Source organism: Anatilimnocola aggregata (assembly GCF_007747655.1).
Classification (GTDB): domain Bacteria; phylum Planctomycetota; class Planctomycetia; order Pirellulales; family Pirellulaceae; genus Anatilimnocola; species Anatilimnocola aggregata.
Window position 1 is genome coordinate 6111603 of record NZ_CP036274.1, and the last position, 115343, is coordinate 6226945.

Annotated in this window: 79 protein-coding genes and 1 pseudogene; 52 read left to right on the top strand and 28 right to left on the bottom strand. The window is 58.0% G+C overall.

Features of this window, described 5'->3' with window-relative positions:
• The first annotated feature begins 454 nt into the window (after positions 1-454).
• Entirely contained in the window at positions 455-2851 is a 2397-nt protein-coding gene (locus tag ETAA8_RS23070; protein WP_202921212.1) for a bifunctional serine/threonine-protein kinase/formylglycine-generating enzyme family protein, read from the top strand.
• Positions 2852-2989: 138 nt separating this feature from the next.
• On the opposite strand, the gene ETAA8_RS23075 is transcribed toward ETAA8_RS23070, so the two are convergent.
• On the bottom strand, positions 2990-3940 hold the full coding sequence (locus ETAA8_RS23075) for an acyl-CoA desaturase (RefSeq protein ID WP_202921213.1): 951 nt from the start codon (positions 3938-3940) through the stop codon (positions 2990-2992).
• 413 nt (positions 3941-4353) lie between these two features.
• On the opposite strand from ETAA8_RS23075, the gene ETAA8_RS23080 reads away from it, so the two are divergent.
• The 5 genes from ETAA8_RS23080 (at position 4354) to ETAA8_RS23100 (ending at position 8767) form a co-directional block, all read left to right on the top strand.
• Positions 4354-5076 (top strand): hypothetical protein, encoded by a 723-nt coding sequence (locus ETAA8_RS23080; RefSeq protein WP_145093948.1) that lies wholly within the window; start codon positions 4354-4356, stop codon positions 5074-5076.
• Positions 5077-5096: 20 nt separating this feature from the next.
• Positions 5097-6560, top strand: a complete 1464-nt coding sequence (locus ETAA8_RS23085) for a DUF1501 domain-containing protein (protein ID WP_145093951.1) — start codon at positions 5097-5099, stop codon at positions 6558-6560.
• A gap of 126 nt (positions 6561-6686) precedes the next feature.
• On the top strand, positions 6687-7154 hold the full coding sequence (locus ETAA8_RS23090; RefSeq protein ID WP_145093954.1) for a hypothetical protein: 468 nt from the start codon (positions 6687-6689) through the stop codon (positions 7152-7154).
• Between the two features lie 39 nt (positions 7155-7193).
• Positions 7194-7559, top strand: a complete 366-nt coding sequence (locus tag ETAA8_RS23095) for a hypothetical protein (protein ID WP_145093957.1) — start codon at positions 7194-7196, stop codon at positions 7557-7559.
• Between the two features lie 662 nt (positions 7560-8221).
• Positions 8222-8767 carry a DUF1269 domain-containing protein gene (locus ETAA8_RS23100; protein WP_145093960.1) on the top strand — a complete coding sequence of 182 codons (546 nt, stop codon included), beginning with the start codon at positions 8222-8224 and terminating at the stop codon, positions 8765-8767.
• Positions 8768-8774: 7 nt separating this feature from the next.
• Here the strand turns inward: ETAA8_RS23100 and ETAA8_RS23105 are convergent, their stop codons facing one another.
• From ETAA8_RS23105 to ETAA8_RS35665, 4 genes are all read right to left on the bottom strand, one after another.
• A complete protein-coding gene (locus tag ETAA8_RS23105) occupies positions 8775-10307 on the bottom strand; it encodes a sugar ABC transporter ATP-binding protein (RefSeq protein ID WP_145093963.1) in 1533 nt (510 codons plus the stop codon).
• Positions 10308-10325: 18 nt separating this feature from the next.
• On the bottom strand, positions 10326-11519 hold the full coding sequence (locus ETAA8_RS23110) for an ABC transporter permease (protein ID WP_145093966.1): 1194 nt from the start codon (positions 11517-11519) through the stop codon (positions 10326-10328).
• On the bottom strand, positions 11516-12646 hold the full coding sequence (locus tag ETAA8_RS23115) for a substrate-binding domain-containing protein (RefSeq protein WP_202921214.1): 1131 nt from the start codon (positions 12644-12646) through the stop codon (positions 11516-11518). Before ETAA8_RS23115 ends, ETAA8_RS23110 begins: the two co-directional genes overlap by 4 nt.
• Positions 12647-12716: 70 nt before the next feature.
• The gene (locus tag ETAA8_RS35665) at positions 12717-12839 is read right to left on the bottom strand and encodes a hypothetical protein (RefSeq protein WP_261343577.1); all 123 of its coding nucleotides are present in this window, start codon (positions 12837-12839) and stop codon (positions 12717-12719) included.
• A 545-nt stretch (positions 12840-13384) separates the two neighbouring features.
• Between ETAA8_RS35665 and ETAA8_RS23120 the strand changes: the two genes are divergently transcribed.
• Positions 13385-14275 (top strand): serine/threonine-protein kinase, encoded by an 891-nt coding sequence (locus ETAA8_RS23120; RefSeq protein ID WP_145093972.1) that lies wholly within the window; start codon positions 13385-13387, stop codon positions 14273-14275.
• A 14-nt stretch (positions 14276-14289) separates the two neighbouring features.
• Here ETAA8_RS23120 and ETAA8_RS23125 read toward each other — a convergent pair whose 3' ends face one another.
• Positions 14290-15831, bottom strand: a complete 1542-nt coding sequence (locus tag ETAA8_RS23125) for a BBP7 family outer membrane beta-barrel protein (protein ID WP_145093975.1) — start codon at positions 15829-15831, stop codon at positions 14290-14292.
• Positions 15832-16152: 321 nt separating this feature from the next.
• Here ETAA8_RS23125 and ETAA8_RS23130 point away from each other — a divergent pair, with 321 nt between their 5' ends.
• Complete coding sequence (locus ETAA8_RS23130; RefSeq protein ID WP_202921215.1) at positions 16153-17418, top strand: sensor domain-containing diguanylate cyclase; 1266 nt, start codon at positions 16153-16155, stop codon at positions 17416-17418.
• 80 nt (positions 17419-17498) lie between these two features.
• On the opposite strand, the gene ETAA8_RS23135 is transcribed toward ETAA8_RS23130, so the two are convergent.
• Positions 17499-18896: a DUF1254 domain-containing protein gene (locus ETAA8_RS23135; RefSeq protein WP_238397542.1), complete on the bottom strand. Its 1398-nt coding sequence runs from the start codon at positions 18894-18896 to the stop codon at positions 17499-17501.
• Positions 18897-19306: 410 nt separating this feature from the next.
• On the opposite strand from ETAA8_RS23135, the gene ETAA8_RS23140 reads away from it, so the two are divergent.
• The 11 genes from ETAA8_RS23140 to cyaB all read left to right on the top strand — a co-directional run bounded on the left by ETAA8_RS23140 (position 19307) and on the right by cyaB (position 35319).
• Positions 19307-20380, top strand: a complete 1074-nt coding sequence (locus ETAA8_RS23140; RefSeq protein ID WP_145093985.1) for a vWA domain-containing protein — start codon at positions 19307-19309, stop codon at positions 20378-20380.
• On the top strand, positions 20377-21138 hold the full coding sequence (locus ETAA8_RS23145) for a hypothetical protein (RefSeq protein ID WP_145093988.1): 762 nt from the start codon (positions 20377-20379) through the stop codon (positions 21136-21138). The genes ETAA8_RS23140 and ETAA8_RS23145 overlap by 4 nt, the downstream gene beginning before the upstream one ends.
• A 37-nt stretch (positions 21139-21175) precedes the next feature.
• Positions 21176-25063, top strand: coding sequence for a hypothetical protein (locus ETAA8_RS23150; RefSeq protein WP_145093991.1), 3888 nt, complete (start codon positions 21176-21178; stop codon positions 25061-25063).
• A 56-nt stretch (positions 25064-25119) separates the two neighbouring features.
• Positions 25120-26106, top strand: coding sequence for an AAA family ATPase (locus tag ETAA8_RS23155; RefSeq protein ID WP_238397543.1), 987 nt, complete (start codon positions 25120-25122; stop codon positions 26104-26106).
• A gap of 56 nt (positions 26107-26162) precedes the next feature.
• Positions 26163-27014 (top strand): DUF58 domain-containing protein, encoded by an 852-nt coding sequence (locus ETAA8_RS23160; RefSeq protein ID WP_145093997.1) that lies wholly within the window; start codon positions 26163-26165, stop codon positions 27012-27014.
• A gap of 18 nt (positions 27015-27032) precedes the next feature.
• Positions 27033-27884 (top strand): hypothetical protein, encoded by an 852-nt coding sequence (locus tag ETAA8_RS23165; RefSeq protein ID WP_145094000.1) that lies wholly within the window; start codon positions 27033-27035, stop codon positions 27882-27884.
• Between the two features lie 2 nt (positions 27885-27886).
• Positions 27887-28828, top strand: coding sequence for a vWA domain-containing protein (locus tag ETAA8_RS23170; protein WP_145094003.1), 942 nt, complete (start codon positions 27887-27889; stop codon positions 28826-28828).
• Between the two features lie 106 nt (positions 28829-28934).
• Positions 28935-32273, top strand: a complete 3339-nt coding sequence (locus tag ETAA8_RS23175; protein ID WP_145094006.1) for a PVC-type heme-binding CxxCH protein — start codon at positions 28935-28937, stop codon at positions 32271-32273.
• Between the two features lie 115 nt (positions 32274-32388).
• Positions 32389-33954 (top strand): bifunctional phosphoribosylaminoimidazolecarboxamide formyltransferase/IMP cyclohydrolase, encoded by a 1566-nt coding sequence (purH, locus tag ETAA8_RS23180; RefSeq protein ID WP_145094009.1) that lies wholly within the window; start codon positions 32389-32391, stop codon positions 33952-33954.
• A 26-nt stretch (positions 33955-33980) separates the two neighbouring features.
• Positions 33981-34736 (top strand): hypothetical protein, encoded by a 756-nt coding sequence (locus ETAA8_RS23185; RefSeq protein WP_145094012.1) that lies wholly within the window; start codon positions 33981-33983, stop codon positions 34734-34736.
• Positions 34737-34755: 19 nt separating this feature from the next.
• Complete coding sequence (gene cyaB, locus ETAA8_RS23190; RefSeq protein ID WP_145094015.1) at positions 34756-35319, top strand: class IV adenylate cyclase; 564 nt, start codon at positions 34756-34758, stop codon at positions 35317-35319.
• On the opposite strand, the gene ETAA8_RS23195 is transcribed toward cyaB, so the two are convergent.
• The 6 genes from ETAA8_RS23195 to ETAA8_RS23220 form a co-directional block, all read right to left on the bottom strand.
• Entirely contained in the window at positions 35304-36050 is a 747-nt protein-coding gene (locus ETAA8_RS23195; protein WP_202921216.1) for a lysophospholipid acyltransferase family protein, read from the bottom strand. The genes cyaB and ETAA8_RS23195 overlap by 16 nt on opposite strands.
• A 115-nt stretch (positions 36051-36165) precedes the next feature.
• A complete protein-coding gene (locus ETAA8_RS23200) occupies positions 36166-36567 on the bottom strand; it encodes a 6-pyruvoyl trahydropterin synthase family protein (RefSeq protein ID WP_145094021.1) in 402 nt (133 codons plus the stop codon).
• Between the two features lie 45 nt (positions 36568-36612).
• Entirely contained in the window at positions 36613-37281 is a 669-nt protein-coding gene (locus ETAA8_RS23205; protein WP_145094024.1) for a 7-cyano-7-deazaguanine synthase, read from the bottom strand.
• A 1006-nt stretch (positions 37282-38287) separates the two neighbouring features.
• Positions 38288-38860: a nucleoside deaminase gene (locus ETAA8_RS23210; RefSeq protein WP_145094027.1), complete on the bottom strand. Its 573-nt coding sequence runs from the start codon at positions 38858-38860 to the stop codon at positions 38288-38290.
• A 51-nt stretch (positions 38861-38911) separates the two neighbouring features.
• The gene (locus ETAA8_RS23215; RefSeq protein WP_145094030.1) at positions 38912-40150 is read right to left on the bottom strand and encodes a Zn-dependent hydrolase; all 1239 of its coding nucleotides are present in this window, start codon (positions 40148-40150) and stop codon (positions 38912-38914) included.
• 6 nt (positions 40151-40156) lie between these two features.
• Positions 40157-41686 carry a CoA-acylating methylmalonate-semialdehyde dehydrogenase gene (locus ETAA8_RS23220; protein WP_145094033.1) on the bottom strand — a complete coding sequence of 510 codons (1530 nt, stop codon included), beginning with the start codon at positions 41684-41686 and terminating at the stop codon, positions 40157-40159.
• 188 nt (positions 41687-41874) lie between these two features.
• Here ETAA8_RS23220 and ETAA8_RS23225 point away from each other — a divergent pair, with 188 nt between their 5' ends.
• From ETAA8_RS23225 to ETAA8_RS23250, 6 genes are all read left to right on the top strand, one after another.
• Positions 41875-43161: an aspartate aminotransferase family protein gene (locus tag ETAA8_RS23225; RefSeq protein WP_145094037.1), complete on the top strand. Its 1287-nt coding sequence runs from the start codon at positions 41875-41877 to the stop codon at positions 43159-43161.
• Positions 43162-43263: 102 nt separating this feature from the next.
• Entirely contained in the window at positions 43264-44646 is a 1383-nt protein-coding gene (gene hydA, locus ETAA8_RS23230; protein WP_145094040.1) for a dihydropyrimidinase, read from the top strand.
• A gap of 19 nt (positions 44647-44665) precedes the next feature.
• The gene (locus ETAA8_RS23235; RefSeq protein WP_202921217.1) at positions 44666-46186 is read left to right on the top strand and encodes an NCS1 family nucleobase:cation symporter-1; all 1521 of its coding nucleotides are present in this window, start codon (positions 44666-44668) and stop codon (positions 46184-46186) included.
• Between the two features lie 25 nt (positions 46187-46211).
• Positions 46212-47336: an NAD-dependent dihydropyrimidine dehydrogenase subunit PreA gene (preA, locus tag ETAA8_RS23240; RefSeq protein WP_145094043.1), complete on the top strand. Its 1125-nt coding sequence runs from the start codon at positions 46212-46214 to the stop codon at positions 47334-47336.
• Positions 47337-47478: 142 nt separating this feature from the next.
• Positions 47479-48198, top strand: a complete 720-nt coding sequence (gene aqpZ, locus ETAA8_RS23245; protein ID WP_145094046.1) for an aquaporin Z — start codon at positions 47479-47481, stop codon at positions 48196-48198.
• A gap of 25 nt (positions 48199-48223) precedes the next feature.
• Positions 48224-48697, top strand: a complete 474-nt coding sequence (locus tag ETAA8_RS23250; protein ID WP_145094049.1) for a GNAT family N-acetyltransferase — start codon at positions 48224-48226, stop codon at positions 48695-48697.
• Between the two features lie 28 nt (positions 48698-48725).
• On the opposite strand, the gene ETAA8_RS23255 is transcribed toward ETAA8_RS23250, so the two are convergent.
• On the bottom strand, positions 48726-51836 hold the full coding sequence (locus ETAA8_RS23255; RefSeq protein WP_202921218.1) for a penicillin acylase family protein: 3111 nt from the start codon (positions 51834-51836) through the stop codon (positions 48726-48728).
• Between the two features lie 280 nt (positions 51837-52116).
• Between ETAA8_RS23255 and ETAA8_RS23260 the strand changes: the two genes are divergently transcribed.
• The 3 genes from ETAA8_RS23260 (at position 52117) to ETAA8_RS23270 (ending at position 55368) form a co-directional block, all read left to right on the top strand.
• Positions 52117-53520 (top strand): DUF1501 domain-containing protein, encoded by a 1404-nt coding sequence (locus ETAA8_RS23260; RefSeq protein ID WP_145094054.1) that lies wholly within the window; start codon positions 52117-52119, stop codon positions 53518-53520.
• Positions 53521-53795: 275 nt separating this feature from the next.
• On the top strand, positions 53796-54425 hold the full coding sequence (gene ycaC, locus ETAA8_RS23265; protein ID WP_145094057.1) for an isochorismate family cysteine hydrolase YcaC: 630 nt from the start codon (positions 53796-53798) through the stop codon (positions 54423-54425).
• A gap of 220 nt (positions 54426-54645) precedes the next feature.
• Positions 54646-55368, top strand: coding sequence for a YebC/PmpR family DNA-binding transcriptional regulator (locus ETAA8_RS23270; RefSeq protein ID WP_145094060.1), 723 nt, complete (start codon positions 54646-54648; stop codon positions 55366-55368).
• Between the two features lie 39 nt (positions 55369-55407).
• On the opposite strand, the gene ETAA8_RS23275 is transcribed toward ETAA8_RS23270, so the two are convergent.
• On the bottom strand, positions 55408-56349 hold the full coding sequence (locus tag ETAA8_RS23275; RefSeq protein WP_145094063.1) for a LysR family transcriptional regulator: 942 nt from the start codon (positions 56347-56349) through the stop codon (positions 55408-55410).
• 178 nt (positions 56350-56527) lie between these two features.
• Between ETAA8_RS23275 and ETAA8_RS23280 the strand changes: the two genes are divergently transcribed.
• The 5 genes from ETAA8_RS23280 (at position 56528) to ETAA8_RS23300 (ending at position 63162) form a co-directional block, all read left to right on the top strand.
• Positions 56528-58870, top strand: a complete 2343-nt coding sequence (locus ETAA8_RS23280; RefSeq protein WP_202921219.1) for a PSD1 and planctomycete cytochrome C domain-containing protein — start codon at positions 56528-56530, stop codon at positions 58868-58870.
• Between the two features lie 16 nt (positions 58871-58886).
• Positions 58887-60260, top strand: a complete 1374-nt coding sequence (locus ETAA8_RS23285; RefSeq protein WP_238397544.1) for a DUF1501 domain-containing protein — start codon at positions 58887-58889, stop codon at positions 60258-60260.
• 26 nt (positions 60261-60286) lie between these two features.
• Positions 60287-61624: an aspartate aminotransferase family protein gene (locus tag ETAA8_RS23290; RefSeq protein WP_145094070.1), complete on the top strand. Its 1338-nt coding sequence runs from the start codon at positions 60287-60289 to the stop codon at positions 61622-61624.
• Between the two features lie 73 nt (positions 61625-61697).
• On the top strand, positions 61698-62672 hold the full coding sequence (locus tag ETAA8_RS23295) for a DUF1559 domain-containing protein (RefSeq protein ID WP_145094073.1): 975 nt from the start codon (positions 61698-61700) through the stop codon (positions 62670-62672).
• Positions 62673-62730: 58 nt separating this feature from the next.
• Positions 62731-63162, top strand: coding sequence for a hypothetical protein (locus ETAA8_RS23300; protein ID WP_145094076.1), 432 nt, complete (start codon positions 62731-62733; stop codon positions 63160-63162).
• A gap of 37 nt (positions 63163-63199) precedes the next feature.
• On the opposite strand, the gene ETAA8_RS23305 is transcribed toward ETAA8_RS23300, so the two are convergent.
• Together ETAA8_RS23305 and ETAA8_RS23310 are read right to left on the bottom strand one after the other, a co-directional pair.
• Complete coding sequence (locus ETAA8_RS23305; protein WP_145094079.1) at positions 63200-66751, bottom strand: DUF1553 domain-containing protein; 3552 nt, start codon at positions 66749-66751, stop codon at positions 63200-63202.
• Positions 66752-66940: 189 nt separating this feature from the next.
• Positions 66941-68050 carry a substrate-binding domain-containing protein gene (locus ETAA8_RS23310; RefSeq protein ID WP_145094082.1) on the bottom strand — a complete coding sequence of 370 codons (1110 nt, stop codon included), beginning with the start codon at positions 68048-68050 and terminating at the stop codon, positions 66941-66943.
• Positions 68051-68290: 240 nt separating this feature from the next.
• Between ETAA8_RS23310 and ETAA8_RS23315 the strand changes: the two genes are divergently transcribed.
• Together ETAA8_RS23315 and ETAA8_RS23320 are read left to right on the top strand one after the other, a co-directional pair.
• Positions 68291-69616: an alkaline phosphatase D family protein gene (locus ETAA8_RS23315; protein ID WP_145094085.1), complete on the top strand. Its 1326-nt coding sequence runs from the start codon at positions 68291-68293 to the stop codon at positions 69614-69616.
• 82 nt (positions 69617-69698) lie between these two features.
• Positions 69699-70682, top strand: a complete 984-nt coding sequence (locus tag ETAA8_RS23320; RefSeq protein WP_145100871.1) for a DUF1559 family PulG-like putative transporter — start codon at positions 69699-69701, stop codon at positions 70680-70682.
• Positions 70683-70717: 35 nt separating this feature from the next.
• Here ETAA8_RS23320 and ETAA8_RS23325 read toward each other — a convergent pair whose 3' ends face one another.
• The 3 genes and pseudogenes from ETAA8_RS23325 to ETAA8_RS23335 form a co-directional block, all read right to left on the bottom strand.
• Positions 70718-74077 (bottom strand): efflux RND transporter permease subunit, encoded by a 3360-nt coding sequence (locus tag ETAA8_RS23325; protein WP_145094088.1) that lies wholly within the window; start codon positions 74075-74077, stop codon positions 70718-70720.
• A gap of 247 nt (positions 74078-74324) precedes the next feature.
• Positions 74325-77432 (bottom strand): annotated as a pseudogene (locus ETAA8_RS23330) (efflux RND transporter permease subunit); the annotation flags it as partial.
• 9 nt (positions 77433-77441) lie between these two features.
• Positions 77442-78746, bottom strand: a complete 1305-nt coding sequence (locus ETAA8_RS23335) for an efflux RND transporter periplasmic adaptor subunit (RefSeq protein ID WP_202921220.1) — start codon at positions 78744-78746, stop codon at positions 77442-77444.
• Between the two features lie 253 nt (positions 78747-78999).
• Between ETAA8_RS23335 and ETAA8_RS23340 the strand changes: the two genes are divergently transcribed.
• On the top strand, positions 79000-79659 hold the full coding sequence (locus ETAA8_RS23340; RefSeq protein ID WP_145094097.1) for a TetR/AcrR family transcriptional regulator: 660 nt from the start codon (positions 79000-79002) through the stop codon (positions 79657-79659).
• A gap of 444 nt (positions 79660-80103) precedes the next feature.
• On the opposite strand, the gene ETAA8_RS23345 is transcribed toward ETAA8_RS23340, so the two are convergent.
• The 3 genes from ETAA8_RS23345 to ETAA8_RS23355 form a co-directional block, all read right to left on the bottom strand.
• The gene (locus ETAA8_RS23345; protein WP_145094100.1) at positions 80104-81756 is read right to left on the bottom strand and encodes an efflux transporter outer membrane subunit; all 1653 of its coding nucleotides are present in this window, start codon (positions 81754-81756) and stop codon (positions 80104-80106) included.
• 317 nt (positions 81757-82073) lie between these two features.
• The gene (locus ETAA8_RS23350; RefSeq protein WP_145094103.1) at positions 82074-85298 is read right to left on the bottom strand and encodes an efflux RND transporter permease subunit; all 3225 of its coding nucleotides are present in this window, start codon (positions 85296-85298) and stop codon (positions 82074-82076) included.
• A gap of 2 nt (positions 85299-85300) precedes the next feature.
• Positions 85301-86575, bottom strand: a complete 1275-nt coding sequence (locus tag ETAA8_RS23355) for an efflux RND transporter periplasmic adaptor subunit (RefSeq protein WP_145094106.1) — start codon at positions 86573-86575, stop codon at positions 85301-85303.
• Between the two features lie 197 nt (positions 86576-86772).
• Between ETAA8_RS23355 and ETAA8_RS23360 the strand changes: the two genes are divergently transcribed.
• Positions 86773-87405 (top strand): TetR/AcrR family transcriptional regulator, encoded by a 633-nt coding sequence (locus ETAA8_RS23360; protein WP_202921221.1) that lies wholly within the window; start codon positions 86773-86775, stop codon positions 87403-87405.
• Positions 87406-87446: 41 nt separating this feature from the next.
• Here ETAA8_RS23360 and ETAA8_RS23365 read toward each other — a convergent pair whose 3' ends face one another.
• Both ETAA8_RS23365 and treZ read right to left on the bottom strand, forming a co-directional pair.
• Positions 87447-89483 (bottom strand): amylo-alpha-1,6-glucosidase, encoded by a 2037-nt coding sequence (locus ETAA8_RS23365; protein ID WP_145094112.1) that lies wholly within the window; start codon positions 89481-89483, stop codon positions 87447-87449.
• 20 nt (positions 89484-89503) lie between these two features.
• A complete protein-coding gene (treZ, locus tag ETAA8_RS23370; protein ID WP_202921222.1) occupies positions 89504-91387 on the bottom strand; it encodes a malto-oligosyltrehalose trehalohydrolase in 1884 nt (627 codons plus the stop codon).
• Between treZ and ETAA8_RS34900 the strand changes: the two genes are divergently transcribed.
• Complete coding sequence (locus ETAA8_RS34900) at positions 91386-91622, top strand: hypothetical protein (RefSeq protein ID WP_202921223.1); 237 nt, start codon at positions 91386-91388, stop codon at positions 91620-91622. The genes treZ and ETAA8_RS34900 overlap by 2 nt on opposite strands.
• A gap of 30 nt (positions 91623-91652) precedes the next feature.
• Here the strand turns inward: ETAA8_RS34900 and ETAA8_RS23375 are convergent, their stop codons facing one another.
• Positions 91653-91901, bottom strand: a complete 249-nt coding sequence (locus tag ETAA8_RS23375) for a BON domain-containing protein (protein ID WP_145094115.1) — start codon at positions 91899-91901, stop codon at positions 91653-91655.
• A gap of 509 nt (positions 91902-92410) precedes the next feature.
• Between ETAA8_RS23375 and ETAA8_RS23380 the strand changes: the two genes are divergently transcribed.
• From ETAA8_RS23380 to ETAA8_RS23440, 13 genes are all read left to right on the top strand, one after another.
• Positions 92411-92629 (top strand): hypothetical protein, encoded by a 219-nt coding sequence (locus ETAA8_RS23380; protein WP_145094118.1) that lies wholly within the window; start codon positions 92411-92413, stop codon positions 92627-92629.
• A 105-nt stretch (positions 92630-92734) separates the two neighbouring features.
• Positions 92735-94486, top strand: a complete 1752-nt coding sequence (locus ETAA8_RS23385; RefSeq protein WP_145094121.1) for an HAD family hydrolase — start codon at positions 92735-92737, stop codon at positions 94484-94486.
• Between the two features lie 262 nt (positions 94487-94748).
• Entirely contained in the window at positions 94749-96275 is a 1527-nt protein-coding gene (locus ETAA8_RS23390) for a prenyltransferase/squalene oxidase repeat-containing protein (RefSeq protein ID WP_145094124.1), read from the top strand.
• A 236-nt stretch (positions 96276-96511) separates the two neighbouring features.
• Positions 96512-97597 (top strand): Lpg1974 family pore-forming outer membrane protein, encoded by a 1086-nt coding sequence (locus ETAA8_RS23395; RefSeq protein ID WP_145094127.1) that lies wholly within the window; start codon positions 96512-96514, stop codon positions 97595-97597.
• A 246-nt stretch (positions 97598-97843) separates the two neighbouring features.
• Complete coding sequence (ffh, locus tag ETAA8_RS23400; RefSeq protein WP_145094131.1) at positions 97844-99322, top strand: signal recognition particle protein; 1479 nt, start codon at positions 97844-97846, stop codon at positions 99320-99322.
• Between the two features lie 174 nt (positions 99323-99496).
• Entirely contained in the window at positions 99497-99910 is a 414-nt protein-coding gene (gene rpsP, locus ETAA8_RS23405; RefSeq protein ID WP_238397545.1) for a 30S ribosomal protein S16, read from the top strand.
• 6 nt (positions 99911-99916) lie between these two features.
• Entirely contained in the window at positions 99917-100696 is a 780-nt protein-coding gene (gene trmD / locus ETAA8_RS23410; protein WP_145094134.1) for a tRNA (guanosine(37)-N1)-methyltransferase TrmD, read from the top strand.
• Between the two features lie 50 nt (positions 100697-100746).
• A complete protein-coding gene (gene rplS, locus ETAA8_RS23415) occupies positions 100747-101133 on the top strand; it encodes a 50S ribosomal protein L19 (protein WP_145094136.1) in 387 nt (128 codons plus the stop codon).
• A 66-nt stretch (positions 101134-101199) separates the two neighbouring features.
• The gene (locus tag ETAA8_RS23420; protein ID WP_145094139.1) at positions 101200-101637 is read left to right on the top strand and encodes a YraN family protein; all 438 of its coding nucleotides are present in this window, start codon (positions 101200-101202) and stop codon (positions 101635-101637) included.
• Positions 101638-101798: 161 nt separating this feature from the next.
• Positions 101799-102368, top strand: coding sequence for a hypothetical protein (locus tag ETAA8_RS23425; RefSeq protein ID WP_145094142.1), 570 nt, complete (start codon positions 101799-101801; stop codon positions 102366-102368).
• Between the two features lie 323 nt (positions 102369-102691).
• Entirely contained in the window at positions 102692-103417 is a 726-nt protein-coding gene (locus ETAA8_RS23430; RefSeq protein ID WP_145094145.1) for a hypothetical protein, read from the top strand.
• A gap of 364 nt (positions 103418-103781) precedes the next feature.
• Positions 103782-105155, top strand: a complete 1374-nt coding sequence (locus tag ETAA8_RS23435; RefSeq protein ID WP_145094148.1) for a BBP7 family outer membrane beta-barrel protein — start codon at positions 103782-103784, stop codon at positions 105153-105155.
• Between the two features lie 300 nt (positions 105156-105455).
• The gene (locus ETAA8_RS23440) at positions 105456-109292 is read left to right on the top strand and encodes a DUF11 domain-containing protein (RefSeq protein ID WP_202921224.1); all 3837 of its coding nucleotides are present in this window, start codon (positions 105456-105458) and stop codon (positions 109290-109292) included.
• A 29-nt stretch (positions 109293-109321) separates the two neighbouring features.
• Here ETAA8_RS23440 and ETAA8_RS23445 read toward each other — a convergent pair whose 3' ends face one another.
• Together ETAA8_RS23445 and ETAA8_RS23450 are read right to left on the bottom strand one after the other, a co-directional pair.
• A complete protein-coding gene (locus ETAA8_RS23445) occupies positions 109322-110746 on the bottom strand; it encodes a DUF1501 domain-containing protein (protein WP_145094154.1) in 1425 nt (474 codons plus the stop codon).
• Positions 110747-110776: 30 nt separating this feature from the next.
• A complete protein-coding gene (locus ETAA8_RS23450; RefSeq protein WP_238397821.1) occupies positions 110777-113233 on the bottom strand; it encodes a PSD1 and planctomycete cytochrome C domain-containing protein in 2457 nt (818 codons plus the stop codon).
• A 649-nt stretch (positions 113234-113882) separates the two neighbouring features.
• On the opposite strand from ETAA8_RS23450, the gene ETAA8_RS23455 reads away from it, so the two are divergent.
• Complete coding sequence (locus ETAA8_RS23455; RefSeq protein WP_145094160.1) at positions 113883-114386, top strand: hypothetical protein; 504 nt, start codon at positions 113883-113885, stop codon at positions 114384-114386.
• Positions 114387-115343 lie beyond the last annotated feature (957 nt).

Below are 115343 nucleotides of genomic sequence, written 5' to 3' on the forward strand. Positions count from 1 at the left end.
AAGCGTGACGAGTCAAGCGCTCGCAACTGGGGGTAGGCTATAATTCAGGGCGACGACCCCACCAAAGAAGTATTTTTTGGTCAAACTTTTACATTCAAGTGACAAAAATAGGCGAAATGGACAGTTTGGTTAAAGTGCTGGAGCGTGTATGATTGCCCGATTTTAATTTGCTCCGCGGCACTTTTGTGCCAACTCGTCAGGACTCCATCGCTATTTGCCCCGCGACTCCGCAAGGGATTCGTGAATATTTTCACAGCTGTGGCAGTCGACAGCCAGGCATCCACGCCAGGCTGCGGCGCAAGAATCTCGGTAACCGTTCAAACTCGTGCGCTGGCATACTGCTGGCCCCCAAGAATCCTCCGCCGCAGCGCTACCAAAAATCTGACCAAATTCTCGGCTGTTGACGCTGGTATTTGTGGCTACAATGGGGGGGCGCGATATTCAGGAGTCTCCCGTGGGTTTGAGTGTCGATCAATTTGCGAAAGCCGTGATCTCTGCCGGCTTATGCTCCACGGACGAAATCAAAACCTATTGGAACTCGCTGCCAGCCGATCAGCGCCCCAAAGATGCCGCGGCCTTCGCCCGGGCGCTAATCGACCGCGAAAAACTGACGCAGTTTCAAGCGACGGAACTCCTCTCAGGTAGCACTACTCCGCTGGTCTTGGGCGACTATGTGCTGCTGGCCAAGATCGGCGCCGGTGGCATGGGGCAAGTCTTCAAGGCCCGCCATCGACACATGAAGCGGCAGGCAGCCATCAAGCTCCTGCCGCCGGCTCTCACCAAGGACGAAGCGGCCGTTAAGCGTTTTCAGCGCGAGGTCGAAGCTGCGGCCAAGTTATCGCACCCGAACATTGTGCAGACTTACGACGCGGGCGTGCAGCGCGGCGTTTGGTATCTGGTGATGGAGCATGTCGAGGGGCGCGACCTGGCCGGTGTCGTCGCCAGCGACGGGCCGCTCCCCATTCCCCAGGCCATCGACTGCATCCGCCAGGCAGCCCAGGGGCTGGCTTTCGCTCACGATAATGGCGTCGTCCATCGAGACATCAAACCGGCGAACTTGCTGCTCGATAAAAAGGGGACGGTGAAAATCCTCGATATGGGACTGGCCCGCCTCGACGACGCCAATCAGGACGGGCTGACCGAATCGGGCCAGGTAATGGGGACCGTCGATTACATGGCACCCGAACAAGCGTTCGACGTTCACACCGTCGATGCCCGTGCCGATATTTACAGCCTCGGCTGCACGCTCTATCGGCTCCTCACTGCCCGCAACATGTACGACGCCGAATCGCTCGTGCAAAAACTGATGGCGCACCAAAACAAGCCGATCCCCCCGCTCGCCGTGCACCGTCCCGACGTCCCCAAGTCACTCGCCGCCATCTACGAGCGGATGGTCGCCAAAAAGCCCGAAGACCGTTATCAAACGATGGCTGAAGTCGAAGCAGCGTTAGCAACTTTGAACAAACCGGTTTCGGCAACAAGCAACATTAGTCCCGAACCAGATAGCAAACTCGGTTCCTTCTTGCAGTCCTTCAGCGGCAAGAAAACCGACTCATCCGCGGCAACCGCTGCGCAAGCCACTCTACCCAAAACCCAGCCGCTCGCGACGGCGGGCGTCTCGCCAACAATTTCCATTCATAGCGCGCAGGTTACCACCGATCCCATCTCCGATCGCTCCATCCAAGTTGCCCGACAACTCCCGCCGCAACGGCCGCGTGGTCCTTGGTGGCGAAACCGGGTTGCCCTAATCGCTGCTGGCTTGGGTGGGCTGTTATTCCTCGCCCTCGGCGTGTGGGTAATTCTCAAAGACAACGACGGGAATAAAATTACCAAGGTAAGAGTGCCAGAGGGAAGGGCTCCCGCGACTCAAACGGTGCGTGAAGACAGCAAGCCGCAACCACCTCTCGCCAAAGCGCCGTTCACCGCACCTCAGGCAAAGCAGCATCAACTAGCCTGGGCTAAGCATCTCGGCACGCAGGTCGAAACAAACAACAGCGTCGGCGCGAAGATGGTGCTAATCCCGCCGGGCGAGTTTCTGATGGGTAGTACTGACGAACAAGTTGCCGCTGCCCAGAAGATGGCAGAAGCGATTAAGGCGGGTGAAGGAACTTTTGATCGAATCTTGAAGTCGGAACGCCCGCAACACCGGAGGATTGTTACTAAGCCGTTCCGAATGGGAGCCACCGAGGTCACAGTCAAGCAGTTTCGCCAATTTGTCGCTGCAACCAAGTACGTCACCGAAGCGGAGAAGTACGGCTTTGGTAGTTCAAGTTCGTTTGTGTTGGATGGAAGTATTCCCGATATCGATCGCGGTCGGAGTTGGCGAGAACTGGATTACCCAGTTGCCGATAACTTACCGGCGATACAGATCAGTTGGAATGATGGAGTGGCATACTGTCAATGGCTCTCGCAACAGGAGAGTGCTACAGTGCGTCTTCCTACGGAAGCCGAATGGGAATTTGCATGCCGCGCTGGCTCAACTACGCAATTTTCATTTGGGGACGACTTGCGATTGTTGGATAAGTTCGGTTGGTACAACGAAAATTGCAAAGGTGTGAATCCGGTAGCGATGAAGCCACCAAACGCGTTTGGCCTACATGACATGCACGGCAATTTGCGTGAGTGGTGCCAGGACGTTTTTGACGATAACTCCTATTCTCGAAACGCATTGGGTGATTTTCCAGAATCGGCAAATGGGTCGGCGCGGGTCATTCGCGGTGGCGATTGGAACTACGATGCTGCTCGCACCCGCAGTGCCTTTCGTTCGCGTTACCCACCCTCCGCTCGCTACGGGAGCAATGGTTTTCGGGTGGTACAAGAACTGAACTTGAGCCAAACGACTCAGCGGTGAGATCACGAGGCTTTAACCATAGGTTCAGGCGCTCGGGGAACTGGTAATGCAATAGATTAAATCGAATTCCCACCAGGGGTGCTGTGCACTTGCCCTGGTCTACGAAGCTCAGAGTAGTGGCACCCGACGGCAATAAACTTACCCCCGCTCTTCCCGGCGAATGTGGCGCGGGGGAGTGACACGGCTGGCGAGGCCGAGGGCGGCGAGGGCTTGGATGGTGTAGTAGGTGAGGTCAAATTCCCACCAGCGGTGCTGGACACTTGCGCTAGCAGGGTCTTGGTGGTGGTTGTTGTGCCAGCCTTCTCCGGCGCTGACGAGCGCGACGAGCCAGTTGTTCCGGCTGTTTTCGCTGGTGGCGTAATTGCGATAGCCAAACGTGTGAGTCAGCGAGTTGACACTCCACGTGATGTGCCAGACGGCGACCGTTCGCACAATCACGCCCCACACGACCAGGCTTGCGCCCAACTGCAGTCCGGCGGGCCAATCGCCCGAGTACCAGCGACCGGCAACGAGCCCGGCCAGAAAATAAACGGCCGCGTGAGCGAAGTAAACAATGCCCACCCAATAGGGCCGCTTCTCCAGAAAGAAATAGAACGGGTCGCTCAACAAGTCGCGAGCATATTTTTGATAGACGGCAATGTCGTGGACAGCTGGACTCTTGCGAAACAGCCAGCCGATGTGAGACCAGACGAAATCGTCGAGCGGCGAATGGGGATCCCCTTCTTCGTCCGAGTGGTTGTGATGCAACCGATGCGTGGCCACCCAGCGCGTCGGCGTATCTTGCATGCAACAAAGGGCAAACGTGGCGAGCGTATATTCGAGCCACTTAGGCACCGCAAAACTGCGATGCGTCAGTAACCGGTGATAGCAAAGGTTGATGCCCAGATTGCCGTAGACGTGAATGCCCACGAGCAGTGCGACAACACCCGCCCACGAGAACAGCCAAGGAGCGACCGCCAGGATCGCCAACAAATGCAGCGTGAAAATTGGGACTAGGTAAGCCCAGAGAATCGCGCCGCGACTACGTGAAATACGAGTTGACGAGGAACTGAACGCGCCATCGAGCGCTAAATTCTTGGGAAAAGACATCCTGCTAACCTGATCCATTCATTCCGCTGCCGGCAAACATTGCCCAAACATCCTTGACTAACATTTCCGTGCCTGGCAGGTGGGCGTTAGTCGTTAAAAGCCCGTAGGCCTGTCGGGATTATTCCCATTCGAGACGATTGTTCAACCCATCAAATGCCGCGAATTCGCAGAATCCGCGTTCGCCTCGGTGTACGCCTGGAAGTGTGGGACTCACGACGTCCGCGATCAGCAATTCGCGAACCCACTTCAACAGCCGGGTTAACTGCCTGCGCAACAAACGCAAACTACTTTCCCACCGCTTCTTGGACGCGGGGATGGAAATTGGCGCGCGAGGCATTTAGACTCATGGCCACCTGGGACGATCGTCCCGTTCTCATCCTTGTTTCAACGTCTTCTCGCTTCGAGGTCTTTTCATGAGTAAGGCTTCCGCCTCTCCCGCTACCGCAGCGCCCGCAAAGAAGACCGTGAAACCGCCAGCGAAGACCAACCCCGTTCGGCTGGGTGCGCTTCTCGCAATCCTCGTATTTGCCATTTTGATGTTGGCACATCATTACTTGCTGGCAGCACCAGCCACGCAGAAGGCTTACGACGATATCGGTGCCTTGTTCAAATCGCAAAATGCCAAGGGTGTGCAGAACGCCGCAGAGGGTGGCAAGATCGATGCCAAATTATTGGCCCCCAAAGATGTGCAGGCATTGTTGAACCGCCAGCCTTGGTACGTCGACACTCATCCCGATTACACGGTGGAATGCTACTGGTGGTACGGCTTGCCAGATCGCAATTACGTCACAGTACTGTATTACGGCAACGGCGATCGATTGCGCTTCAACACACACTATCAGAACCAAAAGCCTGATCCCGAAGACCTTCCTAATGCACCACTTTCGAACGAACCTCCAGCCCTTCCCGATTCTGATCCACCCCCGACCGTTGAAGTTGGTCACCAGAAGGTCGAAAAACCAGCCACTAAAGTAAAGCCCGCCGATGTCATCAAGCCGGCTGAAGAAAAGGCTGCAGAGTCTACCAAGCCAGCTGAACCGGTTAAGCCCGCTGAAGCGAAGCCAGAAGAGAAACCAGCGGAGGTGAAGCCTGCGGATGACAAGCCTGCTGAAACGAAGCCGGTCGACAAAGAGTAATCGTTCGTGCGAGCCCCGCAATGAGCAATCAGCGACTGCCCGACGACAATTGCGCCAGTCGGCGACGTTGGCTGCAATCGACATCAGGTTGGCTTGGTAGTGCAGCGCTGGCCAGTTTGTGCGCGAGCCAAGCAACGCGGGCTGACGAACCAGCCTCGCGTCCGCTGGCGGCGAATATGCTGCCGCACTTTGCCCCGCGAGCAAAGCGGGTCATCTACCTTTTCCAATCGGGCGGGCCGTCGCAGCTCGACTTGTTCGACCCCAAGCCCAAGCTACGTGAGCTGGCTGGCAAAGATTTGCCCGACTCGATTCGCCAGGGGCAACGTTTGACGGCCATGACCAGCCGGCAGGCAAGTTTTCCCATCGCGGCCAGCAAGTATCGATTCGCTCAGCACGGCCAGAGTGGCGCTTGGCTTAGCGAACAGTTGCCGCACACAGCACAGCAGGCCGATCAAATCTGTTTTGTAAAAGCCGTGCACACCGAGGCCATCAATCACGACCCGGCAATTACGTTTTTGCAAACGGGCGCACAACTCGCCGGCAGGCCAAGTATTGGCAGTTGGCTTTCGTACGGACTGGGAAGCGAGAACCAGGATCTGCCTGGGTTCGTGGTGCTGGTTTCGCAAGGATCCGGCAACGTAACCGACCAGCCTTTGTATGATCGCTTGTGGGCCAGCGGCTTCTTGCCGTCCAAACACCAAGGTGTGAAGTTTCGCGCTGGGGGCGATCCTGTTTTGTTCCTGTCGAATCCCGCTGGCGTGACGCGCGCGATTCGCCGCCAGGAACTCGACGACCTGCAGCAGTTGAACCGCCTGCAAGAACAACAGCAGGGCGATCCGGAAATCGCCGCGCGCATTGCCCAGTACGAATTGGCTTTTCGGATGCAAACAGCGGTGCCCGAACTCGTCGATATTTCGGCCGAGACCAAGCAAGTCCGAGAGCAGTATGGTCCCGAAGTCGAGCGACCCGGAAGTTATGCCTATCATTGCCTCCTGGCGCGACGACTGGTCGAGCGCGGCGTTCGGTTTGTACAGTTGTTCCACCGCGGTTGGGATCAGCACGTCACCTTGCCCAAGCAACTCGAGGCGCAATGTCGCGACACCGATCAGCCCACGGCAGCTCTGCTTGCCGACCTCAAGCAACGTGGCCTGCTCGAAGACACGCTCGTGGTGTGGGGCGGTGAATTTGGGCGTACTGTCTATTGCCAGGGGCCGCTCTCGGCAGATGATTACGGACGCGACCACCACCCTCGCTGTTTCACGGTTTGGTTGGCAGGCGGCGGCGTAAAGCCCGGTGTTTCGTTCGGTCAAACCGACGATTTTTCCTATAACGTCGTAGACGGTGGTGTGCACGTGCACGACTTGCACGCCACGCTGCTCCATTTGCTTGGCGTCGATCACACGCGGCTGACGTTCAAGTTCCAAGGCCGGAACTTCCGCCTGACCGACGTCCATGGTCGAGTTATCCGCGAGTTGCTGGCTTAACAACCTATTTTCTCCAGCCCACGTCGCCCCCTGGCCGCGGCTGGCCGCAGTGATTATTGTGAACCTTCATCAGGCGGTAAAGTTTGCGCAGTTTACGCCGCTCGTTGTTCTTCAGGGGGAATTCCGATGTCTACAGTTCGCCTGTCGCTGGCTGGAAGCCGGCTATTTGTCGTTGTCAGCCTGGTTTTGCTCGCGCTCACCTCGACTGCCGAAGCTAAGCTCCTGCGCCGCGCTTCGCAACCAGCTGCCGAGCCGAAACCGGCCGCAGAGGCTCCTGCTGTAGCAGTCGCTCCAGCCACGTGTGCACCGAAGTGCTGCCCGCCCAATATCTGCTACCGCCATCACAAGGGCTGTGTCTGCTTTGATCCCTGCAAGACTGTAGAACTAATCTTGCACGTGAAGGATCCTTGCACTTGCTGCCTGGTTGAAGTTCCGGTTTGCATGCCAGTGTGCTGCACGGGCGACCCGACCGTTTGCTGCTATACGGGCTTTTTACGCCGGCCTGTTGTCGAGTACAGTTGGGCCTGTGGCTTCCAACTGAAAGTTGTGTTTGATCGCCGTGGTGATATCACGGTGCATTACTACGGCCTGTAATCTTCAGGCAAAGGGCTGATCGTGGGGCGGCGAAAGAAAATGCTCGTTCGCCGCAAGCTGCTTTCCCCGCGCGCGCTATTGGCCGAAGAATCCAAAGCTTCGATCGCGGTCACAGTCAGTTGGATGCTCACCCTGCTCGCCACGAGTGGAGCCCTGGTTGCGGCTGGCATCTGTCTCGTGCTCGTTCGCACCCTGCAACTAACGCCTCAGACCTCTCAGGTACTGAGCATTATGCCGGGGTTGATGACCCTCATCTCAGCAGTCACTGGCATCCTTTGCCTGGCGCTCACGATCATGGTCTATCGGGTGCGGAGTGATCCACCACCGATCTCTATCACCTTTATCGCGGTCGTCCTCGGCATCTTCCCACTCGCGACGCTGCTGATAATGACACTACGCGGTTAGCGATCGTGCTCTAGCGGCATTTACTTCGGTCTCGAAATAGCCCCTGCGCAAAATTGCACAGGTGTACTTAAAGCGTACTCGCCCAGACCGCCATGTGTGGCGTTTTTGCACACCACCTGCCAGCGAAAATTGGCGAGATTCCGAAAAAGCGGCCGGCGCGAAAAACAAAGAAAACACAAAGCCATATACGGCAATGGCTTGCATCGAATTTTCTGCGGCTGTTGAGTTCTGGCACAGCGAGTGCTTTAGGACTGAGACATCACTGCTACCTCGCAGTGATGAAACGGTTTGTTGTGCAAACTGGCCCGTTGGGGGCTCTGACGGTATTTCACAAAAGCGGCAGTTAGCCCCTGGTCGCTTTCGTATTCCAATTGTTCGTTGGAGACGCCAGAGCCCCCACTTTCTTTTACGCTGCTTCCAGCGTGCCAGTTTGCCTACCAATATTATTACTTGGCTGAGCCCACCGTTACCAGTTTTCTGCCTCGGTTTTTCGGGAATTACGCGCTTCGATCTTTAGCACCACCCCTAACACTCTCCGCAGTTGGCGTACCAACCGCGATGGTTGCCGTGTCAGGCGAAGGTGCCGACGGCATGCTGGTTGCAACTGAACTTTCATCAGACATTCGCAACCAGCTTAATTTCTTGATCAAGCGAGGCCTTCCATGGAATTCAACGACTCGGTTATTGCGGTCTATCCCAACTACGCATCAGCTGTTGAGGGAATTACGAAACTTCACGAAAGTGGCTTCAGTGCCGACGAATACTCGATCGTAGGAGTGAAATCAGAAGATTCGCCCGATCTGGAAAACGCGGCTAACTATGGCGATCGCACCGAAACCGACGCAATGGTCGGTGCTGGAGCTGGGGGAGCGGTCGGCATCCTCGCTGGCGCGACAGTGCTCACCTTGACCGGAATTGGACCGGTAATTGCGGCTGGCGCGCTCGCGGCAGGTATTACTGGCGCGATTGTCGGCGGTTTGCTCGGCGCGTTTCAGGGCTGGGGCATTCACGAGGACCACCTGAAAAACTACGAAGAGATGGTTAAGGATGGCAAATCATTGGTTGTAGTTCGCAGTTCGGCCGCCCAAGTTGCAATCGCGTATGGGATGCTCAACACCACCGCCGCCGAAGCGGTGCACATGCACGCGGAAACAAGCGCCGACTCGCCGGAGATTGATGATCGCCCGCTGCAAAAGTCGCGTCGATAGAAACTTCTCAACCCGCGACCTTAGCGCGGCCCATGGTCGCGGCTTCGAGTATCTTGTGCTCGGTTGCTTCAGCTCGGTTGAAACTGCCGGTGAGGTAGCCTTCGCTAAGGACGAGAATCCGATCGCAGACCGTAAGCAATTCCGGCAGTTCACTGCTAGTCATGATCACTCCGATACCATCGCGGCAGAGCTTATCGATGAGGCGATACAGTTCGGCCTTCGCGCCAACATCGACTCCGCGTGTCGGATCGTCCAGCAACAAGATTTGCGGTTCCGTCTGTAGCCACCGGCCGATAATGCACTTCTGCTGATTGCCGCCACTTAAGCTGGTAATTGCTGCAGCCAGGCCTGCCGTCTTCACGCCCAGCTTCTTGCTCGTCTCGCTCGCCATTTGCCATTCGCGACTGCTGTTGATCAGCCCCATCGCCCCAGTGCGATCAAGCGTACAGAGTGAAATATTCTGGCCGACGTTCATCGCTGTAAAGAGCCCTAGTCTCTTGCGATCTTCCGTAACGAGCGCGATACCCTCGCGGCACGCATCTATAGGATGGCGTAACTTGAGAGTTCGCCCGCGGAGTTCAATTGAGCCCTGCGGTGGCACATCCGAAGCTCCGAACAGGCACTCCAGCAGTTCCGTTCGCCCCGCGCCCATCAAACCTGCAAAGCCGAGGACTTCGCCGCGGCGCAGCTCAAACGAGATATCGTGCAGCCGCCACTCCCGCGCGTGGCCATGCCAGGGAAGCGAGAGGTTCGTTACTTTCAGCAGCACTTCGGCTGTTTGCCGTTCGGCACCGAAGTCGATCGCTTCGATTTCGCGCCCCACCATCAAGTGCGTGATTTGCTGAGAGTTGGTTTCCGTCTTGCTGAGCGTTTTTACCGTTCGTCCGTCGCGCAGCACAGTGATGCGGTCGGCCAAGTGAAAGACTTCGTCCATCTTGTGCGAGATATAGAGAATCGTAACACCCCGCTTCCGCAGTCGCTCGATGACGCGATACAGCCGGCTGACCTCTGCTTCGGTGAGCGCGCTGGTCGGCTCGTCCATAATCAGGATTTCGCTTTGCAGCGAGAGGGCCTTGGCAATTTCGATCAACTGTTGATCGCCAACGCGAAGTTCGCCGGCCAAAGTGCGGGGATGAACTTCGCACTCCAGTTCGCGTAATAAAGACGAAGCCGCTTGCTCCATGGCCCGATCGTCGCGCAGCCCCAGCCAGCCTCGGAGTTCACGCCCCAGAAAGATATTTGCTGCTGCCGATAGCTGCTCCACCAGATTCAGCTCTTGATGAATGATGCTCACGCCGGCCGCTTCCGCATCGCGCGTGCTGCGAAAGCGGACGGGCTTGCCACTGAGGAGCAATTCTCCTTCGAAGTCGGCAATCACGCCGGAGAGAATCTTCATCAGCGTGCTTTTGCCGGCACCGTTCTCGCCGCAGATGGCGTGCAACTCGCCAGGCAAGATCTCGAGCGTAACATGCTCCAGTGCCACAACGCCGGGGAAGCGCTTCGTGACGTCGCGAATCGCGATGATGGGCTCTGATGACATCGCATGAACCCTTGCAAACTACGAATTTCGACTAAGCTCGCCCACTTTGATGCCGGACAAAATGAGCAGCAAGAGAACTCCGACTCCTAATCCCACCCAAGGCCCGAACGTGACCATCGCAATCAATCCCGCAGTCAGAGCCAAGGTGGGAATCGCACAGATTCCTCGTACCCCGGCAAATACTTGTCTGCCGCTGGCCAGAAACTGCTGCATTTGCGTCAATGTAACGGCCAGTACCACCACACAACCGACGATGAGGCCTTCATAGACATCCGAGCCGGTTTTGATGATCTTGGCCACAGCGTCGATCACAATTCGCAGGAAGAGAACACCGAGAATCGTTCCCGAAACAGTGCCGACGCCACCCTGCAACGAGCAGCCACCGACCACGGCGGCGGCAATCGCATTGAGCTCGTGGCCGCGCGCTTGATTGACGGGATTTGCCACGCTTTCGTTGGCGATATAAAAGATGGCCGCGATGCTCGCTGTGAGCGCGCTAAAGCAGTAGGCAACCCATTTGACGTTCTCGGTGCGAATACCGCTCAGCCGCGCAGCTTGCTCGTTGCCGCCGAGGGCGTAAATATGACGGCCCAAGACTGTGCGACTGAGAATCAGCCAGGTGACTAACGCGAGCACCGCAAACACGACGAATGACACCCAGACGTTCTGCCGCAAATAAGCCAGGGCAGGATGATTTACATAGATTTGTGAATTGCGACTTCCTTGAGCTTGGAATGTGATGAATTCACACAGCGCGCGCGCGAAACTTCGCAGTCCCACCAAGGTTGCCAACGTTGCGATAAAAGGCGGCAAGCGGACGGCTGTGATTAGCCAGGTGTGCAGCGTGCCGATTCCCAAACCCGAAAGGACTGCCGCGCCCAAGGCCAAGACGACCGCCCCTGCCGGCGCGGGGCCAGTCTCGGGCGTAAGTAGCAGCAGAACACCCGCGCACACTGTGCCGCTGAAGGCAATGACGGAGCCGGCCGACAGGTCGATGCCCCCGGCAATAATCACAACTGCTGCGCCCAGAGCAAAGATGCCGAGCAGCGACAAGTTGCGGGCAATGTCTCGCACACTCACTTCGGGCTTGTTGAAGTAAGTGTGGTTGCTGTCAATCAAGGCCGTGGCGGTTACGACCACGACGATGGCGACGATAAGCGCTAGTTCGGTGGAATACAGAAACGATTTGGCGGTGTCGCGGTTGCCGCTCATGAGCTCTTGAGGTTGTTATCTTTGAGCCATTGGCGTAGCGTTGGCAGCGTCATGAACTCAACGGCATTTTTGTCGAACATCTCTTCCTTGAGGGGCGAATTTGTCTCCGGCGCGACGATGCGAATCTTGGTGGTCAAGATATCTCCGTCCGGCTGTCCCTGGTTCGGATACATTTCCTTGATCACGGCCTCGTCCTTTTCGTACATGGCCTTGAGGAGTCGAACTGCCTGCTTGGCCATGTCGTAAGGATCTTGCACACAAAGTGCGTCTAGATTCCCTTGTCTCATCGCTTCGATCGAGCCTTCGGCTGCATCGAACGTGACCACGGCGACCTGCTCACGAGCCTGACGTTCACTGACCACTGTGGCGATTGCCGGGCCGTTGTAAGCCCAGATGCCAATCAGCGCGACAATATCGTTGTGATTGGTCAGGGCGTTGCGAACATTCTCCTGGGCTTTCCCTTTATCACCGCCGTCGGCCATGCGATCTCGATCTTCGAAGCTGGTGCCCAAACCCTGCTTCACACCATCCATGCGGGCGCGGCCATTGTCGCTACCAGTGTCACCCACGAATTGGATGTAAGCGCCCTTCTCTTGATTGCGGGCTGCCAGAATGGCCTTCGTTGCGGCCCCCATGGCTTTGCCGGCATCCAGGTTATTAGTGCCGATATAAAACGCGCGGGCATCGCGAAAGCGATCGCGGTTCACGTCGTTGTCGACGGTGATGACCTTCACACCTGCCGCCTGCAGGTTCTTCATCTCTTCGACAATGGCCGCGTTATCGGCCTGAATTGGCGAAATGGCCACGCCGACAATATCGGACTGGCTGGCGAATTGGCGCAATTTGTCGATCTGCCCTTGCGGCGTGCCGTCGTTCGATTCAAACGTTACGCTCATGCCCGCTTCGGGCAGCTTCCAGGCTTTTTCACCGGCAAAGAAGCCGGCGCGGGCTGCATCCCAAAACGGGTCAGGCGTGTTGATCAGAAACACGATCCGCTTGCCGCTGGAACCGGTCGAAGGCGTGCCAGGATCGCCACCCGGCTGCTTGCCGGCTTCAGTACAGCCGGCAATTAACAGCAGCGAGGCTGCGACGAGCGCAAACCCAGGACGTAGCATCTTGCAAAGCATGGGAGAGATACCTTTGACAGATGAAAACCGGCAACAGCGCGGGCCGCAAAGCGCAGCAAGCGTTTTCGGCTTACTTCTTTCCTTCGTCCGTGATCGTGCCCGAGCCTGGCTTGCCATCGGGACCGCTGCAGCCTGCCACAGCACCGCAAGTCAAGGCCAGCAACATCGTCCACAGCAACCAGTTACGCAACATCGCACATTCTCCAAGAAAGGGAACCTGTCAAAACCTGAAATCTTAATTATCCGCGGCTAGCAACGCAAGCTTCGACAGTAATGAGCGCGAGCTAATTTGCTTGGTCCGCCCGATCATGGGACGGCCTGAATTCGAACCAGTTAAGCATCCCAGGCAATCGCTATCGGTGAGAGCAACAGGATCACCACAACTCAGCCCTTCGCTGCGAAAGCTCGCGGCCTATTTTCAGCCTAAACGTCCAACAATACCCTCGATTGTTGAACACCAATCTGCCGGAAACCCGAGAGTTGCGCTATCTGCTGTCCAACAATAGGCCCGATTGTTGGACACCCCCCTTTTGCGGTTTGCTCGCCAAAGTGGCATCCCAAGATCGCTTGCTGCCCAAGTCTCACAAATTGCCTCACTGCCAGCCAATGATCCGCGCCGCAGTTCAGTTCTCACCGCTCGCCTGCCGATGCAAGTAAGAACCTCTTCTCCTGCCTTCTATTCCCACCTGCTGACACTTCTCTTCGATTTTCCCACCCGTCCTTGCAGACTGTCCCTCTATGCCTTCCTTGCTGCGATCAGCGCCGGCCCCTGCGCGCACTCGTCCCGACGCTCGCTTGCTACCAACAATTCCCGGTTATGAGTTGGTAAAGCGACTGGCCGTAGGGAACCAGTTTGAACTCTTTCGTGCGCGACCGGCGGGGCCTGTTCGGCAATCGTCTGCTGACTATGTCATCAAGTCGATTCGCTCCGATGTGGCCGACCGCAGCCTGGCCCGCGCGATTCTGCAGCGCGAAGCGCTAGTCGCCACTTCACTCGCTCATCCGCATCTGATCAGCGTGTTTAATTACCAGCTGGGCGAACATGAGAGCGACGTTGCCTATCTCGTCCTGCCCTATGCACCGGGACAAACCCTGCGCAATTTGATAACGCAAGGTGCAAAGGTGCCCGTACCGCAAGCACTTTGGTATGTGCGACAAACGGCCGAAGCGCTCGGCGCGCTGCATGGCGGCGGTTGGCTGCACGGCGATGTGAAGCCTGAGAACCTGATTGTTTCCGATCAGGGGCATGTCACGCTGATCGACCTGGGGCTTGCCCGGCGGTTGGAGTCGGGCGAGTGCCACACCGGCACCTGGCTGGCCGGCGATGCTGCTTATCTGCCACCCGAAGCATTTCTCTCCGGTTATCAACTAACCGCCGCTGCGGATATCTATTCGCTGGGACTCACGCTGCTTCATTTGCTGCGCGGCGCAGTCCCCAACTCGCCCGCTCCGCTGCTCGACAACTGGCATGCCGCACAAGATCTGCGCGTCTCGCGCCCCGATGTCAGCCGCGAAGTGGCCACCCTCATCGCCAAGCTGACGTCAACAGAGCCAATCCGCCGCCCCCTCGTCAGCGAACTACTCGCCACCCTCTCGCGACTCGAAATCGAATCGCTCATGCAGTGGTAAGTGGCTGGGACAACTTAAAAGTTGAATTCCACACCAAAACTGATTCCTTGCAACCAGAAATCGGTATCGCGGAAGGCGAAGGCCGGCACCTGGTCGCCAATCACCGGATTGCTCAGGTTGACCCGCGTATCGATTTGATCGCCGGCCCAAGCCACATCGTTCCAATACAGGAATGAATAACCCATGGTGAACGTCCAGTTATTCTGCTGATAAGCGAGTGTGAAGTTGGCCTCGGGAACGAAGGTAAATACATCGCGCGAGTATTGGCCGATGTTCGTCGACCGCGCCAAGAGTCCGTTGGGCGACTGCACTGCCGGTCCAACTTCCGGCGCGATCAACGTGCCACCTTCGATCGTCACACTTTGACGCTGATTGCCGATGGCCATTTTGCCAAGCAGCGATAACGTCCACGGCCCACGATAAAAATCCGCCGCCAGGCCGAGCACGCCGCCGTGAAACTCATTCTTGGTGCGGAAGTAATCGCGCATCGAGATCGTCGTGTTCGGCGGAAAGATTGCCTGGGGATCGAGCAGGACCAGTTCGGAATTGCGAATCTCCAAGCTATCGTCGAGTCGCGAAAATTGATAACCGCCGAGCAGATCGACTTGCCAACAATCTGATCCGGCCCACGCATGCCGCACAAACGCATCGGCCCCCAGCATCGAGGATCGCGATTGAATGTCGATTACGCCGTCGGTCGAAACGCCCGGAAAAGCTACGAGTAGCGCATCTTGTTGCAGGAGCAAGGCGTTGAAAAACGGCCGGGCCAGAATGGGCGAGCCTGTCGCCGATTCAGCATGATAACTATCCGTACTGTCACCCAGACCATAGAACCGACCCACGGCAGTCCAGGCACCTTCGGCATCCAGTTGATGCCCCAGAGTTAAGCGGCCACCGCTGCGCCAATCGGTGCCAATATCGTTGTTGCCATACAGGATCGTAGTGCTGAACAAACCGAGCACGCCGGCCTCTGCCATGTCGGTGCCATCAAAGCTGGTCGTCACCAGCGGCGGCAAAGCGCGCCCGCGCCCCCACCACATCAGGTATTCAATGCGCGCGAAGTTGCGCGTTGGACAGCAGCAACACACATCGCCGCAGCCATCGTTTAGTTGGCAGGCGTCGCAAGCAGTGGCACAGCCAATGTCGCCCATCGTCGCAATGCCGGGATCAAACGGTTGACTGGCGGCTGGGTCATAGTACTGCGTCGATCCATCATCCTGCTTACCCGTGAAGTCGGCCGGTGCGGGAGGAATTGTGTTGTTGTCGTTGTCATCGTAGTAGCTAGTGAGTTCGTGCTGTGCGCGCGGCATAGCTCCCGGTTTGACTGCGCTCGTCTGAATCGTCCGCGCCCTGGCATTGCCAGCCACAATCGGCGGCAAGTCTTCTTCAGCGAGAGGGGCCTCATCGACGGCCGATTTCGATGCAGCTGACACTGCTCGACCATCCCCCGGCACGTACGACTTCCAACTGCGCGGGCCAAAGTTCTGAGCTTGAACGTGTGGGGCGAACAAGGTGATTAAGGCCAGGGCCGACGATAGCTGCCAGAACTGATTCATTTCCGCCTACTCCCAATTGCCTCGTGGCAGCGAAGCACGATCCACGACACCGCTCCATCAGGGGCAAAACGACTTTGCCGCTTCTGACGAATATTCCGGGCCTATCAACCCAATCGGCTTTAACGTCTGTAGCGAATAACTCGACTCTGACGATTCCGGTCGTAGAAGCTGCGCAAGATATTCCAGCTAGCAATTGTTCCGCTGGCGCGCGGAGTGTCGGCCATTCTCAAGGGAGGTTGGGTCACGTAGCTCGCGAGTGAAATGGCCCGCTGGCATGACGTAGATTCCTCTGGCATCAGATTTTCGAGTGGAGCGACTGCGTTGATCCTGTTCGTGCTGAGCATGGCGATCATGAACATCGGCCTGGGTTATTCCCTGGCCGTGCTGCTGTCTGATGCGCCCCTGATCTCGCCGACGCTGGTCAAGCGCTTGCTAACCGTGACTAGCAAAGCCCCGAAGGTCGAGCCTGCGGTAGAGACCGTCCCTCTCACCGTTGCCGATCTGCCGGCGATTTGGCACGAACGATTGACCGCTGCGAACTTGCCTCCCGAGTCATTCGTCGAGGGACTTCTGTTGCATCTTTATCTGGCTGCCACTCCCTATCGCGAGCAGCTGCTCACTGCTGAAGTTCGCGGCCGCCACGCCCTTAGTCGGCTCGATCAGCCCGCTGAATCTCAACTCCTCACCGACGTCCGCACACTGCATCACAATTGGCGGACCACGCTCGACGAAGTATTGCAAATCATCAGGCAGTTCGCCGACCGCCTGCTCGACGAAACCCCGATCGTCTCGCAACTCGAATTGCTCTTGGAAGAACAATTGACAGCGCTCGACCGGTTGGGCCATGACCTGCAGCAAATCGACCTGGCTAAAGAACCCGAACTTGGCGCGCGGCAGATACTCGCCCAACTTGCGGCGTCCGTCGAACTGCTCCATAGGGGTCGCGACGGCTGGCAGCACTTGCTGGGCAAGCAACTCCGCGGTGGCAATCAGAAAACGCTCCCCTCGCAGCCGCTGTACCTTGACTCCCTTACGGGCCAGATCAGTCGCGTGGGAATGGAAAGCCTATTCCACTTGTGGTGGGCCGAAGATCCCCAGCGCCTGCGCCTGGTCAGTTGTGCGCTTGTCGATATCGACCGTCTCGCGCGTCTCAACGATCGACTTGGTCCTCGCGCTGGCGACCGGATTCTCGCTGCCGCGGCGGAGTTGCTTTGTGGCGGCATCCGGACCGATCGCGGCTTCGACCGTCTCGTCCGCTACTCCGGTCAGCAGTTCCTATTGTTCTTTGGCGATACCGGCCCGCGCAACGCCGGCAGCGCCCTCGAACGCATTCGGCAATCGCTGGAGGCGGTCACACTCGACTACGAAGGGACCGAACTCGATCTCTCCATCAGCGCCGGCATCGCTGCCATCCAGCGTAACGACACGCTCGACCTCTTCCTCGCCCGCCTCAACCGGTCACTGCAGGACGCCAAACTCCACGGCCGTAATCGGACATCGGTAGACGAAGGGGAGGGGCCGCAACTCATTGCCGACCCTCAGTATTACCCGGTTCGCGCCAAATGCGTCCGCATCGAGCAGGCCTAAGCTTGCTTGTCGAACAATCTGGCCGTAGCGGACGATACGCCGCTGGCATTCGCTGGCAAACCTTCCGACTGGCCACGAATTTAGTTCACGCGCACGACGGCTGGCGGCTGCCAGGTACCTTCGCCCGCAGGAAGAATGGACGGCGTTTCGGTCTTCGGCCAATAGAGTCGCATCACCAGATAGATGGGACCATCGGGTGCGGGGAGCCAGTTGCTTTCTTTGCCTTCGCCCGGGCTTTCTTTTTGAATGTAGAGCGTGAGTGAGCCGTCTTCGTTCTTTTTCATACTCGGCAGCATCGGGGCGTTAATCAGGTAGCGATTGATCGGATTCTTAATCAGCAGTTGGCTCTTGCCGTCGTACATCGTCACCGACCAGAAAGAATTGACCGGCGGCAATTGGCCGGCCGGGAATGTGATCGTGTACTGGTGCTTGTTGCCATCGAGTGTTTCACCGTCGGCATCGACGCGCGTAATCGGATAGACCGCTTCAGCAGCGTCGTTCCCATAGATGCCACCTTTCGCTGCCGCTGCCCGCATGAGCCAGTCGCTTTTGAAAAACTCCCGATTGCCAAAGAACGAACCGATGCTCCAGCCATTTACTTTTTTGATCCCGCTAGCCAGGAACTTGTCGACCTTCTCGTCACCAGCTTTCATCCCCAGCATGACCGCAGCCTTGTGCTCCAGCGAAAGATCCTTGAGTTCGAACTTCTTGCCGGGGCCAATCCCAATCGTGGCCAGTTTTTCGCGGATTGGCTTATCTTCTGCCGATTCAGGAACAAATTGCAGCGCGGCGTCTAGATACTCGAAAAAGTTCTGCTTGATTCCGTCGGTCGTTGCGGGCAGGAAATCGATTTTGGGAGCAGCCGGAGGTGCGGCCTGTTTTAAGAAGGACGACAACGGCTGCACTTTGTATCCAGCCTGCACTTTTTCGACGTTCGGCATGTCGTCGGGCTGAAACAACTGCGTCCGAAAAAGTGCGAGGGAGAACGGCGTGGTTGAGGTAAAGACCTCCTTGATTCCCGCCGGCTTGTCGACCTTCGCATCCGGGCCGACCACCAGGTAGTCACCAGCTTCCGGGCCCGTCGCGCGACTTCCCATATAGCCGTAGTTGTACGTATTGCCGTCGATCAACTGCACCGAATAATAGCGATCCAGCGGCACTGCCGGTACCGAAATGACCATGGGCTCGGCCCGCAGATCGAGCCATACAACGGAGTAAGGAGTGTCGCTATTCGGCGTGACCACCGCGGTATCTTCATAGGTCGCTACGCGGTGCGTGTTATCGAGTTGGTTGAACGGCGCTTTGAACTGGCTCCCCTTCGCATCCACCGCATATTCGTTCATCACCGCGTAGTTCATCACAATTGGCAGGCCGAAAATAAAGCCCTCTTCCGCGATGGCTTTCGTCTCTTCCAAGCCGGGAGCCGGCACGCCAGCCTGCTTATCGGCTTTGACGGCCGCAGTAATTGGGTCATCCATCTTTCCGCATCCGGTAATTAGAAGAGTGGTTCCGACTATTAGAGGAAACCAGGAACGTGGCAGGTTCATAAAAGCATCCTTCGGTGGCAAGTTGTTAGCCCGGCTGAATTCACATGAATTTTGGCCAACGCGGAACGTATGCGCACCCAATATAGCGAGGCCGTTTGGCATCGGCCCGTGCTTGACCGAAATTTACCCCTGGATCACAACAACGGGCGATGATGGGTCCGACAAGGCGTTGCCGGGTGGCAGTTGCAGCACCCTAGCGGGATAACTAGATTGGAGTGGACTTCCCTTCGGAGCCAAAACTGGCTCTCCCGCCGTTTCTCGCTGCTCTCTGTTGCTGCCCACGTCTGGATCATCGCTCAAGTTATTGCGCATGGTGGATTGCTCCCGCTACGAAAGCTCTCATGTCGTTTGCCGAGTTGAATCCGAACTATCTCGCCCTGCCGGTTGCCGCGCTGGTGCTGATTCTATCGGCCGTTGCCGAAACGATGCACTCCCGCCGCAGTCGCGCGCTCGCGCGACTAGCCTTCGGACCGACCGGCGAACCGCGCGTTTGGACGCAAGCTGTGCCACTGCTGCGCGTGATCGCGGCGACAGCGCTCGCCTGGGGATTAGTCATCCTCGCCATTGCACCAAGCGAAGGAATCCAGACGACCGGCGCGGATAGCGACGAAACGGTCGCCCCCGCAGACATTCAGCGAGTGATTCTGCTGCTTGACGTTTCACCAAGCATGGCAATTTCTGACTCGGGCGAGAATCGCGACCTGCAGCGCCGCCAGCGCGTGCTGCAAGTGATTCAAGGGATCTTCCCCCGCATTTCGCTCGGGCGGACCCGCTTCAGTATTATTGCCTTCTTCACTTCCGCGCGGCCGGTGGTTGTCGATGCCTACGATACCGCCGTCATCACCAACGTGCTCGATAACTTGCCGCTGGTCTGGGCCTTTGAGCCGGGCAAGACGAATGTGATTGAAGGGCTGCAAGCGACGGCCGACATGGCCCGCGACTGGGCCCCCAATAGCACGACGGTCTTCTTGTGCACCGACGGCGACACGCTCGACTTCAGCCGTATTCCCAAGATGCCGCGGTCGATCAATCAGTTTCAAATCTTTGCCGTCGGCGATCCCGTCGTCGGCACGTTCATCGACGGCCACGATTCTCGCCAGCAGTCCGGTGTGTTGCGCCGCCTGGCTGCCGAATTGCGCGGATCCTATTACGACGTCAACACCCAACACGTACCAACCTCCGCGCTCGCAGAACTGGCCATCACTCCTCCCAAGCCCGCCAAGCTTGGCTTCACTTGGAAAGATCTGGCGCTCGGCGCGATCGGCATCGGTGCGGCGCTGTTGGCATTCTTGCCGCTGTTGCTCGAATATTTGGGCTGTGCGTGGAATGCCGAGCGAGAGTTGCCCCTGATGCGCAATCGTGAAGAAGAACCGGCATTGTCCGCTGTAACGCGCGGTCGGGAGACGGTCGCATGAATCGCAAATCGTTAAAAAAATGGTTCGTCCTCCTCTGGTTGCTCGTGCCCGTCGGCCTGGTTAGCTATCACTTCGGCCCCGGCCAACAAGAACTCGCCTGGCGTGAAGCGGCCGCTTACCGGGCAGAAGCAGAAGAACACGAGAAGAAGCAGCACTGGGAACAAGCGATTGCCGCCTATGGCAAGGCCGTGAGCGCCGTTCCTTCTTTCGGCGACGATGCTTCTGCGGCCAGCGTGGCCCGCGATCAATTGCGGCTCGCGCAGATCCGCGCAGCGTTTCAGTTGGGCAAGCTCGATGACACGCTCACCGACGCCCGGCAATTTGTCGAGCAAGTCGAAGCGACCCATGGCCCTGCATCGAAGTTGGCCTACGACGCGCGGGATTTTCTCGGCCGCGTGCATTATCAGGCCATGATTGCCCTCCGGCTGGAATCGGCCGAAGAGCAGGTCTGGAGGAAGCACTGGGAGCTGTCGCGGCAGAATTTCCGGTTTCTCGCCGAGCACAGCGCGATGGCGCGGAACGATTTGGACCGCAAGAACCTCGAAGTGGTGATCAAGTCAGCCAACTTACCCCCGCCACCGGTGCCTCCCACTAGCGGCGGAGGAGGCGGAGGTGGTGCAGCCCCACCGACCTTCACGCCGCCGACCAATGCCCCGCCCACTTCCGGCACCGCTACTGCCCCGCCAGATAATCGCCCTCGGGCGCCGACGTTGAACTCCAGCGAAGTCACTCCGCCTGAGTTTGAATTAGGATCGTAACGTACAAGCTCGCACTCATTCGCTGTTGGAAATTGTGATGAAACGAATTCTCACTCAACTCCGTTACCCGCTGGCCATGGCGATTGTATTCGCCTTTCTGAGCGGTTCTTTGTCGTCGCTCGCGCGCGGGCAAGAGAAGGCCGACGATACGGTCGAAAAGAAAGACGACAAGACGGAAGATACGGAAGCGGTCAAAAAGGCCGAGCGGCAAAAGGCTGCGGAGGCGAAAAAGGCCGCCGATGATGCCAAGAAAGCTGCGGACGAAGCGAAGAAAGCCGCTGATGACGCAAAGAAGGCTGCGGATGAAGCCAAACGCGAAGAAGAACGCCGCAAGACCGAAGAAGCTCGCATCGCCCGCGAAGCCAAGATGAAAGCTGATGCCGAGGAAGCTCGCATCGCGCGCGAAGCGAAAATGAAGCTGGAAGCTGAGGAAGCTGCTGCCCGGGCAGCGCTCAAGGCGCTCGCCGACCGAGGTGATGCCTGCTTGAAGGTCAAGATCTCCCGCACGCCCGATGAAGTGTTTCGCGCGGTTGCCCGGATGTCAGCCGGCGGCGATAAGAGCCTTCCCGACGATGAACGCTTTCAGCTCTACATGCATGCGGGCGAATGGGAAAAGCTGCACGACTTGATCGTCGTCTACCCTGGCGAACAGCCCGCGCGACTGCACGGCAAGCTCGTGGGTGAACTGATGTGGGCCAATCCCAAGGCCGTCCTACTCCCGAACGATGTGCTGCGCATCGCGGATGCGTCGCCGGTCGAACTCAACGACAAGCAGACGATCGCGTTCGGCAAGTTGCTCGCGCAAACCATTGCGAAAAACGACTCCCGCAGCGAATTGATGACGCTCCTGCGGAAGGGAACCAAGCTGCTGGGCGGGAGTGATCCGGAAAAGCGTCACGCAGCCTCGCGCGTGTTGGCCGCCGCAGAGTTCTGGAACGAAGCCAAAGAGTTCGGCCTCAAGGAAAGCGAAATTCCCGAACTGACCGCCGGCATCAAGCCCGATGCGCCGACTAAGTTCGATCCGAACTTCGAACCCATCGTCGCCAAGCTGCATGAAGGCAATCTTTCCAAGGAAGATCGGGACGCAGCTTTCAACGATCTGCACGCGGCCCTGCTGCAAGCGACTCCGTCGGTCGTCCGCAATCGACTTGGCCAGATCCTGAAAGACTCCGCGCATCCGGAACTCGCCTGGGAAGTGGTCGCCCTGATCGGTCGCAAGACGGCACGGGGCCAGGGCGATATCGACTTCGCCATTCGCCGCTCGAATCTCGAACTGCAAGAAGCGGCAGTCATGCTGCTCGCCGAAAACAAGCTCCTCAGTTCACCTCCCGGCCCAACGTTTGCCAATTTGTATGCTCGCAATTGGCTGGCCGAAGCTCAGCAGAGCTACGGGATTTTTCCCAACTGGAAGAAAGCCACGCCGGAAGGCAAAGAAAAGTATCAGCACGTCACGATTGAAGAACTCCTCCGCGCGAAACCGGCCGGCAGTTGGCTCGCTGCAGTCGAACCCCAATTGGCTAGTTCTGTGAAACTCATGATCGGCCGGCTCACGCTGATGTCCGACAACATCGAACGGATTGTGCCGCAACTGGCTGAGATTTCGAAGCGAGATAAGACCACCGCTGCGGAACTCGGCAATGCCTACTTGATTCGGTGGGCCCAACTTCACGACCCCAGCTTCACGCCCGAGGCGATGAAGCAGTACAAACTCGATGGGCACGCCATCGTACTGACCCGGGCCGAGCAGGATCAAAGCCTGCGACAACTCGGTGCGATGCTTGCCGCACTCGATCCCGAGACCCGCAAGTTGCTCGACGAGAACATGACCGTCACCGCCTTCGATCTGTGCCATAGCAAGGCGGAGATTTACACCCGCGATCAGATCGCCCAGGTCTTTGGACCATTGGAAAATCAATCGCCGACCCTCCTGCTGTCACTGCTCGAGCGGATGCGATTCAAGCTCGGTGCTCATTGGCGAAATCTCGCCATCCAGCGCGATGCCGCGACCAAGCGCGATAACGACGACGTCTTCCAGCTGGTGAACGAAGGCTATGCCGAAGCCGAGAAGATCGCCACCGAATGGCTGGCGGCTCATCCCGACGATTGGCGAACGACCTGCACGGCCGGTTCGGTACTCGCCGAATGGGCTGAGTTCTCGTACTTCCAGGCCGTGGCTTCCGATAACGACACCGATCGCTTTGCGACATATCTCAAACGTTCGTCCGCCGCGCTCGATCGCTTCCGCGCTGGGGCCAAAGCCTACGCAGAGTACGTGCCGAAGGCGAGCCGCACCGAGTTCACCTTGCTCCCCTATCGCTCCTGGTTCTACGGCCTTCTCGGCATCGCCAACGACAGCGACATCAATCTGCGCAAGGGCGTGACGCACGAATCGCTGGTAGAAATCAGTCAGGCGATGAAGAGCTTGCCGAATGGCGCGGGGGGTGTTCATCTGCAGATGTTCTCGACGATGGTGGCCGATAACGTGAAGGCCAACGTCATCGCCCCGCAGATGAAGTATCGCTATCTTTCCAGCGCGGTTGAAATCACCGGGCGCAATGCCACCGTTTATCCGGCCGAAGAGAAGGTGCAGTACTACGAATCGTTACTGCGCGAAATTCGGCTACGCTCGCGAGTCGACGGCAGTGCCAAGATTCGTCAGAACGGCGAATTCGGCGTGTTTGTTACCCTCGTTCACACGGCTGACCTGGCGCGCGAGGCCGGCGGTTTCGGCAAGTACCTGCAAAACGAAACTCGGCGGGTCGTCTCGGGCAAGACAATCGTCGAGCAGCCTCTGTATCGCGATCGCTTCGAAGAAGCCCTGCGGCTCGCCATTGGCGATTTCTTTGAACTCAAGTCGATCGTCTTCGCCGATCCGAATGCTGGTTCTCAGCCCATGGTGCCCGATAGCGCCGAAGTGAGCGTGTCTGCACCAACGGCAGCCGATGCGAACACGCCGTCATCGGACCTGAAGGACTGGCACGAGACGCCGCTCGCCTATCTGCACCTGGTGGCCAAGGATGCGACGGTCGACCGCGTACCGCCGCTGGAGATTGAACTCGACTTCTTCGATCGCGACGGCAAAGTCGTGATTCCCCTCCCTTCCAATCCGCTGCTGATTGAGATCGCCAGCGATGCACCGGCCCGCCGCGTGGCGACCGACATTGCGATTACCGAGATCGTCGACGCCCGCGAACTGGCCGAACACAAGCGACTGAAGATGGACGTGATTGCCACCTCGCATGGTCTCGTGCCCGATCTGGAAGAGCTGATCGACCTGCAAGCGTACGGCTTGAAAGTGACGAACGTCGATAATCGCGAAGGTCTGCACGTCAGCGAGTTGCACAGCGGCGACGACGGGATGTACGCCAAGTCGGAACGAAACTGGACCGTGGAGCTCGATCCTTCGCCGCTCTTGCAGGGAGCCACCAACAAGGTGGAATTCAAATTTCCGCAGCCCAAGAACGAAGCCATCGCGGTGACTTATCGCACCTACAAAGACATGGATCCCGTCGATGCGGCCGCTCAGGTCGTCCTAATGGAAGGAAAAGAAGCAGCGGCCATTGCCGAGCCGAATTATGCTGCTTGGATCATCGGCGGTTTAGCCACGCTGGCGATTGTGGGGCTCGCAATTGCCAAGGTCTTCTGGAAGAAGACCGACGAGGCGGATGCTGGCCCGCCGGCCTTCATCGCTCCCCGAGATGCCACGCCGTTTTCGGTTATCAGCTTGCTGCATCGCATTCGAACCAGCCCCATCGCGAAATTGTCCGACGCCCAGCGCGCCGAACTGCAACGCGAAATTGTCACGCTTGAGCAGGCTGCGTTTGCGGTCGAAACGAGCCCGCGCTCGAAGAGCGATTTGCAATCGCTGGCCGATCGCTGGATCAACGTCGCCCTGGCCGGCAAGTCGGGTGCTCAGGCTGTGTAGTTTCGGCAACCCTGTTCAGAATTCCCACCGTCAACCTTTCGCAGAAGCAGATACTCGTGAGCACCGCCGAACTGAATTCCATTGCCGCCAGCCAGATTGAGGAGATCCGCACACGGGTCGCCAAAGTTGTCGTCGGGCAAGACGTCGTCGTCGAACGCATCTTGATTGCCTTGCTCACCGGCGGGCACTTGCTGCTGGAAGGTGTGCCGGGACTGGCCAAGACGCTGCTCGTGAATGCTGTCGCGCGGACCATTGGCATGAGCTTCGGCCGCGTGCAGTTCACCATCGACATGCTGCCGTCCGATGTAATTGGCTCAGAAATTCTCGATCAAGCGACGCACCAGTTTCGCATTCACAAGGGGCCGGTCTTCACCAACCTACTCCTCGCGGACGAAATCAACCGCGCTGCTCCCAAGGTGCAAGGCTGCTTGCTGGAAGCGATGCAGGAACGCAAAGTCACGCTCGGCGGCAACACGTTTCCGCTACCTGCGCCGTTTCTGGTCATCGCCACGCAGAACCCCATCGAGCAATCGGGAACGTTCGAGTTGCCCGAAGCCCAACTCGACCGCTTCATGCTCTGCCATCGGCTGGAGTATCCCTCAGCCGATCAGGAGAAAGAAGTTTATCGTCGGCAATTGAACATGGGTCTCGTTCGGCAGGATGGTGGCGGCGCGGTGCCACGTTCCGCGTTCGATATGATCTCTGCGAATCCGGTTTGCGGAATTCCGGAACTCGTCAACATGATGGAGCAGGTCCAGTCGATTCACGTCAGCGAGGCTTTTACCGAGCACGTCGTCCGTACCGTTCGCCGTACTCGTGAACACTCCGCCCTGGCCGTCGGCTGCAGTCCGCGTGCTGGCTTGTCGCTCGTTCAGGCATCGCGCGCTCGCGCCTTATTGCACAACCGCTCGTATGTGGTTCCGGAAGACATGATCGCCCTGGCCGAAGACGTGATTCTGCACCGCATTCGCTTGACTTACGAGAGCGTCGCCCGCGGCGTCCACGCCCGCGATGTGCTCGAAGAAATCATGCGTGAGTTGTAATCGTCGCGAATATGTGTTGAATCCGTTTTTCTCTCCCGCATCGCCCGCGTTGAGCTATGTCTTACTTACTACCACCCATCACGAATCCGCGCAGACAGTTTGAATTCGAAATCAAACTGCTGGCCGACAGCTTGAGCTTCGGCGGCGATGCCTCGCGCTTTTTAGGGTCGGGCTTGGAGTATGCGCAGTCGCGACCCTATGAACCGGGCGATCCCGTCAAGCTGATCGATTGGCGAGTCACTGCTCGCACGGGAAAGCCGTTCGTCAAAGAGTACGAAGCAGCGCGGCAAGTTCCCATTTATCTGGCGGTCGATACTTCGGCGTCGATGTGCGTTGGCTCGGTCGAACAGAGCAAGTACTACTGGGCCGTGCGTCTCGCGGCGGGCATTGCTCTCGCGGGACTCGAGCGTCTTAGTCCCGTTGGTGTGGTCGCCGGCGGCGAGCGCGACTTGCGCGTTACACCCACGCTGTCTTCACAAAGCCTGCTGCAGTGGGCCGAACAATTGCGGCAATACGATTTTCGCGAACGAACCCTCCTCTCTTCGCGATTGCGAACGCTGGCTGCGTCGCTCAAGTCTCGCTCGATCGTCTTCGTCCTCAGCGATTTGCATGACGAAGGAGCGATCAACGTGATTGAACTGCTCGCGACCAATCACGAAGTAGTCGTGCTCTGGCTGCAAGATCCGGCTGAGGTTACCTTGCCCCGCGGTGGCATCTTCCGCGCTCGCGAAGCAGAGACCGGCAGTAAGGCCGTCCTGCATGGCTGGACCAAGCTCAGCACGAATGACCGCATCCGCGAATCGCTCGTGCAAAGCGGCATCGAGTTCCTGCATCTGCCGATTGACAGTCCGGTTCTCCCTCGCGTTCGTTATTTTCTCAAGCATCGCAAGTCACTCGGCCACGATTAACCCGCTGAAGCGATTCCCATGACACCAACTTCATCACAGCCCCGCAGCTTGAGTGCCTTCGCGCTGCGTCTCGTGCTGTTGTCGTTGGGGCTCGGTGCCATCGCGATAGTGGTGCTCTTGGCGATCTGGTTTCGTCAGGGCCCGGCGGTGACGATCGGTGTCGAAGGGCAGCGGATCGTCGAAATTCCCGGCCCGCAGTTGATCGCGGTGCCGTTCACGCCCGGTGATGCCCTCTCGGTAAGGATTGCGAATGTCGAGCCGGTTGAAGGCGGCTTTCGTTACGACTTGCGCTACATGGCCTTCGGTCCGGGCGAACACGACATCGGCAAATCACTCGTCCAGCCCAACGGCCAGCGTCCGGAACCGCGGCCTGAGTTCGCGGTTTCGATGCAGGCTTTGATTCCCGAAAAGTATTCGGGCGAACTGTATGCGACACCCAATTCTGAAGTTGACCTGCATACTAATTACTCGTTCCTGATGTTCCTCGCCTGGAGTTCATGGGCGTTGCTGCTGATTCCGCTCGTTTGGTACGGCCGCGATTGGCGCCGCAGCGCTGCAGTCGCACCACCACCGCCGAGCATCACCGAGCGTCTGCGCCTGCTGCTGCAGCAAGCGTCGCGCGCGGAGTTAAGTCCGGAGCAACAGGCCGATCTCGAACAATTGCTACTGGCTTTTTGGTCCCAGCGGTTGAATCTATCGACAAAGCGTCTGGGTGATGCCGTCGAGCAGCTCCGCTGTCATCCGCAGGCTGGGGCGCAGTGGAGCAGTGTCGAGCGCTGGTTTCATAGCCACCAATCACCGTTCGGCGGCAAAGGAGCGAACGGCACCATCGCCAAGGATCTGCTCCGCGATCTGGAGGCGCTGAACTAACTATGATCTTCTCCCGCCCCGAACTGCTTCCCCTGTTGTGCCTGCCAGTATTGCTCGGCTGTTGGCAATGGTGGCGGCGCGGCCGGCCCGTGGTGCTGCCGTTCGATTTCGGCAGCCTGCGGCGCGGCACTTGGATTGGCCTGTTCGTGCGCTCGGCGGATTTGCTGCCCGCAGCGATCTTGGCGGTGGCCATCTTTCTGTGGGCCGGTCCGCTCATCGAAGGTCCGCCCGTTTATCCTTCGCAAGTGGCGAACATTCAAATCGCGCTCGATACCTCGGGCAGCATGAACGATCCGCTGGGTGACAAGATCAAAAAGGACGGCACGCCGTACACCAAGTACGACGCAGCCATGGAGGCCATCACCGAGTTCACCACGTTCCGCAAAGGGGACGCGTTCGGGTTCACGATCTTCACCTCCGGCGTGATGCATTGGGTCCCGCTAACGACCGACCTCTCGGCGATTCGGTTGGCAACGCCCTTTGTTGGTCCCGGCACTTTTCCGCTTAAATGGTGGGACGGCACGAAGGTCGGCAATGCGCTGCGCGAATGTGCGCGAGTGCTCGAAGAGCGGCATGAAGGGGACCGGATGATCATCGTCCTGACCGACGGCGAAAGTCCCGACCTGATGAATGGCCAAGCGGCAGTGATCGCCCGCGAGTTGAGCGCCAAGAATATCGTCGTCTACATCGTTTCTATTCGGAACGCAGTGCCGCCGGAAGAATTGAGAACGGTCGCGCAGGTCACGGGGGGCGAGATTTTCGAATCGGGCGATATGCCGGCCCTCCGTTCCGTCTTCAAGCGAATCGACGGTTTACAGCGGGCTAAGCTGGTGGCGGCTCAGACCACCTGGCTCGATTACTTCGCACCCTTCGCGTTCGTGGGGATCGGGCTGCTTGTCTGTCAGCAGTTGGCTGCCTTTGGGCTGCGGTTCACGCCTTGGTAGCAGTCACGCTTGCTTCGGTCCTGCCCGTTGCGGCGGGCAAAGCATTCCGCCACGATGAAGCCTTCATCGACCGACCCACATTTCGCACTCTCTCCTTACTTCCTCTATGAACCGGCCCAGCATTTGTCTTTGGGTTCTGATTGCCGCGTTTGGTATCGCCTCCGTCAGCGCGGCTGAACCTGGGCAGGTCGATCCGCCGCTGCCGGACGGCACCCGTGAAGCGCAGGCGAAGATCGCTGCTTTACGAATGCCCAAGGGACTGAAGGTCGAACTCTTTGCCGCGGAGCCACGGCTTGCCAGTCCCGTGGCCCTCTGTCTGGATGAGCAAGGGCGAGTCTATGTGGCCGAAGAGTTTCGCTTCAATCGCGGCACCGAAGAGAACCGCAGCCGGCCGTTTTTGCTCGAAGACGATCTGCAACTCAAAACAGTCGACGATCGGCTGGCGATGTTTCAAAAGTTTGCCGGCAAGTTCGAAGGGGGAATGGAGTGGTTCACGCGCTACACCGACCAGGTTCGCCGCCTGGAAGATCGGGATGGTGACGGCCGCGCGGAAATATCCACGGTGTTCGCGGCCGGCTTGAATGGCCCGCTCGATGGCCTCGCAGCCGGCCTGATTGCCCGCGATGGCGACATCTATCTCACCTGCATCCCCAAGCTGTGGAAGCTCCGCGATGAAGATGGCGACGGTGTCGCCGAGAAGCGTGAAGCGCTGTTGCATGGCTTTGGTGTGAACGCAGCATTCTTGGGGCACGACTTGCACGGCCTCTGCTGGGGACCGGATGGCAAGCTCTACTTCAGCGTGGGGGACCGCGGTTTTCATGTGCAGACCAAAGAAGGAACAACGCTGGCCGAGCCGCGCCGTGGGGCCGTGTTTCGCTGCAATGCGGATGGGAGTGAATTCGAGGTAGTTCATCGCGGGCTGCGAAACCCGCAGGAACTGGCCTTCGATGATTCCGGCAATCTCTTCGCCGCCGACAACAATTGCGACAAGGGAGATATTTCCCGGCTGGTGTATGTCGTGGAAGGAGCCGACAGCGGCTGGAACATGGCCTACCAGACAATTCCCGCTCCGTATGAAACGGGCCCATGGCATGCCGAAAAGATTTGGCATCTTGATGGTGCCGCCGAGGCAGAAAGCATTCGCCCCGCCTGGGTGCTGCCTCCTGTTGGCAAGCTTGGTGCCGGCCCCAGCGGCTTTGCCTACTGCGGCGCAGCCGGCTGGAGCGAACACTTTCGCGGGCGGTTCTTTCACTGCAATTACACCGGCAATGGCGGCATCGAAACATTTCGCGTGAAGGCGAAAGGAGCCAGTTTTGAAATCGTTGGTTACGAGGATTTCCTCAAACCGATCTCTGCCACCGATGCCGACTTTGGCTACGACGGCAAGCTCTACGTCAGCGACTTCGTCGGCCTCGACTGGACTGGTAAGAGCCGCGGTGGTCGTGTCTACACGGCATTCGATCCGGCAACAGTCAGCAGTGCAGAAACGCTGCAGGTGAAGGAACTCTTTGCAAAAGGCTTCAAGCAGCGGGCCAATGACGAATTACTGGCGCTCCTCGCTCATGCCGATCAGCGCGTCCGTCAACGTGCGCAATTTGAGCTGGCTGGCCGCGGCGCAGCCGCGATTCCGGTGTTCACGAAAGTCGCGGAGAGTAATCCGTCGTTACTGGCTCGACTGCACGCCATTTGGGGGCTCGGCATGCTCGGCCGCCATCAGCCCGCAGCGCTCCAGCCGGTGATTGCGCTGCTCGCCAGCGACAATGCCGAGATTCGCGCGCAGGCTGCACGTACGCTGGGCGATGTTCGTTGCCCAGATGCTGGCACAAAGCTTGTTCAACTGCTGCAAGACGCGGAACCACGCGTGCAACTGCACGCCGCCGTAGCGCTGGGCCGAACCAGGTTCAAGCCAGCGGTGGAACCTCTCTTCACGCTCATTCAGAGCAATCAGAATCGCGATAAGTACTTGCGCCATGCTTGCGTGTATGCGCTGGGTGAAATTGGCAACAAGCAGGCAGTGCTCGCGAAAGCCAACGATACGGAACCTGCTGTTCGTCTGGCGACGTTGCTGGTTCTGCGTCGTTGGAATGATGTCGAAGTGAAGCGCTTCCTCAGTGATGCCGACTGGTCCATCGCGGCCGAAGCAGCCCGCGCGGTGAATGATCTGGCCCTGGACGCCGCAATAGGCGACCTGGCCGCACTGGCTGATGGACTGCATCTTTCTGCCGCGCAAGTTCCTGATTCGCTCGGCCGCCGCGTGATCCATGCGAATTTCCGGCTTGGCACCACTTCGCACGCTGCAGCCGTCGCGCGCATTGCCGCGAACGACAAACTCTCGCTCCCCATTCGCCGCGAAGCACTCGCGGCCCTTTCGGACTGGACCAAGCCAACCCAGCGCGACCGTGTGAACGGTAATTGGCGGCCGCTTGGAGCGCGCGACGCGGCCATCGTGCAGGCGGCGGTCCAGCCCCAACTCTCGGCACTCCTCAGTCATTGCCAGGGCGAATTGCAGGTGCAACTGACGCAGCTCATCACCAAACTGGCCCTCAAAACGGACGACAACACCTTCGTCGAGTGGGCCCGCGATTCGGCCAAAGAGACTCCGGTCCGCATTGCCGCGCTCGAACTCCTCGCCAGCCGCAAGCATGAACGCACGAAGGATCTGCTGGTTGCCGCGCTGGCCGAGCCAGATCAGTCCTTGGCCGTCGCAGCGATGCGAATCGTCGGCCGCAATCTGCCCGGCGAAGCGCTGGAGATTATTTCCACTTCTCTCAAGTCTCCCGAAACAGCCATCCCGGTGAAGCAGCAAGCTTTGGCCTCGCTGGCCGAATTGAAGACCAAGGGCGCGGATGAATTGCTCGGTGATTGGGCGGCGCGACTCACGCGTGGCACGGTCCCCAAGAGTTTGCAACTGGATGTGGTCGAAGCGATCAACGGGCGAGATTCAGCCGAACTGAAGAAGAGTCTCGAGCCTTTCACCAAGCGCCAAGAGACGGGCGATTCCCTGGAGCGTTTTCGCCTCGCGCTCGAAGGGGGTGATGTCGAAAAAGGAAAGCAGATCTTCACCGGACATCGCCAGGCGCAATGCAGCCGTTGTCACCGCGTGGGAGATCAGGGAGGGGACGCCGGACCGAACTTGACCCGACTCTCGGCGACCGCTGAGCGTCAGCACCTGCTTGCTTCGCTCGTGCTTCCTAACTTGCAGATCGCGCCGGGCTTCGGCAGCGTGACGTTGCTGCTGGCGGACGGAACGTCGGTGGGCGGAATCATCAAAAGCGAGAAGGACGGCGTGATTGAATTGCTTACGCCGCAGAACGAACTGCGGAAGATCAAGACGGAGGAAGTTGAAGACCGAACCATGCCGGTGTCGGCGATGCCGCCGATGGATAAAGTCCTCAGTCTGCGCGAGATTCGCGACGTCGTGGAGTTCCTCTCCACGCTTAAATAGCTGCGCGGCCTGCTGTCAACTCCGCTTGACGGCCTGCAGCTCGCGCGGCAAGTTGGCGGCTGGATTTGATCCCCAGATTTGATCTCCAGTTTCCATTTCTCACGAACGTAATCTCATGAGCAATCCTCGTCTGCAGCGAGCGGTCATCAGCGTCAGCGACAAAACGGGCCTGACGGAGTTCGTCCAAGCCTTGGTGGCGGCCGGGGTCGAGATTTTCAGCACGGGTGGCACGCGCAAGCACCTGGAAAACGCCGGACTGAAGATTCGGGACGTGGCCGATTACACGGGCTTCCCCGAAATGCTCGATGGGCGGGTGAAAACCTTGCATCCGAAAATCTTCGGGGGCATTCTTGCCCGCCGCGACCACGACGAAGACATGCGGCTGACAGCCGAACATGGAATCGTCAGTTTCGAGTTGGTGGTGGTCAACCTGTATCCGTTTGAAGCCACGGTTGCCAAGCCGGGCGTGAGTCCTGAAGAAGCCATCGAGAACATCGATATCGGCGGCCCCAGCCTGGTGCGTGCAGCGGCCAAGAATCATGCCTTCGTGACGATCGCCACCAGCCCGCACCAATACTCGGAGATCCTGGCGGAAGTGCAAACGCAGGGTGGCACGTCCCTGGAACTGCGGCGCAAGTTGGCTGCTGCTGCTTACGCTCATACTGCGGGATACGACGCTGCGATCTCGGCCTGGTTCGCGAAGGAACTTGGGCAAACATTTCCGCCGCAGCTCAGCATTCCACTCTTACTCGAGAACGAACTGCGCTACGGCGAAAACTCGCACCAATTGGCGGCGATCTATAAGCAAGCCGGTGCCAAGGGAACGAGTCTGGTTGGCGCGAAACAACTCAACGGCAAAGAACTGTCGTACAACAACCTGCTCGATCTCGATAGCGCGCTGGGGATTGTTCGCCCGCTCTCGCAAGCCGCGTGTGCGGTCATCAAGCACAACAATCCGTGCGGTGCAGCCGTCGGCGCATCGCTGGCCGAAGCGACACGCAAGGCCCTCGATGGTGACCCGCAAAGTGCCTTCGGTGGCGTGCTGGCGATGAATCAGCCTATCGATCTGGCGACCGCAGAAGTCCTCTGCACACCGGGGCTGTTTCTCGAAGCGATCGTCGCTCCGTCTTTCGAGCCCGCCGCTGTCGAATTGCTCAAGACGAAGCCGAAATGGAAGGCGAACGTTCGGCTTCTCGAAGTCGGCAAGCTCACGCCGCAAACGGCGACCATCGGTTATCGGCAGATCGAAGGTGGCATGCTTGTGCAACAAGCCGATGTGCTGGCTGATCCCGAGAGCGAATGGAAGATCGCCACCGAGAAAAAGCCTGCCGAAAAGCTGCTCAACGATCTGAAGTTTGGCTGGGCGATCGTCCGGCACGTCAAGAGCAATGCGATCGTCCTCGCGAAGGACGGCATGTTGCTTGGCTGTGGAGCAGGGCAAATGAGCCGCGTTGATTCGGTGGAAATCGCGATTCAAAAGGCGGGCGAACGAGGCCCCGGCAGCGTGCTCGCTTCTGATGCGTTTTTTCCGTTCCCCGATTCGATTCATCGGGCCGCTGCAGCCGGCGTGATTGCGATTATTCAGCCGGGCGGCAGCGTCAAGGATGCGGAAGTCGTCGCGGCTTGCAACGAGCATGGCCTGCCGATGATCTTCACGGGCCGCCGGCACTTCAAGCACTAATTTCTTTTGGCCTGCGGAGCATCACGGTGGAAACGCCCGAGTTCCTTTGCTGGGCCATCGAGCAGCAATGCTCGTTGCGTGAATTGTTGCCCGAGAATCAGCCCGACAAAGTCGAGCGGCATCTGCGGGCTGCTCGATATGCTGCCGAAGCACGCGCCCAGAATCGCGTTCAAAGTGACCTGGCTCGCAGCGCCGATGGGCTCCTTGGTTTCAGCATTCGCGATGCGCTAGCCATGTATGGCGGCGAAGAAGCAGTTCGCGAAACGTGCGGTCCTTGCCCAGCGAACGCGCTCGCGCGCTTGCGGCAACCCAGTTATGCGGGCTGCTTCGGTTTGCTGCCGGTCCCCACCGCAAGCCAGTCGTTCTATCAGCAGTTCAACGACTTGCCCGCGGACTTGTTTCCTCGCACTACAATCGCCTGGTACGGTCTCTGGATGCCTTCTCCACTCACCCTGGCGCAGGTCGAATGCCTTGTCGCTCGGTTCGCAAGCGTCACCGCATCCCCTGAATGGTCCGACGATCTATCACTTCGCGAATTCGCCGCCGCCCTGCAAACATGTGCAGACAATCAACTGCCGCTGAGTGTGCAACTATATCCCGCCGGTCAGATCGATGGACCTTGGTGGAATCTCGTTGCGCATTGCGACAAGTGTCGTGCTCCGTGGCAAAGCATTGCAGGCAAGTGCGGGATGTGCGGGTTGGCTCGTTGCCCCGCCGATGGCAAAAAGCGGCGCGTGCGCGGCACCAGACCCTACCGTCCCATCGAACAGTTGACGACCTGAATCATGCGAGAGAATCATCATGCCCCTCGAAGTGGAACTCAAGTTTCCCCTCGCCGACGAAGCGGCCTTACGTGCTCGCTTAGCTACGTTTGCCATCACCTGGCATGAGCCCGAAGTACAGGTCGATTGCTACTTCAACCATCCGGCCCGCGACTTCTCGCAGACCGACGAAGCGCTCCGTCTTCGCAAGATGGGCGAGCAGAATGTGATCACCTACAAAGGGCCAAAGCTCGATGCGCTCACCAAAACAAGGCGTGAGATCGAACTTCCGATTGCCGCTGGCGATGAAGGACTCGCGCAATTTGGCGAACTACTCACTGCCCTCAGTTTTCGGCGCGTAGCCGAAGTGAAGAAGACGCGAACCAAGGCCAATCTCACTTGGCAAGGCTGCCCAGTCGAAGTCGCCCTCGATCAAGTCGATGGTGTGGGGCCGTTTATTGAATTGGAAATCCAAGCATCCGAATCAGACCTGGCACTGGCGAAGCAAGCGATTCTCGATCTGGCCGCGACGCTGAATCTGACCAACCCCGAACGTCGGAGTTATTTGCAACTCCTGTTGAATGGCATTCAACAAACTGCTTGATTGGCCGGTTCGCGATCTGGGCACCGTTTGCGCGCGTTGGTCATTTTCACAGAAGTCGGGGCGCACTTACCAGTGCTAGCCCAAGCGGCCAAATGCTCTTCCGCCCGCTCGTGCGCTTCGATCATCCGCTGTTGCAAGTCAGCCGTGTACTGATCCAGTTCCTGCTTGTCGGCCGATCGTGGCACCTCGAGACCCGGCATGAGATAGACGACCACGCGCGAAAACGGCAGCGGACAAAACAGTCGATCCCAACTCCCAAAGCGATGGGCGCGGCCATAAGCACAACCAACGGCAAGTATCGGTGAGCCGCTGCGCGAGGCAAGATAGGTGACACCTTCTTTGACTTGCAGCGGTGGCCCCTTGGGACCATCGGGGGTGATTGCAACGCAGCTTGCCCTGGTCTCACGGAGCATTTCGCGCATCGCCTGTGCGCCACCCTTCTTCGACGAGCCGCGAATGGTCGAAAAGCCAAGTCCATTGATCGTGCGGGTAATGTAACCGCCATCTTCCGAATGACTGACAAGGACTTTCATCTGGCTGCTCGTCAACGACATGCAGGCCATGATGATGTCTTGGTGCCACAGACTGATAATGTGCCCCGCGGGATTTACTCGCACGTCATCGTCAGGATCGCAAATCACTTGCACGCGCACGGACTTCAGCCACAAGCGCCCCACCGTCAGCGCAAATGCCACCAGCGAATAGTTAAACCACCGTTTGTAAAAAACCATCCTTGGCCTCGCTGCAGGTAGCATGGACAACTGCCCGTGTGCCGGACATTGCCGCAGATATTACCGAGCGACCCGATTTCCGACCAAGAGCAATTCCGCTAGCTGCTAGCGACGTTTAGGGTCGATACGTGGCAAAACAGTGAGGTGTTTCCCACAAGTGCGTCTCGACGATGGGAAAGCCGCGGCTGGCAGTGAACTCATGAATCAGCCGGGCGATGTTCTCGGCGGTCGGATTCTGATCCATCAGATAGAGTGGCTCACCCAAATCGCGCAGAATCGAGACATACGGATCGCTCTTGTGCAGGAGCATGCGGTGGTCGAGGTTGTCGTCAATCCAGGTGCTCACGACCCGCTTGATGTCCGAAAAATCGAGCACCATGCCGCGCTCATCAAGTGTATCCGCTTCGATGGCAATGATCGCCCGGCCGTTGTGTCCGTGCAGATGCTTGCACTTGCCGTCGTAATTGAGCAGGCGGTGTCCGTAGCAAAAGTCAATTTCTCGGGTCACACGAAACATGCGTTCTCAGTCGAGCAAGAGGTGAGGAAAATCTCGAACCGTAAATTACGCGGCATACTCGGTCGGGTCGAGCCGGCCGACCAAACCAAACGCCTGCTGGCGTTCGGCACACTTATTACACTTACCACAATGCAAGCCGCGGACGGGATGAATGCAGGAAAACGTCCATTGCAGCGGCAATTCGTTCCCCAGTTGCATCACCTGCCGTTTGTTCATTTGACCAAACGGACGCAGCAACTCCACGCAACCGGTGCCGCCGCGATTCATGGCCGTTTGAAACTCGCGCAGGAACTGCGGCCCCGCATCTTCGAAGGGACTTGTCCCCAGCGGAGCCAAAGCCAGTTGCGTAATGCCATGCAACTGACAATAGACGGCCGCCTTCACGAGCAACAGGGCATTTCTCCCGGGCAAGAACACGGCCTCATCGGGCGATTCAGCGTCCGGGGTTCCTCGGCCCGTCAGGCTCCAATGTCCGGTGTATAAATCCGCCAACGGCAAGTCGAGCGTTACCAGCGAGAGCAAACGGTCGGTGCGGACCGCCGCCAGATAGCGCTCCAGTGCTGGCAGTTCTTCGTCCTGCCAGGTCAATCCCGTCCGAATATAAAACGGTTGCACTGTCCGCTCTTGGCGGAGCAAATCTCCCACCAAAATGCAGCTATCGAGACCGCCGCTGGTCAGCACTCCAACCGGAGATGAATGAGAACGAGAAATCATGCGTGGGCGGGGCTGGAAGGCGGCGAATGACGAAGGGTAGCCGAACCATTTATTCTACCTTGCCGGCCAGAGTCGCGGAGGGGAGACGTGAACCGCAGCGCGAAATCGCTTGCTGCGAAGTTCTCTTTGGCTTCGTAGCCTGTATCGGCGAATTGCTGCGAGGTTTATCAACACCCCCCTTTTGCGAACATCGTGATTAAGCCGTTTCGCGGCAACGAATTACGCCTAACTTCGCAACTCCGAAATCATCCTATTTGTTGAAAAACCCCCGTTGATGAACCTCTTCGGCGCTTCTCACCGCGATTGCATGATTGCCGGCAATGCACAGCAACAGTCCCACTCAGCGCGCGAATCGTTCTCGCCGCACAGATATACATCTTCCACCAAGTTGCCAATGTAGACAGCATCATTATTTCTACTTAGTGAATACTTGTCAAGTATGTGATACTGAAATAGGTGTCCGCGTGTGACAGACAAGGTTGTTTCGGCGAGGGCAGTACTCGACGCAAATCCTCACGATCTCATCGCTAGTCGCTGGACGATGGTTTATTGGGATCGACTCCTTTTACTCGCACACGAACGCGACTCGCCCACCAAACCATGCCGACTAACACTGCTACAGGGGGAATCAAAAAGATTGACGACGCAACGACAAAAACCATTCCATAGTCCTCGCCGAATGCTGAGGAGTCCACAAACGCGATCGTAGCCGCGCAACTGCCTCCGAAGGCAATCCCTACCGCGAGCGGTGTAAGCAGCAGAATCAAGGTAACGCTAATTGTCCGCTTGATAACCGTGCTGGTCGTTAGTGGCTCCGGCACTCGCGGGGATTCGTAAGGGTTCTGTTCCATCGCCGCATCCTATCCGCGCACGAAGAAGCCCTGCTGGTATCGCGGGGCCATAACCTCGGCTTTCGAAAGTTTCCAAACCTGTATCTGGGGAGTTGTTTCGTGTTGCAAGTTCACCCCAAAGTTTTCTACCTCGTGAGCTTATCCAGTTCCCCAACTTAAGGTTCGAGATCCTGGGGAAGCACAAAACCCAACTTTCGCCAATGCTTGGCGGCGAGGGCTGGATCGAGTTGGCTGTAGTCGGGTTGCGGGCGAGGTGGAATGTAGGTGATGTCGCCGAACCAGACGTCGGGATAGTCCTCGATGAACTGCTTCATCCGCAGGTAACAGCCCTCGTCGTCGAGCACGGTCACTTCGACGCCGAGGGCCCGCAGCAGCAACTCCGATTCTTGAAAGCTGCGATTCTCGGCGACCACAACCCGGGGAATCTTGAATCGCAACGCGGCACCAGCGCACATGTAGCAAGGAGAAAGAGTGGTGTAGAGCGTGGACCGGGCAAATTCCGGTTCGGTGATGCTGGTGCCCGTGTTCTGCAGGCAACTTGTCTCGCCATGCAGAATGGGATTGTTCTGCTGAATGCGTTGATTGGTTCCCGAAGCCCGCACCACGCCATCGATCACCAGCACTGCCCCAATGGGGATCGCTCGCGGTTCGAGTCGCAACGCTTCATCGACGGCTGCCACTGCTTGAGCCAAGAACTGACGATCAAGTTCGAGCTGGTTCGCGGTCATGCGGGAATTCCTTTTGCCCTAAATGTGAAACGCTGAGAGTGAATTGCCAATTTATTGGCCACTGATCCACGCCATTGCTTTGGTTGCGAGTCGATCCAAAGCGCCGACCGACAATTCGAGATGCTCCTCGCGAGTGTCTTCAATCCTATTGTGCGATATGCCCCGCAGGCTTTGCACAAACAGCATGATCGTCGGCACTCCAGCGCGACAGACTTCCGCTGCGTCGTGCAGCGGGCCGCTGGGGAGGCGGTGCGAAGTGCCACAGGTTTCCCGAATCGCTTCGTCGCACAGTTCGATCAATGTGGGGTGGAAGGGAAAGGGCTGGATTTGCCACAGCTTCTTCCAAGCCACTTCAATCTTCTCTTCTCCGGCAATGCGCTCGCTAGCCTCACGGGCTGCGGTGTACATTGCGGCGAGTGAGGTTGCATTCAGATGGCGCTGGTCGAGCGTCATGGTCGCTTCGCCCACAACAGCAGTGACAATGCCGGGCTCGGTGGTGACCTTGCCGACCGTACAAACGCCGCCATGCTGCACGGCAATCTCGCGGATGGCGAGGTGCAACTTCGACACACCTCCGAGCGCATCGCGGCGGTGGGCCATGGGCGTGGAGCCGGAATGCGCAGCCTGGCCAGTGAACGTGATCGTGTGTCGCTCCACCCCAAAGGTGCCGAGCACGACGCCCATCGGCAGGCTCATACTTTCCAGCACTGGACCCTGTTCGATGTGCAGTTCCAGATAAGCAGCTGCGTTGTTCAGTTCTTGCCGGGCTTCGGTCGCTCGGTCGAGATCGATGCCGTGCGGCCTAACGGCATCGACTAGTTTCACGCCATTGCGGTCGGTTAAGTTGCGGACATCATCCGGCACCAGCGCGCCAGAGGCAGCGCTCGAACCAAACAGGCTGCGGCCAAAGCGGGCTCCTTCTTCATCGGCCCAATCGACTAGCCGTACCGTAACGGGGGGCGTCCCTTCGGCTGCGATGCGCCGCAAGACTTCGAGCCCTGCGACCAAATTCAAGCAGCCGTCGAGCCAACCACCGTTGGGGACGGAGTCGATGTGCCCACCAATGAGGAGCGATTTGTCAGAACTGCCTCGCAAGGTGGCCCAAAGATTTCCAGCGGGGTCTTGATGAACTTCCACCGGCAGTTCGGCGAGCTTCGCACGAAACCACTTCCGCGCCGCCACCCAGGTGTCTGTGAAAGCGACTCGCTGCGCGCCATCTTCGTTACCGGTAAGAGCCCGCAGCTCTTTGAGTTCGGCCACGGTTCGCGCAGGTTGCAGTAGGTTGGTCATAGTTGACTACTTCGAACGCCAAATAGGATCCACGGTCGACTCGGCAGCAGTTGCAAACCAGCGGGTCGTGATTGTTTTTTGCTGCGTATAGAATTGAATTCCTTCGAGTCCCTGCACGTGCAAATCGCCAAAAAACGATTGATTCCAACCCGTAAACGGAAACCAAGCCATCGGTGCGGGAACGCCGACATTGATGCCGATCATCCCGGCATTAAAGTGCTGTTTGAATTGCCGCGCAGCATATCCGCTATTGGTGAAGATCGATGCGCCATTTCCGTAGGGACATTTTCGACCTACGGCCAGTGCCTGCTCGAGCGAAGTGGCACGAATGACCGATAGCACCGGGCCAAAGATTTCGTCGCGGGCCAATTGCATCTCGGGCTCCACCCGGTCGATGACCGTGGGACGGAGAAAGAAGCCGTCGCCCGCAGGCAGATTGCTGCGGCCATCGAGCGCGACTGCAGCGCCTTCCTTCTTGGCGGTTTCGAGATAACCGGTGACGCGGTCGCGGTGGGCTGCCGTAATGAGCGGACCCATGTCAACCTCAGCGCCGCCATCGGTAGGGCCAACCGTCATCGAGCCGGCCTTATCGCAGAGCCGCTCGACAAGACGGCCGGCTACATCGCCCACCGGAACGGCAATCGAGCCAGCCATGCACCGCTCGCCTGCACAGCCGAAAGCTGAAGCCTGCAAAGCGGCAACTGCCTGTTCGAGATCGGCATCGGGCATGATGATGAGATGGTTCTTGGCGCCACCGGCTGATTGCACGCGCTTGCCGTGGCGCGTGCCGGTTTCATAAACGTACTTGGCAATGGCGGTCGACCCGACGAACGAGACGGCGCGCACCAGTTCGTGCGTCAGTAGCGCATCGACCACTTCCTTATCGCCGTGAATGATATTAAACACGCCCGGCGGCAAGCCAGCTTCGATCAGCAACTGGCCAATGAGATTTGCAGAGAGCGGGACTTTTTCGCTGGGTTTGAGGACGAACGTGTTACCGCAAGTGATGGCGACGGGGAACATCCACATCGGCACCATCGCGGGAAAGTTGAAGGGCGTAATGCCCACGCAAACCCCCACCGGATGACGGACTGTTTCGCAGTCCACGCTGCGTGCCACATCTGGCAACGATTGTCCCATCATCAAGCTGGGAATGCCGCAGGCGAATTCAACGACCTCAATGCCGCGCTGCACCGAAGCCTTTGCCTCGGCCAACGTTTTGCCGTGTTCGCGAGTTACCGTGCGAGCTAGTTCTTCGAAACGCGCCAGCAAAAGTTCACGAAACTTGAACATCACGCGAGCGCGCTCGACCACCGGAGTGGCTGCCCAAGCGGGACCGGCATCGGCAGCTGCCCGAACGACGGTATCCACTTCACTGGCCGAACATAGGGGAACCCTCGCGATGACTTGCCCCGTTGACGGATTGAAAACGTCGGAGGTCCGCGCGGTGGGCGAGGATATCCAACGACCGTTGATGAGCACGGGGATAATAGCCGGAGCGACGGGCGGAGAAGACACCGCGGGAGAAGCAGTCATTGGCATTGCCCTTTACAAAGTGGTTGCTGCAGTTATGTTAAGCTCGTTGGTGCCGTGCAAACAGGGAGGCAGTGCCCGAATCCAACCGTCCGTCGTGATGCTCTCGTCTCGGCCTGGCCCGAAACGGAACTGACGACCGCGCGTGTCGATCGGCCGCCTCCCACCAGAGCGCGAAATCGCGAGCATCCATGAGCGACGCCGTCCGCAAGCACCGCGAGTTTCTCTTCCCAGCCGTAGCCATGTATTACCAGGACCCCATCGAGTTGGTCCGCGGCGAGGGGAACTATGTCTGGGACGATACGGGCAAGCGTTATCTCGATGCCTTCGGCGGTGTGCTCACGGTGAGCATCGGCCACGCCAATCCCAAAGTGGTTGAGGCGATTGTTGCGCAGGTCAAACAGATCAGCCACACTTCCACGCTCTATGCGAGTGCGCCGCAGTCGAACCTGGCGGAGAAGCTGGCATCAATCGCGCCGGGCGACCTGAAGAAGAGCTTCTTCACGAGTAGTGGCACCGAGGCCAACGAGACAGCAATGAATGCCGCTCGCGTCGCCACCGGCCGGCTCGACATCATTACCTTGAGGCACAGCTATTCCGGTCGCAGCTTGCAAACACTGGCGGGCTGTGGTCAGAGTGGTTGGAAAAAAATCCCGCTGCCCGTCGCCGGCATCAAGCATGCTCATGCGCCTTACTGTTATCGCTGTCCGTTCGGTGCGAAGGATAGCAGCAACTGCAGCCTGGAGTGCGCCAACGATATCGAAGAGCTGATTCAAACCGAAACTGGCGGCGAAATTGCCGCGTTCATGGCAGAGACAATCATCGGCTCGGGTGGCTTCATGGTGCCGCCCCCTGGTTACTTCGAGCGTGCCGTCGGCATTGCACGCAAATACGGCGGGCTGTTCATTGCCGACGAAGTACAGACGGCTTGGGGCCGCACCGGCCAGCATTGGTGGGGCATTCAGCACTGGGATGTGAAGCCTGACATCATGTGCAGTGCCAAGGGAATGGGTAACGGCACTCCCGTCGCCATGACCATCGCCACGCCCGCCGTTGCCGACAAATTCCCGGGCATCACGTTCGCTACCTTCGGCGGCAATCCCATTTCGATGGCCGCTGCTCGGGCCACCATCGAAGTGATTGAAGAACAAAGCCTGCTGGAGAACTGCAAGGTTGTCGGAGCTTATCTGGGCGAGCGTTTTCAGCAACTGAAAGAAAAGCATCCTCTCATTGGCGACGCCCGCGGCCTGGGCATGATGCAGGCGTTAGAACTCGTCAAAGATCGCAAGACCAAGGAACCTGCGCCTCAGGCCGTGATTGCCGTGTTTGAAGAGGCCAAACGCCGCGGTGTGCTGCTGGGTAAAGGTGGCGTGTGGGGGAATGTGATCCGCACGGGCTTGATGCTCAATGCGGGCAAACCCCAGGTGGATGAACTGGTCGAAGCCATCGATGCGGGATTAACGGTAGCAGCGAAGTAAGGTCAGGGGTCGGGAGTCTTTGGCGAAGGAAGATTCCCTAAGCAGTAGTATTGTTCTTCGCCTAAGACTCCCGACCCCGGGTTTTGCAGCGGAATTTTCCATATGAAAACTCTCATCAAGAACGGCCGCATCGTTACTGCCACCGACGACTATTTCGCCGATGTGCTCATCGATGGCGAAACGGTGAACTGCATTGGGAAGAACCTCCCCGTGCAGGCCGACAAAGTGCTGGATGCCGCGGGCAAACTAGTGATCCCCGGTGCGATCGACCCGCACGTGCACATGGAGTTGCCCTTCGGGGGCACGGTCTCATCCGATGATTTTCGCAGCGGCACCCTCGCGGCTGCACACGGCGGGACGACGACGATCATCGACTTCGCGATTCAATACAAAGGCAAAACCTTCGCGCAAACCATTGACGAATGGGATGCGAAAAGTGAAGGAAAATGTGCCATCGACTATAGCTATCACCTGGCAATCACCGAATACGAGCCGCGGCATCAGCCCGAATTCAAAAAGATCATCGACGCCGGCATCACGACGTTTAAACTGTTCATGGCGTACCCCGGCGTTTTCATGATCGATGACCAGACGATGTTCCGCGTCATGCAATCGGCGGGCGAAGCGGGCGGGCTCACGCTCGTGCATGCCGAGAACGGCGATGCGATCACCCAACTCATCAACAATCTGCTGGCGCAAGGTAAAGTCGAGCCCAAGTACCACGCCCAGTCTCGTCCGCCCACAATGCAGGCCGATGGCGTGGCCCGCGCGGTTCGCGTGGCCGAGGTTGCCAAGGCACCGGTGTTCATTGTTCATGTCAGCTGCGAAGCGGCGATGAAAGAACTGCAACGCTCGCGCGATGAAGGGCATCCTGCTTACGGCGAGACCTGCACGCAGTATCTGTTTCTCGACGAGACCTATTACGACAAGCCGAATTTCGAAGGGGCAAAGTACGTCTTCACTCCGCCGCTCGTTGCGAAAGAGAATATCGAGCCGCTCTGGAAAGGGCTGAAGCTTGGTTACTTGCAGGAAGTATCGACCGATCACTGTCCCTTCAATTTCAAAGGGCAAAAGGAACTAGGTCGAGGCGACTTCACGAAGATTCCCAACGGTGGGCCCGGTGTCGAAGACCGACTGTCGATTGTGTACGACGGCGCGGTGGTGAAGCGCGGCTTCAGCTTGAATAAGTGGGTCGAGATCACTTCCACCGCCAGCGCCAAAATGTTCGGCATGTTCCCCAAGAAAGGGACGATCGCGGTCGGTTCCGATGCCGATATTGTGATCTTCGATCCCCACCTCGAACGAACCATCAGCGCGAAAACGCACCATATGAATTGCGACTACAGCCTGTTCGAAGGTTGGAAGATCAAGGGTTCGCCAGAAACGGTCCTTTCTCGCGGTAAGGTAATCATCGACAACGGCCAGTATGTCGGCCGGGCCGGCGACGGTAAGTTTCTCAAGCGTGGCGCGTGCGCAGTGATGTGAGCGATTCGAAAAGAGCAGCATGACGAAGACCAATACCAAGAGTTCTCAATCCAGCAGCGCCGACTTCGTCGAACTGCACGACGACATGTCGTCTTCTCCACTCTGGAATGCCGATCTGGCCCCCACCACGCTGGCCCAGCGAACGTGGTCGACTTGGCACATCGTCGCGCTGTGGATCGGCATGAGCGTCGTCATCAGCACGTACACTCTCGCTGGCGGCATGATCGAAGCGGGGATGACCTGGTGGCAGGCAATGGTCACCATTCTGCTCGGCAATACAATCGTGCTGATTCCGATGTGCCTCAACGCTCACGCGGGTACCAAGTACGGAGTTTCGTTTCCCGTACTGTTGCGAGCTTCGTTTGGCACGGTCGGCGCGAACGTCCCGGCCATGCTGCGTGCGATTGTGGCTTGCGGCTGGTTTGGCATTCAAACCTGGCTGGGCGCAGGCGCAATCGATGTCCTCTTCGGCATGATCTTGCCTGGCTGGAAGTCGCTGGCGACGTCGATTGGCGGTGTGGAACTCCACACCTGGCTGGCGTTCTTTCTCTTCTGGGGAGTGCAGGTTTATTTCATCGTGGTGGGACTCGAAGGAATCAAGCATCTGGAAAGTTGGGGCTCACCACTGTTGCTGCTGGGTGGACTAATGCTTCTCGGCTGGTGTGTGAACAAAGCGGGTGGAATGGGACCGGTCTTAGAAGGGTCGGTCGACCTGCAAAAAGTGAAAAACAACTTCTGGTCCATCTTTCCCGCCTTCCTCACCGGGGCGGTTGGCTATTGGGCGACACTTTCGACCAACATCCCCGACTTCACGCGTTACGCCAGGTCACAGCGCTCACAAATGCTGGGGCAGGCTCTGGGACTCCCCACCACCATGACGTTGTTTGCCTTCATCGGCGTGGCCGTTACCAGCGCCACGCTAAGGATCTATGGCGAGCCGATTTCCGATCCGATCAAGCTGATGGCCCGCTTCGACAATGTCTACGTCGTGCTGTTTGCCACGGTCGTGGTGTTCGTCGCGCAACTCACAACCAACATGGCGGCCAATGTTGTCTCACCCAGCAATGACTTCTCGAACCTCAATCCCAAATTGATTAGCTACGTCACCGGCGGGTTAATCACCGCGGTCATTGGCATTGTGATGATGCCTTGGAAGATCATGCAATCGGCCGGCGACTATGTGTTCATCTGGCTGGTGGGTTATTCTGGATTAATGGGTGCCATCGGTGGAATCATGATCTGCGATTACTGGGTGCTGCGGCGACAACAGTTGGATTTGCGACAACTGTTCGAACCGGCCGGCAAATATTCGTACACAGGCGGAGTCAACTGGCGGGCGATGGCCGCACTCGCGATCGGCATTGCACCTTGCGTGCCTGGTTTTCTCGATGCCGCCTCGGGCAGTCGCATCGCCGCGCCTGAGTTTTTTAAAGTGCTGTACACCTACGCGTGGTTCGTCACGTTTGCGATTGGCTTCGTTTTGTACTGGCTGCTGATGTTGGGGCACCCCACCTTGCGGCCTGCTATTGAGGAAAGGTGATGCGCTCGACGCGCGTCAATCGATCATGCCCACACTCGCTACCACTGTTGACGGCCTGAAACTTCCCAATCCGTTTGTTATCGGTTCTGGTCCACCGGGCACCAATGCGAATGTCATCGGCAAAGCGCTCGACGAAGGTTGGGGTGCCGTCATCGCCAAGACGATCTCCCTCGAATCCACCAAGGTCGTCAATGTTCAGCCACGTTACGCCCGGCTGCGGTCAGCCAGTAGCGAAATCATCGGCTGGCAGAACATCGAGTTGATATCCGATCGACCCTTCGACGTCTGGCTCGACGAATTCAAGCGACTGAAAGACAAATATCCCGACGGCGTGGTGATCGCCTCCATCATGGAGGAATACAACAAAGACCGTTGGTGCGAAATTGTCGAACGGACCCAAGCTACCGGCGTGGCGGGCTTCGAACTTAACTTCTCCTGTCCACACGGTCTGCCCGAACGAAAGATGGGCTCGGCGATGGGGCAGGACTGCGCACTGATGGAAGAAGTCTGCCGCTGGGTAATGAGTGTGGCGAAGATTCCCGTCTGGGCGAAACTCACGCCGAACATCACCCACATCGATGAAACGGCCATCGCAGCGCTGAAAGGTGGTTGCCACGGGGTGAGCGCAATTAACACCATTCTTTCGGTCACCAGCGTCGATCTCGAAACGCTTCGCCCCGAACCAACCGTCGAGGGGTACAGCACGCCGGGGGGCTATAGTTGTATCGCCGTCAAACCAATCGCCTTACGCATGGTGAAGGAATGCGCCGAAGCAATCCGCCACCAATTTCCCGGTCGCAGCTTGAGCGGCATCGGCGGCATTGAGACGGGTGCCGACGCTGCCCAGTTTATTCTGCTGGGGGCCGATACGGTGCAGGTTTGCACGGGGGTCATGAAGGTGGGCTACGACTGCGTGGCGAAAATGAAAGACGATCTGCTCGCCTTCATGGCGCGTCACAAGTTCGAAACCATCAGCGACTTCAAGGGACACAGTCTGCAATATTTCACTACGCACTCCGACCTGGTCAAGCGACAAGCCGAAGCCCGTGCGGCCGCCAAAGCGGCTAAAGCCAGCGGAGTGGTTACCAAAGACACCGAGTGGCAAGGCGATGCCTTCGTCCGCCAAAGCGATGCCCTGGCGCGCAATTAAGACCCTAGTCTTACCGCCCATCAGATCTTTTGAATCTTATGATTTCGCTCCTTGACGCATCCGCTGGACCACGAGGAGTTGCAAGAGGCAGATTCTTCACCACCGCATTTTGGTATAAATGCCGTCCAAAGGAGACCTGCATATGGATACTGGTAAACGTTGCGCGGCGGAGTTCATTGGTACGTTCTGGCTCGTATTCGGAGGCTGTGGCAGCGCTGTCTTGTCGGCTGCCTTCCCTGAGGTTGGCATCGGACTGCTGGGTGTGGCCTTCGCGTTCGGGTTAACGGTCCTCACCATGGCCTATGCCATTGGTCATGTCTCGGGCTGTCATCTCAATCCCGCGGTTTCGGTTGGGCTGGTGACGGGCGGTCGCTTTCCAATTGCGGACCTCGCCCCCTACATCATCGCTCAGGTTCTGGGCGGCATTGCCGGCGCCGGCGTGCTCTATGTGATTGCTTCGGGCAAAGCGGGCTTCAGTCTGGCGGGGGGCTTCGCCTCGAATGGCTACGCCGAGCATTCGCCGGGTGGCTATTCAATGGTCGCGGCCCTGGTCGCCGAGTTCGTCCTCACCTTTATGTTTCTATTCATCATTCTGGGATCGACCGACAAGCGAGCCCCGAGTGGTTTCGCTCCCATCGCGATTGGCCTTGGTTTGACCCTCATTCACTTGATTGGCATTCCGGTCACAAACCTCTCGGTGAATCCTGCTCGTTCCACAGGACCGGCTGTGTTCGTTGGCGGTTGGGCTCTCGCGCAGCTTTGGCTGTTCTGGGTTGCCCCCATCGCGGGTGCTGCTGTCGCCGGCATTGTCTACCGCGCAGTTTTCGCGGCCAAACCGGTGGAACCAGCCAAGACAAAATGATTCTCAGACAAGATGCCAGTCCCTCATGGAATGCAACATTCGCCTCTTCAGGCCCGACGATGTCGATGTTCTGCGTCAGTTGACGGTGGAGGCGTTCGCTGGTGTTTCACTGGAACAGAACATCGAAGATGCGCTCGGGCTGCTAAATGGCCACGACTGGAAATGGCGCAAGGCACGCCACGTCGATGAAGATGTGAAGGCGAATGCAGCCGGGATCTTCGTGGCGGAAACGCTGACCGGTGTCGTGGGCTACATTTCGACAGTGGTCGATCGGGCTGCTGGCAAAGGGCGGATTCCAAATCTCGTAGTGGCCGCCGAGCTGCGCGGCCAAGGCTTGGGCCGTCAGCTGATCGAACATGCCTTGGATTACTTTCGCGAAGAAGGGCTGGAGTACGCCACGATCGAGACGATGGCCCAGAACGAAATTGGCAACCATCTGTATCGTGCTTGTGGATTTGCGGAAGTCGCGCGGCAGGTCCATTTCGCCCGCCGACTTTGAACGTGAACGGAGTCTTATTTCGTCAGCATTACTTCGCCATTGGCTTTAGCCACAAACGCTGCTTCGTAACTTCAGTCACCTTCGCACGCGAATAGACGAGCGGAAAATACTCGCCGCGCGACCACGGTTCTGCCAGGTCGTTGTAGTGAGCGCTTCCCGGTTGCCCCGATTGTCCCGGCGCACTTGTCGCCAATCCGCGATCCCAATCTGCCAGGTCGAACAGCTGCCGATAACTGGCTCCGTGAATCTGTTGGAAGTGATCGTCGTAACGCGTGTTATTGGGAGTATTCCCTTCGCCGGGCCGCTCGAAAGGACCGACGTTGAGCGCCCGCGCATTCACAACTCCCAGTGAGGCCAGCGGATGGCGAAAAGTAACCTGGTGCAGCGCACCCCAGCGTGCTTGCTGCGCGGTTGGCAGTTGCTTCCATTTTGCTACCGCGCGCTGAAACGACTCGCGCACAATTGCATCCCGCTGTTCCTTTGCGTCTGCTCCCAGCCAACGAGAATCGCACTGTTCGAGCGCGGCAATCACGGTCTCGATTCCGGCGAGCGAGTTCAGCAGCTTGACGTGTTCTGGGGGAACATGCCGCTGGAACAGCGCGGCCTGCAATTCCTTTTGCCACAGCGCATAGAGCGCGCCAGCGGGGGAATCCACCGAAAGGTGCCCGTCCCAGTCAGTCAGCAAGCGGGCCACTTCCGCCTCTTCGGCATTGGCACCAACGTCGCGCAGCAGTTTCGCGAGCGCTTGGGCTGGTAACGACACACTGTCTTGTTGCAAGCTGCGAAACTCGCCAAGTTCCCATTGGTCCTTCGAAGTCAGCCGGTTGTGCAGTCGCTGGAAGCGATAGCGAGGTGTGAACTCATAGCCGACAACGTGTGGATAATCGGCGGGCACGATATTGTGGTTGGCGGTCAGCAGGGCCCCTTCAGGCGGATTGAACCGCCGTGGATGCTCAGCCGGCGGCAGGAAACCCGACCAATCGAATTCGGCCTTGCCCGGCACTGGCAGCAAACCCGAATGAGCATGTCCTTTCGCGCCGCGTAGCGGATAGTGAGCCGCCGCGACCCAGCCGATGTTGCCATCGACATCGGCATAAACGAAATTCAACCCCGGCACATGCCAGGCTCCCAGCGCGCGGCGAAACTGTTCCTGATTCTGCGCTCGCGCGACGCCCAATGACGCCAGGTACGCAGCGCCACCCGGTTCACTGCCGCTCCACTGCAGGGCATAAGCACGATTCCGCTCGCGATCGATGTGCAGAATCGGACCATGCCGCGAATGCTTGATGCTGACCTTCGTCGGGTTCGGCATTCCTTTGACGACAATCTGTTCCTCGTAAGTGGCGAACGTTTGAAATCCATCAAGCGCTGCATATTGATCCGCATTGGCGGGATTCAATTCCTCCACGACGATGTCGGCCGTATCGGCCCCGATGATAGTAAATCCCCAGGCAATCCGTTCGTTGTGTCCGATTGCTACTCCCGGCAAACCTGGCTCACCCGCGCCAATCACATTCCAGCCCGGCGCATGCAGATGGACGACGTAACGAAGCGAGGGCAGAGCAATCGCGCGGTGCGGATCAGACGCCAGCAGCGGCTTGCCCGAGCGAGAGCGAGCGCCGGAGACAACCCAGTTGTTGCTTTCGCTCTTGGCTGGCGTAAACGACAGCGACTTCGTGAGCGCTTCGTAACCGTGCAGAAGCTTTTCAGGAAACGCTTTGGCATCTGCTGGCGAAAGATGAAGTTGATAGTTAGTGGCGGGATCAACAGGCGCTAGCCAACGAGCTTTTTCGTCGCCAACCAGTTGAATCAATTTGAGCCGCTGAACTTCGTTGCGAAAATTCTGCGACATGTAGATGCCCGACGAACGGCCGAGAATATCTGCCGGTTGCCACTTCTTGGGGCGATAGCCCAACTGGCGAAATTCGACGGGGAGTCGATCGCCGCACTGATCGATATAGGCATTGATGCCCCGCGTGAACGCCGTGGCAATGGCCTGGGTATCGGGCGAATAGCTCAGCCATTCGCGTTCCATATCGCCCCGATAGCGAATGAGCCGGGCAAATTTGTCGGCCTCGATGGCACTCGGCCCCATGACTTCGGCCAGTTCACCGACCCCTTGCCGCCGCCACAGATCGATTTGAAACAAGCGGTCTTGCGCCACGACATAGCCTTGCGCAAAGAACAGATCGTGCGAGTTTTTGGCATAGATATGCGGAACGCCCCACTGGTCGCGAGCGATCTCGACGGGCTGCTCCAGTCCCGCGAGGGTCATCTCTCCCTGCGTTTGCGAGAGCACCTCTCGTTGGGCCACGGCCGCGAATTCTGAGAGCGTGGTTAAGAGCCGCGCGGGATCGTCGGCCGAAAGTGAATCGGGCCGATGTGCCAGCAGTGCCGTCACTTCTTCTGTCTGGCCAGTGGTTCCATTCAAATGCAACTGCGCCTTCGCCTTCCGGACTCGCGCGACGAGTGTTTCATCTGTCAACCAGCGGGGCCACAGGCGAATCATCTCGACTCCGGCTTGTGCATAGGCCTCGATTTCGTCGGGCTTGGCGATCAATCCCAGCTGACGCGCTTTCGGCAACAGCTTGCGGAACTGCTGAGCCTGTTCGACGCTGCGCACACCGACGATGATGCGAGCTTCTTCGCCATGACTGCGAATTGCCGCTGCCACAAGTTCTGCGTACTCATCGCCCGACTCTTTCAGATCGAGCAGCACGTCAATCTGACCACGGCAAACGACGAGCGCCTCTTCGAGCGTGGGAATGCGTTCCCCTTTGAATTCGACAGCAAACCAGGAACCGGCATCGAGTGCCTTTAATTCCGCAAGGGTCTTCACGCTAATCAGCCCCTTGGAATTGGTCGTGCGTTCCAACTGCGCATCGTGCCGCAGAACCAGGCGTTTGTCCTTAGAAAGTCGCACATCGACTTCCACTGCGGTTGCCCCGACCTCAATCGCCCGCCGCGTGCTGGCGAGCGTATTCTCTGGGCGGTCGCTACTCGAACCACGATGGGCGACCAGTTGCTTCACCGCCAGAGCGGCGGCCACTTCGGCCGGCAGTGTTTGCTGTGCGGCAAGGGGCGCAACTAGAGCCACTACCAGCAGAGACGCGAATAGAGGGCGAACCATTGCAGCCATGAAGCTCACTCCGCAAAGCAGTCGAACTTGTTTGAAAGCGCTCCGATTGTAACTGCTTCGCGCGGCAGCGTGACTGTTGGGCACATCGGTGCCAGGCAACTGGTGCTGGAATCCGTCATCCACCACCGCGCTAAACGTTCGCCTGGACGGGTGATAATCTTTGACACGGAGCGTTTTGGTGCAGACAATTGTCTGGTCAACGAAAAGTGTTATGGACGGCATAGGTCGAACGGGGTGTTTTCGACCCGGTTGCTGCGATTTCGAACAACGGAGCTCGAGCGTGACTGATTTTCAATTGAACCGGCGGCAAGCACTTCTTATGGGTGGCTTGGGCGCGCTGAGCCTCGGCATGCCAGGAGCGGTGATTGGCAGCGACAAGCTCGATGCGCAAGGCAACGCAGTTGCCTCGGAAAAGTCGTGCATCTTCATCCTGCTGTGCGGCGGCCCGAGCCAGGTCGATACCTGGGATATGAAACCCGACGCACCTGCTTCGATCCGCGGCCCGTATCGCCCGATCGCCACCAAGGTGCCGGGCATGCGCATCAACGAGATGCATACGGAACTGGCAAAGCAGACCGACCAGTTCACGCTCATCAATTCGATGACGCACCCGGGCTCGATCAGCAATCACTTCGACGCGATGCACAACCTGCTCAGCGGCCAGTCGGCAAAGCGAGTGCAGCAGGGCATGCCAGACGACCAGCCTTATCTCGGGTCGTTTGTTGCGAAGCACCGGCCCAGCGAACGCAACCTGGTCTCCAACGCGTGGCTAATCAAGTGCGTTGGGCCCCCCGTCTTTTGCGCGCCAAACATTGGCATCGGCGGTTATCTCGGCTCGGCGTATGCGCCCGTGTTTGTGGGATCGGCCGAGAATCACCCTGCAATGGCAACTTTTAAGTCGCCAGAAATCTACGACTTCGGTAATGCTGATGACCTCAACCGCCGCAAGAATCTGTTGGCGAACCTCGAGTCCCACAAACTCGACCGCGATGCCCAAGGCAAGGATTGGTCGGATCTGCGCGTCAAAGCCTATGAAGCGATGACGCGGCCCGAAGGACGGCAGGCCTTCGACATGAGCCGCGAACCCACCAAAGTCCGCGAAGGCTATGGTATGCATCCGCTAGGTCAAAACCTGCTGCTCGCGCGACGGATGGTTGAGTCCGGCGTGCGGTTCGTGACGGTCAATGGCTGGGCGGGCCAGGCGACGCACGACAAACAGGGACCACCCAGCAGTAGTTGGGATATGCACGGCGGCAACATGGGCATGGGGAACGCCTTCGGCGACGGCTCGTACGGCATGGGCTTTTGCCTGCCGCGGCTCGATCAGGCCCTCGCCGCGCTCCTCGCAGATCTGAAGGATCGCGGCATGCTGAAGAATACGCTTGTGGTATGCATGGGCGAATTCGGCCGCACTCCCAATATCCTCACGCAAGTGCCCCCCGGCCGTCAGCACTGGCCCAGCTGTTTTTCCGCCATCATGGCGGGCTGTGGCATTCGTGGCGGGGCCGTCTATGGAAAGTCTGACAAGCACGCTGCTTATGTCGAAAGCAACCCCGTGCGTCCCGAGGAAATGGCTGCCACCATCTATCACGCCCTCGATATTCCCCTCAACCCGCCGCAAAACAATAGCGGCATCTCGCGCCCCATCACCACCGGCAAACCGCTGCTGGAACTGTTCGGCTAGCACTCTTTGCTTTCGGTCAATGGAATTTGACCAACACGTGCGGACGAGATTCGGTGCGCTCGCGCGCAGCGCGCAACCCATTTTGCCAGCGCGTTTCACTCGCAACTCTGCCTGGGTGTAGCGTTGGCACTCGGTGCCATTCGGCTAGAATTCACCTTATCGATCAGTCACCGACGGCTAAACCGCCGCCGCGGGTTCGGTGCTCGTCATGAATGCGTAGGCTCTGTTCCCTTCCATCTAGTCTTTAAAGCGATGTCTCTTGCGAGGAATCGATCATGGCTTTTACTTACAATCGTCTCGACAAGAACGACGTAGCCGTCTTGTTGGTGGATCATCAGTCCGGGCTAACCAATCTCGTTCAGGACTTTTCGCCCGATGACTTCAAAAACAATGTTCTCGCGCTGGCCGATTGCGCCAACTATTTCAAGCTGCCAACAATTCTGACCACCAGTTTCGAGGATGGCCCTAATGGCCCACTCGTGCCAGAGCTAAAAGCGCTCTTTCCCACTGCGCCGTATATCGCGCGACCCGGCAACATCAACGCTTGGGACAACGAGGACTTTGTGAAGGCGGTGAAAGCGACCGGCAAAAAGCAGTTGCTGATCGCCGGCATTGTGACGGAAGTTTGCGTGGCGTTCCCCGCCCTCTCAGCGCGTGAAGAAGGGTACGAGGTCTTTGTCGCGACCGACGCCTCGGGCACATTCAACAAGACCACGCGCGACGCAGCCTGGGCCCGCATGTCGGCAGCTGGCTGCCAGTTGATGAGTTGGTTCGGCATTGCCTGCGAACTGCACCGCGACTGGCGCAACGACATCGAGGGTTTGGGCACCCTCTTCTCGAATCATCTGCCGTCCTACCGCTGCCTTATCACCAGCTATATGGCCGGCATGGCTGCGAAAAAATAAGCTGCAACCTGGCGACGCCGCTGGTCCCTGGAAGCATGTCACTCGATATCTCCGACCCCATGATGTTCGTGCCACATAATGGCGTTGGCTAGCAGCAACAGGAGTGTCAAAATAGCAAGTTAAGTGATCGGTCGCTGCGTTCTTGGGAAATGCTTCGCAGGACCAGCTACTGTCCCGACGTGGGAACATATTCGGCGGCAACGCCACCAGAGAAAGAGCAATGGGAAGAAATTTCGAAAATCGTAAGGCTTCGATCTTCAAGACGGCAGGTCAGAAATCGAAGCTCTATTCCAAATACGGCAAGCAGTTGTATGTCGTGGCCAAGAATGGCGTTCCGGATCCCGAAAAGAATCCGGCGCTGCGGGCCTTTATCGAGAAGGCCAAAAAGGATCAGATTCCCGCACACGTTATCGATAAGGCCATCGAGAAAGCCAAAGGAGTTGGCGGCGAAGACTTCGTCTCCGCGCGCTACGAAGGTTTCGGCCCCGGCAATTCGATGGTGATTGTCGATTGCTTGACGGACAACAACAACCGCACAATTACCGACGTCCGCAACTGCTTTACAAAGACCGGTTCACGATTGGGAGCTGCGGGGTCCGTCACCCGCTCGTTTGACCATCTGGCGATTTTGTCCTTCAAGGGTGACAAAGAAGAGCAAGTGCTCGAAGCGATGATTAGCGCCGACGTCAATATCGAAGAAATCGAGAGCACGAACGGCACCCTGACGATCTACGCACCAGCTGGCGAATTCTTCAAGGCCAAGACCGCTCTCTTGCAGGCGTTTCCTGAGACGAAATTCGAAGCCCAAGAGATCACATTCCTGCCGCAAGCCAGCAAGGCCCTTAGTCCCGAAGATTTACCCATGTTCGAAAAGTTTCTCGATATGCTGAACGACTGCGACGACGTGCAGGACGTCTATCACAACGTCGAGTTGCCAGGTTAACGCGCGCGTCCTCGTTCGATAGCCGAGTGAGTCCGCACCTTAGGACGGAAGTGCGTTGCACGTTCGGATTAAGCCCATCAACATTCGTGCCCATTCTTCATGCGCCGATCCCTTGCGGAGCACGAACCTCACCAGTCCGCGCCCGAAGTACTCGCTCATCGATCGCTCATGAAAAAATGCGTTGCGTCGGCGCGGTGGTAAGCCATAAATAAGTGCGATCCCGAGGTTCAGTTTCACGTAGGTGCGCACCGTAGCTGCCAGGAAGGGCTCAACCCGTGGGGCTGGCCCATCAAACACTCGGTTCCGATCGAGGTTCGCCGCCAAAGCTGGTTGATCGGACAGTGAGTGGCGCGACGACACCAAAGGATAATGTCGTAAGTCGGCGGGGCGCACGCTTCGCTTCTTCGCGAGAGGATGCCCCTTAGGAGTCACCAACAAGGTTTCGAGTTCGTAAGCGGGCTCGATCGAAAGTCCCGGTGGCGGCCGACCGGGTACGCCCTCCGATGTCAAACCAAGATCCGCAGCACCCGATTCGACAGCCTGGATGACCAAGTCATCGTGCAATTCGAGAAATGCCACCCGTACCTGCGGCGCGCTCTTGAGCAGCGCGAGAATTGCGTCGGGCAAATCTTCTTGAATAACTCGTGGCGGGCCGGCGATCGTCAACCGGACTTCGGCGGTCGATTGCGCGAGTTCAAAGCGCTTTCTCAGCCCGTTTGTGGCGGTAATGATTGGCATCGCAAACTCAGCCAGCAGTTGCCCCTCGGCGGTGAGCCGGCAACCGCGCCGGTGCGGTTCAATTAGCTGAACGCCAAAGTCGCGCTGCAATGCGAGCACCTGCTCGCGAACCGTCGGATGTGTGAGGCCCAGTGTCTTCGCCGCCGCTGCCAGGCTTCCCAGGCGGGCTGTTTCGCAGAAGCTCCGCAATTGCTGCAGCGTGAGCTCTTTGTAAGCAGGACTTTTCGCAGCTTGCCGCGGCATGGCCGAATTTCCTGGTAACGGTTAAGCCTTTATCACATGAAGATAAAACATCAATCAGCTTACACTTGAATAATGCGGACCTCTACCGCAAACTGGACTCATGTTCCAGGATCCACTGTGTTGCCGAACTGCTCAAGACGAGCCAAATTGCAGTGGAATATTGTTTTTTCAGCCAAAGATGCTTTGCCCAAGCGCACTCTGCTGTTGGCTATCTGGCCTGATACTGTTCATCGTGACAGCCACCGGCATTGCTGACGAACTCAGCCAAAAGGATGTGGCCTTTTTCGAGAGCAAGATTCGGCCAATCTTGGCCAAGCACTGCTATGAATGTCACTCGGCAGGAGCGAAGCAGGTGCATGGTGGCTTGCGACTCGATTCGCGCCACACCCTTCTGCAGGGTGGCGATTCCGGCGCGATTGTAGTAGCTGGCCAACCGGAGAAGAGTCTACTCATCGAGTCGATCGGCTACTCCGGCGATATTCAAATGCCACCGGCGGGCAAACTACCCGCCGCAGAGATTGCCCTGCTCACCGGTTGGGTTCGTAGCGGTGCCATACTTCCCGAAGATCGTTCGACTTCTGACTCAAAAAAGAGTATCGATTTTGTTGCTGGGCGGACCTTCTGGTCGTTTGTACCGCCGCAAGCTGTGCCCCAACCGGCAGTTCGCGGAGCAGAGTGGCTGCGGCAACCAATCGATTCCTTTGTGCTCACCGCGCTAGAAACGCAGAATCTCACCCCAACCGAGCGAGCGGATCGCCGCACCCTCATTCGCCGTGCCACATACGATCTCACCGGCCTGCCACCCAGTGCGGAGGAAGTCGCGCAGTTTGTGGCCGACCAACAGCCTGATGCGTATGAACAACTGATCGACCGACTGCTTGCCTCACCTCATTACGGGGAGCGCTGGGGACGATATTGGCTTGACTATGCCCGCTATTCGGACGGCAATGCAACCTCGCTGGAAGTTCGCGGCCAGGCGTGGCTCTATCGCGATTGGGTCGTCGGTGCACTGAGCGCCGATCTCTCTTACGATCAGTTCGTCCTGCAACAGTTCGCTGCCGACCATTTGCCCGAGTGCACTTCGGCCGATCTGGCCGCGTTGGGCTTTCTCGGGATTAGTCCGGAGTATTGGAAGGAACTTCAACTCGCACCGGCCGTAATCGAGACGATTGTGGCCGATGAATGGGAAGAGCGGATCGATGCCATCGGCCGGACGTTTCTCGGACTGTCGATTGCTTGTGCTCGTTGCCACGATCATAAGTTTGATCCCATCAGCACAGAAGATTACTACGCCCTGGCCGGAGTGCTCGCCAGCACGCAATTAACCGAGCGAGTCGTCATTCCCGAGCCTGCAGCGCAAGTCGTTCGCCAGGCAACAGAAAAGGTGAAGTCACTGCGCGCGGAGTTGGCGAAGCTCACAGCCATCCAAGCGAAATCGCCGGACGACAAGGCAAAAATCGCAGACCTTCAATCACAAATCGCTTCAATCGAAAGCACCACTCCGCACTATCACTCGTCCACCGCTCACGGCCTGATTGATGCGGCGCTCCATGTTCTACCAGCTGGTAAGAACCACACGAAGATAGAATACAAGCCCGGCGAGACGCTCGACCTGTCCGTGCATATACGCGGTAACCCCACGCGGCGGGGAGCGCAGGTGCCACGGCGGTTTCTCACCGTTTTCTCGGCAGACAAGCCAGCATCATTTCAGCAGGGGAGCGGCCGACTCGAACTTGCTAAGGCGATCTTGAACGAGGGAGCACCCCTTTCGGCACGTGTCATTGTGAATCGAGTCTGGAAGAATCACTTTGGCCGCGGGCTTGTCGAAACCCTGAGCGATTTTGGTACGCAAGGCGCACGACCGTCTCATCCCGAACTGCTCGACGACTTGACCCACCGCTTTGTTGAACACGGCTGGTCGCTCAAGTGGCTGCACCGCGAACTAATGCTCTCCGCCACTTATCAACAGGGCAGCACTTATAGCCGCGAGAAAGTCGGTATCGATCCCGATAATCGCTGGCTATGGCGGATGAATCGTCGCCGACTCGATATCGAAGCGTGGCGCGACTCACTACTCGTCGCGAGTGACAATCTCGATCGGCGAGTGGGTGGACCGTCGGTGGTTCTTTCGGCAGCGGCAAATCGCCGCCGAACGCTCTACGCCAAGATTGACCGTGCAGACGTCGATGATGTGCTGCGGCTGTTCGACTTTCCCGATCCGGCGACGCATAGCCCCGACCGCATGCCCACGACTACTCCGTTGCAGCAACTATTCGTCCTTAACAGCACGTTCATGCAGCAGCAAGCGCAAGGTGTGGCCGAGTTGCTGCTGGCGGGCGGAATTGAGTCAAAGGAAGCAATCGTCCTGCGCGCGTACCGCCAGTTGTTTGCCCGTGAGCCGAGTTCGAACGAGCTTCGGTTTGGCGTGGAGTTTCTTGGCGAGCACGCTACGGAAGTGCCGCGGGTGCGTGAGTATGCCCAGGCACTGCTGGGTCTGAATGAGTTCATTTTTGTCGACTAAACCGGAATAGTCTCCTGTGAGTTTGATCGAACCATCGCCGGGATTCACGCGCCGCCAACTGATCGAGCGACTTGGCGGCGGTCTCGGTCTGGCGGGCCTGTTACCCTTGCTCGGCGATAGTCCGGCCAGTGCAGCGCAGCTGCAATTCAGACCCCGCGCCAAGCGCGTCATTCAACTCTTCATGAACGGCGGCCCCTTCCAGGCCGACTTTTTCGATCCCAAACCATTGCTGGCGAAATACGAAGGGCAGCGTCCCGAGGAAGTGGTGCTGCGCACCGAGCGAGTCACAGCTGGCTTGCTGGCATCTCCGTTCGCCTATTCCAAGCATGGCTCCAGCGGATTGCCGATCAGTGAGTTGTTACCGAACCTGGCGAAGTTTGCGGACGACCTCTGCGTTCTCCGCTCGCTACACACCGACAATCCGAACCATGGTCCGGCCTTGTATCAAATGAACAACGGCACCATCACGCCGCGCCGGCCGAGCATGGGGTCGTGGTTTCTGTATGGTCTGGGGAGCGAGAATCAGAACCTGCCCGGCTATGTTGTTCTTTGTCCAGGTCGCCCCGTACGGTTTGCCGAACTGTGGACGAGCGCGTTCCTGCCGGCTCAGTTCCAAGGAACCTACATCAATCATTCCAATCTCGCGCCAGCAGCGATGATACCGTTCTTAAAGAACGGATCGATGACGACGACCTCGCAGCGGCAGCAACTCGACCTGCTCCAGTCGCTGAATCGCGAACATCTCGCCGAGCGTGGCGCAGACGACCAACTGGATGCCCGAATCAACTCGCTGGAAACGGCCTTTCGGATGCAAACCGAAGCGGCCGACGCCTTTGATATCAGTCACGAGCCCAAGGCGATTCGCGCCGAGTATGGCGAAGGCAAATTTGCCGATGCCTGCTTGCTCGCCCGCCGACTGGCCGAGCGAGGTGTGCGCTTCACGCAGATTTATTACGGCAATGGTCAACCGTGGGATACGCACAGCAAGCATCACGAACAGGTGCGGACCCTGGCTAAGGCGATCGATCAGCCGATCGCCGCGTTGCTGGCCGACCTGAAGCGGACGGGCCTGCTGGAAGATACGCTCGTCGTTTGGGGCGGCGAGTTTGGCCGCACGCCAACTTCAGAAAATGGCGATGGCCGCGACCACAATCATTATGGCTTTACCATGTGTCTGGCTGGCGGCGGCGTTCGCGGCGGCATGACCTACGGCGAAACAGACGACTTCGGCTTTCGCGCAGTGCAGAACAAAGTTCATATTCACGACTTGCATGCCACGATTCTCTACTTGCTCGGCATCAATCACGAGAAACTAACGTATCGATACTCCGGTCGCGATTTTCGATTGACCGACGTTCACGGTCGCATCCTTCAAGAAATAGTCACTTAACCTCTTCCCTTGCCAGGTTTTAATCCATGTCACGAATCACCGAACACTATCAGCGAGCTCGCAAGTCTTTGGCCGGCGGCGTGAGTGCCTCGACGCGAGTCAACCGCGCGCTGGGCCATCCGATGTACTTCTCTCGGGCGGCCGGTTGTCAGGTTTGGGATTTCGACGGCCGCGATTACTACGACCTGTGCTGCAGCCACGGGGCAACTCTGCTGGGCCACGGCGACGAGCGGATCACCCGCGCTGTACATGAGGCCATCGCCGCAGGTGCAGCTTGCTCGTATGAGAATGAGACACATGCGGAACTGGCGGAACTTCTGTGCGACAGCATTCCAGCTTTCGAGCGAGTACGTTTCACGGGGTCTGGAACCGAAGCCACCATGCACACCATTCGGTTGGCACGAGCGTTCACTGGGCGTACGAAACTTCTCAAGATCGAAGGGCATTTTCACGGCTATCACGATCAGGTGATGTTCGCGATCGGTTCGCCGCCAAGTCCCTTGACGGCGGAATCGGCCCCCGGCACCTGGCCAGCGTCGTCAGGTATGCCTGCCGAGTTGGTTGAGCAACTGGTCGTGGTTCCATTCAATCGGACCGATCTGCTCGCCGAAGCCCTCGCGAAGTACGGTGATGAACTGGCCGCCGTCATTTGCGAACCAGTCTTCTACAATGCCGGCTGCATACTTCCCTCGCGCGAGTTCATCCGCGTCATGCGCGAGGAAACTCGCCGGCGCGGGGTATTGCTCATCTTCGACGAAGTTCAATCCGCCTTCCGAATGGGGCCCGGCGGTGCGCAGGCGCATCTCGGCATCACACCCGACCTATGCACCGTGGGCAAGGCGGTGGGAGGCACATATCCACTCAGCGTGTTTGGTGGCCGGGCAGATATCATGGCCCGCCTGCAACCCGAGGGGGACTGCCAGCACAGCGGAACGTACAACGGCCATCCGGTGGTTGTCGCAGCGGCGCTCGCCGCGCTTAAGGCCTATCTCGAACCGGGATTCTACGAGCACGTGTTCGCGATTGCCGACCGCCTGTACACGGGAATCAACGACGTCTTCGATCGCTACGAACTTCCCGGGCGAGCGATCGGCCTGGGAGCTCGGTTTGGCATCTACTTCGGCATCGACGATCAGCCCCAGGATTTCCGCGATACGTTGCAGCACAGTCGCACGCTGATGCTGCAGTTCATTCGCGCGGCAATCGAACATGGCGTTTATTTACACGATTACGGTGGCGGTGCGTGCCATCACGGCTTTTGCGCCGCGATGACCACGGCCGATGTCGACCAGACGCTCGACCGGCTCGCTGCAGCAGTCCAGTCGATGCAGCCGACGGGGCAGCGCACCCTTGCCGCGCACTAAATGAAGATGTCCACACAACCTCTCTCCCAGGCTGTCCGTATGTTCTATCCAATCGCTGAGAGAGGTTACTGGTATGAGATCGAGCACGATTGTTCTGCGTCCGCTGCGCGGATTTACGCTGGTTGAACTGCTGGTTGTTATCGCCATCATTGGCGTGCTAATGGCTCTGTTGCTGCCTGCGGTGCAGGCAGCGCGTGAGTCTGCACGGCGAATGTCGTGCACGAACAATATGAAGCAGATTGGCCTCGCGCTGCACATGCACCACGACTCGAAGCTGGTCTTGCCACCAGGCACGACGGGGGGCGGCGGAGTGGGAACTGACGTAGGCAAACCTCCATGCCCCACAGAAACCACCTGGATCGCATTCCTGTTCCCCTATCTGGAGCAAACCGCCATTGATTCGTTAATCGATTGGAACCAGGTTGGTGCCAACTTTTATACGACGGGCGGGCTGAAAGTAACGCCGCTCAAAGTCCCGCTGTTTCTCTGCCCTTCCGACACCAAGCCCGATCCTAACACCACCTATAACCCCACCGTCTTCGGGCGTGGAAACTACGTCGCGAACAATGGAATCGGGCCAGCGATTGAGTATCGATCCGGCCCTGGGCACACCACCCCGCCGATGATGGCGCGTCCCGGGGGAGCCTTCTTCATTAACAGTTGGCTGGGCTTCCGCGAGTTGAGCGATGGTTTGACTCAAACCGTCATGATCTCGGAAATTCGCTGCCCCAAGAACACGCTCGATGGCCGCGGGATCATGCACTATCCCGAGGGTCCGCTGTATCACCACAACCGCACGCCAAACAGCCTTGTTCCCGATGAGATCCGGACTGCCTGGTGCCAGAACACGCCTCAGGCACCCTGTGTCGGCGCTTATGCGGCCTTCAACTCCATCCGAGATATTCGCTCGGCTCGCAGCAACCACTTTGGTGGCGTCAATATATTGTTGGGCGATGGCAGCGTGCGGTTTGTGAGTGAAGTGGTCAGCCAGAGCATCTGGGAGGCGGTTTCCACCGTGAATGACGGCGAAACAGTCGGCGACTACTAATCTCTTGTCTCAGGTCGAAGCTTTGACAAACCGTTCACTATTGGAAAATGAGCCTGTTATGCGCGCGTCAAGCCAGATTTCGTTAGCGTCTTGGGGATTGGGCCTGATCCTACTGGGAAGTTTCCTCGGCTGCGGCAGCAGTGCGACGACCGTTCAAGGGACGGTCACTTTCGATGGTCAGCCAGTTGAGCAAGGAATGATCGTCTTTGAGCCCGCCGATGGAGCAGGTCCTGTTGCCGGAGGGCCTATCCAAAATGGCGAGTACCAAATCGGCTCGGAGTCGAACATTGCCCCGGGAAATATGATCGTTCGCATCCGGGCGATGCGGGCGACCGGGAAGAAAATCCCTGCCGGTCCGCCGGCACCGGACGGCACCATGGTAGATGAAATTCAGCAGTACATTCCGCACGTCTACAACGACAGCAGCAACCTCTCCGCTCAAGTGGAAGAGGGAAGCATTACCCAGAACTTCGACCTGCGGTCGCAGTAGCAGTGTGTTGATTGCCGTAGCCCAGATCAAGCGATCGCTACGGCACGAACACAAACTCGGGGGAGTTCATGAGCGCCCAAACCAGATCCTCGGCGCGCATCCGCCAGTCTTCGGTCAGCAAAGTCGTTGGGGGATCGCCGCGCTCAACTTCTTCAGCCCGCTGCACGCGAATCTCGTTGGCCTTCGATTGCAAATGGTTCGACCATGAGACTCCGTCCCGCGCGGGCTGACTGGGGATTGGCCCAGCCTTCGCACCAGTCAGACGTTTGTCGAAACCAGCGGTCAGCAATTCGTTGCCGAGCGAAAATTCACCAGCCGTTGGTTCGCGACCAAGGATTTGCAGATAGACTTCGCGCGTGAAGTCGGCAGGCGACTTTGCTCCCACTGCCGCACGAGTGAAGCGACTATCTTCCGACATCTGCGCGATCCGCTTCGCCGCGGTTCCATTGGCAATAACCGCGGGTTGCAATACCGTGGGCTCTTTTTCGCGCACGGTCAGCGGATCTTGCCGCGATGCTCGCCAGCCAAACGCTTCGAGCACGTTCAAGTGAGGCTGAGCACTCGGCAACGACAAACTCGGACGATCTCGTTCGTTTGAGAGCGACGTGAACTGCCAGGCTCGCTCGGGCAAGCCCAAACTGATGGAAGATGCTTCCAAGCGGCTGCCATCGACGTCGATATTCAACTCTTCGCAGTGCAAGCGCTTGTCCGCGGCCGCAAATAGCGAATCGAGTACTTGCTCGGCCGACAAGCGGCGACGAACGGGTGCTGCGAACAGCTTGTTAAGCTTCAGGTCGCTCGATGTCTGGCGTTGATAGGCCTGCGAATTGAAGATCGCGCGGGCCAACTGCTTCATGTCGTATCCACTCTCGATGAACTGGCGTGCCAGGTACTCTAGCAGTTCCGGATGCGACGGCGTCCCTTGCTCCCAATCGTCCACCGGTTCGACAATGCCGCGACCCAAGTACCGCTGCCAAAAGCGATTGACCAGCACTTCGGCGGTCCGCTCGTTCTGCGGCAAGGTCAACCGCAGCGCCAGTTCTTCGCGCGTATCGCCTTGTTTGCGAACCACATCGGCGGGGAGGTCGAATTGCAAATCGCCGGCAAAGGGCCAGGTCGGGGCGATCTTGTCGCCCGGTTTGAGCGAAATTTTGACGATGTCCGACTTCAGCGCGCCGGCACCACCGGGAATGGTGCTGGTTTTCGGCAACGACTGTGTCGCCCGCCCCAACATGGCCGCCAGGTTGAACAGTTGCTCTTGCTTGAAGGGATGAAACGGCGCGTCGTGACAACGGGCACAGTTCATTTCCATGCCGAGCAAGGCCTTGGCAAGAACGTGCGATTTGGCCGCCATGGGAGCATCGTTTTCGCTGGCGATCGCGAAGCCACCGGGCCCACCCTGCCGCGGGCTGCCGTCCATCAGCACCAAGTCTGTGGCAAATCGATCGAACGGTTTGTTGTCGAGCAGTGACTCGTATAGCCAAAAGCGAAATGGCCCCGTGTTGTTGAGCGTGGGGTTGATGATGTTCGGATTCTCGGCCAGCACATCCTGCCAATAACCCATCCAGTTGTCGGCCCAACCCGGTTGCGCGAGCAACTGGTCGATCAAGCGGGCGCGGCGATCGGAGCCCTTGTCATTCACGAAGGACTGGACTTGCTCGGCGGCGGGGCCGACACCGACGATGTCGAGATAAATCCGCCGCACGAATGCTGTGTCGTCGAGTAGTGCGGTCGGTTCAACCCCTTCTTTCTTCAGTCTCTCGCCAATGAATCGATCGATGGTCGCTGCCGTCGAAGTTCCTTTTTCAATCGCGGGCAGTTCTTTGATAACTGCCTGGGCATACTGATGGCGTTTGTTCCAATACTCGTTGTACTCACGGCCAGCCTGCGCGCGACGCAGCTGATTCATGTCTCGCAGTCGCAACCGCTGGGCATCTTCAAAGGCCAGCCAGGCTTCGTCACTCAGCGGAAACGACTCATTCTGGCAACTGACGATTTGAAACGCGTCACTACCTGCCGGTGCGATTGAAACCGATGTCTCGCCCAACTCATGCCGCCGCTTCTTGCCGGCGACGAAGACTTCCAAGCGCAATTCATGCAATCCTGGAGTGATCTTGAGCTCCACCACGTTTTCCTGGTCGCCGGGCTGCAGCGCGCGAATGTTCTTCGAGATTTTGCTGGTCACCGGCATCCAGGCGTTGTGTCCATCGGTGCGGCCCGAAGGAAACGGATTCTGCACGACCAGTTTGCCATCCAAGTAAAGCCGCGCGGCATGCCGCGACCGGAGCAGCAACCGCTGTTCGCCCGCGGGTAGATTCAATTTGCTCGAATACCAGAGGACGTGCGGACTGCCGCGATCGATTCGCGTGCCATGTTCGCCATACTTCTGTGGTGCCGCCGACAGGGCAAAGCGAACGTCCGACCAGCGCTCCGTGGGCTGCGGATAGACAAAGTCCCACGACCACGCATCGGGCAGACCTTCGAACACCTCGACCAGCACTTCGTCCGACTTAAGCGGCAACTTGGTGACATAGCCTTCGGGCTGAATTACCTTCCACCGCGCGGCGATGCGTTCGGCCGAGAGCGCCGTGCGATAAATGGCCACTTCGTCGAGCAGCCCTTGATAGGAATTCGCAGCGTTGCCGCCCGACGCCGTCCCCAGCCAAATTTCGTCGTTATCGACTACCGGTGCTTCGTCGCTCGGACCGCCGTAATCCCATGCTCCGCCCGTTGGCTTGCCATCGATAAACCCGCGGATCGACTTCGCATCGCCAAATCTGTAAGTCACCGCCAGATAATGCCAGCCGGTCCCCACGCTAAAGCTCGCCGTGCTATTCCAGCGATGCCAGTCGTCTTGCTCGCCGCGGCGATTATCGGCGCTGCGGAACAGAAAACTAATCTTCGCCTGACCACCAGCCCCATGAATGCGGAGGGCGTAGTTTTGATTGTCCTTAGCGAAACCGGCATTCCCCGTGCGCCCCTTGCCAATCAGATAGACCTGCTGGCCATCGCCCAACTTGCTCGGATTGACCCAAGCTTCGAGCGTGATCGAGTCGCCCTTTTCGAAATCGAAGGGGCTCTTGTCACCAGGATCGGCCAGCCGCAGATAGTTCCCCGTACCAAACTTGGCAGCTGTATTGGCGGCGGTGAACAACGGCAACCGCGGCGGTCGTGGTCCCGGATCGGTGGCAGTCACTTTGCCGACGATCTCCACTTCGGCAAACTTAGCAGTGGCGTTCTCGCCAGCGACAGGCTGAGCCCAACTCTGGGCTGCGTCCTTTTTCTCTTGCTGAAAGCGCCACCAGGCGATCGGCTGATCGGCCTCGATGATTTCGGCATACGCACCCGCTGCAGAGGCGGGAGCATCGTCGGTGTCGTTTTGGGCGAGGGCGGTCTGCGCAAACAGGCCGAGCAAACAGCCGAACACAGCCGGGCGAACAAAGTCGATCATCGTGGGAAGCCGCCGATCGAAGAGAAAGTAGGTGGAGGGCCAAGCTTTTAGTTTACCGTGCAGCTGCCATTCGTTCGAGACTCTGGTCGCCGATTCAGCACGGGACTTCTCCCTGTAAGTGTCCAACAATTCGGTCATAATTGGACACCAACACCCCCGAAAACCCGAGAGTTGCGCTATCTGCTGTCCAACAATCGCACCCTTAGTTGGACACCCCCCTTTTGCGGTTTGCGCACCGACGAGCGACGATGATGGCCTGCGGCATACTCGCGTGGCCAAGCGCTGCTACCTTGGAGAGATACGTAGCCAGGACATCGAGCGCGGCTCTCATCGCTCGGCAACTGGTGATGAGCAGGAGCTGTTGCGCACGATCAGTTCGCCGGGCACGACCACTTTCAGCGGCGGAGCATCCGGCGCCTTCAGTCGCCAGCGCATGATGTCGAGTGCGCGAGCGGCGACCGTCTTCGCGGGATACGAATATGCGGTAATGCCAATGGAATAGCTTTCGCCAAGTCCCAAGTTGTAAAACGCGGCTACGGCCGTATCAGCAGGTACGGCTCGACCGCGGCGCAGCAATTCCATGATGATCCCCACGGCCGCGTATTCGTGGTAGCAAATGACTCCGTCGGCTTGCCACTCGATCAAGCGATTGGCGAGCTCGGTGTACACAGCCCCGGGATTGCCGGTCGCAGATTGCTCGACGACGAGGGGCTCCTGCGCACCGGAGGAATGGAGTGCGGAAAGATATCCCGCGAGACGTTCGAGGTGGCTGCTGGTGGGCGAGCCGGTCAAAAAGGCGATGCGCCGGCGACCTTGTTCTTGCAGGTGGCGCGTAAGCAGCCGGCCACCTTCAAAATCGTGAAAACTAACCAGGTCTCGCGCGAGAGGGCGGTCGTTTCCACGCAGATTCCGTTCGAGCAGCACCACTGGGAGCCCCGCAGCGGCAGCCGACTGCAGCAGCAATTCATCGGCGAGCATCGAATCGTGGCTGACGCGCGACGGCAAAAAGAAAATGCCTTTCGCTCCACTAGCGACTGTGGTCGCGATACCGGCCTTGATCCGCTTCGCGTCCGGCTGCTCGCCCGGTCGCAAGCTATCGAAATCGAAAGAGAGGCCACCTTCCGCAGTCAACGAGCGAAAACCATCGGCTGTAAGTTGCGCGGCCGCGTGCTGATGGGGACCAGGTGAAACATGCAGGCAGACTGCCCACCGCTCGAGTTTTGCAGCGCTATTGTCCTGGGCCTCGCGAACCGAGACCGCCTGGTCGACAAGGCGGACGCGAAATAATTGCAGGGCTCGGGTTGCCGTGACGGAAGAAACGCCGAACTCACTGGCCACTTTGCGCACACTAAGTGGCGAACCAACGTCACGACTCTTCGCTCGTGCGTGAAGTTGGTCCGCGATCTGAACGTACCGGGGAGAGATTTCGGCGGTCATGCATGCAAACTCGCTGTGTTAGGACTGTGTAGCACAGTGTACTGTTCGCAGTTCCGGCTGGCAAGTTATTGTTAATTTATAGGGAATAATGGCAATTTCGGGGACCAAATGTTGACGCTCGGCCTACCCATTCGTATAGTACAATCCGTACCGGCGACAGCGTGTGTGCTATACAAAATTGGCAGTGTGTAGCTCGCTCTTGGCCGCGCGGATTCAGGGTCGCTTAATTGCGGGCGCAACATGTCCGATTCACTTTCCCGTCGCAGCTTTGTCATCGGGTCGGGGGCTGCACTGGCTGCCACAGCAAACTCCGCGGCGTTGGCCTCAGCAGCAGCGAAGGAACTCGGTGTTCTCGGACCGCTCGTGGGGCACGTCGGTGCTCAGACGGCAATTCTCTGGGCGAGAATCCCGATTGCGGGACGATACGCACTGGAGCTTGCAACCACAGAGCCCGACAGTGTGCCGCTGGAGGAGATTGGCGATTTCTTCGCGAAGACGGACTTCACCGGGCGCTGGCGTTTCGAAGAGTTGCGGCCGAGCACGACGTATCGCTATCGACTGGTTCCCAGCGCCAAGCTGGGAGGGCTGGAAATCGAGGGAACGTTTCGGACCGCCCCGCACCAAGATCTCAAAACAAAAGTCAGCCTGGCGTTCGGCTCTTGCGCGACCGAAGACGAAGGCTCTCGCTCGGTGTGGCGCCGCATCCGCGCTGAAAAAGTCGATGGGCTGATCCTGTGTGGCGACACTCCATATATCGATAGTACCGACCTGACCAAACAGCGCCAGCGATATCGCGAATTCAGCGCTGTCGAAGAGTTTCAGGACATTGCCCGCACCATTCCCGTATGGGGCACCTGGGACGATCACGACTTCGGCAAGAACGATGCCGACGGCCGTTTGCGGGGCAAAGAGAACGCGCGCCAGGCCTTTACCGAGTATCGCGCGCTATCGAATTTTGGCGACGGCAAGACAGGCATCTACACCTGCTTTCGCTATGGTCCGGTGGAAGTGTTTGTCATCGACGCGCGGTGGTTTGCCAACACCGAGCCTTCGCCCGTGGAACCGAACAAATCAACTCTGCTAGGCGCCGCGCAGTGGGAATGGCTCAAAGCCGGACTAAAGTCATCGACCGCACCTTGGAAGGTGCTGGCCACGGGCATGATTTGGGATGCCAAACTCAATGGCGAAAAGGATCATTGGGAGTTCTACGCTCACGAGCGGCGGGCCATTTTCGACTTCATTCGCGCAGAGCGGATCGGCGGCGTCGTGCTGCTGGGCGGCGATATCCACGTCTCGCGCGCGTTGCGTTACGCGGCCGAAAACACGGTGGGCTATCCGCTCTATCAGTTCATCACGTCCCCCATCCATCACCGCGTAATTCCCGCCCTGAACAATGAGCACCCCGACCTGCTGTTCTCGGCAGTGAAGCCGCACACGTTTTTGAAATTGACCTGCGACGCGACCGGGCCCGATCCACAACTGACTGCCCGCTTTTTGAATCGTGATGGCGAACTGTTGTTCGACGAGATCACACTGTCGTTGAAGGACATCTCGCATCCTGCTTAGCGCGCCCTCTCGTCAGGCAAGTAATAGCTTGCGCGTGCCTAATTGTTCGTCCATTTTGGTTGAGTTGGAAAGGACTCGAAGTATGCGTCAATCACCTCATTGCTCACGAGCGACCCTGCTTCGAGGTTTCACCCTTGTCGAACTGCTGGTTGTGATTGCGATCATTGGCGTGCTGATGGCGCTGCTGCTGCCGGCGGTCCAGGCTGCTCGCGACGCCGCGCGAATGGCGCAGAGCAAGAACAACCTCAAACAGATTTGCCTTGCCACACTCAATTTTGAAGATTCACACGGGCACTTGCCGCCGGGTTTTGTGTGGAGCAACCGCCAGTACAACACCCCGGGTTACACCGACGGATCTCTGTTTCTGCAGATCCTCCCCTATCTCGAAGAGAAAAATCGACAGGATGTGGCCACCAGTGCTGCCACCGCCTTCTATGCGATCACCTACGAAAAAACGCCCCCAAAGGTAATGATGAACCCCTGCGATTCGACCTTGCCTTCGAATGGTTCGAAGTATCATCCGGGTACGAGCACGAACTATGCAGTCGGCTGTTATGCGGCCAACTTTCAGACGTTCGGTTGCATCACGAAAAACAGCAGCGTCGCCACTGCGGCGGCAACGGTGAATACGCGCACCGCAGCCAAGATCACCGATGGGCTCTCCAATACGATTGGTTTCACCGAGAAGCAGTCGATTCTGCGGATCAACGGCAGCTATAGCGAAGTTACGTACTTCGCCTATTCAAACACGAGTTATTTCGGTCATATCCCGGTTTTTGCCGTCGACCAAAGTACGATCGTAACGCCAATTCAATACGCGGGCTCCGGCACATTAGCAGTGCCGGCGGCGGCGACCGGACCAGCTTCCAAATTTCAGGTAATGCCCAAGACTACGGGCTCGACGAATTTAGCCGACTGGTATCGGGCTCACGCCCCACGACCATCTGGCATTCTGGTGGCGCTCATGGATGGCAGCGTGCGACACGTTAGCAGCAGTATTGCGGCCGACACATGGTGGTCGGCCGTCACACCCGATGGGGGCGAAGTGCTGACAGGCGACTGGTAGTTGCCGCGCTGCCAACAAAAGACGTTTCCCGCGACCTACGGCGAATGATGTGGTTCCGACGCGGGCGCGGCAACTGCGACCGGTTGCCGTCCGCCAGTGCGGAAGTCGGCCAACCACTGAATCACGTAAAAGAAGACCGGCGTCAAAAAGATGCCGAACAGCGTGACGCCGAGCATCCCGGCAAACACTGCAGTCCCCAATGTGCGACGCATTTCGGCACCGGCACCTTGACCGAGGACCAGCGGCACGACGCCAAAGATGAACGCCAGCGAGGTCATGATGATCGGCCGCAAGCGCAGGCGGCAAGCTTCGAGCGTGGCAGTGTACGTGTCGTCTCCCGCTTCGTAACGGGCGCGGGCGAACTCGACGATCAGAATCGCGTTCTTGCAAGCCAGGCCGACGAGAACCACGAAGCCGATCTGCGTGAAGATGTTGATATCCATGCGGGCGATAATCACGCCGAGAATCGAACAGAGAAGACACATCGGCACGACCAGAATCACCGCCAGCGGTAACGACCAACTCTCATACTGAGCGGCGAGCACGAGAAACACGAGCACTACGGCCAGAATGAAAGCAAACGTCGCGGTACTGCCAGCATCGAGTTGCAGCAGTGCCAACTCGGTCCACTCCGGCTTCATCGATTGCACTAAGTTTTGCTGAGCAATCTTTTCGAGTTGCTCGATGGCCTGGCCCGAACTGGTGCCGGGCGCAGCATCGGCATTGATGGTGGCAGCTGGATAGAGGTTGTAGCGGTTTAGCATCACCGGCCCGCTAATTTCGCGAATCTTGGCAAAGCTCATCAGGGGGACCATCCGATCCCGATCACTTTTCACGTACAACTTGCTGAGATCGCCGGGCTGCATGCGATGCCGCGCCTCGGCTTGCACGTTCACCTGCCAGGTGCGGCCGAAGCGGTTAAAATCGTTGATATAGAGCGTGCCGAGGTTCATCTGCAACATGTTGAAGACGCTGGCCATCGAGACCCCCATCGTCTCGGCGGCATCGCGGTCGATATCGAGATAGAGCCAGGTCGTATCGGCGCGAAAACTGGTGAATAGCTTATCGAGGCCCGGTGTACGACTTCCCTCTTCGACAATTTGCTGACTCGCCTTCTGCAATTCGGCGAGTCCATTGTTGCCGCGATCTTCAATCACCAGTTTGAAACCACCGGCGGTACCGAGACCGTCGATCGGCGGCGCGCCGACGACGTTCACCACGGCATCGTTCACTTCATGGTCGAACGCCTCCTGCAACTGCGCGGCGATCTCGTTGGCCGAATGCCCATGCCCCGCGCGGTGATGAAAATCCTGCAGCATCACATACATCGAACCGAAATTCGGCGAGCCGGCACCCAGCAGAATCGACTGGCCGGCAATTGCCACCGTGTGATTCACACCAGGAACTTTCGCCGACAGTTTTTCGATATGAGCCAGGACTTCGCTGGTCCGCTCGAGCGACGAAGAATCGGGCAGCCGCACATTGACGAGCAAATAGCCTTTGTCCTGCGAGGGAATGAAACCGGTCGGAGTGTCTTGAAACACGCGATAGGTAATGAGTAGCAGCCCGCCGTAAATGAGCAGCACAATGACGCTGCCCCGTAGCAGCCAGCCGACCGAAGCGACGTAGCCATTCGTCACCCAATTGAAACCGACGTTAAAGGCTTTAAAAAACCAGCTGAGGAACCGGTTAATGCCGTTCGCTGTAAACCACACGATGGCGATGGTCGGAATCACGACCAACAGCCAGGCCAGCCAACTGGCACTGAGCGGCCACCCGGCGAGCCCATTGCCGAGAAGTCGTTCCACCACTGGCCCGAGAAACTCGCCCGCAGCCCAAGCCGCAACGGCGATGAGCCCAACCCGCGGCAGGGCTTCGCCGTGACCACTCGACTTAGGCTTGAGCAGCAGCACCGCCAGCGCCGGGCTGAGAGTCAACGAATTGAAGGCCGAAATGACCGTCGAGATGGCGATGGTCAAGGCAAATTGCCTGAAGAACTGCCCAACGATGCCGGAGATAAACGCACAGGGGACAAACACCGCCGTGAGCACCAAGCCCACCGCAATCACCGGCCCCGAAACTTGTTCCATGGCTTTGATCGCCGCATCGCGCGGCGCCAGCCCATGCTCGATATGATGTTCGACTGCTTCGACCACCACGATGGCATCATCGACGACGATACCAACCGCCAGGACCAATCCGAACAGCGTGAGCGTATTCAAACTAAAGCCCACGGCCAACATTGCCGCGAAGGTCCCAATGATTGCGACAGGAACCGCAACCAGGGGAATGATCGCCGCCCGCCAACCTTGCAAGAACACAAGCACCACCAGGGCAACGAGAATCACGGCATCGCGGAGAGCGGTAAAGACTTCGTTTACCGATTCCTGAATGAAGGGAGTCGTGTCGTAAACGATGTCGAACGTTACTCCTTCCGGAAAGCGCCCTTTGAGCTCATCCATTTTCGCGCGGACTTGCCGTGCGGTTTCGAGCGCATTCGAGCCCGGCAATTGATAGATCGACAGCGCGACCGAGGGTTGTCCATCGAGCGTGCAGACCTGGTCGTAGGCCAAAGCGCCGAGCTCGGTGCGGGCTACATCGCGGAGGCGAATGACGCGGCCTCCAGCATCGGAGCGGACGATCATATCGCCAAATTGCTCCGCCTCGGCCAGGCGGCCCAGCGTGGTCATTGTGTATTGAAAAGCCTGACCATTGGGAGCTGGGGGCTGACCGACCTGACCGGCAGCGACTTGCGTATTCTGCTGTTCGATGGCATGCACCACGTCGGCTGCATCGAGCTTGCGAACGGCCAGGCGCTCGGGATCGAGCCAAACTCGCATGCTGTAGTCGCGCTGGCCGAGGAACGAAATATCGCCGACGCCCGGCAGACGCGAAAGTTCGTCGCGCAATTGAATCGTGGCGTAATTGCTGAGGTAGAGATTGTCGCGGCTCTTATCGGGGGACGAGAGATTGACGATCATCAGCACGCTGGGAGACTTCTTCTTCACCGTTACGCCACGGCGCTTGACCAGGTCCGGCAAAATGGGCTGCGCGAGGGCGACGCGATTTTGCACCAGCACCTGCGCAAGATTCAGGTCGGAGCCGTGGCGAAACGTGACCGTCAGCGAATAGACACCGTCGTTCGTCGACTGCGACGACATGTAGAGCATCCCCTCGACGCCGTTCACCTGCTGCTCGATGGGCGAAGCCACGGTATCGGCCACAACCTGCGCGTTCGCACCGGGATAGACCGTCGACACTTCCACCGTCGGCGGAGTGATCTCGGGGTACTGCGTCACCGGCAGTGCCCACACAGCGATGCCGCCTGCCAGAGTCACAACGATGGAGAGCACCGTCGCAAAGATGGGTCGGTCAATGAAGAAACGGGAAAACATGGCGTATTACCTAAGCCTACTGTTGTGCCGGGGGACTTCCGGCCGGCGGTGCGGGTGGATCAATGTTGTTCGTCTTCGCGGGTTGTCTTGTTTCTTGTGAGGTGCCGGCCTTCTGCGGCGCGAAAACTTGATTGCTGAGTGACTTGAGTCCGCGGCGCAGTGGTTCCAGCCGCAGAACTGCCAGCGATTGCGCACTCAACCGTTGCAGCCAGCCATGCGAAAACCAATGCCATTCGGCAAAATGCTCAATCACGTAAAAGAAAACAGGCGTGAGCACGATGCCGAAGAGCGTGACTCCCAACATGCCGCTGAAGACGGCGGTACCCAGCGCACGACGCATTTCAGCACCGGCACCTTCAGCGACCACCAGGGGGACAACGCCCAAGATGAAGGCAAAGGACGTCATCAAGATCGGACGGAGTCGCAGGCTGCAAGCTTCGAGCGTCGCGGTGCGAATGTCTTCGCCGGCATTCACACGGGCCTTGGCAAATTCGACAATCAGAATCGCATTCTTGCAGGCGAGGCCGATGAGGACCACGAAGCCGATCTGCGTGAAGATGTTAATGTCCATCTTGGCGAGTGCAACGCCTGCAATCGAACTGAGTACGCACATCGGTACGACCAGAATCACCGCCAGCGGCAATGCCCAACTCTCATAGAGGGCGGCCAAGACGAGAAACACAAACACGACCGAGAAAGCGAAGACGATCAAGCCGGTGTTCGCAGCGTTACGCTCCATGAATGCCAGTTCGGTCCACTCGAACGACATCGAACTGGGCAGTTCTGTTTTCGCCAGGTTCTCGAAAGCTGCGTTGGCTTGCCCACTACTAAAGCCGGGCGCAACGGTCCCTTGAATGGCCGCTGCGGGATACATGTTGTAACGCGTGAGCACGAGTGGGTTGCTGATGGGTTCCACCGAAGCGAGCGTTCCCATTGGCACCATCTGTCCTTTGGCATTGCGGACCATTAACTTCTTGACGTCTTCGACTTCATCGCGAAACTTGGCATCGGCCTGCACGACCACCTGCCAGGTGCGGCCAAAGCGATTGAAGTCGTTGACGTACCGCGAACCTAGATAGGCCTGCAGCGTGCCAAAGACATCGTTCAGATTCACGCCTTGAGTTAGGCAGGCATCGCGATTGACGTCGACAAACAGCTGCGGCGAATTGGCTTTGTAAACCGTGAACAAACCGGTAAGCCCGGGCGTTGCATTTCCCAACTTGACGAGGTTGTCGGTTTCTTTTTGTAAGGCCTCGAGCCCCGCTTCGCCGCGATCTTCAACCATCAGCTTAAAGCCACCGCCGCGTCCCAATCCCGAGACTGCCGGAGGGGGAAAGACGTTCACGAGTGCTTCGGGAACTTCCGTGGCATAACGCGACTTGAGCGTCGCGAGAATCTCGTCGCCACTCATTCCCTTGTGATGCCGCTCGCTGAAGTTTTTGAGAATGATGAACATCGAACCAAAGTTCGAGCCGTAAGCGCTAAGCAAGAATGAGTTGCCCGCGACGGAGTTCACGTTTTTCACGCCGGGAGTTTCGAGCGCGATTGATTCGATCCGCGCGATCACGTCGCGCGTTCTGGCAGCCGAAGCTGAGTCGGGCAACTGCACGCTGGCAACGAGATAGCCTTTGTCTTGCGACGGGATAAACCCCGTCGGCAAACTGTTGAAGCCGAAGTAGGTGAGCAGCAACAGCCCGCCATAAACCACCAACACCATCATCGGCACGCGCAGCATGCGTCCAACGGTCCAGGTGTAACCGACGGTCGATTTCTTCAAGCCCGCATTGAAGAGCCAAAAGAGCCAACCGAGTGTGACATCGAGCAGCCAGGTGAGCGGATCGCGTTTGCCACCCTTAGGCCGGAGCAACAGGGCAGCCAGCGCTGGGCTAAGTGTGAGTGAGTTAAACGTCGAGATAATGGTCGAAATGGCAATGGTCAGCGCGAATTGCCGGAAGAATTGCCCGACGATACCGGAAATGAACGCACAGGGGATGAACACCGCACTCAGCACGCAGCCCACGGCAATGACGGGGCTGGCGACTTCGTCCATCGCGCGAATGGCCGCCTCGCGCGGGGCCAAACCACGTTCGATGTGATGCTCCACTGCTTCGACTACCACGATGGCATCGTCGACGACGATGCCAATCGCCAGCACCAGTCCGAACAGGGTGAGATTATTTAAACTGAAGCCGACGAGGTACATCGCGGCAAAAGTGCCGACAATCGCAACTGGCACAGCGAGCAGCGGAATGATGGCCGCACGCCAGCCTTGCAGAAAGAGGAGCACCACGACGGCCACAAGCAAAACGGCATCGCGGAGCGACTTAAACACCTCTTCGACCGATTCGCGGATGAAGGGGGTCGTGTCGTAACCCACTTCGTATTCGCAGCCTTCGGGAAAATCGGCCGATAGTTCCTTCATCTTGGCCTTAATCATGTCGGCCGTTTCGAGCGCGTTGGCATCGGGCAGCTGAAAAATGGCGAGACCAACCGTCGGTTTTTGATCGAACCGATTCGAGACGTCGTAACTGCGGGCAGCCAGTTCGACGCGTCCCACGTCGCGGATATAAACCTTGCGGCCATCGGGCGCCGCATGGACGATGATATTCTCGAACTGCTCGGGCTCTTCCAACCGGCCGAGCACGGTGATCGGATACTGCGAGACCTGGCCACTCACGGCGGGCGGTTGGCCAATTTGGCCGAGCGCGACTTGCGTGTTCTGCGAACGAACGGCCGTCAGTACATCGTTGATGGCCAAATGACGCGCGGCCAGCTTATCGGGATCGAGCCAGATTCGCATGCTGTAGTCGCGCTGGCCGAAGACGATGATATCGCTGATGCCCGGCAAGCGGCTGAGCTCGTCCCTCACATGCAGCACTGCGTAATTGCTCAGATAAAGCTGATCGTAGCGGCCGTCGGGTGAGTTCAAACTGACGGTGAGGAGAATATCGGGCGAACGCTTGCGAGTGGTGACACCCGTTTGGCGAACCACATCCGGGAGCGAAGGAAGGGCGAGACTCAGACGGTTTTGCACCAGCACCTGCGCCAGGTTCAGGTCCATGCCCGGTTTAAAGGTAACTGTCAATGTGTAGGAGCCGTCGCTGGTACTTTGCGAGGCCATGTAGAGCATGTTCTCGACGCCATTCACCTGCTGCTCGATCGGCGAAGCAACGGTTTGGGCGACGACCGCGGCACTTGCGCCGGGATAGTTGCAATCGACCTGCACCGTCGGCGGCGTGACGGGCGGATATTGCGCAACAGGCAGCTGAAAAACTGCGATGCCGCCCGCGAGTGTGATCAGAATGGAGAGCACCGCCGCGAAGATCGGCCGATCGATAAAGAATCGGCAAAACAAAGGAACCTCCTAGTGGCGCTGCTCGGCCGCCAGCGGCTTGGTTGCCGTGGCAGGCGCCGCCGTCGAAGGCTGGGTAGTGGTGAGAGGCGAAGTCGCTTCACCGGCTGCCTTTTCAGAGACCAGGGTAACTTTTGGCTGGGTACCTTCACCGGCGATTTGGCCAGGGATGTCCTTGGGCGCGACCTTGTCGCCGGGGCGAATCCGCTGCAAACCATTCACGACCACACGCTCGCCGGGCTTCAGTCCGACTTCAATCACGCGGCGGCCATTATCGAGCAAGCCCACCTTCACGCGGCGATAGGCGACTTCGTCTTTGTCATTGAGCACATATAAGAAGCGCTGACCCTGATCGGTTCCTAGCGCTTCCTCTTGCACCAGCAGCGCTTCGTGCGGCTTGCCGACGGGAAAACGAACGCGGACGAACAGTCCGGGCGATAAGAAGCCGTTCTTGTTTTCGATTTCCGCGCGCACGCGGAGCGTACCGGTGTTGGCGTCTAATTGGTTATCCAGAAATGTGATCTTCCCCGAATGCTTAAAATCGTCTTCGTCGGCAAGCGAAACCTGAATTACTAATCCTTCATCTTCGGCCGATTCAATTTGCCCGGCATTGATCAAGCGCCGCAACTTGAGGACGGTTCGTTCATTCACATCGAAGTAAGCGTAGATAGGATCTTGCGATACTACGGTGGCCAGTATGGTGTCATCGAATTTCACCAGATTGCCGACGTCAACCTGTCGGTTGTTGATTACGCCATCGATGGGCGAGGTGATCTTGGTGTAAGTCACATTGAGATCGGCCAGGTCTTTCTGCGCTTCTGCAGCAGCGACTGCGGCCTCCGCTTCCGATCGTTGAAAACTGAGCTTTTCCGACTCTTCACTGGGAATGGCATTTCGCTTGAGCAGAGTTTGCGCGCGCTCGTCCTGGCTCTTGAGATTGGCAAGCCGCGACTTGGCTTGATCGAGCATTGCCTTGGCATTAGCGGCGGTCGCAACGTAGGACCGATCATCGATCACGAAGAGCAGTTCCCCTTTCTTGACGTCGGCTCCGTCTTTGAACTCGACCTTGTCGAGATAGCCGCTGACGCGCGAACGAATGGCAACCGTATTCTGGGCGACCAGGTGTCCGGTGAATTCTTCGAAGTCGGTGACTTCGTCCGTCGTCGGTTTGGCAATGAAGACTTCGGCCAGCTTTTTCGCCTGCGGTTTGCTGGCCACGGGCTGGCAGCCACAGGCAACGAGCAGGCTACCGAGCAAAAGGGCGTGCAGTGGCCAAGTCGGAACAGTCAGGGCCAATGGGTGGCAATTTCGCAACATAGGTGGTTGCATCCGGAAGGCTGAAGCGGAGGGAACTTGCCAGTGACTGACTAGTCAGTCACTGGCTCGCTTGGTAGATTATAGACAGCGGTCAATACTTTGCAATTGAGCCACGCTGGCCAGCAGCACGAAAGCGGCCAACAGCAGGTGCGATTGAAATTATCGCGTCGATTCGCCCTCTCGTAATGTGCCGCAAGGCGTTACGATCAGCGGCGAACCGCCCGCTTGGCCCCGTGAAGGAGGGGCAATTATCATGCCCGCAAAGACATCACTCGTTCGTAACCCCGAGGCCGATCGTGAAACGCGCCGTTGCGCGATCATCGCTACAGCTGCGAAGCTGTTTGCCGAGCTGGGTTATTCCACGTGCGAGATGGATCGCCTCGCGACCAAGTTGAAGATCGCCAAGGGAACGCTTTACCTTTACTTCTCTAGCAAAGAAGAACTGTTCTGCGCGTGCGTCGACGACGGCATGGAGCGCTTGCAGGTCGAACTGCGGGCGGCCGCCGATGGTCAGGAAGATCCGCTCGAGAAAATCGCGGCCGGAATCTTCGCCTATCTGAAGTTTTTCGACGAGCATTCGCACTACGCGGAACTGCTCATTCAAGAGCGGGCCATCTTTCGCAATCGCAAACGGCCGAGCTACTTCGAACATCGCGACTCGAATCGCGGCGTTTGGCGAGATATTTATCGCGACTTGATTGCTGTCGAGCGCGTGCGCGGTGATCTTCCCATCGAACGCATCATGGATACCGTGGGCAATCTGCTCTACGGTTCAATGTTCACCAACCACTTCATCGGCAAATCGACCTCGCTGGCCGACCAGTTCCACGCCATCTGGCAGATCGTGATGACGGGACTGATGACCGACGCCGAACGAGCCGCGACGCTCAAGAAAACGCGCGGCCGCAAGTAGTTGCCGTGCTTAGTGAGAATTCACCTCACATGGTGGACACGGATTGCCCGGAAAGAAACAAACCGGCGGCTTGGGGCAGTACCAATCGGGGCACCATTTCTGGCAAGGCGTCTGCAAACAAGGGAGTGGTTTGCCACAGTAGGTATCGCAGGTCTTGTTGTAGCCGCAGTACGGCGCGCAGGGCGCTGTCTTGCAACTGTACGGGGCAATCAGGCACCGATAAGTGGGCCACCAGTGGCAATTCACCACAGGTGCGGGACGCAACTCAGGCACCGGTTTAATTTCCGGCGCTAGTTGCACCGCGCCCTCCCGCGGCGGTTCTGCCCGCGCGGTGGGTGCACACCCCAGTTGCAAGCTGCCGAGGGCGACAGCCAGCAACAGTGGGCTTAACAAGCAAGCGCTACGCATCACGAAAATCCTCTAGGGGGGAAGGATCGGTCCGGACTAGTTTCGATCGGGTTGCGGCAGCATCTCGGGCAGCAGCAGCGGGTTGCCAGCTGGCGGTGCGAGTTGTTCCATCGGCCGATTTTGTGGTTGCGGCAACATCACAGGAGCTTGTGGATCTTGCATTCGCAATTCCCAGCCACCACCGAGCGAGCGATAGAGGGCCACCAGGTTGGCAGCGATGGCACCTTCTGCCAAAGCCAACTGATCTTGCTGCTGCACCAGGAACAATTCGGCGACAAACACGCGACCGAAGTCAGCGCGGCCACCTTTATACAACTCGTTGATCAGGTCGCGCGATTCCACCGCTGCATCGACACCGACGCGCAGGATTCGCGCTTGCTGCTGGGCTCGCAAAAATCCGATGATCGCATCTTCGGCTTCGCGATTCGCATTCAGCACCACGGTCTGATATTCCGTCACGCGTTGCATGAAGAGAGCTTCTTCCGCATTCTGAGCATTCCAGATGCGTCCGTAGTTGAGCAAGTTCCAGCTGAACGATGGCCCCACGTTGCCGGCCACCGCTCCGCCCGTGAACAAATTCTGCAATTCGTTCGCTTGCACAAACAGCGTGCCGTTGAGGGTGAAGGCCGGATACATGGCAGATTCCGTGATGCCGATTCGTTCGCTTTGGGCAGCAGCCAGGCGTTCAGCGCGGCGAACATCGGGACGACGGCGAAGCAAGTCGGCAGGAACACCGATCGCGATTTGCGGCGGAGCTTCGGGAATCAGGGTCTGGTCGCCCAACAGCTGACTGAGATCTTGTGGCGGCATGCCCATCAGAATGCAGAGACGGTTTTCGGCCTGGCGCAGCTGGGCCTGCAACTGCGGAATGGTCGCTTCGGTTTGCGAAACGTTCGTTACGGCTTGTGCCACATCGAGGCCGCTGGCCGCGCCTTCTTCTTTCTTGATCTTGGCCAGGTTCAACGAACCGACCTGCGATTGCACGTTCGCCTGGGCATAACGAATTCGCTGCTGAGCCACGCGAATTTCGACATAGGTCTGCGCAACATCACCAATCAGCACGACGAGGACGTCGTCGTAGTTTTCGACAGTGGCATCGAGTTCCGCATCGGAAGCAGCGACCGCGCGGCGAAACCGACCCCAGAAATCGAGTTCCCAAGAGAACTGACCTCCCGCTGTCCAGACGTCGAACGCTCGCTCGAAGCCAGGCAAACCGCCACCACCACCGGCGGTGATGCCGGTCTCGGTACTGATTTGTTGTCGACGATACGAACCAAAGGCCGTTTGCGATTGCGGGAATAAGTTGCCGTGCGCGACCGCCCGGCGAGCGCGAGCTTCCTCAATGCGGAACCCAGCTTGGCGCAACGTCAGGTTCTGCTGGTGAGCCCGCTGAACGAGCAGTTCTAATTGAGGATCGCGGAAGACCCGCCACCAATCCCAATAGGCTTGCTGATTGGTGACCAACTCGCTGTTGCGATAGTCGATCCAGACTTCCGACACCGGCGCGCCGGGCGTGGCGTAGTTCGGGCCGACCTTGAACCCGTTGTGGATGTACTCCATCGGGCCGGTGCGACAGCCCGCCGTCAGGGCCAGCAGCAAGGCTGCCGTGGTCGTTACAACCGTCAAACTCACTCGCCGCGCCAGTTGCGGTTTGGGTTGATGTTGCGGGTCACTGTTGCTGCCAAACATTCGTTCGCCTCCCTGCGATCAACGAAACGGTTATACCCAGATTATCGACCAGAGCAGGTACTGAAACGCAGGTCGCAACACCTATACTCGCAATGCCGAGAAATGTCGGGCGCATAATCGCTACGACCCGTGGCACTGGAACTCGCCGCGCGTGGCAAACTGTACAGAGTATGCCGCTCGTACGGAGCCCCCGCCACGAACGGCCGCTATTCAGCGAAAAACCTTATGGCCCCGGCATTATGAAGCAGCCGCCGCGCGACAAGACAAGCGACCCCGCCACGCGATGGCGGGGGAGGCTTTGCCTAGGTGGGCGATGGCTAGTGCGCGGGCTTCGTCTCGGTAGCGCTGGCCACATTCGGCTCGTGCTGCGCGTCGACTGCGGGCGCTGTAACGGCGACAGAATGGCCGCTGGCACCACCCAAAGTTGCCGACGCGCGCGGTCGCCACCATTCACTCACATGCTGAAAGACGAGAAAGAAGACCGGCACAAAAAACACGGCGAGAATCGTCGAAGCGAGCATGCCGCCGAACACGGCAGTACCCAGCGCTTGTTGACCTGCCGCACCAGCACCGTCGGCAATGACGAGGGGCACCACGCCCAAGATGAACGCAAACGACGTCATCAAAATGGGGCGAAAACGCAGCCTTGCTGCTTCCACCGCAGAATCGAATATCGAATGCCCTTCATTTCGCAAATCGCGCGCGTACTCGACAATCAGAATGGCATTCTTACTGGCCAGCGCGATGATGAGCACGATGCCGATTTGTGTGAAGATGTTGTTGTCGAAGCCGCGGAGCGAGACAGCTGCGATCGCGCCGAGCACCCCCAGTGGCACCACCAGAATCACCGCCAGGGGAGTGATCCAACTTTCGTATTGAGCGGCCAGCACCAGATAGACCAGCAATACCGCGAAGGCAAAAATGTAGATCGATTCTCCACCGACCTTTTTCTCCTGATACGACATGTCGGTCCACTCGTAGCCCATCGACTGCGGCAAGCGGTCGCGAGCCATTTGCTCCATCAGGGCTATCGCCTGTCCCGAACTAACCATGGCCGCGGGCGAACCGCTGATTTGCGCGGACGGATACAAATTGTAACGAGTGAGAATCTGCGGGCCAAACGAACGTTTGACATCGACGACGGAACCGAGCGGAATCATTTGCCCGGCGCGGTTGCGAACCTCAAGCCGTTCGATATCGCGTGGCTCGACACGGAACTTCTGTTCCGCCTGCACGCGCACTTGAAAGGTGCGGCCAAAACGATTGAAGTCGTTTACATAGGCCGAGCCGAGATAGGCTTGCAGCGTGGAGAAGACGTTCGTCAGCGGCACGTCGAGCGTTTTGACTTTCACGCGATCGACATTGATATACAACTGCGGCACACCAGCCCGAAACATCGAGTTCAGTGTCGTGGGATCGAGGGCCGGCTGTTCGCGCCCCGCCTCGAGCATCGACTGCACGGCGAATTGCAACTCTTCCGGACCAACGTCCGCGCGATCTTCAACTTGCATGGTAAAACCAGCGCGTTGTCCCAGACCGGGAATGGCGGGAGGCGGAAAGGCAAAGATGACTGCTTCGTCAATCTTGCTGACGTGTCCGTAGAACGTGCCGAGAATACCAGCCTGGCTCAGCTGGGGATCTTTGCGTTTATCCCAGCCGTCGAAGACCACGAAGATGGTCGCGGCATTGGATGCCGAACTGTTGTCGAGCAGCGACATGCCACCGATGGCGAACCAATCGGAAACGCCGTCTATATCGGCCAGGATCGCGTTGACTTTGTCGACGACTGCCGCGGTGCGAGATTGGGAAGCCGCATCGGGCAACTGAATCGCGCACACAAAGTAGCCTTGATCTTCTGTCGGCAAGAAGCCGGTCGGCACGCGGTTGTACCACCAACCAGTAGCAGCGATGAGGGCGGCAAAGACCAGCATCACGGCCCAACTGACTCGCAGCATGCGTCGCACAATCAGCGTATAGACCCCTTCTACCCGGTCGTAAACCCAATTGAAGCCGTGATAGAAAAAGTTCTTCTTCTCTGGCGGCTTGCGCAGCCACAACGCACATTGCGCGGGCTTCAGCGTGACCGCGTTGATGGCACTAATCAGCGCCGTGGCGGCAATGGTGAGTGCGAACTGCCGATACAACTGCCCGGTCACACCACCGAGAAACGCAGTCGGAATAAACACGGCCAGCAGCACCAGGGTGATGCCGATGATTGGTCCGAGCACCTGGTCCATGGCTTTGATCGTCGCGTCGCGCGGCGCGAGACCGCGCTCCACACCATGGGCAGCCGCTTCGACAATCACGATTGCATCGTCGACGACGATACCGATCGCCAGCACCAGGCCGAAGAGGGTGAGCATATTCACCGAGAAGCCCAGCGCGGCCATGGCGGCGAAGGCACCAATGAGAGTCACGGGCACGGTCGTCGCGGGAATGAGGACCGCTCGCCAGTCTTGCAAGAAGACCAGAATCACGACCAACACCAAGACGCCGGCTTCGATCAGCGTTTTGTAAACTTCGTGAATCGCAGCATCGACGAACTTGGTCGTATCGAAGGGAAAGGTAACCTTCAACCCTTCGGGAAAAGTGCTTTCTAGCCGATGAATGGCCTCGCGCACTCCCTCAGACACTTTCAAAGCATTGGCACCCGGCAGCTGAAACACACCCAAGCTGGCGCTGGGGCTACCGTTTAGCAACGAGAATTGATCGTAGGTCTGCGCGCCGAGTTCGATTTTCGCAACATCTTTCAGCCGCAGGATGCGCCCTTGGTCTTCGGACTTGATAACGATGTCGCCAAATTGCTCGGCGCTACTGAGTCGCCCCATCGCAGTGACGATGTACTGAAAATTCAACTCGCTGGGACTCGGTGGCTGGCCAATCTGCCCCGCGGCAACTTGGACGTTCTGTTCTTGAATGGCCGCGATCACGTCTTGCGTGGTCATGTTGCGGGCTTTGATCTTTTCGGGATCGAGCCAGACTCGCATGCTGTAGTTGCTGCCGCCGAAAATCACCACATCGCCCACACCGGGAATACGGCTGATTTCGTCGCGCAACCGCAAGTTGCAAAAGTTCGAGAGAAAGATGCTGTCGTAGCGATTCCCTTCCGAGGTCAGGGCACACACCAGGATGAAGTTCGTCGACTGCTTCTTCACCATGACGCCTTGGCGGCGAACTTCCTCGGGCAATTGGGGCTCGGCAATCGAGACGCGGTTTTGCACGAGCACTTGGGCTTCGTCCAGGTCGGTCCCAATTTCGAAGGTCACGGTCAGCGTATAGGTGCCGTCGCTGGAACAGGTCGAAGACATGTAGAGCATGCCTTCGACGCCGTTCACCTGTTGTTCGACCGGCGAGGCAACGGTATCGGAGACGACCCGCGCATTCGCACCCGGATAAACACCCGTCACCACCACCGTCGGCGGTGTAATACCCGGGTATTGCTCGACGGGCAGACGCAGCAGAGCGACCACGCCCACCAGCATCGTGACGATGGCAATGACGTTGGCAAAGATCGGGCGATCGATAAAGAATTTCGAAAACACCGTTACTTACCTGCCTTCGCTGTGCTCGAGACGGGAGTCGGTTCCAACACCGCTTCCGAAGACTGATCGCGCGAAGTTTTTACCAACTCGGGATCGACGCCGGGCAACTCCGTTGCTTCTTCGGTAGTTACTTCCGACGTTGGCCGCACGCGTTGCAGGCCGTTGATGATTACTCGTTCGTCAGGTTGCAGACCGCTTAGCACAACTCGCAAACCAGAACGATTCGATCCGAGAACGACGCGACGTTCTTCGACTACGTTCTTTACATTCACGATGAGCACGTATTCGCCCCGTTGATCGACCCCCACGGCACGCTCTGGGACGAGTAACTTCGGGCTCTCATCGCCGAAGGGAACTCGAATACGGATGAAGCTGCCGGGAATCAACTGCTGATTGGCATTCAGAAAATAGGCGCGGCGTTGTTGCGTGCCGGTGCGGGGATCAATTCCCAACTGCGTGTAATCGAGTCGTCCTTCGTGTGGGTAGCCAACTTCGCTGGGCAAGCCAAGGAACACCGGAGGTCGTTTGTCATTTTTCAGTTCTTCCGCCGTGGTAGGCTGTTCATCGGGAGTAGGTGAGCCCTCCATTTGCTGCGGTAGCACTGCCACGTCACTTTCGCTGACATTGAAGTAGGCGTGAATCGGAGTGTACTTCTCGATCATGGTGAGAATGGTCGTCTGGGCTTCTACTAGGTTTCCCATGTCGACCATGTGCCGACTTATTCGACCACCGATGGGCGATTTGACTTGGGTGTACTCTAAATTGAGCGTGGCTTGCTGCACTGCGGCCTTGGCGGAGTCGACATCGGCTTTGGCAGTCGCGACGTTAGCGCGCTTCACATCGAGCTCTTGGACGGCCAGCGCGCCGCGTTCCACCAATGGCTCCGTTCGCTTGAACTCAGCTTCGGCCAGGGCCAGGTTCGCTTCAGCCTTCAGTTGACCCGCTTTGGCTGAATTGAGCGCCGCGACGAAGGGGGCTTTTTCGATTTCGAACAGCAGTTCGCCTTCTTTGACTGTGTCGCCATCGCGGAAATGGATCTTGTCGAGATAGCCATTGACCCGCGCACGAATCTGCACCGAGTCGGTCGCCTGCAAGTTACCTGTGTACTCCAGTTCATCCGTTAATCTCACGACCAGCGGCTTGGCGACGGTGACATTCGGCAGGGGCGGAGGCACGTAGTCCGCTTGGGGAGCACAGCCTGCGGCTAGCACACCCAAGATCAGCAGCCAGCTGCTCTGAGCAGCGGTGAAGAGCGACAGGGGACAGGTTTTCTGCATAAAACCAACAATTTGAAGAACTTACGATCTTTTATGAATGCCTGGCACGGCACGCTATTGTAATATGGACGGACGAGTCCGTCCAATGAGACTTGGCAGATTTGCGCCATCCCGTGAGATTACCGCCAGTCCGGCGACTCCTTACACGACTTGGCTACTTTAATTGGTTTGCTTTCACATTCCAAAGGAGCTTGCTGTTGGCGTCAGGTTCATTCGAGCACGAGAAAACCCCCAATGAGAGCGGTTTCGATAGTCTATCTGAACGAGACCGCGAGATCCTCCTGGCAGCTACCAGACTGTTCGCCCGGGAAGGATACGCCCAGACCGACGTACAAGAGATCGCCGATGCAGCCGGAATTGGCAAAGGGACCGTCTACCGAACCTTTGGCAACAAAGAGAACTTATTCCTGGCCGCGGTTCGATTTGCGCGGGCGCGCGTGCTGGACGAAGTGGATGCTGCGGCAGCGCTGGCGACAGAGCCCCTCGATCATTGGCGGCGCGGGATGCAGGCGTTCCTACACTTCTTCGATGAGAATCCCGCAGTGGTGGAACTGCTAATTGAAGAGCGGGCGCTCTCCCGCGGCCGGCGCGTGGCAACCTTTTTCGATACGCAGGGGAAGGGGAGCGAGCGCTGGAGGCAAGTCTTTCGTCAATTGATCGACGCGGGCGTGATTCGCCAGCTTCCCGTCGAACAGGTGGAGCAAGCGATCTCGCGATATCTGTTCGGCACCCTGTTCGTGAGTTACTTCGTCGGCCGCCCCGAGCCTCTGGCACCACAGTTCGAAAGCCTGTTCGATATTCTGTTCACCGGTCTCGCAAATCGGGCTTGAAGCCTGAGCAGGATGGGGCGTATCGCGCTATCGGCCACACTCTATCCAGAGGTCCGAATCCAACATCGGGCAACTTCGGCCACGCTCCAGGCTTGGGCAATGCACCCCCGGGGAGTAAAAGGAGACTCGGCATCGAACACTTCGCTGATCGAGCCGATGCACGCTTCGCCTAGATGGTCGACAAAACCCTCGAGAAATCGTCTCGCGCCGATTCGATCTTCGGGATGAACCGCGAGCCAGGCGTCGATGAAGGGGCCGATCAGCCAGCCCCAAACCGTCCCTTGATGGTAAGCCGCATCGCGGGCCCGCAGGTCGCCAAAGTATTTCGGTTTGTAGTCGGCATGACCGGCTGAGAGCGAACGCAGACCGACGGGCGTGAGCAATTGCTCGCGGACAACATTCAGCACAGCTTCCCAGCGATGCCGTTCGAGCACCGGATGTTCGAGCGAAAATGCAAAGAGCTGATTCGGTCGCAGGGCGGCATCGGAGCCATGCTCGCCATCGACCACGTCATATAGGTAATTGCCGTGCTCGTACCAAAAGCGTTTGTTGAACGCCCCCTTCACCCGCTCCGCCTGCGCCGCGAGAGACTGGGCTGCTTCGCCACCCTGTTCTTCGCGCACCCAGTTCTCCAGCAGCCGGAGCGCGTTGTACCACAGGGCATTAATCTCCACCGGCTTACCGCGCCGCGGCGTGACTACCCAATCGCCAACCTTCGCGTCCATCCACGTCAACTGATAACCGGGCTCTCCTTGTCGCAGCAGCCCGTCGGTCGGATCGACACCAATGCCGAAGCGTGTGCCCCGATTGTGATGCTCGACAATGTCGAGCAACTTGGGGAGCAACAGCCGGAGGGTGTTGCGATCGCCGGTCGCGGTCACATAGCGACTCAGCGCGTGAAAGTACCACATCGTTGCATCAGCCGTGTGATACAGGCCTTGCTTCTCCCCTTCGGGAAACAAATTGGGGATCAAGCCATCGCGCACATACTGGCCGAAGGTGCGCAAAATGTAGCCCGCTTCGGTATGCCGCCCCGTCGAGAGAGTCAGCCCCTCGAGGCTGATCATCGTATCGCGGCCCCAATCGGTGAACCAATGATAACCGGCGATCACAGTCCGTACTTCATCGCCAGCCGCGCGGGTGCGAGCAGCGTCTTCAGAGCGGGCAGCGGGCGTAATCAGAAACTGATCAGCGGCAAGGGTGAGTTCGCTCGCTGGCCCCTTTTGCAGTGCCGGATGCGCCATTTTTAACAGTTGATTGCGCCGGCTGGCTTCATATTCAGTTGCCTGCTCGGGAGTGATGGCTCCAATCGTCTCCCATGACTCGGTCGATGCCACGAGCGTTACCGGTCGATCGACGCTGAGATCCGCGCGAAAATAACCGGGGCTCCAAAGTTCGCCAAGCGCTTCGTAACCGCGACTTTCTTCCACGCGATAAATCACATTCGGCAGGTGTGTTCCTTCGAGGGTGATCGCGACCTGTTCGCCATGCACCAGCATCCGCAGGGGAGGCAAAGGCCCCGGAGCGGTGAGTTCAATGCGACCGTCGATGCAACTCACGGGGCATGGCCCCGTGTGGGGGTGATTGACTGGCGCTTCGTGCGGGCGAAAGTGAATCGAAGGACGAAGCTTAATCCGCAGCGTGCCATCGCCGCGAATCAGCCGATAGTTCACATGTACCGTGTTTTGATGATGCGGCAGAAGAATACGTCGTTCGAGCACATAGCCGGCGAATTCATATCGCCACACGGGCAGGCCGAGTTCCAGGCGAAACTCCGTCAACAGATCGGAGCCATGCAAATGCAGCGAACCTTCGCGCTCTTCGCCCCCAATCAGCATCTTCTCGCCATTGGGCAATCGCACCAACTCCGTCAGATGGTTGAGCATCACGCGCCGGCCGAGCGGCGCGGGTAAGGCGGCAATCAGCAAGCTATGATAGCGCCGCGCGGCGACTCCACCCACGGTACCCGAGGCGTAACCGCCCAGACCATTCGTGACTAACCATTCGCGCGTGAGGAGTGATTCGCGCTCGACTTCGTCGCGGCCGGACCACGGCATCCGTAAGACCCAGTTGTCCATGCTTGGCTCCTTCCAGTCAGCTAGTGTTTCGCGGTTGGTGATTGCAAGCGGCACGGCTTGAGCACGACGGCCGCTGTGGCCGGAATTCGCCAATTGAAATCTTCGGTTTCGAGCGGGGGCGTTCCCAATCCGCCATACTTCGGATCCTCACTCGACCAGAGTTCTTCCCATTCGCAATCAGGCGGCGGCGCGAGCAATGGCTCCGGAGCTGGATCGCATTGCAAATCACGCCCCAAATTAATGACCAGCAGGCGATCGTCGATGTTGTCGCCGAAGAACCGCAGGACGAAGGCATCCTGGCTGAGAACTGCGCCATCGAAGCGATTGCGATCCTGCAGTCGAAAGCAGGGCTCTTCGCGGCGTAAGCGGAGCAGATCGCGGTGCAAGTCGTACATCGGTCGATTCGTTTCCACTTCCGACCAATCGAGAATGCACTTCTCGAACGTTTCCACTTCCCCGGGGGCGGGCAGAATCGACCGCATCTCTTCGGTGGCGAGACTCGGGAATTGGGCCAGGAACTTCAATCGCCCTTCGCGAATCAGCGTGTTCAGCTCGGGCTTATGATCGGCAAAGAACAAAAACGGCGCGCTCGAAGTGAACTCTTGCCCTTGAAAGAGCATCGGTGTGTTCGGCGCGAGGAGCAGCAATGTGGTGATTGCCTTGTAGGCACCACTGCTCGTCATGTGATGCAACCGCAAACCATTGGCCGAGTTGGCAACCTGGTCATGATTCTGCAAAAAGGTGATGAACTGCGGAGGCGCAAGATCGAGCGAGTAATCACCGCGACGAGCTTTTTGCCACTTGTAGCGCTGCCCCTGATAGAGAAAGCCCCACTTCACCGCGGAGACTAGTTCCTGAGCGCTCCCCTTATAGTCGCTGAAGTACGCTTCGCTGTGGCCCGTGGTGGCCACGCGCGCAGTGTGGTGAAAGTCGTCGTTCCAGATGCCATCCAGGCCGCACCCGCCAGCAGCAGCGGAACGAACGAGCCGCGACTCTTGGCGTTCGTTTTCATTCACAATGATTGTGCTGCGACCTTTCGCGGCGGCGCGAACTTCTTGGCCGATGACGGTCAGAATGTGCTCTGGTGAATCGTCGAAAATCTGCTGTGTGGCATCGAGGCGCAAGCCGTCGAGATGATACTCGTCGACCCAGTACGCGGCGTTCTTCGCCATGAACTCGCGCACAGGGCCGGAGTTGGGACCATCGAAATTAATCGCGTCCCCCCATTCGTTGTCGTACTTCTTGGTGAAGTAGTCGGCTGAATAGCAGCCGATGTAGTTGCCGTCAGGGCCAAAGTGGTTGTAGACCACGTCGAGAATCACGCCCATTCCCAGGCGATGTGCTTCGTTGACGAAGCGGCGAAAATCATCGGGCTGACCATACAGATGCGTCGGCGCAAAAAAGCTCACGCCGTCGTAGCCCCAGCCAAATTCACCGGGAAACTCACTGACCGGCATCACTTCCAGTAGCGTAATTCCCGTATCTACCAGGTAAGGCAACTTCTCAATGGCGGCGGCCCAATTCCCTGCGCGCGTGAACGTGCCAATGTGCATTTCATAAATCACCTGCCCGGCTAACTTGCAGCCCAACCATTGCTGATCGGTCCAAGCGAACTTGGTGGGATCGACGACTTGCGAGGGTCCATGCGGCCCTTCGGGCTGATAGCGCGAAGCCGGGTCGGGAAATTTCTGACCGTCGACGACGTACCAATACTGCGTACCGTCACTCGCGCCGGGCACTAAACCAGAGAAGTAGCCATTCCCCTCAGCTTCAAGCGTGAAAGCTTGCGGCGTGTCGCGAACCAAGACCTGTAACTGCTGATGTTTGGGAGCCCAGACGCGAAAATGAACTCCAGCTGATTCGTGCACTTCAGCGCCAATCGGCAGGCGACGCTCTACGGGCATGGAAACTCCCTTCCTGTTGCGAAAACTCAAGGCGCGAATCGACTCCATTAAGAAGTTCGTTGCTTCGGCGAATGCAAGTAGCGCGCCGCCCACATCGTACTCGGCATTGCTCGCTAGTGCGCGCGACCAGCCGACTGGCGTGCCAGCACCGCTCACCGCCTCGCGCAAAAAAAAACGACCGAGCGCGATTGCTCACGCCCGGCCGCGAGGAGATGAATTGCGAGAGTGGGTCTAAGCCGCACAGCCGACCGCTTGATGACTCCCGTTAGGCGACTTCGATTTGGTCGACGATGCCATCCAACTCGCCAAAGGATTTCACTTCATGCAGCCACAGCTGCCGCTGATAGTACGAGCCAGCTTTCCCTCGCAAAGTTGCGACCCGATCGTTAACGGCAACCGACAATTGGCGATAAACCGTATTGCTGCGGGAACTTAAGTGCGAGCGAATCTTCTGTGCCAGGACTTCATCCGTGAGACCCACTTGGGGAGCCAGTTCCATCGACAATGTTGACATGCAGAGACCTGTTTCTCTCTAGGTGTTTTGCGAAACCGTAACAACCGGTTCAACTGCGGGAATCTGCAAATTCCAGGCCGCTTCTCAAGTTGTTAAATCGCGTATCTTCGCGTTCGCCTCGCCTGGCAAGATTGGCCGCTGATCGACCAAGTTGGCTGGCGAGATTGCAACTGGATCGAGCCTGCTCATGAGTGTGCACACGGGTATACGTATTGTCCCTGGTTATGGTTTTGTCTCATTGCTCGACTGACAATCTCATTTCGAGAGTGCGACAACAACTTCGTCCCCGCAGCTGGCTTTCTGCCTAGCAAAAACCCGGAACAAACACTGCTGCGCAACTGACTTCTGAGAAATGCCTTACGTCAATCCATCGCTTAGAGCCCAAGCTGCCTACGGCTGAACCGCGGAGTTTGGCGCGGCGATTGCAATTCGTCACCATCCATCTGGCAATGAAGATTTGCCAAACGTGAAGTATGCCTCTCTGTATTACAAGCCAAGGAAGTCGTCCGATGGTCACGCAAGCAACCTTACTCAATTCCGCAACCGCCACTCCTGAACCCTCGACCGGTTCGATTCGTCATATGACCGCCCGGATCCGGAATCATTGGTCGAAAGATGAGCGTGTCGATCGCCAACATCAGGCCCTGCTGTTCCAACAGCAGCTGCTGCAAATGTGCGGCCTCGTCCCCACCGATGGGCTCGATGACGTCATTACCGTCGCTCGGTAAGCCCTGAGTTTATGGCGGCCTATTTCTCGTAAGCGATCATCCAGCTAGGGAAGAGCCTTCGCCCTTGAATTACAACTTTGATGTTTGAAGTGTACGAAAGTAGCCATGCGTTACCTGGCTTTGGCAGCCGACTATGACGGGACGTTAGCCCACCACGGAAAAGTGAGTTCGTCGACCATCGACGCACTCAAGCGACTGAAAGATTCCGGCCGCAAGTTGGTCATGGTCAGCGGCCGTGAACTCGAAGACCTGTTTACGACCTTCGAGCATGCCGAACTGTTCGACCGCTTGGTCCTTGAAAACGGCGCGCTCCTCTATAACCCCGCCACGCGCGAAGAAACGATTCTCGCGGAACCTCCGCCACCGCAACTTGTCGAAATGCTTTATGCGCGCGGTGTCAGCCGAATTTCCGCTGGGCGGGTCATCGTCGCAACTTGGGAACCGCATCAAAAAGAAGTCCTCGAGGTCATTCAAGACTTAGGGATCGAGCGACAAGTCATCTTCAATAAGGGGGCCGTGATGGTGCTCCCCTCGGGAACCAACAAAGCGACCGGCCTGGCTGCCGGGCTGTTGCAACTTGGGCTCTCGCCCCATAACTGTGTGGCAATTGGCGATGCTGAAAACGACCACACCTTTCTCGCCGCCAGCGAATGTGGTGTCGCCGTTTCGAATGCGCTCAACTCGCTCAAAGAGCGGGCCGACCTGGTAACGACTGCCGACCATGGTCATGGCGTTGAGGAATTGATTGATCGGATGATCGACGATGACCTAGCTTCGCTCAATCAGAAACTGAAGCGACACGGGTTGCTGGTTGGCAAGACAGCTGATGGGACGGAACGCCGCCTCGATCCGTTCGGCGTGAATTTGCTGATTGCCGGCTCCTCAGCCAGTGGCAAGTCTACGATTACCACCGGTCTGCTCGAACGACTGGAAAACAAAGGCTATCAATTCCTGATCGTGGATCCCGAAGGTGACTATTCCACGCTCAACGGTGCTTCGGTGCTGGGCGATGCGAGCCGCGCGCCGCTGGTAGAGGAAGTGCTCGACTTCCTGAAAACGCCAACGCATAACGTCGTCGTTAATCTGCTCGGCATTCCACTCGACCAACGCCCGTCTTTTTTCGATTCGCTGTTGCCGCGATTGCAAGCGCTGCGCAGTTCGAAAGGTCGCCCGCACTGGGTACTGGTCGACGAAGCGCACCATCTGCTGCATGCCCAATGGAAACCCGGCGAACAGAACTTTACCGGTCAGAAAATGGGGCTGACTCTAATCACGGTTCATCCTGAAAGTGTGTCGCAAGCGGCGCTCGAGCGCGTGACCGCGGCCATTGTGCTGGGCGAACGACCGGACAAGACGCTGCACGCGTTTTGCCAGGCAGCGGGCAAGCCGTTGCCGCTCGCGCCGGAAGGGGCGCTTAGCCGCGGCGATGCCCTGCTCTGGGAAGTCAATCGTGACGAAGTCGTGGTCGTCCATACGGAACCACCCAAGACCGAACGCCGTCGCCACTCGCGCAAGTATGCCGAAGGGAACCTGGGGCCCGATCGCAGTTTCTATTTTCGCGGGCCCGCGAAGAAGCTGAAATTAAAGGCTCAAAACCTGACTCTCTTCCTGCAAATCGCGGAAGGGATCGACGAAGAAACCTGGCTCTTCCATCTTGAGCAGGGAGATTATGCCGAGTGGTTCCGCGAAGGAATTAAAGACGAAGACCTGGCCGCTGCGACCGAAAAGATTGCTGCTTCGAAACTTTCTGCCGATGAAAGTCGCGGGGCCGTGCGCGCTGCTGTCGAAGCGCGCTATACCCTCCCTTCCGACCGCGCAACCGGTCACGAAGAAAAAGAAGACCAGCCTGCCAAGTAGTGACATACGGCAAATTTCTTCTGCCAGCGGGAATAAGAGGCACTACCTCGCCCGAATGGATGGCAGTGTTCAATCGAGACCAGCTGCGAGCAGTCGTTGCTCGTTCACTTGTTTCTGTTTGTCCACAAAGTTTTGTTGAATCAATGCTTTGATTCATTCTAAGCGCAGCCAGCAGTTGCTGAAGGTCTGTGCCTTGATCGCCGCACGTCAGTGCTGATGCGTGCTAGCGCCGTCGTGTTGGTTCATTCTGCGGAGTCTTCGTATGCGCTCGTCAACCGTTCACAACCCAATGGAAGCGGAGCAGGACGAGGAACCGGGCGAATCGCGGAGCAGTTTTCTGTGGCTCAACGCGATGCCCAGTTGGCTGATGAGCACCGTGGTCCATTTCATTCTGCTGTTGATTTTGGCGCTAATCACAGTTGCTCCGCCGATCGCGAGTGCCCATTTGCACATTGCCTCGATACCGGTTCTCCAGGATGAACCGGTGCTGGACTTCGAAGAGGAGAGGTTGCCGCTAGACGTATCGAACACCACACTCAACTCGCCAAGCAACTTCGCGATCAACAGCCCGATCGATGCCCCTGAATCGGTCGACGATCCAACTTCGATAGCTGATGTAGATCCGGCTCCTATCCACGTAGATACGAGCGACAGTGGCCAAGAAACCGTGCCGCGCAACGATTCGACATTGCCTGTCGGTTCCTACTTGGGGAGCGGACTCGATGGTCGTGGCGAACAGGCCCGCAAACAGGCCGTATTCACTTCCGGCGGTAACGACGCCAGCGAAGCAGCCGTCGCTGCTGCTCTGGAATGGCTGGCCAATCATCAAATGCCGGATGGCGGCTGGAATTACGATCACCGCGTTGGACCCTGCAATGCTCGTTGCAATCACGCTGGCACCCTGACCGATTGCCGCACCGGTGCGACCGCTCAAGCGCTGTTGCCGTTCCTGGGTGCCGGTCAAACCCACAAAACGGGTAAGTACAAGAAGAACGTCGAAGCGGGCCTCTACTTCCTTACCCAGCAAATGAAGGTCAAGACCCAGATGGGTCTGCAGTGTGGCGACCTCGCTCAAGGTGGCGGCAGCATGTACTCGCACGGTATGGCCGCGATCGTGCTGTGCGAAGCCTACGCGATGACGCACGACAAGGGGCTGATGATGCCGGCCCAGTTGTCGCTCAATCACATCGTCTATGCTCAAGACCCTGTTGGTGGCGGTTGGCGATATGGTGTCCGCACCCCGGGCGATACCTCGGTCGTCGGTTGGCAGTTGATGGCTCTCAAGAGCGGTCACATGGCTTACCTGCAAGTGCCGCCGGGAACGATTGTCGGTGCCAACAAGTTCCTCGACTCGGTGATGAGCGACTACGCTTACTACGGCTATACCGATCCAGGTCGCGGTCAGGCCACCACGGCCATCGGCATGCTTTGCCGCATGTACCTGGGCTGGAAGAAAGATCACCCGGGCATCGAAAAGGGGATCGAATACCTCAGCAAAACCGGCCCTTCGCCGGGCAACATGTACTACAACTACTACGCCACCCAGTGCATGCGTCACTACGAAGGGGAACATTGGGACAAGTGGAACGTCAAGATGCGCGACTCGCTCGTGAAGTCGCAAGAGAAGGACGGCCACATGAAGGGTAGCTGGGCCATGAAGGGCGATCACGGCACCGAACGTGGCGGCCGACTCTACTGCACGTCGATGGCCACCATGATTCTCGAAGTCTACTATCGCCACATGCCCATCTACGGCAAGAACGCTGCCGAAGACGAATTCCCGCTGTAAGCTGCATGCTCTGCCTCTCTTTTATTCTGCCACGCGATTCATTTTCTTTTGATATGGATCGCCGCGTAACTGCGCAAGCTTTGCCGCCTCGACTGGGCTACCTGCGTAAGCCTTGGCGATCTTGAATCATTTCCAGAAATTGGCATTGAAGCGCAACCGATGGTAGAAGGCCGGACTGCGCGGATGCACTCCGGCAGTGGACATCTATAAAATCGCTAGCGACCAAAGGATTTGACGTGAAGACCAACGGAGTGGTCGGCGCGATAATCTCGTGCGTGCTTGGTATCGCGATGGCGCAGCTTCCTGCCCAGGAAGTGCCATCCCGCGAACTGGCGGACGGCACCTATACCTACGACACCTTGCCGGCAGGGACTTTCCCGGCCAGTCCGGTCACGGAGTTCTACGCCGGTACCGAATTCTTCTTCGCCAGCGCGCAGGCGCGCACGGGCGGTCGCATCACTGTCTCTTTTAGCGACACCACAGCCCCGGGCGTCGCTACGCTAGCATTTGCCGATGGCGATGGGCATGTTGATTTCGGCGTCGCTCCGCGGGTTTGGATTGGCAGGCACCTTAACGAGGCGTGGGGCATCCGCGCGACCTATTTCTCGTTCAGCGACAGCGAAGAGAAAGTACCCGAGATTAATCCTGCCATACCCGCAGTGGGCACGAATTTTTCCACCAACTATCAGGTAACGCAGCTCGACATGCGAGCCCTGGACCTCGATCTGATCTATAGCGCATACATCAACGACAACTGGAAGCTGGATACGTTTGTCGGCGCTCGCTATTCCTCGGTCGACATCGACGCTCTCCATCACTCGTTCGGCGTTTTCACGACGGGCAACTTTGTCAATCTGCTGCTCGCCAATGGCAGCGCGTTTGACGGCGCCGGTACTTCGCTGGGCTTCAGCTCGCGTCATCGTTTGAATGGCAGCAACCTGTCGTTCATCTGGAGCGGGCGCGGCTCACACCTGTGGGGCCATTACGATGCCTTTAATCGGGCCGCTGGAACTGTCGCCAGCAGTCCGAGTGCACCGTTGGTGGGTGCAGAAACCCAAAGGATCGACAACGCTCCAGGAACGCTCGATATCATCGAAACCCAACTCGGCCTGCAATATGAGTTTCAAGTGGTCGAGTTGCCGATCAATTGCTTCTTCCGCACCAGCTTCGAGTTCCAGCGCTGGAATATGGCCGGCCCGGCCCCAACTCCCACTGGCTTCGGCGGCACGATTGGCGAACTCACTACCAACAGCAACGCCGCTGGCGGTCCTGGCGGCGCGACGCTTGTCGGCCTCAGTTTGGCGACCGGGTTCACCTGGTAGAAAGTCATTGATTCGGTAGGCTTTCGTGAAATCGCTCATACCAGGTTGATAGCCCCAGTCCGACAGACTCGCCTGGCACCGTTCATTTCTTGCCGCTGCCGGGACTGGGCAACGCAATGAAAACCAGTTGCGGCCTGCGCGCCGCGGGCATTTACAACCGCGCAGCGATAGCGGTAAACTGTGAGGTTTCGCTGGCGGATCGCACGCTGGCGTTAACCTTCACTGCGGCAAACACTTGCATCCATTATGTTCGAGTCCTTTCAGAATAGCCTGCAATCCGCGCTGAAGTCCCTCGCCGGCAAGGGAAAACTGACCGAAGCGAACATGCGCGAAGGTCTCAAGCTGGTTGAGAACTCGCTGCTGGAAGCCGACGTCAGCTATGCCGTGGTCAAGGACTTCATGGCCAGCATCAGCGAGCGAGCGCTGGGCGAAAAAGTCCTGCTGGCGCTGCGGCCGACGGATCAATTGGTTGGCATCGTCCGCGACGAACTCATCAATATTCTCGGCCCGGTCGATCCTTCGCTGCACTTGAAGGCGAATGGCCCGACGATCCTCATGCTCTGCGGTCTGCAGGGTTCCGGCAAGACGACAACGTGCGGCAAACTATCGCGCCTGCTGCTGAACGAAAAGCAAAAGCCGTTCCTCGTCGCAGCTGACTTGCAGCGTCCCGCGGCCATTGAACAATTGCATGTCATTGGCCGGCAATTGAATGTGCGCGTCTATTCCGAACTGGGTGCGCAAGACCCCGTGAAAGTCTGCCAGGACGGCGTACGCAAGGCCAAAGAAGCTGGCTGCAACGTTGTCATTCTGGATACTGCTGGCCGGCTGGCGATCGACAAAGAACTGATGGACCAGCTGATTCGAATTGATAACCGCGTGCAGCCCGACCAGGCCTACCTGGTGGTCGACGGCATGACCGGCCAGGACGCAGTGAACTCGGCCAAGGCGTTTAACGAAGCGCTTGAGCTCGATGGCGTCATCATGACCAAGCTCGACGGCGATGCGCGCGGTGGTGCGCTGATGTCGGTCAAGCAGGTGACTGGCGTGCCGATCAAGTTTTTGGGAACTGGCGAACAGCTTGATGCGTTGGAGCCATTTCGTCCAGAAGGAGTGGTTGGACGCATTTTGGGCCTGGGCGATATGGTGGGCCTGGTCGACGTCATCAAGTCAAAGGTCGACGCCGAAGAACAGAAGAAACTGCAAGATCGTTTGCAAGCGGGACAATTCACGCTCGACGACGTCCGCAAGCAATTGATGATGGCCCGCTCACCGGGGCTGATTCAGAAAATGATGATGATGATGCCCGGCATGGGCGAAATCAGCAAAATGCTGCAAGACAGCAACGCCGAAAAGGGGATCGGCCAGCAGATCGGGATCATCGATTCGATGACCCCCGCCGAGAGGCGCAACCCCAAGATCATCACGCCAGCTCGGCGAAATCGCATTGCCAAAGGTGCCGGAGTGCAGGCACCCATGGTCAATGAAGTCATCAAGATGTTCGATATCATGGGGCCCATGGCCAAAGGGATGGCGGGCGGCAACATGGGCACGGCCATGAAAGCCATCGAGCAGATGCAGCGCGGAGGCATGTTCAATCCCGGTGCGCAACTCGCGAAGGTCAAAGGAGATACGGGCCGTCGCATGACCGCCAAAGAGAAAGAGGATATGCGAAAAAAGCGCGAGAAAGAGCTGCGTAAAAAGAAACGGGAACAAAAGGGCAAATAGGGCTTTTGCAAAACGCTAAGTCGTTGCACAATACTGGATTCTTCGCCGTGCGACCTATCGCCAGCGGTGTCGAAAGCAAGTAGAACAATCAGTTCAAAAAAACTCGCGGCCGAAAAGTCGCTGACCCAATACACAAGATCCATTGTCTGGTTGGTTTCACTGAGGAGTTCGGAAGTGGCAGTTCGTATTCGGATGAAAAAGCTGGGGCGGAAGCATCGTCCCTATTTCCGCATTTGTGCGATCGAATCACGCAATCCGCGGGATGGCAAGGTTCTGGAAGAGCTCGGCAGCTACGACCCCATGGTCAAGGACACCGACGCTCGCGCTTTGCTCAAGGGTGAGCGGATCAACTACTGGATCAGCGTCGGCGCGTTGCCTTCGGATAACGTCCGCGTGCTGATCAAGAAGTACGGCACCAACGGCACTCACCTGGCCGAGCAAGCTGCGGCCCTGGAGCGCCTCAAGGTCAGCCGTCCGACGGCTCCTGCTCCGTGGACCCCGCCACCCAAGCCGGCCGAACCCGAAGCTCCTGCAGCCGAAGCTGCTCCAGCTGAGGGTGAACCCGCAGCTGCTGAAGCGGCAGGATAGTGTGCAATGCGCTTCGACGTGCTGACGCTCTTTCCCGCCTTGTTTGACGGGTTCGTGAGCCAAAGCCTGTTGAAGAAAGCAATCGACCGCCAACTGTTGGCCGTGCATCTGCACGATATGCGGCAGTGGTCGAACGACAAACATAATAAAGTGGATGATCGCCCTTACGGCGGTGGTCCTGGCATGGTGCTGAGAGTTGGTCCGGTTGTCGAGTGCGCCGAAGCGGTGCAATCGCTGGCCGAACCCAAAGGTCGGCTGATCATGCTTTCGCCGCAAGGCCGAAAGCTCGATCAAACCTTGGTCGAAGAACTGGCAAGCGAACCGCGGCTGATGTTGCTATGCGGGCGCTACGAGGGGTTCGATCAACGGGTCAGCGAGATTCTTCAGCCCGAAGAAATCTCGCTCGGCGATTACATTCTGAATGGTGGCGAGGTCGCGGCGATGGCCATCATCGAAGCGGTCAGCCGGCTGATTCCGGGTGTGATTGGCGATGACGACAGCCCGGCTTTTGATTCGTTTTCGTCCGGTAATCGATTGTTGGATTTTGCTCAGTACACTCGCCCGCGCGAGTACCGAGGTCATGCGGTTCCTGATGTGCTTCTCAGTGGCAATCACGACCAGGTGGCCCGGTGGCGTGCCGAGCAAAGCCTGCTGAAGACCCAGATCAAACGAGCCGACCTCATTCAGTCCTCAACCGAACAGCCAGCCACGCCGAACGCCAATCAACCACGCAAATCGCTCCGCAGTGCCAAACAGCCCCCAGCTGACAAACCAACGAACGAGTGAACCGGCGCCAAGCCGCCCCACAAATCACCTTTTTTTGTTGTGAGTAGAAGATGAGCCAACAACTCCTGAACGAAGTCGAAAAACCGTACCTGAAAGAAAATCCTCCCAAGTTCGCAGTGGGTGATACGGTCGACGTGCACATGCGAATTCTGGAAGAGATCGACGCCAAGACCAAGAAGCCGAAGTATCGCACGCAGATCTTCTCCGGCACTGTCATCGCCAAGAGTGGCAGCGGCAGCCGCGAGATGTTCACCGTCCGCCGCATCGTCTCGGGCGAAGGTGTCGAGCGCAAGTTTCCGCTCCACGCTCCCGACATGCAAAAGGTCGAAGTGAAGCGCTCGGGCGTGACTCGCCGCGCGAAGCTCTACTACCTGCGCGATCGCGTGGGCAAGGGCGTCAAGCTGCGTGAAAAGAAGGTTGCCAAGTCGGAAGCATAGTTGCTTCGGACGACACCCTTTTGGGGCTGAATCGATCTGCGGTTCAGCCCACGGCAGGTGTCGCTCATGCGCATCTGGAACTGGCCGATTTTTTCCCGGCTCACTTCTCAACTGGCCGCGTGGCGGTCGAAATACTTCCCGCCACTATCGCTTGGTCAGCGTGGCGAGCGCTTGGCTGCTCGCTATCTTCGCCGCAAGGGCTACATCATCATTGCCCGCGGCCACCGCGATCATTTCGGCGAGATCGATTTGATCGCCGTCGATGGCCGCACGGTGGTCTTTGTCGAAGTCAAAACCCGCACCGATCAAGATGCTGGCCATCCAGCCGATGCGGTCGATCTCGACAAGCAGCGCCGACTCACCCGCGCGGCCAAAGCGTATCGCCAACGCCACGACCTGCACGAAGTCTCGATGCGGTTTGACGTGATTGCCATCACGTGGCCCCCAGGCAGCAAGCAACCGCTCGTCGAACATTTTCAGAATGCCTTCGAAGCAACTGATTAACTCCGCGCGTAGCGCCCTCCGCACGCTCGCGGGCTGTTCGCGCCACTATACTGAAACCAGTGCGCGACCCGAGCGCTACTGCTCGGCAAGTTCGCACTGGGAAAAATCGGTTCACGCAGATTGCTCGCCTGACGAGCGGTCATTTGCAGGTTGGCATTTGCATGTTGGAGCCCGTCGATCGACCGTCGCCACTGGGTCCGCCACAGTTCGGACTCAGAACCCTGTTGCTGGTCGTCAGCAGTCTGGCGGTGCTGCTTGGGCTGTCGCAATGGCTCTCGCCGATCACGCTGGCCGCAGTCATCCTGCTCGTGCTATCGATTGTCGCCCATATCGCCGGCAATGTGATTGGAACTCGACTCCGGGCAGGCCGGCACGCCAAGAGCCTGGCGAAGATCGATCCGCCCGATCACGCTGCGATTTCCCTGCGCGACGATCATTTCGCGCCTGTCTCGAAACTCGGTCGTCAGCATTCGCTCGGTTGGTTGCCGCTGGTGAGTGCGATCGTTGGGTTGGCGATTGGCGCGCTCATCGGCGGCGTGTGGACGGCGATCTTGCTCCACCCCAGTTTCGATCTGTTCACGATTGCGATTGCCGCCGTTGCCTTTGGCGCACTCGGCAGCTTCGGCGGCTTTCTGATCGTGGGCTTCGCGAAAGCCGGTTGGGACGCCTGGCACGAAGCGGCGACACACTCTACCGCGGTCCACGATGGCGAGCAAAAGCCGACTGAATAATCGGCAGCAGTTGTGAATCATGGCATTGGTCCGATCGGAACGCTGCTTGTAGCGCAACCCATAGAATGTGGTGCTATCAATCCCTCTCGTCCCTGCGGGACGGAGGAACTCGAATTCCTACGAGTACGAATGGACTTCGCGTCCCTGCGGGACGGAGGAATTGCGGTAGGCGGCGCTGTTCACGTTTGCCTCGCTGGACTCGCATGATTTATTCGACATCTTCTTAAAACTTGCTTGCAACGCCAGTGTACAACTGTACAATATCGGCAGCAGTTAACAAAGGGTTGCTGCGGATGTTGAGAGTCTGTTTTTAGGAGATTTCCATGAGCACGGTAGAAAGTGGTGGGGAATTGGCGGTTAGCGAGTCGCTGGCGAAGGCTGCACCAAACCAGGGGGGTGTTCAATTAACGGGAGCTTATTTGGACAGCAGTAGTGATATTTCTCGGGGAATACCGCAGGTCAGTGTTCAATTAGAGACCCTCTCGTTGAACAAGTTGGTTGAAAATGAGAGGCAAACTTCCGTTGCCCTGACGACGGTTCAAGTTGCGCCAGCCGTCGTCACGAGTCAGACTGCCGCCCAAGCTCTGGGGCTGTCCGCACCGGCGGAGTTCACGCCGGCGACGAGGAAACGCCTTATCACGCAGGAAGTTGCCGAACAAATCTGCCTGCTGCTGTCGATTGGCTTCTCGCGCCGGCAAGCAGCTGCCTATTTAGGATTCTCGCCGGGAACCATCACCAACGCCGTGGCCCGCGACCCGGAGCTGGGCTTTCAGCTGCACCGGGCCGAGACCATCAGCGACCTGCAGCCAGAGTTGACGGTGATGGCAGAAGCACGAAAGAACTGGCGGGCAGCGGCCTGGTATCTGGAATTTAAGAAGAAGAATCCACGACCGCTGTCGGAAGAGGAGAAGGAAGAGCGACATCAAGCCAAGTTGGAGGATGATCGCCGCTCAGCAGAGGAGTTCAGGTCTTATACCGATCACCTGCAAGGTCGCACGCCGGAACCTGCACGCGAGCGCCGACCGGGGGCCAAGCGTCGCGCGCGTTGATTGTGAGTCGGGGATTGGCAATCGTGGCAGCACGCACTAGCCATGATCGTGGCCGGAAGAATTGCGGAAAAATCTGTCCGAGGGGGCGAACTGGTCTTGCTTTGAAAGTGGCAGTTGCACTACAAGCGGCCCCTCTTCGTACCCACTGACTACCCGCAGTGCCTTCGGCGACTAATCACAGATGTTCGTTCAGCAAATCTTTCGAGGAGGGAATCTCGTCGTGCGTCCCTCGACAAAAATCTTCGTTTTGATTCTAGGCTGTTGGCTGTTCGTTGGCTCGAGCGCACACTCTGCGCTCTGGGCTCAACAAGCCGCTGGCAACGCCCCAGCTGGCGGTCCTCCCCAGCGACGCTCGACGGCTGCAATGCCGGCTCGTCGACAAACGGGTGCCCAACGCGCCGCCTATCAAGAGGGAGTTGCGCCCGCGGAGAATCTGCCGTCAGCTGCCCCTCCTGCCGAGTTGCCAGCACCGGCTGGTGTGCCAGCCGCTCAGGGAGCTGCACAGCCCTACTATGTGCCCGAGCAAGAAGCCTTCGTCGATGACGGCAACTACGCGGGCTACGATCCCGGTTATGCGAACTATGGCAGCCCCATGAACTGCGGGGTGTTCAGCAAGTTGTGGGTCCGGGGCGAATGGTTGATGTGGGACATGAAGGGCATGTATGCACCGCCCCTCGTGATCAGCTCGCGTGTCGAAAACATCGACCCGAGCGAACTGCATTTGAATGACAACGGCAACTTAGGGGTCACCAATCCCATCGTGATCCTCTTCGGTGGCGAAACGCTCAATGGCGAAGCACGCAGCGGGGCGAAGTTCTCGGCTGGCTTGTGGCTGGACGATTGCCAGACGGTTGGCTTTGAAGGCGATTATTTCGGCCTGACCGATGGCGACGATTCTTTCTATCTCAATTCGAATGGGAGCCCGATTCTGGCCCGTCCGTTCTATAACGTGCTCAGTGGTCTGGAGAGTTCGGAACTTGTGGCGTTCCCCGATCCGGTCAACGGTGTTGCTCACACGGGCTTGATCGACATTGACACCAGCACGCGCTTTCAAGGTGCGGGAGCTCGTGCGATTATCAATTTGGGCTGCAACAGCGGTTGCGGAGCCTCGTGGTGGAATGGTTGCTCGATGCCCACGATGGGCCGCGCTGACCTGGTCGTCGGCTATCGCTATCTGCGACTCGACGATTCGCTCCGCATCATCGAACGCTCCAATCTCAATCCTGGCGGCGACTTCGACATCACCGATCGCTTCGATGCCGACAATACCTTCAACGGTCTCGACTTCGGCCTGCTGCTGAAGCATCAGCGGGGCTGTATGTCGGTCGAGTTGCTGTCGAAGATTGCCCTCGGCAACACGCGCAGTGAAGTCGAGATTGACGGCAGCACGGTCATCACGCCCACAGGTGGAGCAGCCCAGCAATTTGTAGGTGGCATTCTGGCTCAACGGACGAACATTGGTCAGTACTCGCAAGATGAGTTCGCTGTCGTGCCTGAATTGGGTTTGACCTTGGGCTACGAACTAAATCCTTGCTGGAAACTGACTGCTGGCTACACTTGGCTGTACTGGAGCCGGGTAGCGCGAGCAGGTGATCAAATCGATCGCGATGTGAATCCCGATCTGATTCCGGAAGAGGCCGATCCTCCTGCCGACACGCATTTGCGACCACAATTCCGCTTTGTACATGACGACTTTTGGGCTCATGGCTTAAGACTCGGTGTCGAAGCAAATTGGTAGTAGATCGTTGCCACTACAGGGAATGCCATCAATTCATTGATAGCGGCCGCACGTGCGTGCGAGCCGCTGTCTGCTTGGATAATGGCAAAGTTTGCGTCCTGTAAGGGCCGATATCCCCTCCAGGGTTATTGCGCGAAATTAGGGAACAGGGGGCCGACTACGTCTGTCGTAGTCGTTTATTCTCATCCGCAGTATGGGCCGCCACGTTCGTATTCACGAACCGTGTGCCTGGCAGCGACGCGGATTGGAAGAGTGCGCCCTGAATTCCCACCGCACTGGTTGAGGGGGAGTTCACTAGCTATGTCTCGTACATCGTCGTCGGCGTTTGGTTCTGCATTCAAGTCTTCCTGGCGGACGCTGTTTTCGCGCTGGTGGAAACGACCTGAAGTCAAGGCCGCGACGCGTCGCACTCGCCGCCGCAGCTTTCTTGAACCACTCGAAAACCGTTCGGTGATGGCTGCCGATCTGGGCGCCATCTCGGGCATTGTCTTTATCGATACGACAGGCGACGGTTTGACTGCGGGCGAAGAGGTCGCAGGAGCTGCCATCAACCTATACACCGATGATGGCGACGGCACTTTCGAGCCCGGCACCGACGACGCGCTGTTGAGTTCCGACACCACCGATGCCTTCGGCGAATATTTCTTTGGTGACCTCGGGCCCGGTGATTATTGGGTGCAACAGACCGCTCAAATCGTCGGCAGCGATACACTCACCGAGGACTTCATCCTCATCAACCTCATTGACGACGGCGGTGTAGCGGGACCCATCATTGATGACTTTGTTTCCGCCAATCCAACCGTGCTGGCAGCCGATCCCGTGGGCACGATTGATAGCGATACAGCCGATCTCCCCACTACGGAAGTCATTGGTGGTGAGCGCGACTTCATCGTCGAATTGACTGCCAGCAGCGGCGCCGATGAAGTGGAGATGCTGGTTTCTACTGCTGGCGACGGCTCACTGCGCTTGAATGCCGACCTATTTGCGCAGGGCATCTACACGGTTGTATGGGATGGCAATGATGGCGATGGAGACACCCTCGATCCGGTTGGCCTTGGCGGCGTCGACTTGACCGACAGCGGCGCAGCGAATGGTATCGTACTGCGCAACACGCTCGTCGATCACGATGGGGCAACCGCGACACTGCGGATCTACACGTCGGCCGGTAACTTCTCCGAACTACTTATCAACATTCCCGATAACGCGGTAGACGACCTGGTCTTCTTGTTTGATGACTTCACAGTGGGTGCGGGAACCGGCGCAGATTTTGAAGATGTCGGTGCCATCGAGTTGATCATTGAGTCTACGGAAGATGCGACCCAAGGGAGCATCGATCTGGTTGAAACGATTGGCTACTCGATCGTTGACACCGGAACGGACTTCGACAACTTCTTCGAAAGCGATCTGGAACTGACCAAGGACGTTTCGGACAGCACACCGAACGTCGGCGACCAGATTACATTCACGATTACGGTCAACAACTTGGGCCCGGACGGGGCCTTGAACGTCGAGGTCGAAGATCTGTTACCAGTTGGCTTGGATTACGTCAGTCATATCGAGTCGCAGGGGAACTATGACGAAGGAACCGGCGAATGGGTGATTGGCAATATCGCCGCGCTCGATAGCGCGACACTCGAGATTGTGGTCACGGTGATTTCGATCGGTGCCAAGACTAACACGGCCGAGATCACTGCTTCGGATTCGACGGACGCCGATCCATCGAACAATACGGATAGCGAAACCGTTACTCCACAAAGCATCGATTTGGCGCTGGCCAAGACGGTGAACGACAACACCGTGAGCATTGGCGAAAATGTCACCTTCACATTGACCTTGACCAATACCGGACCCGACGCTGCGACCAATGTGGAAGTCGAAGATATCCTCCCCGCGGGTTTCACCTTCGTCTCTGCCAACACAACCAACGGCACCTACTCGAACGTGACGGGGCTTTGGGATCTGACGGATCCCGTGGCTGCCCTCACCGGTAGTACCACGCTGCAGATCGTCGCCACCAAGGCGGCGAATGGTCCCGTTGTGAACGTGGCGCAAGTCACCGCTGCCGATCAGTTCGACACTGACTCGACTCCCGATAACTTCAGCACCACGCCGGATGAAGACGACGAGGCTTCGGTCACCGTCAACGATCCCACGATCGATTTATCGCTGACCAAAGATGTTAACAACGCCACGGCGAGTGTCGGCCAGCAAGTCATCTTCACGATTGTTGTTTCGAACGATGGGGCTGGCAATGCAACTGGCGTGGTCGTTGCGGACCTCTTGCCCGCTGGGTTGACGTTCGTGACCCATACCGCCTCACAAGGTACATACCTCAGCGGCACCGGTGTGTGGACAGTCGGCGGCATTGATACCGGCGACGACGCAACCTTGACCATTACCGCCACGGTAGCCAGCGTCGGTGCCAAGACCAATACCGCACAAGTCACAGCTGCCGATCAAACAGACACTGACTCGACTCCCAATAACTTTGGCACCGCGCCCAGCGAGGACGACGGCGACTCAGCCACTGTCACGCCCCCTTCGATCGACTTGTCGTTGACGAAGACGGTGAACAACGCATCGGCAAACGTGGGTCAGCAAGTCACGTTTACGATCATTGTCAGCAATCTGGCCGGCCAATCCAACGCCACCGGCGTGCAAGTCACCGATCTGCTGCCTGCAGGGCTGACCTTTGTTACGGCAACTCAATCGCAGGGAAGCTATGCCAGTGGTACCGGCATTTGGACTGTGGGGGCCGTCAATGCAGGAGCCAGTGCCACGCTGACAATAACTGCGACAGTCGCCACTATCGGAGCTAAGACCAATGCAGCGGAAGTGACCGCAGCGGACCAGCCAGATCTCGACTCGACGCCTGGCAACGGCGGCACCGCCGAAGATGATCGCGCTACGGCAGTTGTCACTCCGCCACAAATAAACCTTTCGCTGACAAAAACGGTAAATGGTGGTGCCTCAGCCACCGCGAACAAAAATCAAAACGTGACTTACGTTGTTACCGTCGCAAATGCCGCTGGTCTTAGCAATGCTACCGGTGTCGTCGTGACCGATCTGCTGCCCGCGGGCCTGACATTCGTTTCGGCAACACCGTCGATTGGAACGTACAACCAAGCCACTGGTGTTTGGACGGTGGGAACCGTTAATACCGGCGCGAGTGCCACCCTGACCGTCGTCGCCACAGTAACAACCAGCACCGTCAAAATAAATACAGCCGAAGTAACAGCTGCCGACCAGGGAGACATTAACTCTACACCCAACAACCGCGGCACTGCACCAAGCGAGGATGATACCGCGAGCGCTACGGTGACTCCGAACGTCGCCGATCTGTCGCTCACCAAAACAGTCGACATTGCAGCTCCGAACCGGAATCAAAACGTGGTCTTCACCGTCACACTCACGAACGGCGGGGCTGCAACCGCGACCAATGTGACAGTTGCCGATCTACTGCCAGCTGGCCTAACATTCGTTTCGTCCAATCCAAGCACGGGCAGCTATAACCAAACCACTGGTGTTTGGACGGTCGCTTCGCTCAACTCGGGTGCCAACGCCACGTTGACCATTACCGCCACGGTAACCACTGTGGGTGCGAAGGTGAATACAGCGGCCGTATCCGCTTCGGATCAGTTCGATAACGACTCTACTCCTGGCAACCAAGCAACGACGCCCGCAGAAGACGATACCGCGAGTGCCACGGTCACGCCGGTAGCCACCGACTTGAATGTGACGAAAACCGTGAACGACACCACGCCGGAACAGGGTGACAATCTTACCTTCATAATTACGGTAAGTAACACGAGCGCGGTGAACGCAACGAACGTAGTCGTCACAGACTTGTTGCCAGCAGGTCTGTCGTTTGTGTCGGCCAATGCTTCGCAAGGCAGCTATGTGAGCGGCACCGGTATCTGGACGATTGGTGCGATCAATGCGAACAGCAACGTCACGCTAACGGTGGTGGCGACAGTCACCAACAACAGCACGAAGGTTAACACTGCCCAGGTGACGAGCCTCGATCAGTTCGATATCGACTCGATTCCCGGCAATAGTGTTGCCACTGAAGACGACCAAGCCAGCGTGACCATTGAGCCGTTCCTGTTAAGCAAGCGGCTGTGCGTGGTTCGCTAGTTGATTGCAGTCGCTACGAGTTGCAGTCGCTACGAGATAATCTGGCTGACCACGTCGCCATAAACGTCGGTCAGCCGGAAGTCGCGACCGCCGTAGTTAAACGTGAGTCGCTCGTGATCCAGACCGAGCAGATGCAGCACGGTGGCATGCCAGTCGTGAATGTGCACCGGCTGCTCGACGGCCTGATAGCCAAACTCATCGGTGGCTCCATGAGCATAGCAGCGTTTCACACCACCCCCGGCCATCCACAAGGTGTAGCCTTTGTTGTTGTGATCTCGCCCGCTGCCACTTTGACCATAAGGCGTGCGACCAAACTCGCCCGCCCAAATGACCAGCGTGTCGTCGAGCATGCCACGCTGCTTCAAATCAGCGATTAGCGCGGCCGCGGGCTGATCGGTTGCTAAACAACTCTTGGCCAGGTTTTCCTTGAGCAGAAAATGATGGTCCCACTGCGTCGGAGCGGTGATCTCAATAAACCGCACCCCCGCTTCGGCTAGCCGTCTTGCCAGAATGCACTGCCGGCCAAACCGATCGGTAGGAAGGCCCGCACCAACTCCATATTGCTTGAGCGTCTCTGCCGTTTCCGCGCGCAGGTCCAGTACCTCTGGAACTTCGCCCTGCATGCGAAACGCCAATTCGAAGGACTCGATCGCTCCTTCGATTTCCGGGTGATACACGTCACGTTTGAGCTTCTCTTCGTTCAGTTGACGAATGAAATCCAGCTGAGCCCGTTGCAACTCTCGCGGGATGCTATCGTTCGCGAGATTCTTCAGTGGCGGTCCTGGTTCCTCGTCCTTACCAAGCAAAGCGGCATAGAAGCCGGGAATTTGATTGCCGCCAATCTTCGTCCCTTGGCAAATGGCCGGCAAGAATCCGCTGCCGTAGTTCCGCGCACCGCCGTTATCCGACGGTGGATTGATTGTCAGAAAGCCCGGCAGGTTCTCGTTCTCGCTTCCCAAGCCATACAACGACCAGGCACCAACCGAAGGCCGAACGAATTGAAAACTGCCGGTATGTAATTGCGTGAAGGCCTGGGCATGATTTGGCAGATCGGTGTGCATGCTGCGAATGACGCACAACTCGTCCGCCTGTTTCGCGAGGTGCGGTAAGACTTCCGAAATCCACAGCCCGGACGAACCATGTTGCTGAAACTTGAACGGCGACCCCAGCAACTTTGCACTGCCGAAGCCGGTGCCCGCCGCAGACGTGCCAGACTTCTCCTGCAGCGCCGGCTTGTAGTCGAAGGTGTCGACATGCGACGGACCACCATTCATACAGAGAAAGATGACTCGTTTCGCGCGCGCTGCGAAATGCGTCGCTTTGGGAGCCAGCGCGCCACCGCTCTTGTTGCTGCTTTCCTTCGCTGCTGCCTGCTGAGCCAAGCCAGCAAACGCCAGATAACCAAAGCCCGAAGCCAGCGATTGGAGCGCGCGCCTGCGTGAGAAAGGGTTCATGATATCACTTGTTTCGTGTGGGCAATTGAATCAATCGACATTGCGGAATTCCGCTGCTGCCAGCAACGCCTGACAAAACGCCACACGGCGCTGTCTGGCAGTCGCTTCATCCAAGGGCTGCGAGTTGGGCGACAAAAACTCGCGAGCCAACCTCAGTTCAGTCTCAGTCGGACTCCGACCAAAACAGAGCTCAAATGCCTGCCGTGGCTGATCGGCCGGCTCACGCACTTCCCGTTGCAAGCGACTAGCAAGCCCTTCAGCCCGCGCAAGCACAAACGGACTGTTCATTAAAAAGAGAGCTTGCACCGGAACGTTCGTTGTCTCTCGGTCTCCGGTAACCAAACTCGGTTCAGCAAAATCGAACAAGTCGAGCACATCTGGCAAACGATCCCGCAGCACCGGTAAGTAAACGCTTCGATGCTTAGAGCCATCGAGATCGCTGGGCAGCTTGGCATCGAGCCCTAACAGCGAAATCGGGCGGTCACCGATCTCCTTGCCGACGAGCGAACCAAGTGGCCGCGCTATTTGCAGTTCGCCGGAAGCAACCAACATAGCATCGCGAATGGCCTCCGCCGCTAGTCGCCGTTTGCTCGCCCTCCACAGCAGGCGATTATCGGGATCGACGCGAAAAGCGGTCGCCTCGTAAGTCGAAGCCTGTCGATAGGTTCGTGAAAGGACCAACTCGCGCACCAGCTTCTTCACCGACCAGCCATCGCTGACGAACTTCACCGCCAGGTCATCAAGCAATTCGGGATGGCTAGGGCGCTCGCCGCTAAAGCCGAAGTTATCGACCGAAGCGACCAGCCCTGCGCCAAAGAGCTGTCTCCAAACGCGATTCGTCATCACCCGCGCGGTCAGTGGATTCTCTGGATGCGTCAGCCACTGCGCGAGTTCTAATCGGCCACTATGTCCCTTGCCAATCGAAATCGAATCCGAAAATTCCATCACACGGGGAAATGCGCGCCGCACAGGTTTGCCGAGCTTCTTTACGTCACCGCGCTCGAGAAGTGGAGCGTCAGTAATTGTTTTGGCATCGAGCACGCCCATTGTCAGGGGCAAAGCATTCCCCTGGTCGTCGACTTTTTCCAGTTGCCCTTCGATGCCGCCCGACGTCCAAAAAATGCGCAACGCATCGGTGATGGAATAGTACTTATCGGTATCCTCGCCATTCTCGAGCGCCTTCTTTGCTGCCGCTTTTCGATCCTCGAGCTCTTGCGTAAGTGCAGCCAACTGCTTCTTCAAATGCGCCACATGTTCTGGAGTACAGGAGGCATGCAAGACTGGCTGCTTGGCACCAATTGGCAACGGCAGTGGATCGCCAGCCATGCGATTGGTCGGTGTGATCGCAGTGCCGAAGAATGTTTTTGTGCTGGCAAAGATTCCCGCCAGCGCATAATAATCCTGCATCGAGAATGGATCGAACTTGTGATCGTGACAGCGTGCACAAGCGACCGAATTTGCGATGACAGCCCGCGTGACGGTATCAATCTGCTCGTCGATCACATCGGCAACAAACTGCAGCGGTTCCGCCTCATCGAGATTCTTCGGGCCGATGGCGAGGAATCCCGTTGCGATGAGCAGTCGCGCTCGCTCGCGGTCGTTACTCGCGGGGAGCAAATCGCCGGCAATCTGCTCGGTCAGAAACTGGTTGTAAGGAAGGTCAGCATTGACCGCATCAATCACATAGTCGCGATAGCGCCAGGCATAGGGATAGGCCATGTTCGCTTCTTTGCCACTTGATTCAGCGAAACGTGCGACATCCAGCCAATGCCTTCCCCAACGCTCACCAAACTGAGGCGAAGCAAGTAACTCATCTACTTCTGCGGCCCAGGCGAGCTCAATTCCAGCGTGTTGGATTCGCTGAAGAAAATTCTTGTTCGCCTCAGGAGACGGCGGCAAGCCGACCAGATCGAAATGCAGTCGGCGCAGCATGGTAGCCGGTTCAGCATCGGGCGAAGGTTTGAGTTGCGCGGCTTCAAGTTTTGCCAGGATGAAATGATCGAGTTTTCGCCGCGCCCAAAGGGAATCAGAAGTTTTCGGAACGTCGTGGGATGTGGGTTGCCGAAAACTCCAGAACTTGCGGCCCGTTTCAAGATCCACCGGACCACTGAGAGTTCCGGCAGCAGCGGCCTCACGGGGATCAGGGGCACCCATTCGAATCCACTTGGTGAAGTCGTTGATGACGTCCTGTGGCAGTCGGTCTTTCTTCGGCGGCATCTTTAAGTCGGAGTCGGAATGCGAAATTGCCACGAGTAGCGGGCTATGCTCCGGCTTATCGAGCAAAATTGCGGGTCCACGATCGCCACCCTTTTGCAAGGCATCGCGCGAATCGAGTCGCAGCCCCCCTTCAGCTTTCTTCGCGCCGACCGAATGGCACTGATAACAGTGCTTGGCGAGAACCGGTCGAATCTTGCTTTCAAAAAACTCGAGTCCCGATGCGTCCTCGGCTGCACCACACTGCAGACAGGAAACCAGCCAGACAAGCACTGTTGACAATAGCGTTGCGGTTGCGACTGAGCGGCAGGTGAATGCTTGCAACATCGGCACACCAACTTTAGCGAAGAGAATTGGTTGATTCCTGGCAGAGGAAGAGAGGAGGATGTCAACCAGTTGTCACTGCGGTTTACTATACAACAACGACCCGTAGTACTCCACGCAGAATAGCTGGTGAAGCGATGTGGGAATTCCAGCGTGTCACAACAAGCCGAACGTTGTAATTGCCCTCAAAATTTGCTACTAACCTAGTCTGAACCATTGAGCGTTCGGGCTTTTAACCTCTTCTCCCCACGACGCAATCATGACTCTTGCCGTTCAGTGCCCATATTGCCAACAACGCTACAACGTGCCCGATCAAATGGCAGGGCAAACCGCGAAGTGTAAATGTGGCCAGCAGTTCTCAATCCCAACCACTGCCCCCATCAGGCAGCCTGCAGTTGCGTCGCAAGGATACGGAGCAGCACCATCTGCCAGTGTCCCAAGTCAGCAGGCAAGTCTGGCGATTTCCCCACAAGCAGCTGTCGCAAGGTCAGCCAAGGCAACAGTTGCGACTGTTTCTCCGGTACCGACTGCCAACTTGCAAGCCGCAGTGCCGGCATTCAACACGATGGGACTCTGGCAGGCAGGAAACTTACTTGTCATGCGTAAGAATGCCGCGTTTCCTGCGCACTTATGCATTAAGACCGGCGCACCTGCAATTTCGCAGCGCACCGAAAAGCTGAAATGGGTACCAGCCTGGGTCAATACCACATTGCTTGCCGGCAGGGCGGTCCACTACGCGGTGGCTGAATCTCATGGGCGCGAGTTCAACTTTCGCTATGGAGTAAGCCGGGCAGCGCTACTGCAGAGATACCTGCCACTGATTGGCGGCTATAGCGTTGCGGCAGTTGGGTTCCTCTGCTTTGTGGGAACATTCGTCTGGATGTTCACGTTGCACCAAGAAGGAGATCCCATCCCGACCAGCGGCTTCTTGTTTGGTGGCATCCTGCTCGCCGCGGGTGCCTTGGTTGCTCACTTCACGAGCAAACTTTTAACCGCAGTTGCGATGGATGATAATTTCGTTGTGATTCGCGGGGTATCCAGCAAACTGCTCGCAGTGTTGCCCGAGTGGCCCGGTCCCGTTCCTCAAGGGACCTCCAAGTAAGTGGCGACACTTAACTTCATTTAGCGAGTCGATCTGGTACCGCCTCAAGACCCTGAATGAAAACGACAAAAACGCGAGACACCCGGGCTGGAGAACTTCGCCTCGCGCCGAACGCACTTATATTTTCGGCGGCGCGCTGCACTACCCTCGTCGAGTCGCCAAGTTCCTCCGATGAATCCGCGGCAACGAACTTCTTTCCCTGCACAAAGGTGTGGAGCAGGCAATCTGGCCCCGCTTATTTCGAACTCCTGTGGCAAGCCTTAGCAGGCAACGTGCTCGGCGAATTACCGATGCCTTACCTGTCGCTTGTCGCCCGTGGGTTGATCGTGGTTGGCAAGTATCGTTCGCCGGCACAAGTCACTGTAGGCTGCCGCTGGCTGCTCGCTCCAATGAGCAGGCGGCAATGGACTAAGCACTAGCTTCCACCCACGAAACTGATGGTGCAGAGGCCGCTGCCCGGCAAGCGGGTCTCGGCAAGTCGACCCCAAGTTGACGAAGTGGCTCGGTGATATCCAGAATTCCTCCCGTTAAGACACGGTCGCGATCATTCCGCAGGATTCCAATTGAGCACAACCCGATTTCTCGCTGAGCGATGGCGTCCTCTGATCACAATTCCGGCGATGCGGGCTACCGCCGGCCCCGATTCATGTTGGCAATGAATCAGTCAACTCGCGGCCAGCAAGACCGAATTCTCTAACTCGCATCGAGTCTCGAAATAGGTCCCATGCCAACCGACCTTGCAGGCTAATTGCTGTCTGCAATATGCCGATTTTCAGGGCGATTTTTCGCTATGTCACGCTGTCGTGCCCAATTTGACGCACTAACACGAGCCCTGGCGTTACCCCCTAGATGCAGCATTGAAAACTACAATCCCCACCTTTTTGGTAGAAATGGTTGACTTTTCCCCTATTCATCAATCAGAATCCACCCGTTACGGAATCTGAGGGGGCTTTAACG

Coding starts and splice junctions, on each gene's coding strand:
- ETAA8_RS23075 (WP_202921213.1), bottom strand. CDS start 3,940: ATGTCTTTTCCCAAGAATTTAGCGCTCGATGGCGCGTTCAGTTCCTCG.
- ETAA8_RS23080 (WP_145093948.1), top strand. CDS start 4,354: ATGAGTAAGGCTTCCGCCTCTCCCGCTACCGCAGCGCCCGCAAAGAAG.
- ETAA8_RS23085 (WP_145093951.1), top strand. CDS start 5,097: ATGAGCAATCAGCGACTGCCCGACGACAATTGCGCCAGTCGGCGACGT.
- ETAA8_RS23090 (WP_145093954.1), top strand. CDS start 6,687: ATGTCTACAGTTCGCCTGTCGCTGGCTGGAAGCCGGCTATTTGTCGTT.
- ETAA8_RS23095 (WP_145093957.1), top strand. CDS start 7,194: ATGCTCGTTCGCCGCAAGCTGCTTTCCCCGCGCGCGCTATTGGCCGAA.
- ETAA8_RS23100 (WP_145093960.1), top strand. CDS start 8,222: ATGGAATTCAACGACTCGGTTATTGCGGTCTATCCCAACTACGCATCA.
- ETAA8_RS23105 (WP_145093963.1), bottom strand. CDS start 10,307: ATGTCATCAGAGCCCATCATCGCGATTCGCGACGTCACGAAGCGCTTC.
- ETAA8_RS23110 (WP_145093966.1), bottom strand. CDS start 11,519: ATGAGCGGCAACCGCGACACCGCCAAATCGTTTCTGTATTCCACCGAA.
- ETAA8_RS23115 (WP_202921214.1), bottom strand. CDS start 12,646: ATGCTTTGCAAGATGCTACGTCCTGGGTTTGCGCTCGTCGCAGCCTCG.
- ETAA8_RS35665 (WP_261343577.1), bottom strand. CDS start 12,839: ATGTTGCGTAACTGGTTGCTGTGGACGATGTTGCTGGCCTTGACTTGC.
- ETAA8_RS23120 (WP_145093972.1), top strand. CDS start 13,385: ATGCCTTCCTTGCTGCGATCAGCGCCGGCCCCTGCGCGCACTCGTCCC.
- ETAA8_RS23125 (WP_145093975.1), bottom strand. CDS start 15,831: ATGAATCAGTTCTGGCAGCTATCGTCGGCCCTGGCCTTAATCACCTTG.
- ETAA8_RS23135 (WP_238397542.1), bottom strand. CDS start 18,896: ATGGATGACCCAATTACTGCGGCCGTCAAAGCCGATAAGCAGGCTGGC.
- ETAA8_RS23140 (WP_145093985.1), top strand. CDS start 19,307: ATGTCGTTTGCCGAGTTGAATCCGAACTATCTCGCCCTGCCGGTTGCC.
- ETAA8_RS23145 (WP_145093988.1), top strand. CDS start 20,377: ATGAATCGCAAATCGTTAAAAAAATGGTTCGTCCTCCTCTGGTTGCTC.
- ETAA8_RS23150 (WP_145093991.1), top strand. CDS start 21,176: ATGAAACGAATTCTCACTCAACTCCGTTACCCGCTGGCCATGGCGATT.
- ETAA8_RS23160 (WP_145093997.1), top strand. CDS start 26,163: ATGTCTTACTTACTACCACCCATCACGAATCCGCGCAGACAGTTTGAA.
- ETAA8_RS23165 (WP_145094000.1), top strand. CDS start 27,033: ATGACACCAACTTCATCACAGCCCCGCAGCTTGAGTGCCTTCGCGCTG.
- ETAA8_RS23170 (WP_145094003.1), top strand. CDS start 27,887: ATGATCTTCTCCCGCCCCGAACTGCTTCCCCTGTTGTGCCTGCCAGTA.
- ETAA8_RS23175 (WP_145094006.1), top strand. CDS start 28,935: ATGAACCGGCCCAGCATTTGTCTTTGGGTTCTGATTGCCGCGTTTGGT.
- purH (WP_145094009.1), top strand. CDS start 32,389: ATGAGCAATCCTCGTCTGCAGCGAGCGGTCATCAGCGTCAGCGACAAA.
- cyaB (WP_145094015.1), top strand. CDS start 34,756: ATGCCCCTCGAAGTGGAACTCAAGTTTCCCCTCGCCGACGAAGCGGCC.
- ETAA8_RS23195 (WP_202921216.1), bottom strand. CDS start 36,050: ATGGTTTTTTACAAACGGTGGTTTAACTATTCGCTGGTGGCATTTGCG.
- ETAA8_RS23200 (WP_145094021.1), bottom strand. CDS start 36,567: ATGTTTCGTGTGACCCGAGAAATTGACTTTTGCTACGGACACCGCCTG.
- ETAA8_RS23205 (WP_145094024.1), bottom strand. CDS start 37,281: ATGATTTCTCGTTCTCATTCATCTCCGGTTGGAGTGCTGACCAGCGGC.
- ETAA8_RS23210 (WP_145094027.1), bottom strand. CDS start 38,860: ATGACCGCGAACCAGCTCGAACTTGATCGTCAGTTCTTGGCTCAAGCA.
- ETAA8_RS23215 (WP_145094030.1), bottom strand. CDS start 40,150: ATGACCAACCTACTGCAACCTGCGCGAACCGTGGCCGAACTCAAAGAG.
- ETAA8_RS23220 (WP_145094033.1), bottom strand. CDS start 41,686: ATGACTGCTTCTCCCGCGGTGTCTTCTCCGCCCGTCGCTCCGGCTATT.
- ETAA8_RS23225 (WP_145094037.1), top strand. CDS start 41,875: ATGAGCGACGCCGTCCGCAAGCACCGCGAGTTTCTCTTCCCAGCCGTA.
- hydA (WP_145094040.1), top strand. CDS start 43,264: ATGAAAACTCTCATCAAGAACGGCCGCATCGTTACTGCCACCGACGAC.
- ETAA8_RS23235 (WP_202921217.1), top strand. CDS start 44,666: ATGACGAAGACCAATACCAAGAGTTCTCAATCCAGCAGCGCCGACTTC.
- preA (WP_145094043.1), top strand. CDS start 46,212: ATGCCCACACTCGCTACCACTGTTGACGGCCTGAAACTTCCCAATCCG.
- aqpZ (WP_145094046.1), top strand. CDS start 47,479: ATGGATACTGGTAAACGTTGCGCGGCGGAGTTCATTGGTACGTTCTGG.
- ETAA8_RS23250 (WP_145094049.1), top strand. CDS start 48,224: ATGGAATGCAACATTCGCCTCTTCAGGCCCGACGATGTCGATGTTCTG.
- ETAA8_RS23255 (WP_202921218.1), bottom strand. CDS start 51,836: ATGGCTGCAATGGTTCGCCCTCTATTCGCGTCTCTGCTGGTAGTGGCT.
- ycaC (WP_145094057.1), top strand. CDS start 53,796: ATGGCTTTTACTTACAATCGTCTCGACAAGAACGACGTAGCCGTCTTG.
- ETAA8_RS23270 (WP_145094060.1), top strand. CDS start 54,646: ATGGGAAGAAATTTCGAAAATCGTAAGGCTTCGATCTTCAAGACGGCA.
- ETAA8_RS23275 (WP_145094063.1), bottom strand. CDS start 56,349: ATGCCGCGGCAAGCTGCGAAAAGTCCTGCTTACAAAGAGCTCACGCTG.
- ETAA8_RS23280 (WP_202921219.1), top strand. CDS start 56,528: ATGCTTTGCCCAAGCGCACTCTGCTGTTGGCTATCTGGCCTGATACTG.
- ETAA8_RS23290 (WP_145094070.1), top strand. CDS start 60,287: ATGTCACGAATCACCGAACACTATCAGCGAGCTCGCAAGTCTTTGGCC.
- ETAA8_RS23295 (WP_145094073.1), top strand. CDS start 61,698: ATGAGATCGAGCACGATTGTTCTGCGTCCGCTGCGCGGATTTACGCTG.
- ETAA8_RS23300 (WP_145094076.1), top strand. CDS start 62,731: ATGCGCGCGTCAAGCCAGATTTCGTTAGCGTCTTGGGGATTGGGCCTG.
- ETAA8_RS23305 (WP_145094079.1), bottom strand. CDS start 66,751: ATGACCGAATTGTTGGACACTTACAGGGAGAAGTCCCGTGCTGAATCG.
- ETAA8_RS23310 (WP_145094082.1), bottom strand. CDS start 68,050: ATGACCGCCGAAATCTCTCCCCGGTACGTTCAGATCGCGGACCAACTT.
- ETAA8_RS23315 (WP_145094085.1), top strand. CDS start 68,291: ATGTCCGATTCACTTTCCCGTCGCAGCTTTGTCATCGGGTCGGGGGCT.
- ETAA8_RS23320 (WP_145100871.1), top strand. CDS start 69,699: ATGCGTCAATCACCTCATTGCTCACGAGCGACCCTGCTTCGAGGTTTC.
- ETAA8_RS23325 (WP_145094088.1), bottom strand. CDS start 74,077: ATGTTTTCCCGTTTCTTCATTGACCGACCCATCTTTGCGACGGTGCTC.
- ETAA8_RS23335 (WP_202921220.1), bottom strand. CDS start 78,746: ATGTTGCGAAATTGCCACCCATTGGCCCTGACTGTTCCGACTTGGCCA.
- ETAA8_RS23340 (WP_145094097.1), top strand. CDS start 79,000: ATGCCCGCAAAGACATCACTCGTTCGTAACCCCGAGGCCGATCGTGAA.
- ETAA8_RS23345 (WP_145094100.1), bottom strand. CDS start 81,756: ATGTTTGGCAGCAACAGTGACCCGCAACATCAACCCAAACCGCAACTG.
- ETAA8_RS23355 (WP_145094106.1), bottom strand. CDS start 86,575: ATGCAGAAAACCTGTCCCCTGTCGCTCTTCACCGCTGCTCAGAGCAGC.
- ETAA8_RS23365 (WP_145094112.1), bottom strand. CDS start 89,483: ATGGACAACTGGGTCTTACGGATGCCGTGGTCCGGCCGCGACGAAGTC.
- ETAA8_RS34900 (WP_202921223.1), top strand. CDS start 91,386: ATGGAAACTCCCTTCCTGTTGCGAAAACTCAAGGCGCGAATCGACTCC.
- treZ (WP_202921222.1), bottom strand. CDS start 91,387: ATGCCCGTAGAGCGTCGCCTGCCGATTGGCGCTGAAGTGCACGAATCA.
- ETAA8_RS23375 (WP_145094115.1), bottom strand. CDS start 91,901: ATGTCAACATTGTCGATGGAACTGGCTCCCCAAGTGGGTCTCACGGAT.
- ETAA8_RS23380 (WP_145094118.1), top strand. CDS start 92,411: ATGGTCACGCAAGCAACCTTACTCAATTCCGCAACCGCCACTCCTGAA.
- ETAA8_RS23385 (WP_145094121.1), top strand. CDS start 92,735: ATGCGTTACCTGGCTTTGGCAGCCGACTATGACGGGACGTTAGCCCAC.
- ETAA8_RS23390 (WP_145094124.1), top strand. CDS start 94,749: ATGCGCTCGTCAACCGTTCACAACCCAATGGAAGCGGAGCAGGACGAG.
- ffh (WP_145094131.1), top strand. CDS start 97,844: ATGTTCGAGTCCTTTCAGAATAGCCTGCAATCCGCGCTGAAGTCCCTC.
- trmD (WP_145094134.1), top strand. CDS start 99,917: ATGCGCTTCGACGTGCTGACGCTCTTTCCCGCCTTGTTTGACGGGTTC.
- rplS (WP_145094136.1), top strand. CDS start 100,747: ATGAGCCAACAACTCCTGAACGAAGTCGAAAAACCGTACCTGAAAGAA.
- ETAA8_RS23420 (WP_145094139.1), top strand. CDS start 101,200: ATGCGCATCTGGAACTGGCCGATTTTTTCCCGGCTCACTTCTCAACTG.
- ETAA8_RS23425 (WP_145094142.1), top strand. CDS start 101,799: ATGTTGGAGCCCGTCGATCGACCGTCGCCACTGGGTCCGCCACAGTTC.
- ETAA8_RS23430 (WP_145094145.1), top strand. CDS start 102,692: ATGAGCACGGTAGAAAGTGGTGGGGAATTGGCGGTTAGCGAGTCGCTG.
- ETAA8_RS23435 (WP_145094148.1), top strand. CDS start 103,782: ATGCCGGCTCGTCGACAAACGGGTGCCCAACGCGCCGCCTATCAAGAG.
- ETAA8_RS23440 (WP_202921224.1), top strand. CDS start 105,456: ATGTCTCGTACATCGTCGTCGGCGTTTGGTTCTGCATTCAAGTCTTCC.
- ETAA8_RS23445 (WP_145094154.1), bottom strand. CDS start 110,746: ATGAACCCTTTCTCACGCAGGCGCGCGCTCCAATCGCTGGCTTCGGGC.
- ETAA8_RS23455 (WP_145094160.1), top strand. CDS start 113,883: ATGCGTAAGAATGCCGCGTTTCCTGCGCACTTATGCATTAAGACCGGC.